Annotated in this window: 91 protein-coding genes and 1 pseudogene (1 of these 92 running past the window's edge); 30 read left to right on the plus strand and 62 right to left on the minus strand. The window is 58.1% G+C overall.

From position 1 onward, the window contains the following. Positions 1 to 629 precede the first annotated feature (629 nt). From L6R21_03360 to mdh, 4 genes are all read left to right on the plus strand, one after another. The gene (locus L6R21_03360) at positions 630 to 2,153 is read left to right on the plus strand and encodes an Rne/Rng family ribonuclease (protein MCK6558213.1); all 1,524 of its coding nucleotides are present in this window, start codon (positions 630 to 632) and stop codon (positions 2,151 to 2,153) included. A gap of 230 nt (positions 2,154 to 2,383) precedes the next feature. Continuing rightward, entirely contained in the window at positions 2,384 to 2,695 is a 312-nt protein-coding gene (gene rplU / locus L6R21_03365; GenBank protein MCK6558214.1) for a 50S ribosomal protein L21, read from the plus strand. 21 nt (positions 2,696 to 2,716) lie between these two features. Beyond that, a complete protein-coding gene (gene rpmA / locus L6R21_03370) occupies positions 2,717 to 2,971 on the plus strand; it encodes a 50S ribosomal protein L27 (GenBank protein ID MCK6558215.1) in 255 nt (84 codons plus the stop codon). 82 nt (positions 2,972 to 3,053) lie between these two features. After that, entirely contained in the window at positions 3,054 to 3,980 is a 927-nt protein-coding gene (mdh, locus tag L6R21_03375; GenBank protein ID MCK6558216.1) for a malate dehydrogenase, read from the plus strand. A gap of 77 nt (positions 3,981 to 4,057) precedes the next feature. Here the strand turns inward: mdh and L6R21_03380 are convergent, their stop codons facing one another. From L6R21_03380 to L6R21_03395, 4 genes are all read right to left on the minus strand, one after another. Then, positions 4,058 to 5,452: an MATE family efflux transporter gene (locus L6R21_03380; GenBank protein MCK6558217.1), complete on the minus strand. Its 1,395-nt coding sequence runs from the start codon at positions 5,450 to 5,452 to the stop codon at positions 4,058 to 4,060. A gap of 52 nt (positions 5,453 to 5,504) precedes the next feature. Beyond that, positions 5,505 to 6,746, minus strand: a complete 1,242-nt coding sequence (locus tag L6R21_03385; GenBank protein MCK6558218.1) for a metallophosphoesterase — start codon at positions 6,744 to 6,746, stop codon at positions 5,505 to 5,507. 330 nt (positions 6,747 to 7,076) lie between these two features. Next, the gene (locus tag L6R21_03390; GenBank protein ID MCK6558219.1) at positions 7,077 to 9,617 is read right to left on the minus strand and encodes an FtsX-like permease family protein; all 2,541 of its coding nucleotides are present in this window, start codon (positions 9,615 to 9,617) and stop codon (positions 7,077 to 7,079) included. A 285-nt stretch (positions 9,618 to 9,902) separates the two neighbouring features. Then, positions 9,903 to 10,595 carry an ABC transporter ATP-binding protein gene (locus L6R21_03395; GenBank protein ID MCK6558220.1) on the minus strand — a complete coding sequence of 231 codons (693 nt, stop codon included), beginning with the start codon at positions 10,593 to 10,595 and terminating at the stop codon, positions 9,903 to 9,905. A 742-nt stretch (positions 10,596 to 11,337) separates the two neighbouring features. Between L6R21_03395 and L6R21_03400 the strand changes: the two genes are divergently transcribed. Together L6R21_03400 and L6R21_03405 are read left to right on the plus strand one after the other, a co-directional pair. Further along, on the plus strand, positions 11,338 to 12,021 hold the full coding sequence (locus tag L6R21_03400) for a response regulator transcription factor (protein MCK6558221.1): 684 nt from the start codon (positions 11,338 to 11,340) through the stop codon (positions 12,019 to 12,021). A 251-nt stretch (positions 12,022 to 12,272) separates the two neighbouring features. Next, entirely contained in the window at positions 12,273 to 13,091 is an 819-nt protein-coding gene (locus L6R21_03405; protein ID MCK6558222.1) for a sterol desaturase family protein, read from the plus strand. A gap of 47 nt (positions 13,092 to 13,138) precedes the next feature. Here L6R21_03405 and L6R21_03410 read toward each other — a convergent pair whose 3' ends face one another. Next, positions 13,139 to 13,945: a ceramidase domain-containing protein gene (locus L6R21_03410; protein MCK6558223.1), complete on the minus strand. Its 807-nt coding sequence runs from the start codon at positions 13,943 to 13,945 to the stop codon at positions 13,139 to 13,141. 261 nt (positions 13,946 to 14,206) lie between these two features. Between L6R21_03410 and L6R21_03415 the strand changes: the two genes are divergently transcribed. The 5 genes from L6R21_03415 (at position 14,207) to L6R21_03435 (ending at position 19,119) form a co-directional block, all read left to right on the plus strand. After that, positions 14,207 to 14,959, plus strand: a complete 753-nt coding sequence (locus L6R21_03415; GenBank protein MCK6558224.1) for a sigma-70 family RNA polymerase sigma factor — start codon at positions 14,207 to 14,209, stop codon at positions 14,957 to 14,959. Between the two features lie 384 nt (positions 14,960 to 15,343). Then, positions 15,344 to 16,960, plus strand: a complete 1,617-nt coding sequence (locus tag L6R21_03420) for a radical SAM protein (protein ID MCK6558225.1) — start codon at positions 15,344 to 15,346, stop codon at positions 16,958 to 16,960. A 7-nt stretch (positions 16,961 to 16,967) separates the two neighbouring features. Then, positions 16,968 to 18,020, plus strand: coding sequence for a serine/threonine protein kinase (locus L6R21_03425; GenBank protein ID MCK6558226.1), 1,053 nt, complete (start codon positions 16,968 to 16,970; stop codon positions 18,018 to 18,020). Positions 18,021 to 18,109: 89 nt separating this feature from the next. After that, positions 18,110 to 18,484, plus strand: coding sequence for a hypothetical protein (locus L6R21_03430; protein MCK6558227.1), 375 nt, complete (start codon positions 18,110 to 18,112; stop codon positions 18,482 to 18,484). Positions 18,485 to 18,582: 98 nt separating this feature from the next. Further along, positions 18,583 to 19,119 (plus strand): hypothetical protein, encoded by a 537-nt coding sequence (locus L6R21_03435; GenBank protein MCK6558228.1) that lies wholly within the window; start codon positions 18,583 to 18,585, stop codon positions 19,117 to 19,119. A 280-nt stretch (positions 19,120 to 19,399) separates the two neighbouring features. Here L6R21_03435 and L6R21_03440 read toward each other — a convergent pair whose 3' ends face one another. Further along, on the minus strand, positions 19,400 to 19,600 hold the full coding sequence (locus tag L6R21_03440; GenBank protein ID MCK6558229.1) for a hypothetical protein: 201 nt from the start codon (positions 19,598 to 19,600) through the stop codon (positions 19,400 to 19,402). Between L6R21_03440 and L6R21_03445 the strand changes: the two genes are divergently transcribed. The 12 genes and pseudogenes from L6R21_03445 to speA all read left to right on the plus strand — a co-directional run bounded on the left by L6R21_03445 (position 19,599) and on the right by speA (position 34,687). Next, positions 19,599 to 19,829, plus strand: coding sequence for a hypothetical protein (locus tag L6R21_03445; protein MCK6558230.1), 231 nt, complete (start codon positions 19,599 to 19,601; stop codon positions 19,827 to 19,829). The two genes, L6R21_03440 and L6R21_03445, sit on opposite strands and share 2 nt — an antisense overlap. Positions 19,830 to 19,993: 164 nt before the next feature. Further along, positions 19,994 to 20,665, plus strand: a pseudogene (locus tag L6R21_03450) (glycosyltransferase family 2 protein). Between the two features lie 103 nt (positions 20,666 to 20,768). Beyond that, on the plus strand, positions 20,769 to 22,034 hold the full coding sequence (locus L6R21_03455) for a TolC family protein (GenBank protein ID MCK6558231.1): 1,266 nt from the start codon (positions 20,769 to 20,771) through the stop codon (positions 22,032 to 22,034). 120 nt (positions 22,035 to 22,154) lie between these two features. Continuing rightward, complete coding sequence (locus tag L6R21_03460; protein ID MCK6558232.1) at positions 22,155 to 23,657, plus strand: efflux RND transporter periplasmic adaptor subunit; 1,503 nt, start codon at positions 22,155 to 22,157, stop codon at positions 23,655 to 23,657. 169 nt (positions 23,658 to 23,826) lie between these two features. Then, on the plus strand, positions 23,827 to 26,952 hold the full coding sequence (locus tag L6R21_03465; GenBank protein ID MCK6558233.1) for an efflux RND transporter permease subunit: 3,126 nt from the start codon (positions 23,827 to 23,829) through the stop codon (positions 26,950 to 26,952). A 58-nt stretch (positions 26,953 to 27,010) separates the two neighbouring features. After that, the gene (locus L6R21_03470) at positions 27,011 to 27,364 is read left to right on the plus strand and encodes a heavy-metal-associated domain-containing protein (GenBank protein ID MCK6558234.1); all 354 of its coding nucleotides are present in this window, start codon (positions 27,011 to 27,013) and stop codon (positions 27,362 to 27,364) included. A gap of 28 nt (positions 27,365 to 27,392) precedes the next feature. Continuing rightward, positions 27,393 to 27,779, plus strand: coding sequence for a hypothetical protein (locus L6R21_03475; protein ID MCK6558235.1), 387 nt, complete (start codon positions 27,393 to 27,395; stop codon positions 27,777 to 27,779). Next, complete coding sequence (locus tag L6R21_03480; protein MCK6558236.1) at positions 27,776 to 29,014, plus strand: glycoside hydrolase; 1,239 nt, start codon at positions 27,776 to 27,778, stop codon at positions 29,012 to 29,014. Before L6R21_03475 ends, L6R21_03480 begins: the two co-directional genes overlap by 4 nt. A 119-nt stretch (positions 29,015 to 29,133) precedes the next feature. Then, positions 29,134 to 31,635 carry a heavy metal translocating P-type ATPase gene (locus tag L6R21_03485; protein ID MCK6558237.1) on the plus strand — a complete coding sequence of 834 codons (2,502 nt, stop codon included), beginning with the start codon at positions 29,134 to 29,136 and terminating at the stop codon, positions 31,633 to 31,635. A gap of 70 nt (positions 31,636 to 31,705) precedes the next feature. Continuing rightward, positions 31,706 to 32,089 (plus strand): heavy-metal-associated domain-containing protein, encoded by a 384-nt coding sequence (locus tag L6R21_03490; protein MCK6558238.1) that lies wholly within the window; start codon positions 31,706 to 31,708, stop codon positions 32,087 to 32,089. A 283-nt stretch (positions 32,090 to 32,372) separates the two neighbouring features. Continuing rightward, positions 32,373 to 32,768 (plus strand): hypothetical protein, encoded by a 396-nt coding sequence (locus tag L6R21_03495; GenBank protein MCK6558239.1) that lies wholly within the window; start codon positions 32,373 to 32,375, stop codon positions 32,766 to 32,768. A 23-nt stretch (positions 32,769 to 32,791) separates the two neighbouring features. Then, a complete protein-coding gene (speA, locus tag L6R21_03500; protein ID MCK6558240.1) occupies positions 32,792 to 34,687 on the plus strand; it encodes a biosynthetic arginine decarboxylase in 1,896 nt (631 codons plus the stop codon). Between the two features lie 161 nt (positions 34,688 to 34,848). Here speA and murJ read toward each other — a convergent pair whose 3' ends face one another. The 5 genes from murJ to L6R21_03525 all read right to left on the minus strand — a co-directional run bounded on the left by murJ (position 34,849) and on the right by L6R21_03525 (position 40,543). After that, positions 34,849 to 36,435, minus strand: coding sequence for a murein biosynthesis integral membrane protein MurJ (murJ, locus tag L6R21_03505; GenBank protein ID MCK6558241.1), 1,587 nt, complete (start codon positions 36,433 to 36,435; stop codon positions 34,849 to 34,851). Positions 36,436 to 36,686: 251 nt separating this feature from the next. Then, positions 36,687 to 36,932 carry a hypothetical protein gene (locus L6R21_03510; GenBank protein MCK6558242.1) on the minus strand — a complete coding sequence of 82 codons (246 nt, stop codon included), beginning with the start codon at positions 36,930 to 36,932 and terminating at the stop codon, positions 36,687 to 36,689. 131 nt (positions 36,933 to 37,063) lie between these two features. Further along, the gene (gene wecB, locus L6R21_03515; GenBank protein MCK6558243.1) at positions 37,064 to 38,203 is read right to left on the minus strand and encodes a UDP-N-acetylglucosamine 2-epimerase (non-hydrolyzing); all 1,140 of its coding nucleotides are present in this window, start codon (positions 38,201 to 38,203) and stop codon (positions 37,064 to 37,066) included. Positions 38,204 to 38,214: 11 nt separating this feature from the next. Next, positions 38,215 to 38,883, minus strand: a complete 669-nt coding sequence (locus L6R21_03520; protein MCK6558244.1) for a hypothetical protein — start codon at positions 38,881 to 38,883, stop codon at positions 38,215 to 38,217. Positions 38,884 to 38,989: 106 nt separating this feature from the next. Beyond that, positions 38,990 to 40,543, minus strand: a complete 1,554-nt coding sequence (locus tag L6R21_03525; protein ID MCK6558245.1) for an acyl--CoA ligase — start codon at positions 40,541 to 40,543, stop codon at positions 38,990 to 38,992. Positions 40,544 to 40,684: 141 nt separating this feature from the next. Between L6R21_03525 and L6R21_03530 the strand changes: the two genes are divergently transcribed. Continuing rightward, entirely contained in the window at positions 40,685 to 41,251 is a 567-nt protein-coding gene (locus tag L6R21_03530; protein ID MCK6558246.1) for a hypothetical protein, read from the plus strand. A 36-nt stretch (positions 41,252 to 41,287) separates the two neighbouring features. Here L6R21_03530 and L6R21_03535 read toward each other — a convergent pair whose 3' ends face one another. Next, positions 41,288 to 44,395 carry an SBBP repeat-containing protein gene (locus tag L6R21_03535; protein MCK6558247.1) on the minus strand — a complete coding sequence of 1,036 codons (3,108 nt, stop codon included), beginning with the start codon at positions 44,393 to 44,395 and terminating at the stop codon, positions 41,288 to 41,290. A 49-nt stretch (positions 44,396 to 44,444) separates the two neighbouring features. After that, positions 44,445 to 47,465, minus strand: coding sequence for an SBBP repeat-containing protein (locus L6R21_03540; GenBank protein ID MCK6558248.1), 3,021 nt, complete (start codon positions 47,463 to 47,465; stop codon positions 44,445 to 44,447). A gap of 336 nt (positions 47,466 to 47,801) precedes the next feature. On the opposite strand from L6R21_03540, the gene L6R21_03545 reads away from it, so the two are divergent. Beyond that, positions 47,802 to 48,119, plus strand: coding sequence for a nucleotidyltransferase domain-containing protein (locus tag L6R21_03545; GenBank protein MCK6558249.1), 318 nt, complete (start codon positions 47,802 to 47,804; stop codon positions 48,117 to 48,119). A gap of 31 nt (positions 48,120 to 48,150) precedes the next feature. Here L6R21_03545 and larA read toward each other — a convergent pair whose 3' ends face one another. The 34 genes from larA to L6R21_03715 form a co-directional block, all read right to left on the minus strand. Next, positions 48,151 to 49,380, minus strand: a complete 1,230-nt coding sequence (gene larA, locus L6R21_03550) for a nickel-dependent lactate racemase (GenBank protein MCK6558250.1) — start codon at positions 49,378 to 49,380, stop codon at positions 48,151 to 48,153. Continuing rightward, a complete protein-coding gene (locus tag L6R21_03555; GenBank protein ID MCK6558251.1) occupies positions 49,373 to 49,621 on the minus strand; it encodes an acyl carrier protein in 249 nt (82 codons plus the stop codon). Before L6R21_03555 ends, larA begins: the two co-directional genes overlap by 8 nt. A 142-nt stretch (positions 49,622 to 49,763) precedes the next feature. Continuing rightward, on the minus strand, positions 49,764 to 50,825 hold the full coding sequence (locus L6R21_03560; GenBank protein ID MCK6558252.1) for a hypothetical protein: 1,062 nt from the start codon (positions 50,823 to 50,825) through the stop codon (positions 49,764 to 49,766). A gap of 66 nt (positions 50,826 to 50,891) precedes the next feature. Beyond that, positions 50,892 to 51,980: a sulfotransferase gene (locus tag L6R21_03565; protein ID MCK6558253.1), complete on the minus strand. Its 1,089-nt coding sequence runs from the start codon at positions 51,978 to 51,980 to the stop codon at positions 50,892 to 50,894. After that, the gene (gene pelF, locus L6R21_03570) at positions 51,970 to 53,184 is read right to left on the minus strand and encodes a GT4 family glycosyltransferase PelF (GenBank protein ID MCK6558254.1); all 1,215 of its coding nucleotides are present in this window, start codon (positions 53,182 to 53,184) and stop codon (positions 51,970 to 51,972) included. The genes L6R21_03565 and pelF overlap by 11 nt, the downstream gene beginning before the upstream one ends. Then, positions 53,162 to 53,836 (minus strand): hypothetical protein, encoded by a 675-nt coding sequence (locus L6R21_03575; protein ID MCK6558255.1) that lies wholly within the window; start codon positions 53,834 to 53,836, stop codon positions 53,162 to 53,164. Before L6R21_03575 ends, pelF begins: the two co-directional genes overlap by 23 nt. 69 nt (positions 53,837 to 53,905) lie before the next feature. Further along, a complete protein-coding gene (locus L6R21_03580) occupies positions 53,906 to 54,931 on the minus strand; it encodes a polysaccharide deacetylase family protein (GenBank protein ID MCK6558256.1) in 1,026 nt (341 codons plus the stop codon). Positions 54,932 to 54,933: 2 nt separating this feature from the next. Next, entirely contained in the window at positions 54,934 to 56,304 is a 1,371-nt protein-coding gene (locus L6R21_03585) for an O-antigen ligase family protein (protein MCK6558257.1), read from the minus strand. A 230-nt stretch (positions 56,305 to 56,534) separates the two neighbouring features. Beyond that, positions 56,535 to 58,076 carry a lipopolysaccharide biosynthesis protein gene (locus L6R21_03590; GenBank protein ID MCK6558258.1) on the minus strand — a complete coding sequence of 514 codons (1,542 nt, stop codon included), beginning with the start codon at positions 58,074 to 58,076 and terminating at the stop codon, positions 56,535 to 56,537. A gap of 48 nt (positions 58,077 to 58,124) precedes the next feature. Further along, positions 58,125 to 59,591 (minus strand): hypothetical protein, encoded by a 1,467-nt coding sequence (locus tag L6R21_03595; GenBank protein MCK6558259.1) that lies wholly within the window; start codon positions 59,589 to 59,591, stop codon positions 58,125 to 58,127. Between the two features lie 32 nt (positions 59,592 to 59,623). Beyond that, on the minus strand, positions 59,624 to 61,366 hold the full coding sequence (locus L6R21_03600) for an aminoglycoside phosphotransferase family protein (GenBank protein MCK6558260.1): 1,743 nt from the start codon (positions 61,364 to 61,366) through the stop codon (positions 59,624 to 59,626). A gap of 17 nt (positions 61,367 to 61,383) precedes the next feature. After that, complete coding sequence (locus L6R21_03605) at positions 61,384 to 62,382, minus strand: glycosyltransferase (protein ID MCK6558261.1); 999 nt, start codon at positions 62,380 to 62,382, stop codon at positions 61,384 to 61,386. After that, on the minus strand, positions 62,366 to 65,221 hold the full coding sequence (locus L6R21_03610) for a tetratricopeptide repeat protein (GenBank protein ID MCK6558262.1): 2,856 nt from the start codon (positions 65,219 to 65,221) through the stop codon (positions 62,366 to 62,368). The genes L6R21_03605 and L6R21_03610 overlap by 17 nt, the downstream gene beginning before the upstream one ends. A 347-nt stretch (positions 65,222 to 65,568) precedes the next feature. Next, complete coding sequence (locus L6R21_03615) at positions 65,569 to 66,435, minus strand: sulfotransferase (GenBank protein MCK6558263.1); 867 nt, start codon at positions 66,433 to 66,435, stop codon at positions 65,569 to 65,571. A 104-nt stretch (positions 66,436 to 66,539) separates the two neighbouring features. After that, a complete protein-coding gene (locus L6R21_03620) occupies positions 66,540 to 67,634 on the minus strand; it encodes a glycosyltransferase family 4 protein (GenBank protein ID MCK6558264.1) in 1,095 nt (364 codons plus the stop codon). 8 nt (positions 67,635 to 67,642) lie between these two features. Beyond that, positions 67,643 to 70,171, minus strand: coding sequence for a heparinase II/III family protein (locus tag L6R21_03625; GenBank protein ID MCK6558265.1), 2,529 nt, complete (start codon positions 70,169 to 70,171; stop codon positions 67,643 to 67,645). Positions 70,172 to 70,190: 19 nt separating this feature from the next. Then, on the minus strand, positions 70,191 to 71,258 hold the full coding sequence (locus L6R21_03630; protein MCK6558266.1) for an aminoglycoside phosphotransferase family protein: 1,068 nt from the start codon (positions 71,256 to 71,258) through the stop codon (positions 70,191 to 70,193). Further along, the gene (locus L6R21_03635; protein MCK6558267.1) at positions 71,251 to 72,666 is read right to left on the minus strand and encodes a glycosyltransferase family 4 protein; all 1,416 of its coding nucleotides are present in this window, start codon (positions 72,664 to 72,666) and stop codon (positions 71,251 to 71,253) included. The genes L6R21_03630 and L6R21_03635 overlap by 8 nt, the downstream gene beginning before the upstream one ends. Positions 72,667 to 72,748: 82 nt before the next feature. Beyond that, positions 72,749 to 74,065: a UDP-glucose/GDP-mannose dehydrogenase family protein gene (locus L6R21_03640; GenBank protein ID MCK6558268.1), complete on the minus strand. Its 1,317-nt coding sequence runs from the start codon at positions 74,063 to 74,065 to the stop codon at positions 72,749 to 72,751. Positions 74,066 to 74,270: 205 nt separating this feature from the next. Continuing rightward, positions 74,271 to 75,320 carry a polysaccharide deacetylase family protein gene (locus L6R21_03645; protein MCK6558269.1) on the minus strand — a complete coding sequence of 350 codons (1,050 nt, stop codon included), beginning with the start codon at positions 75,318 to 75,320 and terminating at the stop codon, positions 74,271 to 74,273. 10 nt (positions 75,321 to 75,330) lie between these two features. Continuing rightward, on the minus strand, positions 75,331 to 76,482 hold the full coding sequence (locus tag L6R21_03650; GenBank protein MCK6558270.1) for a glycosyltransferase family 2 protein: 1,152 nt from the start codon (positions 76,480 to 76,482) through the stop codon (positions 75,331 to 75,333). 54 nt (positions 76,483 to 76,536) lie between these two features. Next, on the minus strand, positions 76,537 to 77,565 hold the full coding sequence (locus L6R21_03655; protein MCK6558271.1) for a FemAB family PEP-CTERM system-associated protein: 1,029 nt from the start codon (positions 77,563 to 77,565) through the stop codon (positions 76,537 to 76,539). Further along, positions 77,562 to 78,479, minus strand: coding sequence for a DUF3473 domain-containing protein (locus L6R21_03660; GenBank protein MCK6558272.1), 918 nt, complete (start codon positions 78,477 to 78,479; stop codon positions 77,562 to 77,564). Before L6R21_03660 ends, L6R21_03655 begins: the two co-directional genes overlap by 4 nt. A gap of 237 nt (positions 78,480 to 78,716) precedes the next feature. Next, entirely contained in the window at positions 78,717 to 79,655 is a 939-nt protein-coding gene (locus tag L6R21_03665) for an SDR family oxidoreductase (GenBank protein MCK6558273.1), read from the minus strand. Positions 79,656 to 79,672: 17 nt separating this feature from the next. Continuing rightward, positions 79,673 to 80,386 (minus strand): CpsD/CapB family tyrosine-protein kinase, encoded by a 714-nt coding sequence (locus L6R21_03670; protein ID MCK6558274.1) that lies wholly within the window; start codon positions 80,384 to 80,386, stop codon positions 79,673 to 79,675. A 9-nt stretch (positions 80,387 to 80,395) separates the two neighbouring features. Beyond that, on the minus strand, positions 80,396 to 81,514 hold the full coding sequence (locus L6R21_03675) for a tetratricopeptide repeat protein (protein ID MCK6558275.1): 1,119 nt from the start codon (positions 81,512 to 81,514) through the stop codon (positions 80,396 to 80,398). A gap of 75 nt (positions 81,515 to 81,589) precedes the next feature. Then, entirely contained in the window at positions 81,590 to 83,191 is a 1,602-nt protein-coding gene (locus tag L6R21_03680) for an anti-sigma factor antagonist (GenBank protein MCK6558276.1), read from the minus strand. A 138-nt stretch (positions 83,192 to 83,329) separates the two neighbouring features. After that, entirely contained in the window at positions 83,330 to 84,838 is a 1,509-nt protein-coding gene (locus L6R21_03685; protein ID MCK6558277.1) for a hypothetical protein, read from the minus strand. A 13-nt stretch (positions 84,839 to 84,851) separates the two neighbouring features. Continuing rightward, entirely contained in the window at positions 84,852 to 85,880 is a 1,029-nt protein-coding gene (locus L6R21_03690) for a polysaccharide biosynthesis/export family protein (GenBank protein ID MCK6558278.1), read from the minus strand. Positions 85,881 to 85,954: 74 nt separating this feature from the next. Next, a complete protein-coding gene (locus tag L6R21_03695; protein MCK6558279.1) occupies positions 85,955 to 87,916 on the minus strand; it encodes a hypothetical protein in 1,962 nt (653 codons plus the stop codon). 40 nt (positions 87,917 to 87,956) lie between these two features. Then, complete coding sequence (locus tag L6R21_03700) at positions 87,957 to 88,688, minus strand: DUF5683 domain-containing protein (protein ID MCK6558280.1); 732 nt, start codon at positions 88,686 to 88,688, stop codon at positions 87,957 to 87,959. A 79-nt stretch (positions 88,689 to 88,767) separates the two neighbouring features. Continuing rightward, positions 88,768 to 89,769, minus strand: a complete 1,002-nt coding sequence (locus L6R21_03705; protein MCK6558281.1) for a sugar transferase — start codon at positions 89,767 to 89,769, stop codon at positions 88,768 to 88,770. 333 nt (positions 89,770 to 90,102) lie between these two features. Continuing rightward, the gene (locus tag L6R21_03710; GenBank protein MCK6558282.1) at positions 90,103 to 90,954 is read right to left on the minus strand and encodes a hypothetical protein; all 852 of its coding nucleotides are present in this window, start codon (positions 90,952 to 90,954) and stop codon (positions 90,103 to 90,105) included. Positions 90,955 to 91,585: 631 nt separating this feature from the next. Then, positions 91,586 to 92,347: a CoA-transferase subunit beta gene (locus tag L6R21_03715; protein ID MCK6558283.1), complete on the minus strand. Its 762-nt coding sequence runs from the start codon at positions 92,345 to 92,347 to the stop codon at positions 91,586 to 91,588. 312 nt (positions 92,348 to 92,659) lie between these two features. Between L6R21_03715 and L6R21_03720 the strand changes: the two genes are divergently transcribed. Next, positions 92,660 to 93,973, plus strand: a complete 1,314-nt coding sequence (locus L6R21_03720) for an APC family permease (protein ID MCK6558284.1) — start codon at positions 92,660 to 92,662, stop codon at positions 93,971 to 93,973. Here the strand turns inward: L6R21_03720 and L6R21_03725 are convergent. From L6R21_03725 to moaC, 8 genes are all read right to left on the minus strand, one after another. Then, on the minus strand, positions 93,943 to 94,398 hold the full coding sequence (locus L6R21_03725) for a hypothetical protein (protein MCK6558285.1): 456 nt from the start codon (positions 94,396 to 94,398) through the stop codon (positions 93,943 to 93,945). The two genes, L6R21_03720 and L6R21_03725, sit on opposite strands and share 31 nt — an antisense overlap. After that, on the minus strand, positions 94,395 to 98,123 hold the full coding sequence (locus L6R21_03730) for a S8 family serine peptidase (GenBank protein ID MCK6558286.1): 3,729 nt from the start codon (positions 98,121 to 98,123) through the stop codon (positions 94,395 to 94,397). The genes L6R21_03725 and L6R21_03730 overlap by 4 nt, the downstream gene beginning before the upstream one ends. Before the next feature lie 125 nt (positions 98,124 to 98,248). Then, entirely contained in the window at positions 98,249 to 98,947 is a 699-nt protein-coding gene (locus L6R21_03735; protein MCK6558287.1) for a hypothetical protein, read from the minus strand. Positions 98,948 to 99,614: 667 nt separating this feature from the next. Then, on the minus strand, positions 99,615 to 100,784 hold the full coding sequence (locus L6R21_03740) for an ABC transporter permease (GenBank protein ID MCK6558288.1): 1,170 nt from the start codon (positions 100,782 to 100,784) through the stop codon (positions 99,615 to 99,617). 40 nt (positions 100,785 to 100,824) lie between these two features. Next, a complete protein-coding gene (locus L6R21_03745) occupies positions 100,825 to 101,991 on the minus strand; it encodes an ABC transporter permease (protein MCK6558289.1) in 1,167 nt (388 codons plus the stop codon). Then, complete coding sequence (locus L6R21_03750) at positions 101,988 to 102,662, minus strand: ABC transporter ATP-binding protein (protein MCK6558290.1); 675 nt, start codon at positions 102,660 to 102,662, stop codon at positions 101,988 to 101,990. Before L6R21_03750 ends, L6R21_03745 begins: the two co-directional genes overlap by 4 nt. Positions 102,663 to 102,947: 285 nt before the next feature. Continuing rightward, entirely contained in the window at positions 102,948 to 104,189 is a 1,242-nt protein-coding gene (locus L6R21_03755) for an efflux RND transporter periplasmic adaptor subunit (GenBank protein ID MCK6558291.1), read from the minus strand. 151 nt (positions 104,190 to 104,340) lie between these two features. Then, positions 104,341 to 104,859, minus strand: coding sequence for a cyclic pyranopterin monophosphate synthase MoaC (gene moaC / locus L6R21_03760; GenBank protein MCK6558292.1), 519 nt, complete (start codon positions 104,857 to 104,859; stop codon positions 104,341 to 104,343). Between the two features lie 287 nt (positions 104,860 to 105,146). Here moaC and L6R21_03765 point away from each other — a divergent pair, with 287 nt between their 5' ends. Together L6R21_03765 and L6R21_03770 are read left to right on the plus strand one after the other, a co-directional pair. Further along, on the plus strand, positions 105,147 to 105,593 hold the full coding sequence (locus L6R21_03765) for an Hsp20/alpha crystallin family protein (protein MCK6558293.1): 447 nt from the start codon (positions 105,147 to 105,149) through the stop codon (positions 105,591 to 105,593). 76 nt (positions 105,594 to 105,669) lie between these two features. After that, entirely contained in the window at positions 105,670 to 105,936 is a 267-nt protein-coding gene (locus L6R21_03770) for a hypothetical protein (GenBank protein MCK6558294.1), read from the plus strand. 169 nt (positions 105,937 to 106,105) lie between these two features. Here L6R21_03770 and L6R21_03775 read toward each other — a convergent pair whose 3' ends face one another. The 5 genes from L6R21_03775 to L6R21_03795 all read right to left on the minus strand — a co-directional run bounded on the left by L6R21_03775 (position 106,106) and on the right by L6R21_03795 (position 111,603). Beyond that, the gene (locus tag L6R21_03775) at positions 106,106 to 106,396 is read right to left on the minus strand and encodes a hypothetical protein (GenBank protein ID MCK6558295.1); all 291 of its coding nucleotides are present in this window, start codon (positions 106,394 to 106,396) and stop codon (positions 106,106 to 106,108) included. 476 nt (positions 106,397 to 106,872) lie between these two features. Continuing rightward, positions 106,873 to 108,330, minus strand: coding sequence for an MATE family efflux transporter (locus L6R21_03780; protein MCK6558296.1), 1,458 nt, complete (start codon positions 108,328 to 108,330; stop codon positions 106,873 to 106,875). A 128-nt stretch (positions 108,331 to 108,458) separates the two neighbouring features. After that, a complete protein-coding gene (gene ftcD, locus L6R21_03785; GenBank protein ID MCK6558297.1) occupies positions 108,459 to 110,282 on the minus strand; it encodes a glutamate formimidoyltransferase in 1,824 nt (607 codons plus the stop codon). Positions 110,283 to 110,640: 358 nt separating this feature from the next. Continuing rightward, positions 110,641 to 111,123 (minus strand): Lrp/AsnC family transcriptional regulator, encoded by a 483-nt coding sequence (locus L6R21_03790; GenBank protein ID MCK6558298.1) that lies wholly within the window; start codon positions 111,121 to 111,123, stop codon positions 110,641 to 110,643. An 87-nt stretch (positions 111,124 to 111,210) separates the two neighbouring features. After that, positions 111,211 to 111,603, minus strand: coding sequence for a response regulator (locus tag L6R21_03795; GenBank protein MCK6558299.1), 393 nt, complete (start codon positions 111,601 to 111,603; stop codon positions 111,211 to 111,213). Positions 111,604 to 111,932: 329 nt separating this feature from the next. Between L6R21_03795 and L6R21_03800 the strand changes: the two genes are divergently transcribed. Together L6R21_03800 and L6R21_03805 are read left to right on the plus strand one after the other, a co-directional pair. Further along, complete coding sequence (locus L6R21_03800; protein MCK6558300.1) at positions 111,933 to 112,802, plus strand: cell wall-active antibiotics response protein; 870 nt, start codon at positions 111,933 to 111,935, stop codon at positions 112,800 to 112,802. Between the two features lie 33 nt (positions 112,803 to 112,835). Then, positions 112,836 to 113,639 (plus strand): DUF4097 domain-containing protein, encoded by an 804-nt coding sequence (locus L6R21_03805; protein ID MCK6558301.1) that lies wholly within the window; start codon positions 112,836 to 112,838, stop codon positions 113,637 to 113,639. 1,057 nt (positions 113,640 to 114,696) lie between these two features. Here the strand turns inward: L6R21_03805 and L6R21_03810 are convergent. Beyond that, the gene (locus L6R21_03810; GenBank protein MCK6558302.1) at positions 114,697 to 114,924 is read right to left on the minus strand and encodes a DUF433 domain-containing protein; all 228 of its coding nucleotides are present in this window, start codon (positions 114,922 to 114,924) and stop codon (positions 114,697 to 114,699) included. Positions 114,925 to 115,059: 135 nt separating this feature from the next. Then, on the minus strand, positions 115,060 to 115,343 hold the 3' end of the coding sequence (locus tag L6R21_03815) for an HD domain-containing protein (protein ID MCK6558303.1). It continues 667 nt past the right edge of the window; 284 of the gene's 951 nt are visible here — the last part of the coding sequence; its start codon lies off the right edge, out of view — the gene reads right to left on this strand; the stop codon is at positions 115,060 to 115,062.

The following is a 115,343-nucleotide window of genomic DNA, read 5'->3' on the forward strand; positions in this document are numbered from 1 at the left end:
GAATTGACTTCTTGCTCATAGTATGGCTCCACGATTGGGTAACACATATTATGAGGCAACGACGCCATTTCAAAAAACCTTCGGTAACAATATTTATGAGCCAATGCGGGTAAAGTCATGGTCAGAAAAAGACCTTGCATTCTCTCATTAATTTCTGTATTATTCGCCCGCCTAACGATTTGATTCTATGAAGATAGAAGCCAGCGGAACCGGGAATGCCGGCAGCCCGGCTGCCATGACGAAGCCGGCCAAGTTCAGTTGGCGATGTGGTTTGCGTGCCTTTGCAAGAATGGTACATCGGTTTCGATAGATCCAAGTTGTGAAAGGGATAGGCGACTATCCCTTCTTTTTAACTGTTCTTTGACAATCGGTAGAAGCCAACACGGCCAACCCTGCATCAGCTCGATCCCTGCGCCGCCCCGGAGGAGACCTTCCATGCGGAAGTGTGCAGGCGAGATTGAGCTGTCTGCAGTCTTTACCTGGCGCAACCTTCTTCACTCTGCCAGGTAACGATCCGTCAAAGATGAACCTCTTACTATCAATGGGAGAATATGAGTTCAGCTCCAAGCAACACGCTCGTGCGGACGAGCCGCCGCGGGCAAAACTCCCACCAAACTTCAAGGAGTGATATGAGAAAAGAGATTTTCATCAACTCCTCGGTTGGCGAAACAAGGATCGCAATCCTTGAAGACGGAAAATTGGTGGAGCTACTGACCGAACGGCCGGAAAATGAGCGCATGGTGGGCGACATCTATCTGGGCAGGGTGGTCAATGTCGTCAAGGGGATGAGAGCCGCGTTTGTAGACATCGGCCTCGAGCAAGACGCCTTCCTGCATTTCAGCGACATCGGAGAAACGCTGAGCGATTATCATGCTTTTCTCGATCTGGAGGAATCGCAGGACGAGGTTCACCCGCCCGAACGCGCGAACCAGAATTACCGGCCCATCCCGAAAGAGGGGCAGGAAATCCTGGTGCAGATCATCAAAGAGCCGATCAGCACGAAGGGCTGCCGCATCACCACCGAGTTGTCCATCGCGGGGCGGTACATGGTCATCGTACCGAACAGCGACATGGTGGGCGTCTCCAAGAAGGTGATGAACCTGAAGGAAAAACGGCGGCTGAAAAAAATCGCCCAGGCGATCAAGCCCAATGGCTTTGGCCTGATCATTCGCACGGTGGCGGAAGAGAAAGACGAGGAAAGCCTGCGCGCCGACCTCGACAATCTTCTGCGGACGTGGCGCAAGACCGAAGCCCGCCTGAAGAAAGAGAAGCCCCCCTGCCTGGTCTACAAAGACCTCGCCATGGCCTCGAGCGTGATTCGTGATCTGTTCACGCCCGACATCAATCGCGTCGTGGTCGATTCCCGCCGGCTGCACCAACAAACGGTCAGTTATCTGCAAGAAGTGGCCCTCCAATTCGTGGAAAAGGTCGAGCTGTACCGCGGCAAAAAACCGCTGTTCGACACGTACGGCATCGAGCAGGAAATCGAAAAGAGCCTGTCGCGCAAAATCTGGACGCGCAGCGGCGGGTACATCCTGTTCGACCACGCCGAAGCGCTCACCGCGATCGACGTCAACAGCGGCAAGTTCATGGGGCGGGCCGGGCACGATGAAAACGCGCTCAAGATCAATCTTGAAGCCGCGCGTGAAATTGCCCGGCAGCTTCGCCTGCGGGACATCGGCGGGATCATCGTCATCGACTTCATTGACATGATCGACCCCCGCCTCAAACGCCGCTTGCACGACGAATTCCGCCGCGAGCTCCGCAAAGACCGCGCCCAGTCAAACATCAGCCAGATCAGCGAATTCGGCATGATCGAGATGACGCGCGAAAGGGTGCGACCCGCCTTGCTCTTCTCCTACTCGGACTCCTGCCCGACCTGCGAGGGCACGGGACGCGTGATTTCCAAAGCCACGGTGCTGACCCGCATCGAGCGCTGGCTGATGCGCTACAAATTCATCGGCAGCGAGCGCAGCCTCGTGCTGGTCGTCCATTCGGAAATGCAGCGCTTCCTGACCTCCGGCTTTCGCAGCCGGATCCGCCGGCTGATGTGGAAGTATTGGATGAAAATCCAAGTGATGCCGGATGATACCCTGCGGCTCGAGGAGTTCAAGTTTCTCTCCAAACGAGACGGACGGGAAATCATGATCTAGTCCGGCCACAACGTGCGCCAGCCCGGGCAGGAAACCACCACGCCGCGGACCGGCAACGGGGTTCCACTCCCGCCGTCCGCCGGCACGGAAAAGCAATCGGGCAATTCCGGACCAATCGAGGGAAATTAGAGCTTGACAAAAAGCGGTGCGTTCGTTACATTGCGCACCGCTTTTTTATTTCCTGCGGAACTGAAAAAAAATCAACATAAAACAACCTGTGGAGTCACGGCATGTATGCCCTGGTGGAAATTGCAGGCGAGCAATTCCGAGTAGAAAAAGACGCCAAAATTCGCACGCAGAAGCTGGCCGGCGAATATGGCACCAGCGTCTCCTTTGACCGCGTTCTGCTGGTGAACAACGGCAGCCAGGTGGTCGTGGGCCAGCCGCTGGTCGCGGGCGCCAAAGTGGAAGGCACCATCGTCGACCAAGATCGCGACGCCAAGGTGCTGGTCTTCAAGAAGAAAAGACGCAAAGGCTATCGCAAGTTCAACGGTCATCGCCAGCACAAGACCGTGGTTCGGATTGACAATATCGTCGGATAACATGGCAAGGAGTAAATTGATATGGCTCATAAAAAGGGCGTGGGCAGCTCGCGCAACGGCCGCGACAGCAACCCGCAATATCTGGGCGTGAAACGCTATGACGGCGAGAAAGTTCTGGCCGGCAACATTCTGGTGCGCCAGCGCGGCACGCGCATCCATCCCGGCGACAATGTCGGCCTCGGCAGCGATGACACCCTCTTCGCGCTGGTGAATGGCAAGGTCAAATTCAGCCGGCTCGGCAAAACCCGAAAAAAAGTCAGCGTGATCGCTGAATAAATCAAACAGGCCAACGAGGCAACCTTCGATTGGCCTTTTTCATTTTTTTTGCGTGCTGCGATTCCAAGTGAGAGGAGGACGTATGAAGATTACCGTTGTGGGAGCAGGACATGTGGGCGCGACGACCGCCCTGCGGCTGGCGGAAAAGCGTCTGGCCAATGAAGTCGTGTTGATCGACATTCTCGAAGGCATTCCGGCAGGCAAGGGTCTGGATTTGTGGGAATCGGCGCCGGTCGAGGGATTCGATTGCAAAGTCATCGGTTCGACGAACGACTATTCGCTCACTCAGAACTCCGACCTGGTCGTCATCACCGCCGGCCTGGCGCGCAAGCCCGGCATGAGCCGCGATGACCTGCAGGAGAAGAACGCCGGCATCGTGAAAACCGTGACCGAGAGCATCGCCAATCAGTCGCCGCAATGCAAGATCATCATGGTCACCAATCCCCTCGACGTCATGACTTACGTCGCGATGAAAGTGAGTGGCTTCGAGCCCAACCGCGTGTTCGGCATGGCGGGCGTGCTCGATACCGCGCGCTATCGCACCTTTGTTGCGATGGAGCTGGGCGTGTCCGTGCGCGACATCAGCGCGCTCGTGCTCGGCGGCCACGGCGATGACATGGTGCCCCTGCCGCGGCTGACCACCGTCGGCGGCATTCCGCTCACCGAGCTGTTGAGCCCGGAGCGCATCACCGCGATCGTCGATCGCACGCGCAACGGCGGCGCCGAGATCGTGAAGCTCCTGAAAGAAGGCAGCGCCTACTACGCGCCCTCGGCGGCGGTCGCCGAAATGGCGGAATCGGTGCTGCGCGATTCCAAGCGCGTGCTGCCCTGCGCCGCCTGGTTGGGCGGAGAATATGGTCTGAGCAACGTGTATTGCGGCGTGCCGGTCAAGCTCGGCAAGGACGGCGTGGAGAAGATCTTCGAGCTCAAGCTCAATGAAGCGGAGCGCAAGATGCTGCACGAATCAGCCAGTCACGTGAAAGAAAGCATCGCGAAACTCAAGCTGTAATTCCCACCAGCTTCAACACAAAGGGCGACTCTCGGGTCGCCCTTTGCATTGTAGACCTGCCGCCGTCTTCTCCCCTCTCATGCTTCCGCCGGTTCAATGTCGACTTTGATTGCCACCCATTTTCCCTGTTGAAAGCGCAAAAACGTCAGCGCTGCCCGCGTGAGGTGGCCCAGAACAATTGCGAGCCACACGTCGCTTGCCTGCAAGCCGCGCGTCATTTGAAAGTAGCCGCAAAATCCGAGCGGCACCATGATTTGCGAGATTAATGTGATGTAAAGCGGGCTGCGCGTGTCGCCCGTGCCCTGCAATCCGCCGGTATAAGCCAGCGCCACCGTGATGAACAATCCGGAGATGCTCAGATAGTGCAGCAACTGCACGCCGATCTGCACCACGGCCACCTCCCGCATGCCGAACAGGGCCAGCAACTGGCTGGGAACAAAGACGAATAATGCGCCTACGGTTGCCGCCAGCGCCAGCCCGAGACGCGCGGCGGTGTGCGCCGCCAGCCGAGCGCGTTCGACCTTGCCGGCGCCGAGATTCTGGCCGGTGAGGGCCGCGGTCGCGCCCATCAAACCCACCGAGGTCCAGGTGATCAATGAGAACAGCTCGGTGTAGCCGATGGCGTAGGCCGCGTGCGCGGCGGCACTCTCCGGCAGCGAGCCGATGAAGCGCAGCATCATCACGCCAGCGAGGTTCATGGCCACGCCCTGAAAGCCGGTGGGCAGCCCGAACCGAAACAGCGAAGCAATGATGCTCCAATCGGGCCGCCAATTCATGCCGCGGGAAAACTTCACCACCAGCCGTTTCGAGAAAAGCAGATAGACACCCGCGGCGGAGGCAATGCCCGCGGCCAGCACCGTGCCCAAAGCCGCGCCGGCGGTGCCGAGAATGGGAATGAACGTGAAGTTGAAAATCAAATTGAGCACGGTCATCAGCACGCCCAGACGCATCGGGGTTTTGGCGTCACCGGCGGAACGCAAAGCGCCGCCGAGCATGAAGAAGGTGAGCATGCCAATGCTGCACACGAACATCAGGCGCAGGTAGGGCAGCGCCTCCGCCTTGACGCCGGGCTGGGCATGAACGATCTCCAGCAAATGCGGCGTGAAAAAATAGCCGAGCGGTGCCAGCACCAGACACGACAGCGCGAACGCCGTCAGAAAGGCCTGATAGACCACCCGGTTGACTTTGGCGGCGTCGCCGGCGCCGGCAAAACGCGCCACCAACACACCCATGCCGCTGAAGACGGAGCTGATGAATACCACCACCACCAGGAAGATCTGCCAGCTCACGCCAATAGCGGCATTGCCGTTGTAGCCCACCAGCCTGCCCACCATCACGTGATCGATGATGCCTTGCAGGCCGCCGATGAAATTCTGCAGCACGGTCGGCCACGCCAATCTCCAAAACGCGCGCAGAATCGGACCGTCGATCAGCTCGCGATCAAAATTTCCTTGCGACGACTTTCCTGGCATGTTTATCCTTGTTTATGCACCGGCTTCTGAGCCGGAAGGTGAAAGTGCAATATCACTTTGTCATCACTTCTGCAGTTGCCGGCCCCGGCGTTTCTTCGTTTTCCGGCAACAGCACAATCAGCGGCGCTTCCGGCGGGCATCCCAACCGCACCGGGAACCAGTGGCCGGCGCCGCTCGAGGTATAAAGCTGCGACTCGCCGCGGCGATAATGCCCCCACAAAAAACTCTCCGGCGCCCAGCCCTCGAACAAGCTGCGGCCATTCATGCCGATTTGCGCGCCATGCGTGTGCCCCGCCAGCGTCAACTCAACACCGAGCTCCGCGGCTGGCAGGAAACCCGAGGGCCGGTGGCTCATCAAGATTTTGAAGGCAGAAGCCGGTGCTTCTGCCATGGCGGCGGCAGCCGTGGTCTTGAGAAAATGCGTCAGGTCCCGCCGCAGCAATCGTTGCGGATCATCGGCGCCGCCGAGATACAACTCCGCGCCGTTGTGTTGCAAGCGAACGCCTTCATTGCAGAGCAGCGGCACCGGGCCGGCGCCAAAGCTCTGCCGCACGGTCTTGATGCCGCGATAGTATTCATGATTGCCCAGCGAAGCCCAAACGCCGAGGCCGGGCTTGAGCGCAGCGAGCATGCGCAACAAATCCGGCAGCAGCCGCAAGCGATCGGCGAGATCGCCCGTCACCAGAATCAAATCGGGCGAGAGGCCGGCAACGCGCGTGAGCAGGCGCTCGACTTCATCGAGCTGCAAATAGTAGCCGAGATGGAAATCGGAGAAATGCATGATCTTCAAACCGTGCAAGCCAGCAGGCAGCCGCTTGAATTTGAGCGCAAGCGTGGGCAGGCGAATTTCTGCGAAGGCCTGCGCCACCCCGCCCGCACTGGCGGCCATCAGCAGCGCCGGAAAGGCCGTCGCGGTCGAAAGCAGAAAGCGCCGGCGGCTGGCATCGACCGGCGCCCCGGCTGCCTGCGCGCGTTGCTGCCGGTGTTGCCACCAGCGCTCCAATCGGTCGCACGCAATAATGAGCGGCCAAGCCAGCAAAATCGCCAGCGAGAAAAGCCATGCCAACACGGCGCCGACCGCGGCCGGCTCCAGCACAGTCGCTTGGTTGGTGGCAGTGCCCACGGCCCACAGGAGGGTGCACAGCAAACCGCCGATCGGGAGAATTTTGAGGAAGACTCGGACACCGCGATGTTGCCGCCAAGCCGGCGGCCCGAGGCGTGCGCCCCAGTAATTGCCCAGCGAAACCAATATCAAAAAGACGGCGCTAACGATCATTGGGAAAAAGTCGCGCATGCTCTCCTTTTTTTGCAATCGAACTGTCCGGAGCGAACCAGAATCGGCAACAGGGTTCGTCCGAAAGGGCTTCAACCTCGGTTGCGCCGAGGTTTCCAGAACTTCGTACACCGTGGAAACTCTGAGATTTCTGCTGCAACGGCCAGGCCGATGCAGGAGCCACTCATCACAAGACCGCAGTTTCCGGCGGACGGGCAATATACACACAAAATCGCAAAACTGAAATCCCGCGGTTCTTTGTTTACCGCAGGCAGGCCGGTGTGTGTCAGGCAGCGAGAGGCGGGTGAAACGCTCGGGCTTGCGCCCTGCTCTGCGGAGAAACCGCCGGCTTCATTCCTCCCGAATCGCGCTGGCGATGGGAATCCGCTTCAGCCGTTGCATAGGATAGATTGCGGCCAGCAACGCCGCGCCCAACGCGATCAAGAAGGTTTGCAGATAAGCCACGGCTTCGATCCGGAAGGGAATGGCCCAGCCGAATGTCCGCAGATTGATGACATAGATCAGCACCAACGCCAGGGCGGTGCCGGCGGGCAGAGCAATCAAACCCGCGAACACGCCCATCAATCCCGATTCCAAAAACACCATGCGCCGCATTTGCGCGAGGGTCATGCCCACCGCGCGCAAAATGCCCAGCTCGCGCGTGCGCTCAACCAGCAGCGACATTACCGCGCTGATGATGCCAATCACCGCGACCAGACCCGCCAGCAACTGCATCACCTGCGTGATGGCAAAACTCTGATCAAAAATGCGCAGCACTTCCGCGCGCAGCTCGCGGTGGGAATTGACCTCGACTTCAAATCTGCCCGCGACCGCGCGCCGCAGCGCCCTCACATAGCCGCCGATCTCCACCCCCGTCTCCAAATACAGCGCGGCGTTGGTGATGCGCGGCGGCCCGAAATGGCGGGCATAGGTGTCATGCGACATCATCACCTGGCCCTGATCCAACGAGTAGTCGATTATGACGGCTGCGATGGTGAAAGGTTGCGGCCCGGCCGGCGACGGCAAGAGCAGAGTGTCGCTCGCGGCCTTGCCGAAGCGCCGGCTGAAGATCTCAGAGATGATGATTTCGCCGGCAAGCAGCTTGGGCCAGTGTTGTGCACCCGTGCCAGAAGTGAAAGTGAAATTGCTGCGCGTTTGCAAAACTTCCGGGCTGACTTCCACGAGGTAGATCGGCTCGCCGCGATAACGGAACTCGGTGGCGCCGTAACGGCTGATCGCCGCAACGTCGGGCTGCTCGGCCAGAAACGCCAGAAAGTCCGGCGACAGCGTGGCGCTCCATTTCGCCGTACCGAAGCCCAGCGGCCGCAGGTAGACATCTCCTTGCAAGGCGCCGCTCACCCAATCATTGATGGTGGCGCGAAAGCTGGTGATCATCAGGCGCATGCCCAGCACCATTGCAAGCGCGAGCATCAACGCGGCAATCGCGACCGCGGTGCGGCTCAGCGCCGCGCGAATGCTGCGCGTGGCGAGCAAGCCCGGCTGGCCTGCATGCCGCTGCGCCAAGGGTGCACTGGCCGCGGTGAGCCACAGCGTGAGCACGGGCGTGAAGCCGATGGCGGCGAGTCCCACAAAAAGAGCCACCACCAGGCCACCGAGAAAACTGGTAGAGTTGAAATAGACCGCCAAGCCCAATCCGAGCGCGGCCACACCGGCAGCAGCGAACCAGGGCGCAAAAGTGCGGGCGCGGCGCTCGAGCGAAGAGCGGCGCACCGCCACTGCCGCCGAAATGCCGGCCGCCTCCAACGCGGGAACAACGCTGGCGAACAGCGTTGCCAGCAGCCCGAGACCGGCAGCCTTGAGCAGCACCGCCGGCCGCACCGCCACCCCTTCGACTTTGAGAAAAACGTAAAGCTCCGAAATCGTCGCACTCACGGCTTGCGTGGCGTAGTGTGCCAGGATGACGCCGAGCGCCAAGCCGAGCGCGGCGCCGATCAGGCCGAGCACCAACGCTTCCACTAGAGAGTTGATAATCACCTGGCGCGGCGTGACGCCCAAACAACGCAGGATGCCAATTTGCTTGCGACGATGCAGCACCGCGAATTCCATGGTGTTGTAGATGAGAAACATGCCGACGAACACGGCGAGAAAGGAGAGCGCGGTGAGATTCAGACGATAGGCGCGGATCATCTCCTCGACGCGGCGGCTGCGGCCGGCCGGCGGCTCGAGGCGCAGGTATTCCGGTAAGCCGGCCCGTAGGCCGGCAATGCGCGCCGCGCTGGCGATCAAATCGATGCGGTCAATGTAACCGAGGCGGCCGAGCACTTCCTGTGCGCTGCTGAGATCCAGCAAGAGCAGATTGTCGAATCCCAAGCGCGTCAGAATCTCTTTTGCAATAGTGCCGATGACAAAGACGGCGCGCCATTCACTGCCGATCAGCAAGTGCAGCGTGTCCGGCAGCACCAGGCCATGCGTGGCCGCAAAGGTTTCGCTGATCAGAGCAGCGCCGGGCTGCGTCAGGAGTTGCAAATTGGCGGCGGTGAGCAGCGTGGCGCTGGCATCAGAGAGGTTGGAATAGTCGCGGAATGCCGCGTCGGTGAAAGGATCGATGCCGAGCACATGCAGGGCATCGTTTCCGGCCTCCCGGCAGGCAGCCACGTATTCGATCACTGGCGTCGCAGTCAGCAACGGCTGGCGCAAGATCTCGGCTGCCATGCTGTCCGGGATGCCGGCCGCGCTGCCCAGGATCTGATGCGTGGCCCGGCCCGAAATCGCATCGACTGACTTGCGAAAGCTCAGCAGCGCGCTGTCATTGGCCAGATCAATGCCGGCCATCGCCGCCACGCCGATCGCAATGCCCAGCAACGACAGAAAGGCTTCCAACGGGCGGCGCCGCAAATGGCGAAAATTGAAAAGTCGAAATAGCTTGAACAAGCAGGCCTGCCTCGAATTGGATTGAAAACCGGAGCACGGTGAGTACCGCCCGGGCGCTTGACGCGAAACAAGCATACGTCGATCAGCACTCACTCTTGTTCATGACGAAGCGCCCGGGCGGTGGCTTCTGGGGACGGGCGCTTCACAAAAGAGATCCTGCAACGGCTTGGCCGATGCGCACAAGCAACCACAGAGTTTCCACGGGGCTCGAGGTTCTGGAAACCCCGGGGCAGCCGAGGTTGAAACCTGTTCCGCGGGACACTCTATTTGACCAGCACAATCGGCTTAGAATGGCGCCTCGCCGGCGATTGAAAATGGAAAAATTCGGCCATCGCGCACCTGCAGCGCGGAATCAGCAAAGCGCGCTGCCGCCAGGCTGTGGGTGACCAGCAGCACGGTTTTGCCGCGGGCAACAGCCAGTTGCTGCAACAACAAAAGAATCTTGCCGCCGGTTTCGGAATCAAGATTGCCGGTGGGTTCATCTGCGAGTATGAGAGCGGGGTCATTGATCAGCGCACGCGCAATCGCCACGCGTTGCTGCTGGCCGCCGGAGAGTTGATCCGGCAGTGCGTCGCAGCGATCACCCAAACCAAGGGCTTGCAGCAATGCCAGACCGCGCGCACGCAGATCTTTCGGCGGTTGGTCACGGAGCTGCGCCGGCAGCAGCACATTTTCAATCACCGTGAGCGTTGGCAGCAGATTGAAGAATTGAAAAACGAATCCGATCTTTTCGCGCCGCAGCAACGTCAGCGCAGTTTCACTCATGGTGGTTAGATCAACACCATCAAAAAGAATGCGGCCGCGCGTCGGCCGGTCGATTCCGGCGATTAGATTCAACAGGGTGCTCTTGCCGGAGCCGCTGGCGCCGTAGAGCGCAAGGAACTGCCCCGCGGCAATCATTAGATTGACCTCGTGTAGCGCGACGATTTCACGGCCTTGCTCACCATAAGTTTTGGAAACACCCTCCAGCCGAATCAAGCAACACCTCTTGAGTTGGAATACGGTTCAACCTTGTGCCTCTCGCGCCAGCCAGGCTGCATGAGCGGCCAATGTACACTCCAAACCAGTTCGGCGCAAGCCTTTCGCGGGCGGCCGCCGCGTGCCCGAGAGTTCGGAAAGCCTAGCACGAAATTGAATTCCAAATGTTTAACTGTGAGACAAGACTGTAACCTTGCTAAGTTTTCTGAAACATAATTCGGTCAATTTCCGCCACCTGGCTGATTATTGTACGCCAGGAACTGCTTATCCTGAAGAATCAGCAGCTTCAGGCCGGCAGTTTTGAGATCAATGCTGATTCCATCAGCGGTGGTGATTCTGATTTAAGTAATTCAAAATAAATGCCTGCGCTGCAAATGTTTGTTTGTGGGTTGTTTTTTCCTCTGCCACTATTAGTTGTGGCACTCATATTGCTAATGAATAAAATGTCTTGATTGAAGGGATCAAGGTTGTACAAGTAGGCGGCTTTTGTGCCTCACATCGGGATGATCTGAGTGTCTATCAAATCCTTTTTTGATGTAGGTTGTATCAGCCTAGGCAGGGTTTAAGGAAATTACAGGATTGGTAGACGAATGCAACCTGCACGACACCCTCTCGGTGTGAGGCCAATTCTTTTCGGTTTTACTCCAACCCGCAGAAATAGCCGGTTGCAGCTATTTCTCGACAACGAGCACTCACGGCAAATCCACCCATGTACAGGATGTCGAACCTCCCGGAGGAGTCGATGGATAAGGGTATTGTGCAACTCTACGGCAACGGTGACAGTGCATCACTTCAACTTGAACACCTTCTGGAGAGCGAAGGATACTCGCTGCAAAGCAGTACGAATCTGGACAATCTGGCGGAAATCGTCGCCAACCACAAACCGGCGGTCTTGATCATTGACTTGGATGAGTTCGGCGACCGCGTCTGGTCGGCGTGCATGGAGTTGCGAGACGAAATCGCCGCCCGCAAGACCGCGCTGATCCTGATGACCTCGAGTGAGGATGAAAATCTCCGCGTCAAGGCCCTGGAAAGCGGCGCCGATGACATCATCGCCAAGCCCTTTGGCCCGCGCGAGCTGTCGGCGCGCATCAAAGCGATTGCCCGGCGCCTGGCGAGCGCAGACGCCAAGAAGATTCGCGTCAAGGACATTGAAATCGATCTCGATGAGCATCGCGTGCGCAAGGCCGGCAAGCCCATCGATTTGACCTATATCCAATTCAAGCTGCTTTACCTGCTGGCCTCGCGGCGCAACAACGTGTTCAGCCGCAAGGAAATTCTCGAACGGGTTTGGGGCAAGAAAGTTTACGTTACCAACCGCACCGTCGATGTGCACATCAAGCGGTTGCGGGAAAAGCTCGGTGAATACAAATATCCGTCTCAATACATCGAAACGATCCACGGCACAGGGTATCGTTTCCTCTAATACCTCATTTTTCCTCCCTCCGGGCCCCTGGCGCAAGCTGGGGGCTTTTTATTTTCAGCCTGCCCTTTCCGCTGCCTTTTGCCTCTCCCGCCAAAAGCGATCACTGCCGGAGGATATTCGCTGCCGACAAGGCCCAGCGGCCGGCCAGGGTTCCGAGAATTCCCGGCCCGGCGGGCTTGACATTCTGAAGGCATTGCCCTAAATTGCCGCAATTTTCTTCAGCCAATTCCTCATATCAAGAAAGCGAATTCATGCTGCAGATCATCTGGGATACCCGCGGCTATTTCTTCTGGTTGCTGGTGGTTTCCCTGTTCTGCTGGGTGCTGGAGCGCATCGCGCCCTGGCGGCGGCAGCAAAAGGCCTGGCGCAAGCAAATCGGCCAGGATTTTTTCTGGCTCGTCTTCAACGGCCACTATGCCGGCCTGCTGCTGGCGCACGTAGGCAGTTGGTTCCTGCAGCAGGTGAATCAGTTGCTCGGTGCCTGGCACGTGCCGCCACCCGACACCATCAAACTCATGGCCGGCTATCCGCTTTGGCTGCAGTTTTTCACTCTTCTCATCCTCAAAGACTTTCTGGAGTGGTGCATTCACAATCTGCTGCACCGCGTGCCCTGGCTGTGGGAGTTTCACAAACTGCATCACAGCATCGAGGAGCTCGATTGGATCGGCAACTTCCGCTTTCATTGGATGGAAACCGTGGTGTATCAAAGCCTGACCTACTTGCCGCTGGTCATGCTCGGCGTCGAGGGCAATGTCTTGCTCGCGCTCGCCGTGTTCGGCACGCTGATCGGGCACCTCAATCATTCCAATTTGAAGATAAGCTGGGGGCCTTTGCGCTACCTCATCAATTCTCCCCGCATGCATGTTTGGCATCATGATATCATTCTGCGCGGCGGGCACGGCAAGAATTTCGCCGTGATTTTCAGCTTGTGGGATTGGCTGTTCGGCACTGCCTACTGGCCGGCAGACCGGGAACAACCCGAACGGCTGGGGTTCGAGGGCATGGAGCGTTTTCCCAATGGATTGCTGGCGCGCCTGGTCTATCCTCTGCGTTGGGGCAAAAGTACGTGAGGCGGTGGCCCGTCAACGCAGGCAGGCCGCAAGCACGGGCGGTAGGCTCAAAGCAGCGGCATGTCGGCTCTCTCCTCCGACCGATAGTAGAAAAACAGCCAGACGCCAGACGCCGCGCCCAGCACATGCCAAAGCGCGTGGCCCTGCAGCCAGCTTGTCGGCGCACACAGGATTTTGGTGTAATCAACCAGCCAAGCCGCGAAGCCCGCGAGCAGTGAGAGCAGCGCGGCATACAGCAGGCGCGCATCAGCGTGAACCGGAGTGGACCGGCGCCATTCCAGCCACAACGCCGCGAGAATGAGACCGCCGAAAATCCACCGCCGCAGAAACGGTGCTTCGAGCAGCAGACCGGCCAGCACGAGGTTCGAAATAACGTAGGCCGCCACGAACACGCGTTTGCGTATCGGCCGGGCACGCGCGAGATTGTAAAGCAGGATGAAAGTCGCGAACAAATACATTCCCATGAGATCGGCGAATTGGCCGGCCAACGTCAGTGAGGCATGATAAAACGCGGTGCCAAGCCCGATCAGAATCAGCGTGAGGCCGTAGATCACCGCATAGCTGCACTGCCGCGTCATCAGGTTCGGGCATCGGCGCTTGGTGTCTGCTACCTGATCCTGCCGGCACAGCCCAAGCACGAACAGTCCGACCAGTGTGAAACTCAAGCCGGACCAGGTGTTGGCGGGTTGGGCGATCGCGCCGGGCTGGATGGCTTCACAGAAACACGAGGCCGGCATGCAACTCGCCGGCCGCCATCCGGTCCAGGCATAGTCTTGTTGGCTCCAATAAATCGCAAGGCAGATGACAATCAGCAGCCCTGCTGCCGGCGCCAGATAGTGTTTGAGAAGAGACATCGCATCAAGTCCCTAGGAGGTTGTGGCCTTTGGAGGGCAGGCGCTTTTGCCAGTCGGGTTGTTTCCATTCGCTGGGAAAGTGTTTTGCTTCTGAAGCAATGAATCTACTGCGAAAATACTAATCAACCATAGCCAAAGCTGCAAGCGGGATTTGCCTGTGCTGCCAGCCGCAGCCCGGCTTCCGCCTTGACTGTGAGAATCTTCTGTGAGGGCATTCACAAGCAAAAGCAGAACAAATTTCATCTGATCTGGATTTTCCACATGCCGGACGACACTCTCCTCGGCGGCGCGCAGGAGCAATTCCCGCGCACGCGCTGGTCGGCGATCGTTGCGTTGCGCAGCCCGGACGCCAATGAACGCCAGCGTTCCTTTGGCGCGATCGTCTCCGCCTACTGGAAGCCGGTGTACAAATACCTGCGTCTGCAATGGCGCAAATCGAACGAGGATGCCAAAGACCTCACGCAGGGCTTCTTCACGCTGGCGCTGGAGAAGGGCTATTTCCAAAACTACGACCCCGCTCAGGCGCGCTTTCGCACGTTTCTCCGCACCTGCCTGGACGGTCATGCCGCCAATGAAGCCAAGGCCGCGCGCCGCCTCAAGCGCGGCGGCGGCGCCGAATTGCTCTCGCTGGATTTCGAAAGCGCGGAGGGCGAACTCCAACAACTCGAGATTCCCGACCCGGCGGCGGTGGATACTTTCTTTGACCAGGAATGGTTGCGCAGCCTGTTTGCCCTGGCACTCGCAGCGCTGCGCGCCGAATGCCGGCGCCGCAACAAACAGGTGGCGCTGCAATTGTTCGAACGCTATGATCTGGAAGAAAACCCCGCTGCGAAGGTCACCTACGAACAACTGGCGCAGGAATTCAACCTGCCGGTCACTCAGGTCAACAATCATCTCGCCTTTGTGCGCCGCGAGTTTCGCCGCATGCTGCTGGAAAAGCTGCGCGAGCTTACCGCTTCCGATCAGGAATTTACCGAAGAGGCCCGCCTCGTGCTGGGCTTGAAATTGCGCTGACTGGTTTTGTCCTCGCGCAGCAGATTCCCGCCATCAAGAATGCGCGCTCATGCCAAGCGTGGCGATCATCTCGGCAGGGAAGCTCCAGCGTGGAACAAGATACTGTGTGCCTGCCTTCCGCGAGACTGAAATGGCGCGGCAGGCAATCGCTTCTTTGATGCCATGAAAGCTCAACCTTTGCGGCGCTGACTGCCGCCTTGCGCGAAAAGCCTCAGCTTTCAGCCAGTTGAAAAACCGGCGCAGCTTACGATTCTTTGTTCCCAATTCAATTCTCCGCAGGATCCGGCAGCCGGGGTGCAGGCCGGCGGTTTCGCCGCGCTTGAGCCTCCGCGCAGCCGTATTCGCGTGAGCAACGTGATTCTCAAATCCTTTTCTGGAGCAACCATGCGCAAACTGCGCATCGGCGTCATCGATCTCGTGACCAAAGCGCCCACCCGCGCCCTGTTCGCCCGCGTCATGAACGCCAATTTCGCCAGCATCATGCCGCAAGTGCTTTCCCTCTGGTGTGAAGAGGAGGGGCATGAGGTCACACTCGTCTGTTACACCGGTTTCGAGGATCTGCAGGCCGAACTGCCGGATCAGGTGGATCTGGTGTTCATTGGCGCCTTCACCCAGGCGGCGCAACTCGCCTATGCCCTGAGCAACCGATTCCGCCAAAACGGCGCGGTCACCGTGCTGGGCGGGCCGCACGCGCGCTGTTACCCGCAGGATGCGCAGCAGTATTTCGATTACGTGCTCGGGTTCACCGACAAAGCAGTGATTCGCGAGGTGCTGCAGGATTGCTCGCAACACCGGCCGCTCGGCATTCATTTGCAGGCGGCGCAGCAGCCCACTGCGCTCCCGGGCGTAGCCGAGCGGTGGAAGTTCATCGCGCCGACACTGCAAAAAGCGCCGCTCATCAAGATCGTGCCCATGCTCGGCAGCTTGGGTTGCCCCTACACCTGCAGCTTCTGCATTGACGCCGCCGTGCCCTATCAGCCGCTCGACTTCAACCTGCTAAAAGAGGATCTGCGCTTCCTGCTGAAAACGGTCAAACGGCCCCGCGTCGCCTGGCATGACCCCAACTTTGGCGTGCGCTTCAGCGATTTCATGGATGCCATTGAAGAGGCGGTGCCGCCGGGCCGCATCGATTTCATTGCAGAGAGCAGCCTGTCGCTGCTGGCGGAACCCAACCTGAAACGGCTACAGCGCAACGGCTTCAAAGCGCTGCTGCCGGGAATCGAATCGTGGTTTGAGCTCGGCAACAAATCCAAAACCGGCGCGGCGCAAGGCATGGAAAAAGTGCGTCAGGTATCCGACCATCTCAATTTGATCATGCGCTACATTCCCTATGTGCAGGCCAATTTCGTGCTCGGCCTCGACGGCGACGAAGGACCGGAACCCTTCGAGCTAACCAAACGCTTCGTGGATCTCTCGCCCGGCGTGTTTCCCGGCTTCTCCCTGCTCTCCGCCTTCGGCCAGGCGGCCCAACTCAATCTCGAGTATCAACGCCACAATCGCGTCATTCCCTTTCCGTTTCACTTTCTGAACAACAATCAGGCGATGAATGTGAAACCGAAAAACTACTCCTGGCCGGAGTTTTATGATCGTGTGGCGGATTTGACCCGCTACACCTTTTCCTGGCGCGCCATCGGCCGGCGCTGGCAGGCGATCGAGGCCGCCATTCCCCGCTGGATGAATGTCGTGCGCGCCGTGTCCACCGAGGGCTTCGGCCGGATCAAACACTACACCGAGTTGCGGCAGCGGCTCGAGAGTGACCGGCCGCTGCGGCAGTTTTTCGAGCAGGAGACCCTCGAAGTTCCGGCATTCTACCAGCAGCGCGTTCGCCAGGATTTGGGGCCGCTGTGGGAATGGTTGCCGCCGGGTGCGCTGCAGCACGATCCCAACGCCTACCTCAAAGCGGAGTTGGCGCAGGTGATATTGCCACGCAACGGCAAGCCCACCAACGGCTTCCACCAGATCGCAAGTAAGGAAGTGCTGCACCAGCCGCTCGGCAAATGAGAAACATATGGCCTGGCTTTCGGACAACCTGTTGCAACACCTGCAGGAGCTGGTGCAATTGCCCGATCTCAGCGCCACCCGCTACCGGCTGCTCGAAAAGCACGCCCAAGGCGGCATGGGAACGATCTATCTCGCCGAAGACACGCAGCTTCAGCGCACGGTCGCGCTGAAAGTGCTGCATGTGCCCGATGCCTCGGGAGAATGGTCGGCGCGCCTGTTGCGCGAAGCGCGGGTGATCGCCCAACTCGAACACCCCTCCATCGTGCCGGTTCACGATGTCGGCACTCTGCCCGATGGCCGCGTGTTTTATGTGATGAAATTCGTACAGGGCCAGCGCCTCGATCAATTCGCCCGCAGCGCAAGCACGCTGCCGAATCGTCTACGCATTTTCCAGAAAGTCTGCGAAGCGGTTGCCTTCGCGCATGCCGGCGGCGTGATTCATCGCGATCTCAAGCCGGAAAACATCATGGTGGGCGCGTTCGGCGAAGTGCAGGTGATGGATTGGGGCCTGGCGAAAATCGTGACGGCCGGCGAGAGCGGGAAGATGCCGGTTGGCTCCGAGCATCAATTCGGCGATGCCGGCCGGCCGGTTGCGCCCGAGGGCGCGCATCCAACCCAACACGGAACAGTGCTGGGCACGCCGGCCTACATGGCGCCGGAGCAGCAGCGTGGCGAGGTTGATGATATTGATCAACGCACCGATGTATACGCGCTGGGCGCCATCCTGCGGTTCTTGCTGTACGGGCCTGTGCCCGAGGCGGGCAACGCGCACAAGCCCGGTGCGCGTTTGTTCCAATCCGCCGGTGGCGGCAGGATTCCCAAGTCACTCGCGGCCATCGTTGCCACCGCCATGGCTGCGAGCAAAGAACAACGATATGCCACTGCCCTCGCGCTCGCGCAGGATATTGAACGCTTTCTCAACGGCCTTTCGGTCTCGTCCTACAAGGAAAGTCTGTTCGAAATCGTGTGGCGCTGGCTGCGGCGCTATCAATTCATGGTATTGCTGGTGCTGGTCTATCTGCTGGTGAGAATTCTGCTGTTTTTTTGGCTGCGGCCTTAAAGGATCAATCCGCAGGGTTTAATGGAACCGTAGCACAACTGCCACAGACAGGTTGCGCCATTCACCTTTCACTCAGTAAGGAGAAAATCATGTCAAAGCCGGTGTTGGGTTTGATCCTGGGAACCGTGCTCGGCATCTTCGACGGCCTGACGGCCTTGCTGGAACCGGATATTGCCACCAGTCCCGAGGTGGGATCCGCCATGACGGGCATTCTGCTGGGCTCATCAGTCAAGGGCTTGCTCGCCGGGCTGATTATCGGTTTCTTCGCACGCAAAGTCACCTCGCTCAAAAGCGGCTTGATCTTCGGTGCTCTCGTCGGGCTGGCGTTGGCCACGTTGGTCGCGGCCATGCCTGATCCTTCCGGCAAGCATTACTGGCTGCAAATCATGATTCCGGGAACGATCGTGGGCTTGATTCTGGGCTATGCCACGCAAAAATACGGCAGACCAGCCGCGGCGCATTGAAGGTCATCGCTCACTTTTTTGGACCAACAAGAAGTGGCGGCGGGCAGGCGGCCCGTTTGATTGCCCGCCGATCGTAATTCTCATCAAGGAGATTCGATATGATCAAGCAGTTTCTTTTGCTGAGCCTGGCGATCTTGTTGTTGGCAGTCCAGGCGCCGGCCACAGCGCAGGAAGAGCTTATCGAGCAACTCGGCCCGTTCAAGCCGTTTCTCGGCAAAACCTGGAAAGGTGAATTCAAGCATTCGACCAAAGAAAAGCCCATGTTCGATGTGTCGCGCTGGGAACGCGCACTGAACGGCAACGCCGTTCGCATCCTCCATTCCGTTAATGACGGCGAGTATGGCGGCGAGACCATCATGTTTTGGGACAAAGCCAAACAAAGCCTGGTCTTCTATTACTTCACCACCGCGGGATTCTACACTACCGGCACGCTGACCATCGAGGGCAGCAAGTTCACCAGCCACGAATATGTGACCGGCGATTCCAACGGCATCACCGAAGTCAAAGGCACCGGTGAAGTGACGCCGGAGGGCAAGATGGTAAGCAAGTCACAATACCTGCAGAATGGAAAGTGGGTCGAGGGCCATGAAATAATCTACGTGGAAGATGCCACCGCGCAGGTGGTGTTCAAGTAGCCTCGGCAGAGTGCGCAGAGCTGACCCCTCCGCTGCCGCATCAGCGGAGACTGCCGCCATGAGGTTCTTCCCGGCCGTCTTGCCTGCCGCGCCTTGCCGAAATGATCTCATGTTGCTGTTGCGAACCGCGCGACCGGCGCTCTGCTGACGGTAAACATGTCTGCACCGCTTTCCTCGCTGCACTGAAAAATGTTCCTTGCGAATTTCCACAAAATCGATAGATTTCGCTGTGTCATTCAACAGATCCGAGAGCTGCAAAATTAATCTTGCTTGAACCTTGTTATCCACTGCGCATGCTCGACAGTAGAAGAAAAGAATCTGCCGTACCGCTCCGGCGAGCAATCGCTCTGCTGCTCGCCGTCGCTTTGTTGTTTTCCTGCATGCCGTTGTCGCGAATAGAGGGTGCGGCCTCCTGCTGTCCAATGCCTTCCGCGAGTTCCCCCAAATCACCCTGTTGCGAAAGCAAGCCCTTGGCGACCATGATGTGCTGCACCAACGAGTCCGGACCGGCCGCTGACGAAGCAACGCTTGTTCCGGTCACTGCCGGACAAGCGCTGCGCACGCTTCTCGCGCTGGCGGTCGGTCTGCCCATCAGCGCCCCTGCGCAACAGCAGCAACATGAGGTGAATGCCGCGCCGGACTATCTTGCCTCGCATACCCTCCTTGCCTCCAATCAACGCTACCGGCTGCTCGCCGTTTTCCTCATTTAGAACCGATTGCGAGGGAGTCGTACGCCCTCTTCGTTTTTTTCACACATCTTTAACGGCAATTTTGTCATTACCTCGCGCCGCTGGCGTGCGAGGGCTTCGGCACTTGCTTGAAGTTTGCCGGCGCCTCGTGCCAATTCTGCGGCGACAGGCATGGAAAGGTCCGCATGAAAGTGGCCGTCGTGATTCCAGCTTGCAATGAAGAACGCGCCATCGGCAAAGTGGTCGCGGCGATTCCGCAACCGCCGGTGAGTGCGATCATCGTTGCCAACAACAATTCCAGCGATCACACCGCCGCGGTGGCGCGGGCCGCAGGAGCGCAGGTGGTGGAGGAGCCACAGGCCGGCTATGGCGCCGCCTGTCTCACCGGCGTGAACGCGGCCGCACAGCTCGGCGCAGACCTGATCGTCTTTCTCGATGGCGATTACAGCGATTACCCCGAGGAAATTCCGGCACTGATTGCACCGATCGTGGCGGGAGAAGCCGACATGATTGTCGGCTCGCGCGTGCTCGGCCAACGCGAGCGGGGTTCCTTGACGCCACAGCAACGCTTCGGCGGCTGGCTGGCGTGCCAGCTCATGAAGCTGTTTTGGGGCGCGCGCTACACCGACCTCGGCCCCTTCCGCGCCATCGCCATGCCCGCACTGAAACGGCTCAACATGCAGGATCGCGACTACGGCTGGACCGTGGAAATGCAGATCAAAGCAGCCCGCGCCGGCTTGCGCGTGCAGGAAATGCCGGTGCGCTATCGCAAGCGCATCGGCGTCTCGAAAGTCTCGGGTACGGTGAAAGGCGTGGTCTTGGCAAGTTACAAGATTCTCTGGACGATTTTCAAATACGCTCTGCAACCTGCGCCGGTGGCTGGCAAAACCGGGCAACGGCTTTACGTTACCGGGCAAAACCATGCGGCCGCGAAACAGAATCTCTCATCCAAATTGAACCATGAAAACTGAAGTCTCTCTCAAATTCACGTTCTGCCTGCTGCTTGGTCTCGGAATGAGCGGGGCAGCGTTGGCGCAAGGCGATCATGGCGGAACCCTCAGCCTTGCCGCCCTTCTCCGTGAGGCGCGCGCCCGCAATCCCGAGATTCGGGCCGCGGAGAAAAAATGGCAGGCCATGCAAGCGCGCATCAAGCCGGCCGGCACGCTCGCTGATCCGCAAATCAGCTTGCAGGTGATGGACGTGCCCTATCCCTTGCGCAATGCCTTGCAGTACGAGCGCGCGATCACCATCAGCCAGATGTTCGATTTCCCGGGCAAGCTCGGGCTGATGTCCGGCATGGCAAAGCGCGAGGCCGAGGCCAGCAGCGCGGAGTATGCACGCGTCACGCTGCAAGTGCTGACCGAGGTGAAAAGAACGTACTTCATGCTCTTTCACCTCGACTACGATCTCGAAATCAACCGCGAAAACCGCGAGCTGATGAAACAATTCATCGCGATCGCCAATGTCAAATACGCCACCGGCATGGGATCACAGCCGGACCTCATCAAGGCGCAGACCGAATATTCAATGATGTTCAACGACAGCCTGATGCTGGCGCAGGAACGCGGCTCGATGGCGGCCATGCTCAACGCGCTGCGGGATCGTCCGGCCGGCAGCCACGTGCCGGTGATTCACGAACATTTCGATCCGCGCCACTATTCCTTCAATCTGGATTCGTTGGTGCAAACGGCGTATGCTCATCGTCCGGAATTGCAGAATATGCTGGCGATGGCGGAAATGTACCGGCTCTCCGGACGCCTGGCCCGTCGCGATTATTTTCCTGATTTCATGTTGAGTTTCACGCATCGCAAGATGCCGGCGATGAAGATGTGGGATGCCATGGTCTCATTCAACCTGCCACTCTATTTTTGGCGTAAGGAGAATTTGCGTGTGCAGGAGGCCGAGGCCAACTTTCAAATGGCGGACGCCGGTCTGCAATCCATGCGCAACATGGTGCGCGCCGAAGTTGAAAGCGCCTTTTACAAAGTCGAGCAAGCGGGCCGCAGCGTGCGGATTTTTCAAAACACCGTCATCCCGCAAGCCGAGCAGTCGCTGCTGGCCAGCCGCGCCGCTTACGAGAACAACAAGGTGGATTTTCTCATGCTGCTGGACAGCCAGCGCACGCTGCGCGATCTCAAACTCGCAGCGCATCAGGCCCTGGCCGATTTCGGCACGCGGCTGGCGGAGTTGGAGTTTGCCGTTGGCGTCGAGTTTATCAATAAATAAGTAGTCCCGCCCCCTTGTGGAGCACTGTCGATAATCCGGTTCTTTCCTTCTCGACAGCCGCCCACAAGGGGCGGGGACTATCTCACTAAAAGGATTTATGTTTTTGTGAAGAGGTAGATTATGCAATCTCGAATGCTCTCATTTGGCTCTTGTCTTTTGTTGCTCGCCATCTTTCTGATGGCTTGCGAAAAGAAGGCCGGGCAAATTGCAACCACCGACGTACCCTCGTCGGTGGATAAAAAAGACCGCAAGATTCTCTACTACAAAGACCCGATGCACCCCTGGCTCACTTCGCCAAAGCCGGCGAAAGCGCCGGATTGCGGCATGGACATGGTGCCGGTTTATGAAGGTGAAGAGGAAGAGCAGCCCGGCAGCGCGATCAAAATCGATCCGACCGTCGTGCAAAACATCGGCGTCAAAACCGAAGCGGTGCAAAAACGCAAGCTCGCAAAAGCGATTCGCACCGTCGGCAAAGTCGAAGTGGACGAATCCAAGCTCTACGCGGTGAACACCAAGATCATGGGCTGGGTGGAGAAGCTTTATGTGAATGTCACCGGCCAGCCCGTGAAAAAGGGCCAGCCACTGCTGGAGATTTATTCGCCAGACTTGGTTTCAACGCAGGAAGAATACCTTCTCGCCTTACGCTATCAAAATGCCGTGAGCGGCAGCGAATTGAAAGAGACGCTGGCCGGCTCGTCGAGCCTGGTCGAGAGCGCACGCCGGCGGTTGGAGTTTTGGGATGTCACAGATGCTCAAATCGCCGAGCTGGAAAAGACTGGCAAACCGCGGCGCACACTGACTTTCTACTCTCCCGCTGACGGCATCGTGATGGAAAAAATGGTTGTGCAAGGCGCCGCGGTCATGCCCGGCATGGACATGTTCAAAATCGTCGACCTCTCGAAAGTGTGGGTAATGGCGGATGTTTATGAATACGAGCTGCCGTGGATCAAAGCCGGCGAACCTGCGGAAATGGAGCTTTCTTTTATTCCTGGCAGAACCTTTACCGGCAAAGTCACCTACATCTATCCCATGCTGGCGATGGAAAGCCGCACCGCCAAAGTCCGCCTGGAATTCGCCAACCCGGCCGGCGAGATTCAACTGCGGCCGGAGATGTTTGCAACCGTGCGTTTGAAATCTGAAATGGGTGAAGAAACCATTGCCGTGCCCGAGCAAGCCATCATCCGCAGCGGCGAACGGCTTGTCGCCATCGTGGCGCGCGACGGCGGCTATTTCGACGTGCGCGAAGTGAGAGCCGGTCTGGTTGCTGAAGGCCAAATGCAAATTCTCGAAGGCTTGCACGAAGGCGAGCAGCTCGTCGTTTCTTCACAATTCTTGATCGACTCTGAAAGCAATTTGCGCGCGGCCATTGCACAGTTCACCAGCACTCATGCCGGACACGGTGAGGCAAGGAGCCAAGGAGCCTTGCAAGACAAGGAGCCAACTGTGGGTGGGGAATACGAGGGACACCAGATGCGGGAAGAAAGCAAGTCGACTGAGCATTCGGCGCGCAAGGCAAAGCAGACTGGCGGGAAAAAGTATACCTGCGAAATGCATCCTGAAGTGATCATGGACGCGCCCGGCGATTGCCCGAAGTGCGGGATGAGACTCGTAGAGGTGAAGTAAACTCCTTATCGAACTCCTACTCCTACTCCTACTCCTACTCTTACTCCTACTCTTACTCGCTTTTGATTATGAGCATCGAGTAAGAGTAAGAGTAAGAGTAAGAGTAAGAGTAGGAGTACGAGTACGAGTACGAGTACAAGTACGAGTAGAAGGGTAAACCGGAGAAACCATGCTACCCAAAATCATAGACTGGTCTATTCGCAACAAATTTCTCGTCGTCCTGCTCACCGTCTTTGCCATCATCGGCGGCATTTATGCGATGCTCAACACGCCGGTGGATGCGATTCCGGATTTGAGCGACGTGCAAGTGATCATTTACACCAAGTTCGACGGCCAATCGCCGCGCATCGTTGAAGATCAGGTGACGTATCCCTTGACGACTGCAATGGTCTCGGTGCCGCGCTCGACGGTGGTGCGCGGCTACTCGTTTTTCGGCTACTCGCTGGTTTATGTGATATTCGAAGATGGCACGGACATTTACTGGGCGCGCTCGCGCGTGCTCGAGTATCTCAACTACGCGGCGAATCGTTTGCCCAAAGGCGTCGTGCCCGCGCTCGGTCCGGATGCCACCGGCGTCGGCTGGGTGTTTCAATATGCCCTCACCTCCGAAAAGCGCGATCTCGCCGAGCTGCGCTCGATTCAAGATTGGTATTTGAAATATGAACTCAGCGCCGTTGAAGGCGTTTCCGAAGTTGCCAGCATCGGCGGCTTCGTCAAGCAGTATCAAGTCACCGTCGATCCCAATCGCCTGCTCGCCTACAACATTCCGCTCGACATGGTGATGATGGCCATCCGCAAGAGCAACCACGACGTGGGCGGCGAGAGTATCGAAATGAGCGAGACGGAATTCATGATCCGCGGCCTCGGTTATCTCAAATCCGTGGACGACATCAAAAAGATTCCGTTGATGGTGGATAAGATGAGCGGCACGCCGGTGTATCTGCGCGACGTGGCGGACGTGCAAATCGGACCGGAAATGCGCCGCGGCATTGGCGAGCTGAACGGCGAGGGTGAGGCGGTGAGCGGCATCATCGTCATGCGCTATGGCGAGAACGCGCTGAAAGTGATCGACGCGGTGAAGAAGAAACTGGAAGTGTTGAAGGCCGGTTTGCCGGAAGATGTGAAGATCGTCACCGTTTACGACCGTTCGGCGTTGATCAATCGCGCCATCGCCAACTTGCGCGAAAGCTTGATTGAAGAAATTGCGGTCGTCGGCATCGTGTGTTTGATCTTTCTGCTGCACCTGCGCAGCGGCTTCGTCGCGATTTTCACTTTGCCCACCGCGGTGTTGATCTCGTTTTTGATCATGTACTACCAAGGCATCAACGCCAACATTATGTCGCTCGGCGGCATTGCCATTGCCATCGGCGCGATGGTGGACGCGGCGATCATCATGATCGAAAACGCGCACAAGCATCTCGAACAAGATGCCGGCAAAAAAGAGCATTGGGCGATCATTGCCGATGCCTCAAAAGAGGTCGGCCCCTCGCTGTTTTATTCTTTGATGGTGATGACGGTTTCGTTTTTGCCTGTCTTTGCTCTGCAACAGCAAGAGGGCCGGCTCTTCAAACCGCTGGCTTTCACCAAAACCTACGCGATGGCGGCCTCGGCGTTTCTCGCGATTACCATCGTGCCGATTTTGATGGGATTCTTCATTCGCGGCCGCATCCGCCCGGAAGAAAAAAATCCCATCAACCGTTTTTTGATCAAGCTGTATGATCCGGTGCTGCACTTCGTGCTGCGCTGGAAAAAATCCGTGCTCGTTGCGGCTTTGATCATCCTCATCGCCACGATTTTTCCCTTCACGAAAATCGGCGACGAGTTTATGCCGCCGCTTTATGAAGGAGACTTGCTCTACATGCCGACCACTTTGCCCGGCATCAGCGTCACCAAAGCGCGTGAGCTTTTGCAGCAGACTGACAAGATCATTCGCCAATTTCCGGAAGTGCATCACGTGTACGGCAAAATCGGCCGCGCCGAAACCGCCACTGACCCGGCGGGGCTTGACATGCTCGAAACCACAATCATGCTCAAACCGGAAAACGAGTGGCGACCCGGCATGACCGTGGACAAGCTCATCAACGAAATGGATGCGGCGCTGAAAATTCCCGGCTTGTCGAACGTGTGGACCATGCCGATCAAAAATCGTATTGACATGCTTTCGACCGGCATCAAAACCCCGGTCGGCGTAAAAATCTCCGGCCCGAGTTTGCAGACACTCGAAGCCATCGGCAAAGAGGTTGAAGCCGTCGTCAAGCAAGTGCCCAACACGCTTTCTGCTTTTGCCGAGCGCGCGGTCGGCGGCAATTACGTTGATTTCCATACTAATCGCGATGAAGCCGCGCGTTACGGCTTGACGGTTGAAGACATTCACAACACCATTCAATCCGCCATGGGCGGCATGGCGGTGACAACGACGGTCGAAGGGCTTGAGCGCTATCCGGTGAATTTGCGTTACAGCCGCGAGCTGCGCGACAATATTGAGGCGCTCAAGCGTGTGCTGGTGGCGACTCCAACCGGACAACAAATTCCGCTCGGCCAGCTCACCACCATCAGCGTCAACAAAGGCCCGATGGTGATTCGCACGGAAGACACGCGGCCGAATGTTTGGGTCTACGTGGATATCAAAGACATCGACATTGGCACGTATGTGAAGATGGCGAAGCATGCCGTGGCGGAAAACATCAATCTGCCGCCAGGATATAACATCGTGTGGAGCGGGCAATACGAATACATGCAACGCGCCGAACAAAGGTTGATGTTCGTCATTCCGCTGACGATTCTTATCATCTTTGTGATCATTTATCTCAGCACGCGCTCGGTGACAAAAACGCTTATTGTGTTTCTGGCGGTGCCGTTCTCGCTGGTTGGCGCCATCTGGCTGCTCTATCTGCTCGACTACAATTTCAGCATCGCGGTGTGGGTTGGCATGATCGCCCTTGCGGGCCTCGATGCCGAGACCGGGGTGGTGATGTTGTTGTATCTCGACGTCGCTTTTGACAATGCCAAAAAGAAAGGCCTCATGCGAACATTGGGCCATCTGCGCGAGGCGATTTACGAAGGCGCCGTGCGCCGCATTCGTCCGAAAGTGATGACGGTCGGCACCACGTTCGCCGGCCTGCTGCCGATCATGTGGAGCGCCGGCACCGGCGCCGACGTGATGAAGCGCATCGCCGCGCCCATGGTCGGTGGCTTGTTTACTTCATTATTGTTGGAGTTGACAGTTTATCCAGTGATTTATTATCTTTGGAAGGGGAAGGAAATAAGAGCGAAGAAAGAGTCTCAGTCTTTTTGAGATAGGTTTTGCCGTTTATTGAAACAAATATCATTCACCAAAAACAAGGAGAGACATTATGTTCAAGCAAACATCTTTGGCAATGGTTTTGAGCTTGGTGCTCATGGCTTGTGGTAAAAGTGAAAAGACCGCCAGTCAAGTGGAAATCAAAGTTCCGACCATTCAATGCGGCAGTTGCCAGGCCAATGTCGAAGAAGCATTGAAGGCCTTGGATGGCGTCAAATCAGCGGCAGTTGATTTGAAAACAAAAATCGCGCAAGTCAGCTTCGATGATGTCAAGACGAGTCTTGCGGCGCTGGAAAAAGCCATCGCCATGGCCGGCTACGACGCCAACGACACCAAACGCGATTCAGTGGGTTATGCCAATCTCGATGCGTGCTGCAAGCTGCCGGAAGATCGCGCCGGCAAATGATTGCATGCGCATACTGAAAGGAGTTCGCATGAAACGTTTAACTATTGTCAATTGGCTGCTCGCTTTGATGTTTCTCGCGGCCTGCACGAAAGAAACTGAAACGCCGCCAGGCAGCACTTCACAGCCGCCAGCCGTTGCAAAAACGCCCGAACAGAAATTGGAAGACGTTCGCGCCGATATCAAAGCGCTGAAAACCGAATTAGCGCAGGCGGGAAAATATTTTTGCTGCATTCAGGAGCCTTGCAACTTTTGTCTCTTACATGAAGGAAGCTGCCCGTGTTTGCATGAATTGGAGAGCGGCGAGCATGTTTGCGTCGAATGCTATACCGGATGGCAGCAGGACAAAGGCATCGTCAAAGGAATCAAAAAGGAGCAGGTGACCACGAGTTTTGTGAAGCACGAGCATAAACATTGACAGAAATGGGAAATTGTAAAACGATGAAAGCAAAATTGGCCTTTCTGGGCGTATTCGCAATGAGTCTGGGTTGCCGCAGTTCTGAAAGCAGTAGAGATTTTCAAACGGTTATTCAGCCGCTTTCCTCTCCGGCGCAAAACCGAAGCAGCGTGCCAAATCTCTTTTCGGCGCCGGACGGCAAGATTTATTTGTCGTGGATTGAATCGTTAACCGAAGAGCGATACGTTTTAAAGTTCAGCGTGCTGGAAAAAAACGGCTGGTCGAGCGCCAGGACGATTGCACAAGGCGAGAAGTGGTTCGTGAACTGGGCAGATTTTCCTTCCATTTGTGTTTTAAATAATGGCGCGCTGGCGGCGCATTGGCTCGCCAAAGTTGGAAATGAAAAGTATGCCTATGCGGTGAAGATTTCTTTGTCACCGGATGGCGGAAATTCTTGGACGGAGCCCATTACGCCGCACACCGATGGCACGCCGACCGAGCACGGCTTCGTTTCGCTGTTGCCGTGGGAAAACGGCGGCGTGCTCGCCGTCTGGCTGGATGGCCGCAACATGTGGCGCAATGATAACGGTGTCATGAGCATACGCTCAGCCAATATCGCCATGAATAAAAATTTTTGCAATGAGGCGGTGTTGGATGATCGTGTGTGCGACTGCTGCCAAACCGGCGCGGGACTTACGCCGAATGGCGCCATCGTCGCTTATCGCGATCGTTCGGAAAATGAAATTCGCGATATCGCCGTCGCGCGCTTTGAAAACGGCGCGTGGTTGCAACCTGAAACTTTATTCAACGACGGCTGGGAAATCAACGGGTGCCCGGTGAATGGCCCGGCCGTCGCAACGGCCGGCAATAACGCCGCCATCGCCTGGTACACCGAGGCGAAAGATACGGCAAAAGTGAAAATCATTTTCTCGCGCGACGGCGGAAAAACTTTTGGCCGGCCCATTCGCGTCGATGACGGCGATCCGATGGGCCGAGTCTCCGTGAGCCTGCTTTCCAATAAGGACGCCGTTGTTTGTTGGATGGAAATGATCGAGTCGAATGCGGAAGTGCGAATTCGGCGGATTCGATTTGACGGCGGCATTGGCAAATCCATTGCCGTCACGCCGACCAGCGCCACGCGCGCCAGCGGCTTTCCGCGGATGGCGAGCGACGGCGATGAGCTTATTTTCGCCTGGACGAAGTTGGCAGATGAACGCAGTGTGCTCACGGCGAAAATGAAATTGAGCGAGCTATGAAATTGTAAAGAAATTGCTTGAACCTGATTATGTCATTCTTGAAGAATCCTTTTTCAACTCAAGTACAATGCCGGATTGTAAGAGGCCTTTCAGAATAGCATCGTTAGAAAGAATACCTTATGGCAATAGATCCCATTTGCGGCATGACCGTGGACGAAACAACGAACCTGCGCGCCGAGCGCGACGGGCAGACCTACTATTTCTGCTGCGAGCATTGCCGGCAGAAATTTCTGGCGCCGCCTGCGCCACAAGTCATCACCCTGCAACGGCCCCTTGCGGTCGCAAAACAGCCTGTGACGCTCACGCCTTCGCACCACGAGAAGCACGGCCAGCACCCGCCGGCGCCGGTCGCGCCCGCGTGCTGCGCGGAGGTCGGTGCTTCACCAACAACGCCCACTTCCGCTGCGAAATACTTCTGCCCAATGTGTGAGGGCATCACAAGCGACCAACCCGGCGATTGCCCGAAGTGCGGCATGGCATTGGAAAAGAATCTGGCCTGGCAGCCAGCAGGCAAAACCATTTACACTTGTCCCATGCACCCGGAAATCGAGCGGGATGAGCCTGGCGATTGCCCGATCTGCGGCATGGCGCTGGAGCCGAAAACAGTGTCACGCGACACCGATGAAGAAAACGCCGAGCTGCGCGACATGACGCGCCGTTTCTGGATTGGCGCAGCGCTCACGTTGCCGGTTTTTCTGCTGGCGATGGCGCATATGATTTCAGCGCTGAACGTGGTACCCGGAAGTATTTCACGTTGGGCACAATTCATACTCAGCACACCGGTGGTGTTGTGGGCGGGCTGGCCGTTCTTCAAACGCGGCTGGCGTTCGATCAAAACGCGGCACCTCAACATGTTCACGCTGATCGCGATCGGCGTCGGCGCGGCTTATTTCTTCAGCGTCGCGGCAATGCTGTTGCCCAATCTGTTTCCCCATTCCATGCGGCACAATGGCGGTGTGGACATTTATTTCGAAGCCGCGGCAGTGATTGTCGTGCTGGTGTTACTCGGACAAGTGCTCGAATTGCGTGCGCGCAACCGTACCGGCAACGCCATTCGCAGCCTGCTCAATTTGACGCCACCGACCGCGCATCTCATCCAGGACGGCGATGAACGCGAAGTGCCGCTGGCAACAGTGCAGGTAGGCGATCGCTTGCGCGTGCGGCCGGGCGAAAAGATTCCGGTTGATGGTGTCGTGCTCGAAGGCCGCAGCAGCGTGGACGAATCAATGATCACTGGCGAGCCGATTCCCGTGGCAAAGAATGCCGGCGACAAAGTCACCGGTGGCACGGTCAATGGCACCGGCAGCTTTGTGATGCAGGCGCAGCGCGTGGGCAGTGACACTTTGCTGGCGCAAATCGTCGCTATGGTCGCGCAAGCGCAACGCAGCCGCGCGCCGATTCAAGGGCTGGCCGACAAAGTTTCCGGCTATTTTGTTCCCGCCGTCGTCGCCATTGCCGTAATCACTTCATTACTTTGGTATTTCTTCGGGCCGGAGCCGCGTCTGGCTTATGCCATTGTCAACGCCGTTGCGGTGTTGATTATTGCCTGTCCCTGTGCTTTGGGTTTGGCGACGCCGATGTCGGTGATGGTGGGCGTGGGCCGCGGCGCGCAATCCGGCGTGCTCATTCGCAACGCCGAAGCCATCGAAATCATGGAGAAAGTCAATACGCTGGTTGTTGACAAAACCGGCACGCTCACCGAAGGCAGGCCGCGTCTCGTTGCCGTATCTGTCGCAGAGGGATTTGATGAGCGTGAATTACTTTCCGCGGCCGCATCCATCGAACAGAACAGCGAGCATCCGCTGGCGGCCGCAATTGTGCAAGCCGCAAAAGAACGGGGCGTGAAGCCACAGGCAATAACAGATTTCGCCTCGGCCACCGGCGGCGGCGTGATGGGCAAATTCAACGGCAGCGAAATCACGCTTGGCAAGCTTGCTTTTTTGCAGCAGCGCGGCCTGAGCGGACTCGCGGCACTCGAAGCACGCGCAGCGCAACTGCAATCCGAGGGCAACACGGTGGTGTTCGCCGCAATCAACGGCAAAGCCGCGGGCGTGCTGGCGATTGCCGATCCGATCAAAGCTTCAACGCCCGAGGCCATCAAAGAATTGCACCGGCTCGGTTTGAAAATCATCATGCTCACCGGCGACAATCAACGCACGGCTGAGGCCGTGGCGAAGAATCTCGGCATCGATGCAGTCGAGGCGGGTGTGGAACCACAGCACAAACACGAGCGCGTCAAACAACTACGGCAACAGGGCTGTATCGTGGCGATGGCGGGCGACGGCATCAACGATGCGCCGGCATTGGCCGCGGCGCATGTCGGCATTGCCATGGGTACGGGCACGGATGTCGCAATGGAAAGCGCGGGCATCACGCTGGTCAAAGGCGATTTGCGCGGCCTCGCCAGCGCCGTGCATCTCAGCCGCGCGATGATGCGCAACATCCGCCAAAACCTTTTCTTCGCATTTGTATACAATTCCCTCGGCATTCCGGTGGCTGCGGGCGTGCTCTACCCATTTTTCGGCGTGCTGCTCAGTCCCATTCTCGCCGGCGCAGCCATGAGCTTCAGCTCGGTTTCGGTGATTGTCAATGCTCTGCGCTTGCGCAAGCAAAAGCTGTAACCGCGATGCCAAATCGAAAATCGCCGGAGGGCAACCACCGTCGTTCATTCAATTCGCAAAGGATACTCTCATGGCAAGAAACTCGCTTCTCGCTCTGACCCTCGGTTTGGTGTTGGCAGCATGCAGCAATTCCGAGCGCGGCCACACCGACGCCAATGGCTCCGCCGTTGCGCCGGCCGGCGTTTCGGAAGCGAAGATCAGTGTTCCCACCGTGCAATGCGGCAGTTGCCAAAACAAGGTTGAAAAGGCGTTGCAAGCTGTGGCGGGCGTGAAATCCGCGCAGGTCGACTTGGGTGCGAAGGTCGCGCGGGTGAGCTTCGACCCGCAGCAGGCCGGCGTGGCGGCGCTGGAAAACGCCATTGCCCTGACGGGCTATGACGCGAACAGAGTGAAGCGCGATTCCACGGCATATGCCAGCCTCGCTGCCTGCTGCAAGCTGCCGGAAGACCGCTGAACTCAAAGCTGCAAGTCCAAAAGAGAAGAGCGCAGAAATCCGGCGCATCTTGCGGTTCGAGCCTCTCGCCTCCTGCTGCCTCCTCCCGGCCCAACTGCCCGGCGCGGTCGTGCAACCTGAGCGCCGGCGGTTGACCGGTCGATTCCCGCCGTGACTTTTTTCCCCAAGCCACATTGTGTGCTTGATAATGAAGAATAACTTTTGTAGTATCGGCGCCGGCTGTGAAATTCGTGCCGCCAGCAGCCGGTGGTTGCGAACAACGACGCTGCTGAGGAGCCTGTGCATGCGATTCGAAGAAGAGTATCAAGATATTCTGCAAAACATCGAGGCCACGACCATCGAGGTGTATCGTGAGCTGCCGGAATTGATGGACTACGATGTTGCTGACGCCGTGCAGTTGCTGGCGGGCCAGTACGTGGCGGAGGAGACAAAACGCTTTCCGCCCTATGCGAATATCTCCGAGCGCGCCAACCGCGTTTTACAGGCCGCCAAAGCGGTATGTGAATGGCGCCTGGGCCGTAACCCCCTCGTATCCCCCGAGGGCGAAGAAGTGCCCGCGCCGCAAAACTCTCTGAGCGAGATCATTGCCTGCCTGAAGCGCATTCACAAATCCGTGCAGTATTGGACGAAACAAGGTGGGCGGCAGGGCTACCTGAAATTCGTCAGCCAATTCCTTTAAACCGTAAAGGGCGTGAGGACAAAGTGTCTGTCTGGAAAATCCAAGATTCTCTCGAAACCTACAACATTGCGCAGTGGGGCGCGAATTTCTATTCGGTGAACGAGCTGGGCAATGTGGTGGTGCATCCCAACGGCGAACCCGGCCGCGCCATCGACCTCAAGGTCCTGGTCGATGAAATTCAGCAGCGCGGCATTCAACTGCCGCTGCTGGTGCGCTTCTCCGACATTCTGCGCACGCGGGTGCGCGAGCTGTGCATGAGCTTCCAGCGGGCGATCGAAGAATACAAGTACCAGTCGGTTTACCGCGGCGTCTATCCCATCAAAGTCAATCAGCAAAAGCACGTGGTCTCGACGATCGTCGATGCCGGCCGGCCTTTTCACTACGGGCTGGAGGCCGGATCGAAACCCGAGTTGCTGACCACCATGGCTCTGCTCGACGATCCCGAAGCCTTGATCGTGTGCAATGGCTACAAGGACGAGGAGTTCATCGAGCTGGCGCTGCTGGCGCGCAAAGTCGGCAAGAACGTCATCCTGGTGGTGGAGAAACTTAACGAGGTGGACTTGATCACCAAGCTGGCGGAGCGCTTGAACGTGAGGCCGGCCATGGGATTGCGCGTGCGCTTGGCGACCAAGGGCGCGGGCCGCTGGGAAGCCTCGGGCGGTGACCGTTCGAAATTCGGACTCGGCCCGGTCGAGATTCTGCAAACCATCGAGAAGCTGCGCGCCCAAAACATGCTGGACTGCCTGCAGTTGCTCCACTATCATCTTGGCAGCCAGATCACCGCCATTCGCAACATCAAAGAGGCGCTGCGCGAGGCCGGCCGCTACTATGTCGAAATCAAACGGCTGGGCGCCGCGCTCGATTACTTCGACGTGGGCGGCGGCCTGGCGGTGGATTACGACGGCTCGCGCACCAACTTCTCCGCCTCTGCCAACTACTCGCTGCAAGAATACGCCAACGACGTGGTCTATCAAATCATGACCACCTGCGACGAGGCGAGCGTCCCGCATCCCATCATCGTCAGCGAGTCGGGGCGGGCGATTACGGCGCATCATTCCGTGCTGGTGTTCAACGTGCTCGGCGCCATTGTCTCGCAACCGGTGGAGCCGCAAAAGCCGGTCGACGCGCCGCCGCTGGTGGTCGATCTGTGGGAGTCGTATCAGAGCCTCAGCCGCAAGAACTATCAGGAAGCCTATCACGACATTCAGCATGCGCGCGAGCAAGTGTTGAACATGTTCAATCTCGGCTACATCAACCTGCACTGGCGCGCCTATGCCGAGGCGATCTATCGCGCCGCCAATCACAAGATCCAGCGCCTCGCCAAAGATTGGGACTATGTTCCCGACGAGTTGGAGGGCCTGGACCGCGCGCTGGCCGACATCTACTTCTGCAATTTCTCGCTGTTCCAATCGCTGCCCGACGCGTGGGCCATCGACCAGGTCTTCCCCATCATTCCGATTCACCGTTTGCATGAAAGCCCGACACAAGCCGCGGTGCTCGCCGACATCACCTGTGATTCCGACGGCTGCATCGATCGCTTCATCGATCTGCGCGACGTGAAAGACGTGCTGCCGCTGCACCCGCTGCGCGAAAACGAAGAATACCTCATCGGCATCTTCCTGGTCGGCGCTTATCAGGAGATTTTGGGCGACCTCCACAATCTCTTCGGCGACAACAACGCCGTGCACGTCTCGCTGGACGGCGAGGAACATGCCTACAAAATCGAACATGTCGAATATGGCGACACGGTCGCGGAAGTGCTGGGCTACGTCCAGCAGAAGAAGGATGATCTGGTCAACCGATTTCGTCAGAGCGTCGAGCGCGCGGTGCGCGAAGGCACGTGCACGATTCAGGAGTCACGTCACATTCTGGAGATGTATCGCAGCGGGTTCGAAGGCTACACCTACATGGAAGGCTGAGCCGGCGGGGGAAAGAGCGCCGCAAGGCCGGCTGCGGTGGGAAAGCGCCGGCATGCAAACTTGAACAACAAGTCAATCTACTTGCGCAAACTTGGTTTGATTTCGTCCGCAGGCTCGAACCCGCCGGCGGCGCGCTCCGTGTGCAGCCTCGTCTTTCATACTCAGCCCTCGCGGCGGGAAACGAGTTTGAGCTTGCGGCCAATCTGCTTCGATGCGCTGATCACTTCCTGAACGCGCAAAGCAAGGCCAGCGGCGACAAAAAGGCCGGTGAAGATCGATCCAATGATCAAACACATGAGCAGGCTGTCGAACAAGCTCGCGGGATCGAGAAAACGCAGCACCACGGTCCTCATGCCCCAGCTCATCGCCCCCACCACCGCACTCAACAGCAGAAGCTTGCCGAAAAGCAAATACACAAACCGGCTTTCGATATTTCCGCTTCTGCGATTCCACAACAGGTAAAGCAGGCCACTCTGCAAAACGGCGGAGACGGAAACCGCCAGCGCCAGGCCGTGAATGCCCATTTGCGTCGTGCCGAGCCAGTAGAGTGGAACGCTCGCCAGCACTGCCAGCGTGCCGACGATCGTGGGAAACAGCGTGTTCTGCGTGGCATAGTACCCGCGCACCACCACGGTTTGCGCGGCAAAAGCAAACGCGCCGATCAACAGAAACACCAGAACCTCGGCAGTCAGCGCGGTGGCCTGCTGGTCGAAGCGGCCGCGCTGAAACAGCAGGCGAATGACTTCGCGGCTCAACACCATCATCAGCGTTGCCACCGGAATGACCAAAGCGATGTAACGGCGCAGGGTATCGTTGAGCAGGCGATTCATCTCGGCCAAACGGCCTTCTGCGATCAACCGCGCCAGATAGGGATAAGAGGCCACGCCCGCGGCCTGGCCGAAGAAGCCCACCAGGATCAGCATGACGCGCAGGCCGTAATTGAGCGAGGCGATGCTGCCCTCCGGCAAAAACGAGCCGAAGAAGCGGGTGAAGAATTCCGTGGAAAACGTCATGGTCAAGCCCACCATCAACGGCAGAGTGAGCAGCACGTAGCGCTTCAAATCGGGATGGGTGAGCGTGAAGCGCCAGCGCAAGCGCATGCCCACTCTCCGCGCGCCGGCATATTGCACCAGCAAATTGCCGGCGAGTGCGCCCGCCAACACGCCCCAGGCAAAACCCTCCATGCCCAGCCAGCGATACAACAGCACGCCGCCGAGAATGATGCCAAGATTGTAGAGCAGCGGCGCCAGCGCCGGCAGGGTGAACCGTTCTTTGGCGAACTGCACCGCCATCAACAAACCGCCGAAGAAGAAGCACAACTGCGCCGGCATGATGATGCGCGTCATGCGAATCGCCGCGGCACGATGGCCGGGATCGGTCAAACCCGGCGCAACCAGCGCCACCAACTCCGGCGCCCACCACCAGGCGGCAGCCACCAGCAGCGCCAGCAGCACGCCAAAGACGGAAAAGATGATCGAGAAGACTTTCCAGCCTTCGTCCTCGTGGTTGGCCGCGAGATATTGGGAGAAGATCGGAATGAACGTGATCGAGAGAAAGCCGCTCGCCACCACGTGGTTGAGGATTTCAGGAATGACGAAGGCAACGTTGTAGGCATCGACCTCGCCGGCGGCACCGCCGAGGTGGGCGATCACCATTTCGCGCAGCAGACCGATCACGCGGCTGGCCAGCACCGAGGCCATCATGATCAGCGCGGCGAAGGTGACCTTCTTGGAGAGGGAGGTTGTCATCTGTGGGCGCAATCAGCAGCGTCGTTCAGCGAGCGGGAATGCGAAGGCTGTCGTCAGGTGAGCGTCGCGAGGTAGCCATTCAGGCTCGACCTGAACTGCGTAAACACGTCTTCGATCCTTCCTGCATGCGGTCCCAGTCAAGATGAAAGCCATAACCGCGAAAGAAGACGTGACGGAATCCTCGGAAAGGCGCTGGGGCCGACTCCAATTCCTCATCGCGATGGTGATTTGGTCTTGAAGCTCCTGGGATTTCATAGAATGACTTTGCCTCGAGCTTCAATCAGCTTGGCATGGCGATTCCGGGGGGGGAAGGGGATCAAATCGAGCGGCATGCGCAAAACGTCTTCGGGCCTCGCACCCAATTCATGCAGTTTCCAGCCCGATACCCCGTCACAAGCCAGATCGATAATCCGGTTGAAGTCGGTTTGGCTGAGTCTCATGAGCAAGCTGATTCGAACCTTTTGAGTCGAACTCTTTTCCGCCTTTTTGCGCAGCAAGATAGCAAAGTCGCCTTCATGAAGCAATCGCTTTGTTGCAGAGCTGGACTCAGTCGAAAGTGCTCAATTCGTGATATGATGAAGACGATGCGCCATCTTTGCATGTGGCCACACAGAAACTTCGCTCTCTCTCAGCCTGCAAGGGCGGTGGCTGTACTTTTCCAGGCAACTGCCCACTCGGACTTGCGCAACACCTGCACGATCCTCTCCGCGGCGCGGCCGTCCCACAATTCCGGCCGGCGGCCGGCCTTTCCGCGGCCGGCCAGAATTTCGTAGCTCTCCTCCAAAATGCGCTCGCGCGACATGCCGATGACAATATTGGTGCCTTCACTCACGGTCACCGGCCGTTCGGTGTTCTCGCGCACGGTCAGGCAGGGCACGCCCAGCACCGTGGTTTCCTCTTGAATGCCGCCGCTGTCGGTCACCACCAGCCGCGCATGCGCCATCAGCTTCAGGAAATCGAGATAGCCGAGCGGATCGGTCAGGATCAAGTTGGCCGCGGCCGCCACGCGCTCTTCCAGGCCGAACAGCTTCATCTGCTTGCGCGTGCGCGGATGCACCGGGAAAACCAGCGGCAAATCGCGCTGCAAATCGAACAACGCCTGCAGGATGTTTTCGAGATTCTCCCGGACGTCGACGTTGCTGGGGCGATGCAACGTGATCAGGCCGTAGCGTCCGGCTTCCAGCTTGAGGTCGTTGAGAATCGCGGAGCGTTCGGCGTGCTCGCGCTGCTTCAGCAGCGAATCGATCATGACGTTGCCGACGAAATGAATCTTGTCCGCGCTGATGCCCTCACGCAACAAGTTCTCTTTGGCCGCGCGCTCAGTGAGAAACAGATAGTCGGAAATTTGATCGGTAAGAATGCGGTTGATTTCTTCGGGCATGGTGCGATCGAACGAACGCAAACCGGCCTCGACGTGGGCGAGCTGCACGCCCATCTTCACCGCCACCAGGCCGCAGGCAATCGTCGAGTTGACGTCACCGACGACGAGCACGATGTCCGGCTTGTTCGCGTTGAGGATCTTTTCGAATTCGATCATCACTTTGCCGGTTTGTTCGCCGTGGCCGCCGGAGCCCACGCCGAGATAGACGTCGGGCTTGGGCAAACCGAGATCCTGAAAGAACAGCTTCGACATTTTCTCGTCGTAATGCTGGCCGGTGTGCACCAGGGTGGCTGCGAGATCAGGGTGTCTGCGCATCTCATCAATGAGAGGCGCGATTTTCATGAAATTCGGCCGTGCGCCGACGACGTTGCAAATCTTCAACGGCATTTGGGCTCCTGCTAGTTCAAGATCTTTCCCACGCCGATCCGAACGGCGATTCGCGAGTCCTTAATGGCAAAGGTGTGCGATTCGAAAAAACGAAAATCCAAGCCCAGCGTGAACGCCAGGGCTATTGCCCGGGCTTGCACATGTAAATCACCACCTGCCAAAAGCACGTGATAGTTGGGGAAATTTAGATTTGGCCGCCAGGGCCGGCGATGATCGAATACGTAGGCATAGTTCAAACTCGTGGCCAGACGCACCGCACCATGGGATTTGTCAACGCCGATTCCGTAGCCGACCTGGCTGCTCAGAATATCGGGTCCGGAAAACGGTAAGCCGACACCGACGGCCAGACGATGGAAAGTTCGAGGCCATCTTGTCCAGGCATAATCCAGTTGGAAACCATATCGCGGAACTTCTGCCGAGCTAATGTGCAAACCGAGCGATTTGTAAACAACCACTGGCGTTGATTCAGCCTTCAACCGGGAAAATCTTGCCTGCGACAAATCCACGAGGAAGAAGTTGCCGCGTTTGCGCAAGGCGGCGTTATCCAGGTGTTGGGCAATGATGGCAGAGGCCAGATCGGCGTCTGAGGTCAGAACGGAGTCTACCACTTTTAAGGGAACAACCTCTCCCCGGGAGGCAAACAAACAGCGATATTGCACACGGTGCACCGTGAGCATCATGCTATCCCCCCGTTTCAAGAAAACTTCGCCCGTTTGTGTTTGCGCCCAAGCGGCCGTGACGTTCAGGAGACAACAGATCAACCAAATTCTTTCTGTATGACGACCATTAGTCATTGCGTTGCCGCAATGCCTCCTTCATAATCTTCCCCGACTCATTCTTCGGAAGTTTGTCCTCGATGATGACCTGCCGCGGCACTTTGAATTCCGGCAGGCGTTCGCGGCAAAACGTGATGATCTCCTGCTGCAATTCCTCGTCCCTGCCGTTCACCACCTCGGGTTTGAGCGAAACGTAGGCGCAAATGGCCTCGCCGAGATATTGATCCGGCACGCCGATCACCGCGGTTTCGAGAATCTTCGCGTGTTCGAGAATGACTTCTTCGATCTCCTTTGCGCTCACGCGATTAGCGCCGGACTTGATCATGTCGCGCTTGCGGCCGACGACATAGAAAAACCCTTCTTCATCCATGCGGCCAAGATCACCGGTGTGAAAGCCGTGCGAGGTGAGCGCGGCGCGGGTTTCCTCGGGTTGATTCCAGTAGCCTTGCATGAGATTCGCTCCGCGCGCCACGATTTCGCCGGTCTCCCCCGGCACTGCTTCCGCGCCGTCGTCTTTGATCAGGCGTAATTCCACGTTGGGGATGGCCTTGCCGATGCTGCCCACCTTGCGCGGCAACTCTTCCGGGGAGAGATAGCTGAGCCGTGCCGAAGCTTCGGTGGCGCCATACATGATGAAGATCTTCTTTCCCGCAAAAACTTCCATGACTTCCCGAATCAGGCTCGGCGCCATGGCTCCGCCAGCCTGCGTGAGGTAGCGCAACGCCGGGAATTCCATTTTGCGCACCGCTGATTTGCCGAGCAGGATGGCGTACGTGGAAGGCACACCGGAAAAGCCGGTGGCGTGCTGTTCCTGCATGGTCTTGAGCACGAGATTCGGAAACACGAAGCGATTGTCGATCAACACCGAACCGCCGGCTGCCACGTGCGTGTTGAGCAGCGACTTGCCGTAGACATAGGGAAACGGCAGCACCACCATGATGCGGTCTTTCGCGGTCAGGCCCAAATAGCTCACGATGCTGCGTGTGTTGCTGACGATGTTCAAATGGCTGAGCATTGCGCCGCGCGGGTTGCCGGTGCTGCCCGAGGTGTAGATGATCGAGGCGAGATCGAGATCGATCATGGTGAGGTCGAGCCGGTGCTCGGAAAACTCCGCCACGTCGCGCTTGTGCAGCACGGTCGCAGGCCAGCCGAGTTGCGGCGTAAAATTGTCGGTAAGGATGAGGCTCTGCAGCTCCGGCAGTTGCTCCTGCAAGCCCTCCAGCAAAGGCACGAACTTGCTTTGCGTGATCAGAACCTTCACGCCGCAATCGTGCAGCACGAACGCCAGGGTCTTGGCGGTGGTGGTGGTGAAAACCGCCACCGCGGCCGCGCCGGCTTTGAGAATGCCATAGTAGGCGCCGATGTAAGCGCTGGAGTTTTCCACCAGCAAGCCCACGCGGTCACCCCGCTTCACGCCCAGGGAGCGCAACGCGCGGCTGTATTGATTGGCAAGCTTGTCGGCCTTGCCATAGCTCATGGTTTTGCCGTCATGCAGGCACAGAATTGCTTCCGGCGCCCGGTCCGCCTGAGCTTCGAGAAAATGATGCAGGAGATAAGCTTTCATGTCCGCCAGACCATTCTTGAGTTTTGCTGCAATGATTGTCGGGAGCTGCCAACGCTCTCTGGCGATAAACATAGATGCCAGTGGGGGAATCTGCGGAAGGTTGTGGCCAGCGTTCGCTATACAGCTACCGGCGGGAGGGCGGTGAGAGCGGCGCGTCCGGCTTCCCACCTCTGCGTCAGGCCGCACGTCAGAGGAGACCCGCTGTTTCATTACACCGAAAAAGTCGTGCGGCGCTTTCCCAAGAACAACGGCCAGGGCACGTATCACATCACGGCGTGGGATCCCGAGATCGCGGAGCTGGGCTTGAAATTTTTCCGCGGCATCAATTTTCGCGGTTTGGGGAATGTCGAATTCAAGCGCGATTTGCGCGACAACAAACTAAAGATCATCGAATGCAATCCCCGTTTTACCGCGGCGCACGAGTTGTTGGTCAGATGCGGCATGGATATTTCCCTGGCGATTTACAACCATCTCACCGGCTTGCCGGTGCCGCATCTCAATTCCTACAAGCAGGGCATGACGTTGTGGTTTCCCTATCGCGATTTCATGGCTTACAAAGAACTAAAGCCTTTGAATGAAATCACTCTGGGGCAATGGCTGAAGAGTCTGATTCACACGCAACAAGTGGTTCCCCATTTTCGCTGGCTGGACCCCATGCCCACGCTCGCGCCGTTTTTGCTTTCGGTGAAGGGAAGAATTCTAAAATGAGAATGCGGGTTCGGCGAATTACTTTGCTTCATCATCTCATTTCATCAAAATGAGTTTTCGGGTTTGGATAAATACCGGCTTGGAATTCGCAGCGGAATTGCTGACTTGCAGGCGATACAAATAAATGCCGCTGGGCAAACTTGTTGCATTCCAGTGCGCGTCATGCGCTCCGCCGGATTTGATTTCATTCACCAGCGTGGCCACTTCTCGGCCAACGAGATCGAAGATTTGAAGCGTGACATGGCTTTCTTTTGCGAGACTGTACCGAATTGTGGTAGAAGGATTGAAAGGGTTGGGGAAGTTTTGTGAGAGAGCGTAAGTCACCGGAGAAGCCGGTTTTGACTCTTGAATTATCACGGGGGCTGATTGGCTGTACTTGATTGTTGTGTAAACGCTCGCGCCATACGGATTAGCCGAGTAATTTCCGCTTTGGCTCCTGCCCAAAACAAAAATATTGTTCGCTGCATCCAACGCAATGTATTTGGCATAATCTCTTGAGTCTGCCTGGCCGTGATACCGCGCAAGCCACTCCTCTTGACCTTCGGTGTTGTATTTGATTGTGGCAAAATCTGCATCCCGCTCCGAATAGTAACTATACCCCGTTACATAGACATTGTTGTCATCATCGAGCGCCAATGCGGTGGCCTTATCATAAGAATGTTGCGGGCCGTTATAGCGCGCCGTCCAAAGCACAGCGCCATCTTTATCATATTTAATGGTGAGATAGTCTTGCTTGCTTTCGCTGGCTGTGCTAGTCCCGGTCACGTAAACATTGCCGGCGGAATCCACCGCCAAAGCCGCCACTTCATCGCGCGAGGCGCCATATTCATCGCCCGGGCCATCAAAGGTTGCCGCCCACTGTTGTTTACCGTTTGCCTCATACTTAATTGTTAAGTAATCCGGCCTACTCCCTCCTTGATTGCCAGTCACGTAGACATAACCTCTACTGTCGACGGCCAGGCCAATCGCTTCTTCATAGGTATTGGCTGGCGACGCATCGTAGCGCGTCAACCATTTTTGCGTGCCGGCAGAATCGAATTTAAACGTGACAATATCCGAATAAGAGTTGAAGCCTGAGCAAGTTCGTGCAAGATAGGCGTTGCCGCTATCGTCCACTGCTAAAGCGAGATTGTGATAAATCTCATTGTTGGGACAATCCTTTTGTGTCAGCCATTGTTGCCGGCCACTGGCATCATATTTCAAAAGAGTAAGTTGGCGAGGCGTGCTGGCAGCAGTGTAGATATATCCGGAACGATCAACAGCGAGAGCATAAGCATCATAGTCGCGTTGCTCCGTATTGGCATGACGCACCTCCCATTGCCGCTTACCTGTTGCATGGTATTTTATGGTGATCAAATCGGGCGGTGAAGAAATGGCCGAGCTGCGGCCAACGACATAAACGTTGCCAGAGTCATCGGTGGCGATGGCCTGTGCGGCATCCAAGGTTCTATTGCCGCTATCGTAACTCTCGCGCCAAACCTCATCGCCCGCCTTGTTGTACTTCACGGTGGCAATATCACTGTATGATGCGGCCTCGGTAAAAGTTGTGCCGGTGACGTGAACATCTCCTTGTTCATCCATAGCAAGCGCAACGGGTGTATCCGAAGAATTCCCCGGGCCTTGAAAGCCCTCTGCCCACTGCAGGACGCCAAACGGGTTGTATTTCACCGTGAAATAATCATAACTGCTGCTCTGGCTGCGAGGAGAAACCGCCATAAATATGTTGCCGGAACGATCCTGCGTCATCGCCGGCGCTAAAGACGAATTCGTAGCATCGTCGTAAGACGCATTCCATTGCAAGTCTCCAAAACTATCATACGAGAAAATTATGTAGTCAAGATCATAGTAGTAGGTATCGCGCCACTCTCGGCTTTCTTCCCAAAACCCGGCAATATAAGCGTTCCCTTTGGGGTCCACTCTGAAATCCTTAAACATGATACTGGAAGAATATCCACTACCGCCATAACCAGCATAATAACTGCTGCTCCACAATTGCTCACCCTCGCTATCATATTTGACCGTAATCGATTCCTCTAGATTTCCGCCGGTTACGTATATGTTCGTGTTGGCATCCAGTCCAAGTGCGAAAGCGCCGCCGCGAGGGTAACCCTCAGCAGGATGACGCGTTTTCCAGACCATGTTGCCGGTAGAATCGTACTTGATGGTCATAAAATAGTCTGCACTCCGTCCTGTAACATAAACATCGCCGAGAGCGGAGACTGCCAAATCGCGTGCGACATCATCGCCGTTGGCTGAATCGTAGCGAGTACTCCAAAGCATCTGACCAGAGAGATCATATTTCACCATGAAAAAGTCGGAATAATCGTAATAACGACTCAAATCATCGATTGTGCTGCCTCCCGTAATATAGAGGAACTGGCCTTCGTCACGTGAATCAAGAGCCAAACCATAGGGTTTGTTATAAGAATTTTCAGCGCCACGGTAATGCACAACCCATTGCTCGGCGCCGAGACTATCATATTTCACCGTTGTACAGTCGTAATACTTTTCAGAAAAATAGCTATAACCTGAGACGTAAATGTTGCCGGCGGCATCGACAGCCATAAGTGTCGCGTAGTCATCGGCATGCAGGATTCCGTCGTAATATGCTGCCCAGCGTTGCACACCATTGCGATCGTAATTGACTGTTGCAAAATCAACCCCGGTAACCGCTGAACGTTTTTGCCCCGTGACAGAGACATTGCCGTGGCCATCCACAACAATTGCAACGGGAATATCATTGTCATATCCTTCACCGCTAAAGCGCGCCGACCAAAGCAAGTTGCCCGAGGGGCTGTGATACTTCAGCGTTAAATAATCCAAGCCAAATGGAGGGCTCGAACTATAACCAGTGACATAAACATAGCCGTTGTTATCAGCGGCAATGGCAGTTGCAACGTCAACGCCGTAAGCCTGGCCCGAGCCGAAATATCTCACCCATTCTTGTTGAACATTGCCGGAAAAAGAAGCTGTAGCACCCCCACCCGAATTCTTTCTGGACAGGCCGAAGTGTGCTCGATTCTCGCTCGCATCGTCTTTTATTTTTACCGATGTTGGCGAATGGGAAGGCGTCAAAAATTTTTGCGCTTGCGGAGCGATGAACGCAGCGAGTAGCGCCAAACTGCCAAGTACCGGGAATTTCATAACCGCTCCATTCAAAAAAGAATGTACATTTCACGAAGCAAAGTTGTCATCATTTTAAAAGAATCAGCTTTTTCATGGCAACCATTTTCGTGCCAGATAAAGATTTGCTTTCCAAACGATAAAAATAGACGCCACTCGGCACATTACCGGCCTGCCATTGCGCACTGTGCCCGCCGGCCGGTTGCAATGCTTTCACCAAGACAGTGACTTCCCGGCCCGTCAAATCAAAGATCCTCAGGGTTACATGAGCGGCGAAAGGTAAATGGTATTTGATGTTGGTGGTGGGATTGAACGGGTTCGGATAGTTTTGCGACAGGGAAAAACCCGGATTTTCGGAGGCAGGACTTTTCACCGATACGCTTGATTTCTGCACATATTTTATCGTCGTGTAGATGCTTGACTGCTCGCGGCTGCTCGATCCTGCGACGAAAACATTGCCGCCGGCGTCGACCGCTATTGCGCTTGGCGTGTTATTGACACCGGAAATACTATAGCGTGCCAGCCATTGCTGCTCGCCTCCGTCGCCATACTTGAGCGTCACAATGTCCATATTGCCTTCTTCATTCAAACTCCAACCTGTGACATAAAAGTTCATGCCCAAAGCTGTGCGATCATAGGCCAGCGCCACAGCCTTATCGTCGTGGCCGGCGCCATCGAAGCGACTGAGCCAGACGGCTTTGCCGGCGGCGTCATACTTTATCGTGACATAATCCGTTCCCTTATCATTGCTCGTACTCCAACCCGTGACATAAACTCCGCCGCCTTGCGAGGCCGGTACTGTGGCCAAGGCAACCGGCTGGTCTTCTTTGCCGGCAGGATTTTCATAGCGCGCCGCCCAAAGCTGCTTGCCCGCGCTGTTGTATTTGATGGTCGCATAATCGTGCTGATCCGGCTTGCCTTTGCCGACGCTATAGCCGGTTACGTAGACGTTGCCGGAATCATCAAGCGCCATCGCGGTAACAATATCATCGCCGTTTTTAAGGCCGCTGTAACGAGCAAGCCAAAGCCGTGCACCGCCGGCGTTGTATTTAATCGTTGCAAAATCGCGGCGGCTGGTAGAAGCGTAACTCCAACCGGATACGTAAACATTGCCGGAATCATCGGCGACAATGGCCTCGGCAGCATCATAGCCGCTGCCGGGGCCGTTGTAAAGCGCGCGCCATTGCTCGATACCGGCGGCGTCATATTTGACGGTCATGAAATTATCCCTTGATCCAATGCCGCCATAAGCGCTTCCCGTCACATAAATAGAACCGAAGCGGTCAACCGCAAAGGCTTTTGCGAAATCAAAATTGCCAACCGAACTTGTATCACGAATGAGCCATTGTTGCTCACCGAAAATGCTGAGTTTGACAGTAAAAAAATTGACAAATGAATTCGTGCTAGTACTTAATCCACTTCCAACAAGATAGAGATTGGCGTCAACGAGTAGAGACATTATTTTGTCCTGCTGGCGCGACACTCCAGGCACACGATGTATCCATGCTGATTCGCCTTGAGCGTTATACTTAATCGTGGCAAAATCCGGTATTATGCCGTTTCCTTTTCCAACAATACCGCTAACATAGACCTCGCTGTCGTGACTTGCAGCATCGATTGCCACTGAAGTGATGACATCCGACGAAACTCCTGCAACGTCATAATTCTTTGCCCATTTCTGTTCGCCGATGGCATCGTATTTGACAGCAACGACTTCCTTATCGCTTTGTCCGACAACATAAGCGTTCCGGAGCTTGTCAACGGCCAAAGCCCTTGCTTCTTCTTCGGAAAACATGTTGCTGCTATAACGCGCGATCCATTGGCGCGCGCCCTGGTGATCATATTTTATGGTAGCAAAATCCAAGCGCGTGTTGAGCCGGCTGTTGCCGGTGACATAAATGCCGCCGGCATCATCCAATGCCAGCACCGTGGCAATATCTTCGCCGGCGGCAAAGCCATCATACAACCTTACCCAGCGTTGCTCGCCTTCCAAGGTGTATTGAATGGTCGCATAGTTGTGTCTTCCATCCAGGCCTGCCGCCTTCCCCGTCACATAGACAAAACCTCTTCCTACATCGACAGCGACGGCAGTTGCTTGATCGTATTCATTATTAGGCCCATTGTAATAAGCCACCCATTGCCGCACACCGTTGCGATTGTATTTTATCGTAGCGAAGTCGAGAAAACTGACATCATTTACCATGGCGCCGGCGACGTACACATTGCCGGAATCATCGAGAGCCAATGCGTTTACAAAACAGTTTCGTCTGGCGGGATCAAGATCACGCGCGACCCACTGGCGAATTCCGGAGCGATCGTATTTGAGTGTGGTAAAGGCCATTGTTGCGTTGAATTCCGCCGTTGCTCCGGCAACGTAGACGCCGCCATTGCGGTCAACGGCAATGCCGGCAACGCGAGCCTCGCCATTACCCGGGCCATTATAACGCGCAACCCATCGCTCAACGCCTTCTGAGCTATAGCTGATCGTCAAAAAATCATTCCAGGTTCCCACGCCCATACTGATGCCGGCGGCATAGATGTTGCCTTCATGATCGAGCGTCAAACCGCTCGGTTCATCGTCAGCATTTGCAGGGGCGTTATAACGAGAGGTCCACAACCTCTCGCCATTGGGGCTGTATTTGACCGTCACAAAATCATAGCCTGAACCGTTCCCTTTGGATTTGCCCGTCACATAAATATTTCCGAGCGAGTCATTCGCAATCGCCGCAGCATAATCATCGGCGTTGGCCTCGCCATTGTAAGCAATGGCCCAAATCTTCACGCCGGAGGTATCATATTTAATTGTTAAAAAGTCCATTCCACTGAGCGTGTTTCTCCGGCTGCCGGCAACGTAAAAATGCTCGCCGCTGGCATCCAAGACGATTCCAGCGGCATCTTCATTCCTGATTGCGCCGGAAGCATAATGGCGCACCCACGCCGTGTCAACGCCGCCTTCAAAGGTATGCGTCGCCAGGGAAGATAAATGCCGAATGTCTTTCGGGATTGTTTCGGGCGTTTGCGCTTCTTGCGCGAGGATGCGCACGGGCAAAAGTAAAAGCAGCAGCAGAGGAAAATGGGCTGGATGTTTCATGGGATTCCCCAGTTCATTCGTACATCGTCAAGAACTCCGCTTTGCGCTATTTCAAATCAACGCCGTTCCCACACCGCCCATGACGTTGGAGGCCGCCGAGGGTTGTAACAACAAGAAACGTGCAGTGGTTTGTTGAGCTTCAACGATGGATGCCAGGCTCACCAACAAACAAACATGGATTCTCAAATCTCTGAATTTGCGATGGCGCATTTGAAACACCCCCTTTTCAGGTTTCTGAAGACGTTTTGAGGTTTGGGCCGCAGTGTTGACTTTATCGAAAAAAAATCTTAAAAGCGTTTTGCGTACGCGATTCGAGAAAACAAAAGGGCTTTACCTATGGTTACTCTCCCAAATGACGTCCGGGAAAATGTCGCCAAATTCATCCGCCAATTAGACGCCAACAATATTCCCATTCTGCAAGCCTATGTTTTTGGCTCTTACGCACAAGGGCGGCAAACGGAGTGGAGTGACATTGATCTTGCTCTTGTTTCCGATGAGTTTGAAGGTGATTTTTTTAACGATCGCAGCAAGATCATTCCTTTTGTCATAAAAATGAACAAGTACATCGAGGCGCATCCGTTTGCACCGACGGATTTTACCGCGGACGACCCTTTCGTCGAAGAGATCATCGAAACCGGCATCAAAATCACCTAACTCGCGCAGAAGCGATATTGAGGTCAGGGTATTAACGGCTTTGCTCACAAATCTGAATACTCCCGCACGGCAACACCGCCACCTTCCCGCCGTTTGGATAACGCTGCTGCAAATACTCGCGCGCTGCCTGCCACGTGCTGAAATGCGGATAGCCTTCCCAATAAACTTGATGAAATTGCTCACTGGTCACGCCCGGCATGAATGCGGCAAGCTGGCGCTGCTTGAGAAAGCCTTTGGCCATGGGCTTGCGGTACAAACGTTGATGCGGACCAAACAAACCATGATGTCCCATGCCCAATGAACATGCGCTGGTGATGAGCAGCACGCCGTCTTCTTTGAGGTACTCTTCGGGCGCGGTGTGATGATACATCAACGCGTTCTCAGCCTGCAGCAGCTCGTCGTCTTTGGGATAGGCATTGAGAATCGCGACGTCGGCTTGCTGCGGAGCAGGCGTGGCGTAAATCTCGCCGGCGAACTTGGCTGCCTCGCGATGCGCGAGTTCGATATCGCCCGCAAAAATACCGGCAATTTCCCGGCGGCTGTTGACCACGACTTGAATCGCGAAGTTGACGCCGGCATGGCGCGCGACGCGCTCGAACTCCGCACGAAAGCGATTGCCCTCCAGCGTGCCGGCTTTGCCGCGCAATCCCATCATCACCGCCTTGTGCGTCCATTCGATGCTTTCGATGTTCGACAAGCCGGGCAGCACCATCTTCGCGCCGCCGCTGTAGCCCGCGAACGCATGCGGCACGACACTGCCGAGCAGGATTTTCAAATCCGCAGCCATGAATGCCGCATTGATCTTCACCGGCACTTTGCCGACGGACACGCCAATATCAACCAACTCACCGTGACAATCGTGATTCACGACGCGATGGCGCGCGACAATTTCTTTGCCGAGCTTTTTGATCAAATCGTCTTCGGTTAATGCGGTGTGCGAGCCGAGACTGATGACGAATGAAATATTCTCCGGCTGAATACCGGCTTCGATCAGTTCGGCAATGAGGGCGGGCAGAATGAGATGCGCGGGCGTGGGCCGGCTGAGATCATCCACGGCAATGGCGACGGTGCGGCAGGAAAAAGCAAGCTCGCGCAGGGGCGGGCTGGAGATGGTGCGGCGGCAGGCGGCCGGCAGCTCTTGCGACCGCAATGCCGGTGCATCCTGCATCGCACAAATCTGCACCTCCCAGCCCGCGGGCAGGTCGAGGCGCTGCACGCCGTCGCCGAACCACGCGGCCCAGGGCAACTGAATGCTAGGCATGCAGGCTCTGGCGTTTTTGGTGAATGAAACGCGTGATGGCGTCCACCGACTCGAAATTGTCCGGCATCATCTCGTCTTCATCGACGGCAAGGTTGAATTGATTTTCGATGAAGCTGATGAGATCGAGCATCTTGAGCGAGTCAATGACGCCGGTTGCGAGCAGGCTGTCGCTGTCTTTGAACGTGACGCCCTTGGGCGCCTGCTTCTTCAAAAAATTGACGATTTCAGTGCGGATGTCCATGTGAAAACTCCGAGGTTAACTGATCAATCATGCAGACAAATCAACTGAAGCATTATTGATTTGGGCCGTTTTCATAATGCTTCACAGGATTCCTTCTGAATGACAAATGATGGGGGTTTGCCTCTTGCGATCTCGCCCCTTGCTAAATATCGCGATCCCCCACCGTCATAAACCAATTCTTGCCCTCCAGCAGCACGCCGGCATGCGGCGAGGCCGGCGGCGCATACGCGATGACGGTGGAGGTGGCGTCGTTGCGGTAACGAAACCCGAGTTGTTGCGCCTGCGCCAGCACCGGATTCATGTTGTGCAGCCGCAAGGAAATCGTGCTGAAGCCGGTTTTGCGCAGATGGTAGATCAGGCCGGCCATCAAGGCGCGCATTTCTTCACTCTTGCCGTCCACCAGCAAGTCGGCGACATGGGCCACGCCCCGGCCTTCGAAGTAAAGCACGTAGCCTTTCAATTCCCCCTCGACTTCCATGCGGAAGCTGCGGGCACGATGCAGCGGATTGCCGAGAAAGCGCCAATTCAGATACGCCGTATCCCGGCTGCCGATGACGCTGTGCTGCAGCCTGACCTTCTCGAACAAGCGATCGTATTCCGGACCGAAGCGCTCTTCCTGCACCAGGCGGAAGCGATACGTGCCGTCGCCGCTGCCGCCGGAGGTCAGCAGCCGCAGGAAGGGATTGGCCACGCCGGCCAGCGCTTTGGACAGAAAATGGCTGCCGAGCAAAAAGCCGGTGATGCGATCCAGGCGCAGCAGCGCAGCATAGCGCACCATCTTGCCGATGGCGTGATGGCCGACTTTTTCGTGCACCACGCGCATGCGATCGTTGGGATGCGCGTAGAGAAAGGCAAACTCACCGCGGTCGACGCAGTCTTTGGCGGCGCGCCGCAGCTTGATCGCCACGCCCAGCGTGCGGTATTCCTTGTCGATCGAGAAATCCGCGCAGTTCCAGCCGACCAGGGTTTCGCCGTTGACGATGACTTTGCGGGGAAAGGCGGAGGTGAAGCCAATCACGCGATCGCCGGCGGTTTCGACCGCCAGCCAGATCTTGCCCAAACCGTGTGGGTTTTCGCAATAGGCCCAATCAAACCGCCGAACGAAGTTCGCGTTGGGTTCATAGCGTTCGCGATTGCGCAGCAGGCAATCCATCATCGCCTGCCGGTCGCGCTGCAAGTCTGCTGCACGAATGATGATCGACATATGCTCCAGGAGGTGAGGCGGAAACCTCGCAAGAATTGCACGTGAGGAAAGGCGCGGGCACAGCCCTCAGTGCCGCAGCCGGCGCCGCACCGCCGCCCACGCGCGACTGCCTTTCTCGCAGGCGCGCTGAAAGCCGCGCCGCACGAGAAGGGCAATCAGTACTTTGATCAAAATATTGCTGGTGTGATGCCAGAGGCGTTGCCAGGGCTGGAACGGCCGGCCGACCACCTCGGGAAAGACGACTGGATAACCCAGCGTCTGCAGCGTGCCGCCGGCGAGCTGTTCGAAAACACGAATCTGGCGCCGCGGCATTTGTTTCTTCCACTTGTCGAAATTGTCGCGCTTGACCGTGTCACCGATCTCGCGGCGAAAACGGCTGACGACTTCTTCGAGGTTGCCCTCGTGGGCAATGAACCGAATCAGGCGCTCGAACTCCTGCTCGGGATACTGCACGAGATTCTCATAGCGCAACTCAAAATAGGAGGCCGGCCCCACGCTGCGGCCAAACGCCAGCGCGGCTTGCACACGTTCCTGCCAGTGCCGCGCCGCGAGCATCGCGTCCTTTGGTCCCCAGGCAAGATGAAACAGGGAAAGCGCCACATCGCGGCCGTCACGGATGATGTGAATGAATTTGGCATCCGGCAGAAGCTGATGCAGCGCGGCCGCGTGAATGGAATAATCCGGCGTTTTGCCGCCCCAGCGCATGGCGTCCGGGTCTTTGAAATAGGCCCACTCGGCATAGAAGCGGCGCACGATTTCGGCGTAAGTCCGCGCTTCAAGATTTTCAATGAAAGCGCCGGTCTCCAGCGCGAGTCCGCGAAATCGTTTTTTGAACTCGGGCAGGCGGAACAGGTCGCACAGCAGCCGCTCGAGATTGCGGGTCTGTTCGAGATCGCCGTAATGCGGCAGGTTTTTCATGAAGCGGATGAAGTTGCCGTTATCCCGCCCAAAACCGATGCGCAAATAGTTCCTGATCAGGCGATAGAGGAAGGAAGTGCCCGAGCGCTGTGAGCCGATCACGAAAATCGGCGGCGCATTCTTGAGCGCGCGGATGCGCCTTTCCCTTTCCGGCAGCGCTGCTGGCGAGGAGCGCGGCGCGCGGCCTTCACCCGTGGCAGGGTTCTCCAGCCGGGGCTGTGCGGGACTAGTCAACATAGCTGGGCGAGGCGAGGGCTGGTTGCGCGGAGAAGCGGCGGTCGATCTTGTCCTGCAATTCGCGATGAAAATCGTAATGGCGGGAGGCAATTTCGAGGTACATTTTTTCGTAGTTGCGCACCATGACTTGCAGGGAGAACTGTTCTTCGATGCGGCGGCGGCCGGCTGCGCCCATGGCGCGGCGGCGTTTGGCATCCAGCAGCAGCGCAAGAATCGCCTTGCCCATTTGCTGGGCCTCCTGCGAGGGCACGAGCAGACCCGTCTCCTTGTTGACCACCAGTTCCGGATTGCCGCCGACGTTGGTGGCGACCACCGCCGTGCCCGAACACATGGCCTCCAAAATCGAGTTGGACATGCCTTCGCTAATGGAGGACAGCACGAACACGTCCAGAATCTGCATGAGCGCAGGCACATCTTTGCGCCAGTTGAGAAAATGGACCTGCGCGGCAATCTCCAGCCGCTGCGCCAGCGCGCGCAACTCTTCACGCAGCGGGCCGTCGCCGACAAAGATCAAATGCGCCGTGGGCAATTCGGCGAGCACGACCTTGGCCGCTTTGATCAAAGTGGCGTAATCCTTGACCGGCACGAGACGGCCGATGCTGCCGAACACGGGCGCTTCGGGCGGAATGCCGAGCGAGGCTTTCAGCTCATGGCGGTCGACCTTCAAGTCGAAGCGCTCGAGTTCCACGCCGTTCTTGATGACGCGGATGCGCTCCCGCGGGAAGCCGATGCGCGCCACCAGGCTTTCGCGCAGCGCTTCGGAGACGCACATGACTTGATCGGCCAGGCTCCAGAAGCGGCGCTGCACCCACACGTGAACCTTGGTGTCGTCTTTGATGAGGCCATGCTCACCGTGCACCAGCAACGGCACACCCGTGATTTTGGCGGCGATCATTCCCTCCAGCAGCGAGCTCCAGGAGCGGGTGTGCACGAGGTGGAATTGGTGACGGCGGAAATGCCGAACCAGCTTCACGTAGATGCGCAAGTCCCCACCCAGCCGGTTGCCCAACTCGACCACGTGGCACTGCTTGGGGTCGATGCGATGGCGCAGCACGCCGCCCCGCTTGAAGGCGAAGATGTAGTTTTCGAAGATGTCGGCGGACATGGCATTCACCAGGTTGACCATGCCATTTTCCTTGCCGCCGACGTGCAGCGCGGCGGTGGGATGCGCGATCTTGATCTTACGAAGCAATTCTCTCTTCATGCGGGCGCATCTGCTGTTGGTGAAAGACGGCGCGAATACTTCTTTCGACCTGGCTGTCCACCGTACTCACGTTGTCTGTGGCAATCACGGTGAGCCGGGAGGCGAGTTTTCGCATAGCGGCGTAGTTTTCGGAAATTTTCTGCAACTCTTCCCGGTGATAATCCGGCCGGCGGTAGAAGGCCGTGTCCGGCCGCGAAACCATGAGGAAGGCGAGATCGGGCTGCGGCATGGCAGCGAGCAGCAGCCGTACATAGCGGCGTTCGGCCGGCGTGGTCACGCGGAAGTGCGCAAAGTTGTCATAGAAATAGCGATTCAGGACCACCAGGTGATGACGATGATACAAATGCAGAAACAGGCGCAGCCGAAAGATGCGCAGCAAGTAACCCAAAAAAACCGCCAGCGTCAGACGCTTGTCCACCTCCAGCCGGCGTTTCACCTGGCCGTTCATGTCGGGCGCGCTGGAAGTGGAGGCGCTAATCTCCTCGCGCAGCTCCCAGGGCTTTTGCGCCGGCGGGCGAAAAAGCTCGCGCCAGCCGATGAACCGGAAGCGCAAGTAGTAGGGCGTATATCCCAATTCCTGCATCAAGCGCATGGCGCGTTTGGCGTTCGTTGATTTGCCGCTGCCAACCATTCCGGAAAACGTAACCAACATCTCCATCCTCGTGGTGCAAACTCCTCGTGCCGTCTGCTCGCGCGCGGCGCCCGGAAACGCCGTCATGTTTCAATGCCGGCCCAGAGAGGTGAGACCGGAAATCTTGGCCAAAAAATAGTTGAAATCACTGCTGCGCGAGATGTTGATGCGGCGCAGCGCAAACCGATCGGTGCGATGATCGTTGAAGCCTGGCAACTGGCTGACTGCCGCGGCGTAGCCGAGTTTCTGCAGCAGCTCGCGGTCGCGCCGGCCGAAATCGCGTGCCGAGCCGTTGGGATAGCTGAACAGCGTGCAGGCGGTTCCCAGCTCGGCTTCGATCAGGCTGCGCGATTCGGTCAACTCGAAATGTGCCTCCGCCGTGCTCAAGCCCGACATGATCGCATGGGAATGGGTGTGCGAGCCGAAGGTGATTTGCGCCGATTGCAGCTCGCGTGCCTGTTCCCAGGAGAGAAAGGCGTAGCGCTCTTCCAGGCTGTGATCGATCTCACGCACCCGGCCGATGCGCGATTGCAGCGCCACAATCGCCTGCTCGCGCTCAGCCGGCGGCAGGCGCTTGAGATAGTCGCGCACCTGATCAGAAGCGATGATGCGATCGCGGGTGGTCTGCAAGGCCAATTGCCGCACTTCGCCGTCGATGGCAAATTCCAGCACCGGCAGCGTGGCAGATTGCAGCAGCCAGTCCACCCGCTCGGTCCACAAGCCCAGCTTGGGGCTGTTGACGTAAGCGGTGGCCAAGAAAATGGTCGCCGGCAAACCATATCTCTTCAGAATCGGCGCGGCCACCGAGTAGTTGTTGCGAAATCCGTCATCGAAGGTGATCACCACCGTAGAGCGCGGCAGTGGCTCGCCTGCTTTCAAACGCCGCACCAGCTCCGGCAGGGCCATGGCCCGGTAGTTCCGGGAAATGTAGGCCATCTGTTGTTCGAATTCCTGCGCGGAAATGGCGTTGCGGTTGTTGTAGCTGTTATCGCTGCTGTGAATGACGCCGTGATAGGTCAAAATCAAGGCCTGCCGGCGATGTTGCCACTGCAGCAGCCGGCAGGTGCCGGTGCGGCGCAGCCACGCGTACGCGAGTTGCTTGAGAGCAGCGTTCATGATCAGGATGCCTTCGGGCTCAACTTGGGTGGAGGTTGCAAGCGCGGCGGCGCGGCCGGAATCTGCTTGCCCGCGCCCGCCTTTGCCCGCAGCGGTTGCGGCGCCGGAGCCGGCACGGCGGCGGCGGTGGACTGCAGGTGCAGGTTGTACATGATGCCGCTGAGCGCAACCAGCCAGTACAGCGAATCCAATTGATTGTAGTTGTGTGTCCACATGCCGGGCGCAACGCCGATCAAGGCGATTTCAAAAGACAGCGCATAGAGTTGCAAGGCGGTCGGCGGGACACCGTTCTGCAACGTCTTTCTGATCTTGCGAAAATGAATCCACGTCACCAGCGCCGCGGTAATCCAAATCAGGAATCCGACCACGCCAAATTCCGTCGCCACTTTAAGGAAGCTGTTGTGGGCATCGCGCACACCCACGTTTGACAGCACTTCTTCCGGCAGATACTTCAGCGAGACGTCGGGATAGTTGTCATAGCCGATGCCCATCGGGTAGTCCTTGATAATCTCAAAACTGGCGCGATTGATGATGTCGCGCGAGGCCGCGGAGCTTTCCGTACTGGGATCGAGAATGGTGGTCATGTACTCAAAATAGCCCGGCGGCGTCAGCACGAAGATGAACAACAGGCCGCCGACAGTCATCGGCAGCAGCGCCTTGAAGCGCATGCTGCCCGGGGCCAGCAGAAACAGCAGCACCACCGTCACCACCAGCGTCAGAAAGGTCGAGCGCATGCCCTCTTCGGTGTTGGGCAGAAAGTTGAGCACAAAGGGGATGACAAGAATGACAAAGAGCCGTTCCTTCCATTCGCCGTAGATGGCCAGCAAGATCATCAACGGCAGGAACATCATCAGGTGGGTGCCGGTGCCGCCGGTGGCGACGCCCACTTCGACGTCGTCGATCAGATCCCACTCGACGCCCCATTGCGCCATGAAGGAGGTATACCAGCAGCCCACGATGATGACATAGATCAAAATGCGCAGCTCACGCTCGGTCTTGATGATCTGCGTCATGAGCCACACGAACATGACGATCTTGGAGAATTCGAAGGCGCTGTCGAAGGCATGCGCAGGCGAGGCCACCGCCCACATGCTGGTGATGAAGGTCATGGCCGTGAACGCATAGAGCCACCGCATCGGCGGCCGCGTTGCCGTGGGCTGGGCGTGCAACTGCTCATAGTTGATGAAATAGGAAATGAGCAGCACGATGGTGGCGTAGAACTGGAAGCGAATGTTTTCCAGGCCCGCACCCAGGGCGCGCAGATTGAGATGAAACAGCATGACGTTCACGCACACGCCCACAAACGGCCGCCGCAGCGTCCAGGCGAGCGAGAACAGCAGCAAGACAATGGCTATCAGCGCACGGGTCGACACAATCGCGTTCCTTGAACTTGAGGCGCAGCCCGAAAACCCAATGCCACGGAACAGGCAAACGCGGGGAGCCACGCGGGCGAGGCAGCGCTCCCGGCAAATCGGGACTTACGGCACCACCGGGCGCGCCCGGCCGCACCAGCCATGGCGGCAGGCCTCCGCCCTCCCTGGTCATGTTTAGCTATACCCTCACTCCCGCCTTCAAGCGTAAAGCGTTAAGCCAGTGTGAAGCACTACTTCACGGCGGAGGACGACAGGCCCAGCCGGCCGGCAAGTGCCGTGAGCTTTTGCCGGTATTTCTTGGTGAATTTGGCCAGATCGCCTGACAATTCCTCCTGCAAACGCACCAGCCGCGGCGGCCGCCACAGCCAGAGCACGCCAATGTAAGTGACTGCGCCAGTGAGCACCATGCCGAGCAGCAGCCAAACGCTGTTGGGCCCGGAGATCTCGCTCACCAGGAAGCGAACGCCCAGAATAGCCGCGGCCATCGCCAGACTCGCACCACACGCCGGCATCTGCGGCGCCAAATACTCGCGCCAGCCGGTCGCGCTCACGCGCTTGAGCAGGCTCACCATTAGAAGCATCACCAGGAACGCCACCACCACCACCGCGATCGATACGCCGACGATGCCGTATTGCACGCCGATATATACTGCCGCCGTCAACAGGCCCAGCTCGATGAAACGCCGGTAGGCGGTGTGCTTCACGTAGCCGGTGGCGCTGATGACGGAATTCAGGAAGGGATCGATGGAACGCAGAATGCCGGCGAAACACATGATCTGCAACGGCAACACCATCGGCATCCATTTCTCGCCATAGACCAGAAAAACGAATTCCGGCGCGACCATCATCATGCCGATGAGCAGCGGATAGCTCGCCAGCGAAACCGTCAACAGTACTTTCTCCAGCCCGGCTTTGACCTTCTCCGGCTGATCCTGCACGCGCGAGAAAGTGGAAAACAGCACCGAGTTGAAGGCCTGACTGATGCGTTTCTGCGGCAGGCGCATGAGGTCAAAGGCTTTGGCGTAATAGCCGAGCTGTTGCGCGTTGAGATAACGGCCGATGAAGAAATAATCCACGTTGTCCGCCATCTCGCGGCAGAGATTCCGCACGAACACCCACCCGCCGAAGTGGAACAACTCCTTGCTGGCCTGGAAATCGAACTTGAGGCTGGGGCGCCAGCGGGCGGCGCGCGCCGACAGCACCGCGGTGGTGGTCGTGGCGATCCATTTGCTCAGGATCAGGCTCCACACGCCCAGGCCGAGCACGGCAAACGCAACCGAAGTGAAAATCTCCAGGAAGCGGTCGATCATGTCGATCTGCGCGTCGCGCTTGAAATTGAGATTGCGCTTCAGCAGCGTGGTGCCGGGATTGGAAAACGTGTCGAGCACCATGTAAACCGCCACCGCCGGCATCACCGTCCACAAGCGCGGCTCATGGAAATAATCCACCAGCAGCGGCAGGCCGAGCATGAGAATCACAAAGAGCGTGAGCTTGAAGCCCAGATCCATCACGAACAGGGTGCTGACGTGCTCCGGCCGGACTTCCTCACGGCGCTGGATCAGTCCCATGTTGAAACCGAACTCACCGAACTTGGTGGTGAAGCCGATGATGGTCGTGGCGATTTGCACGACGCCGAAGTCTTCGACGGCGAGCATCCGCGCCAGGGCTACGCTCGCGAAGAACTGAAAGAACGTGCCACTGAAGCGGGAAAGCGCGTTGTAGAGAATGCCTTCTTTGGCGTGATCACCGATGCTTTTGGATTTGGCAGACATGATTGGCAGTCACGCAGCTCCGGGTGCGGCGCCGCGCAGGGTGCGAGTTCAGGGTTTAAGCACGCGCAGCACCGCCGGCAGCAGGTTCTGCCGGAAGGCCTGCAACGTGGTCTCGAGGCTGACGCTGGTATCCAGCGGTTGAAAATCATAGCGCGCGCCGACCGCGGCATAGCGCTGGCGAATGTCATGCAATTGCGCGACTTCGAATTGCGGTTTACGGGCGTGAATCACTTCCGGAGGCGCATCCAGCAGGATGACGAGATCGGCGCGCGGATACGTCCGGCACATCCACTCGCGAATGCCGTGGAAATAGTCCATCGGGCGGTTTTTGTAACCGATCAACACGTCGTAGATGTAGCGATCGGCCAGCACGATGCGGCCGCGGCGCAGCTTGGGCAGCACCTCGGCGTAATAGCGATACCACAACTCGAGCGCGAGCGCCAGATAGAAAATCCCGCCTTTGAAGTGGCGCCAGGCCCGCGTGATTGGCCCGGGCGTGGCGGGTTCGACCTCGCGGTTCTGATATCTGGCCTTGTCTTCCGGGCGATAGGGTTTGAAGTTGAGCAGGCTGAGAATCTTGTGCAGCGGCAGCCGGCTCTGGCCCCAGGGCCCGAGATAGACGATATCCGTCGTGAGCGTGGCGCTGCGGAATTCCGCGCGCAGCGCTTTGGTGATCGAGCTTTTGCCGCAGCCATCCGGACCGAGAAAAACGATGAGCGCGCCGCGGCGCGGGCCGAACCATTTCTCCCGGACGCCGGCGAGCGCCAGGCGCAGCCGGCGCACGGCATTTTGCCGGGGATGAAACCACAGCATGCGCAACATGCGGCGCCGCAAATGCTGCACGGCTTTGGGATGGTCTGCCAGCTTCGCAAAGTTCCGCCGCGCTTCGTGGCTGGCCGCGCGCAAGCCGAACGCCTGCAAATGGCCGTCAAGGTAGGCCTCATCCAGACGCAGCAGCAACAGCTCTTCGAGCCGGCGGCGGTGTTTCGGTTGAATCTGTCCCTTGCCGAGAATGTTGTGCAGCAGCAGCGTCAGAAATTCATCTTCGAAGCTGGGAAACCAGTAGCGGCCCTCGCGCCGGCGGCGGTTGAGCACGGTGGCGGCATGCAAATACTCATAGCCCTGGTAAATCAGGCGCTCATGCACGTCGAGAATCTGCGGGCCGCTTTCTTCCCAGCGCAACAACACCAGTTTGCCGGGATTGCCGCGGCCGTCCTTGATCAACTGAAAACCGTGACGGCCGCAACAGCGGAGAAATTCCTGGCGCTGTGCGGCAGCCGTCAGCAGATCGAGATCACGCATGCCCAGCTTGTCGGGATGATCGCGCAACAAGACATACTCCACGCCGGCCGCTTCCAAGTCGCGCAACAGCGCCGCATAGGCGTTCTGGCCTGGCGGCGGCGCGGGGTTGGCGCCATGTTCGCTGCCGGTTTGGCGGGCAGAGGAGCGTGCGTTGGTTTCAATCATATTTGCGTCGGCATTGGCCTGCTGTCCGGTGAGGACGGCTTTCTTCATTCTGCGCGACGACGCGTTTTTCAACCGCGGCCTCATGGCAGAATCTCGCGTTCAAACAGCTCCAACACTTGGTGGAATTGGCGGCGGACGAAGCGGGCATTGAGGTTCTTCGGCGAGCCGAGATAGCCGCGCTGCCGGTGCAGCCAGTAGAGCATCACCACGCCGGGCCAGTCCGCCGGCTGGTAGCCGTAGCGTTCCGCCACTTCGTTGAAATGGCGCGGCGGCAAACCGGCGCTGCTCTTGATCAAGCGCAGGGCAATCACCGGCGGCACCTCGCGAAAGGAACGGCTGTCCAGGCGGATGAAAAAATGCAGCACGTCCATCGTGGGCAGCGAGAAAAAATCGGCCAGATCCCAATCGATCAAACCGGTGATTTCCCTGCTCTCCGGCGCGATCATGACATTCTTGATCGAAAAATCGCCGTGCACCAGCCCGCAAGCGAGGGTGCGGCCGCCGAATTGCCGGCGCCAATAGTCAGCCAGGCGCTGCAGGCGCCGGCGCACCTCCGGTGCCAGTGCGAGCCACTCCTGCACGGCTTCCAGCACTTCCAGGAAAAGACGGCGGAAGATCTCGTCATCCACACGCACCGGCCGGAGAAACTTTTCCTGAATGCCGAGCCAGCATTGCAGGATCTGGTGAATTAACTCCGGATCCTGCACCACGGCGGCGGGCAGGCGATCGAGTGACCGGCCGGGCAGAAAGCTCTCGAGCTGAAACCTCTGCTGTTCGAATTTGCCCGCAGCCAGCGTCACTGGAAAAAGCCGGCGTTGTTCCGGCGCCAGCCCTTCCGCCTGATGCAGCCGCGCGAGCGTGGTCGCGTTTTCCTGCAAGCGTTTTTCCGCCGAAGCAATGAGCGGGAGTTTCAGCAAAGCCTGCTGCGGCGCAGCCTGCGCCTGCCGCCACAATTCCACCTGCACCTTGCCGCCGCTGAGCACCCGGCCGGGCCCGCGCGCTTGCCAGCCGCTTTCTTCCGCCGGCGAGAGGTGCTGCAACAAGCGGCTGAGAAATGACGAAGCCGCAGCCGCGGATTTGCCTGCAATCAACAACCGTCCAGCGCCAGACTCGGCGGCGGCTCGCGCCGGGCGCACCGCCCTGCCGCCAGTATCACAGGAGATCCATTTCGGCCGCATGAAATCCGGCGACACGCGCAGCTCGGCGCGTACGAGCTGCAGCAGTGCGGGAAATATCGCAACCACTTGCTCGCGCGAAAGCGCCGGCGAATTCCGCAAACACAGCCGCACGGCGCCGGCCGGCAGGGCCGGAGCCCCGCGACCGAGCAGGCGGCGCAGCATGCGCTTGCTCCAATCTGCCAGCGCGGGCGCACCCGCCCCGCGCACGAACAGCAACCATTCTTCCTCGCCGGTGGCAGCGGTTTGAACGCGCTCCGCAAAGGCGGCGAGTTGGCCGCTGAAAAATTCCCGGGCGCCGGCCAGGACGATGATTTGATCATAGGGCCCGGTGATGGCCGCCAGCGCCGGCAGAACCTCGAGATTATCGAGCTGCTTGAGGCGGGCCAGTTCGGAGAGAATTTCCGCCTCCTCGGTATTCAATCCGGCAATTTCCACGCGGCGTAAATGGCGCGCGAAAGCCAGCGGCACCGCGGTCAATCCGGAGCAATAAACCAGCGCGGATTTGCCGGCCGGCAGGCGCGTGAAAAATTTCCAAGCCCCGGGCAATTCATAGATGCCGTCGTTGATAAAATCAGCGCCCAGATTGTCCGGCAAGGTCAAGTAGAATTGCGTGAAACGGGGCAGGATCGGAGTGCGGTGGCCCATGGAAGAGAGGCGAGGGTTTACGTTGCCAGCTTGGAGTTGATCGCGGTCCGCAGCCGGGCTTCGCGCGCGCGCCAAATCTGCAGGCGCTCCTCCCGCTGTTGTTGCACCGCCGCCTGATATTCCGGCCAGTCCGCCTGCAGGCTTCTAACGCTCGCAACGATGCCGGCCGGAGAATTGTCAACGAACAGCGCCGCCTTGCCGAACGTCTGCCGCAGCAGTGGCCAATCGGACGTGATGATGGGTGTGCCGAGCGCGAGCGCCTCGTAGGCGCCGCGCTGCATGGTGTGATCGCGCGTGGTCAAGACCATCACGGCGTGGCACCCTTTGATCAAGCCGGCATATTGGTCGAGCGGCAGAAAGTCGGTGAAACGCATGTTGTCCGGCTTGCCGTTGAGCAAACGCGCGGGCGCGTCTTTGAGCTTGCCGGTCACGTAGAAATCCACCTCGGGCAACTGCCGCGCCGCCTCCCAGATGTTGTCCAGCGGCTCGTCGGGATTGTAGCTGCACACCACCGTCACCGTGAAACGGCCGTTGAACGGAAACTCGCCGACGCGCTTGAATTGCACCGGCAAATCGCCGATCACCACGAACGGCGCGCGCCATTTTTCCACCCGGCCGGCGAGATGCTCGTTGGTCACGATATTGGTCAAGGCGCGGCGGTAAAACCAGGCATTCAGAAACAGCAGCGGTCGCCAGCGTGCCATGGTGAATGCGGCGGTGTGCGTGTCGGTGAGATAGCCCGCGCCCGACAGCCGGCAATAAAGATAGGCTGGCACGCAAATGAAAATCGGCGGTACCATCACCAGCACCACCCGCGGCCGCTCGCGCCAGAGCAGCTTCCAGGTCATCCACATCTGCACCAGATATTTCAGCGCCACGGTGAAGTAGTTGCTGCCCAAGCTTCCGGCATAGACCATCCTGGAGCTGCCGCCCAGCAGCCGCGCAAGGTTGTCGCTGCGGCTGCAATTCTCCGCCCAGGAGATGAAAAGAATTTTGTGACTATTCGTCGTGGCCATTGGTCGCACTCGCCGCGCTGCTGTTCCAAAACTTGAATTCCGCCGACCGATGCTCGTGGTAAGCCTGCGGCTCGGCCTCCAGCCAGGATGCGGTGAGGCGCGCCGCCTGCTGGAGTTGCTCCATGCTTTCGTCTTTGCGGAAGCGCAGATAGAGCCGGTTCATCTGCTCTGCCTCCTCCGGCTCACCCTGGGCGGTGTAACACTCTTTGAGATAGAAATAGGCGGTGGCATTTTCCGGGTCGATGCGCAGGGCACGTCGCAAGGAACGGATCGCGCGCGAGTAATCCTGGCGGAGATAGTGCAGCCGCCCCATCTCCAGGTGCATGCCCCGGTCGTCGTCGTGATTGTCGATCGCTTCTTTGAGCTCATCGAGCGCCGCCTCGTAGTCGCCCTCCGCCTTGTAGGCAAGACTGAGAAAATAGCGGCCGCGCGAGGAACTGGGCGCAATCGACAAGGCGTGCCGCAGCGCGGTCTTGGCTTGTGCCACCTTGCCGCTTTTCATCCAAACGATGCCGAGATTGATCCAGGGATTGTGTTCCAGCGGCGCGCGCACGCTGCCGCTCAGAAACGCCCGCTCGGCGCCGGCCAGATCATTCTGGCGCAAGAGGCCAATGCCGTAGTCATTCCAGCGCTCCTTGTCCGCCGGCACGTAGCTTTCCATGTAGCTCTGATGCCGCATGAGATTGTAATCGACACGCAGTGTGGCTTCGGCGCGTGCCATTTGAATCACAGGCAGTGGCCGGCCGGTCGGGAGTGAAGTGGGCGGATCATTCTCCGTACCCGCCAACGGCAGGCTGGCGGTTTGAATCTTGCGATAATTGACTTTGGCAATCAGGCGAATCTGCTCGCCGCTGCTCGGTGGAATGGTGAAACGGTAGCGGATCACCTCGGCGCTGTTGGGCGGCAGCAGGTTGACAAAGGAGGCGCCTGCCGCCTTCCAGCTCTCAAAATGATAAATGCGGCGGCCGAGACTGTCCACCATGGCGGCGCCGAATAGATGTGCCGTGGGATCGATACGGCCATTGACATGCCCGTCCGTGCCGCCGCTCCAACAAATCACCTGGCCGTGGTTGTCGACGGCGAGAAACTCCACCCAGGCTTCGGCCATGTCCGAGGCGCCGGCGGGAAAATTGTGGCCGAGGTTACGCGAGCGCACCACGACGTCAATGCGCACCGACTCGCCGGGATGCACCGCAACGTCCTGCCGGTTGATCGGCGCGATGACAGCAGATTGCGGGGCCGGCGATTGCATGCCGGGTGCCATGTGCCAAAAAGCCTCTTGATCGCTGCACAGTGTGGCGGGCGCTATCCGCGTTTCGATAGGCGCGGGCGGAGCGGCGCTGCTGGAATCCGGCTCTGGTCGCTTGGCAGCGGGCGTGGGCGTCAGGCTGGCCGCGAAGATGTCCACCGTGATCTTGTTGTCTTGCAGAAAGGCCTCGGTGGCGGCGAGCTGTGCGGCGTCGCCGCGCCAAACCGGCAGGGCGGTATTGGCGCCGAGAAAACGATGATCAGGAGCTTTTCCGTCGGTCGCGCCGGCATCCTGCGAGGGCACACGCGCCATGTGGCAATCGGTGCAGGTTTGTTTCACTGCCGGCCGGTAAAAATCGCGCACCGCCTGCCGCGAATAGCCGCTGTTCTGCCAACTGTCATAGTCGTTCATGACCTGCAACCAGCGGCCCTGATTGAGGGGATAATCAACGGCCGATTTGTGGCAGGTCGAGCAGAATTCGCTGGCGCCGTTGGTGAGCACCGGCTTCATATAGGTTTCGCGATGCGGCGCAGGATCAAGATGAACAAACCAGGCATAGATACGGCGCAGCAGCGCGTTCTCACTGCTCGCCAGAGAAAACAAGCCGGGCAAGCCCATGACGTAGTTGCCCTGGCCGAGCGTGGAATTCACCTGCCTCACGCCGTGACAGGCGGTGCATCCGATGGCCGCGTGTGCCTGGGCGTGTTGCTCCTGCTGCTCCGGCGGTTTGCCGGCGGCGCCGGCCAGCAAGAGAGCCGGCGTGTGGCAGCCGGCACACCACTGCGCCGCGGCTTTGCCGGCCTGCTGCTGCACGGCCGCATAAGCGGGTTTGTACCACAGGCTTTGAAAAGCGGAGAAACTGTGGGCTGAGCTGCGCCATTGCTCATAGATCTCCGTGTGACAGCCGGACTCGCCGCACGTTTTGGAGTCATTCAGGAAGTCGGTGATCATGGTGTCCTTGGCGGCGGTTGCGGCGGCCGAGGCGAAAAAGGGGCCGGACTCGCCGTCCATCGCCAGATCGGCGAGCGTGAACGGCGCGATTTCCGGGTTTTCCGGAATGCCGTCATCATCAGGGAACACAAAATCGGCAACCTGCGCCAGCATGGGCAGGCAAAGGGAAATCACCGCGAACACCATCAACAGACGGCCGGCGGTGTTGATGGGGTTGGAGATGCTGATTTGATGGCCGATGTTGCGAATTGCTTTGATCAGCAACACGATCGCCAGCAAACAACCGATGACGTGCACCGCGAGCAGCCATTCGTTCCAACTGTGCACGCCCGCCACCGTCAGATAAACGCCGATGCCCATGCCGGCAAGCAGCAGCCAGTAGCCGAGGTAGCCGAAATAGCGGGCGATGTCGTTGCCCTTGGGCGTCTCTTCCCGCAAGAAGGTGAGGCCATGCCACAGCACCAGCACCAATACGAATATCCCCAGCCCGACATGCAGAAAGACGTTGAGCAAGTAGAAAAGCGAAGCATGGGCAAAAGCAGCGAGGTAGCCACTGTTCATGAAGAGAAGAATGAGACTGCCAAAGAGCAATTTTTCGAGCAGAGGGCGCTGCGAAGCTTTGGTGTCCGTGCTGTTCATGCGCGCTGAAAACTCATGAGAAGCCCGGGCGCGGTCGCGGGAACGAGCATTCCCGCTGCGAGATCAGGCTTGGGTGACGTGCTATTAAGAATTGGTAATGCAGTTTTAATCTTGAGTTTACCGCAATCGAAGTCAAAGCCATAAGTACCGGCCTTCCAGGCCTGTGCGGAAGACCCCGGCGCGATTTCAAAAACGCAACCGGGCCGCGGTCGAGCCGGCAAAAGCCGTCCTGCCAGGCGCGCCCTGCGTTGGCCGCCTGCGTCGAGTCACAGCCGCGCGCAACGGTGCGGCTGCCGGCCGCCTTATCTACCACAGCCGCAGAATCAAATCGGAATGCCGGCTGGTGCTCAGAGCGCCACCGCACGCGGCCGCGGCGGCGTGGTGGTTGCCGTGCGATTGTAATGCGCCACCAGCCGCTGGTAGAGATCCTCACAAAGCGCTTCAATCTCAGGTGGGATCGGCGGGAATGATTCCTTGCGGATGGAAGAATCATAGACTTCATCGACATACTTGTCTTGGAAGGGAATGCCGATGAAATCAAAGACGCGGCGGAATTGCTCCTGCGGGCGGCTGACCAAGTCTTCGTATTTGACCTGCAACACCGCGCTGCGCTGGAAAAGTTTCTGATCCAAAAACAAATGATTCTGCAAATACCACATCAAAGCGTGCGCGGCGTGAGAAGACATTTCTTCATCATAAAGCCGCTGCACCAGCGCGATCTTGTCTGGGGTCAAGCCGCCGGCGCGCCAGCCCGCAGCCGCCAGGTTGCCGGCGGCAATCTGACGCAAATTCTTGCGGCCGTGGCCCCATTTGCGCGCCGCCGAGTTGACCGCATCCTTGAAATAGCGGAAAATCCACACCGCCTTGCCGTCGGGGAAATAGTCGAGCAGCTCGGCGGCGCGGTAGGATTCACAACTCGGCTTGAAGGCCACCACCGGAAAGGAGCTGCGGCGAAGCAACTCGGCAATATCCGCCTTGTCCTTGAGCAGGTTGCGGTTGAAGGCGCGCGAATTGCCTTCCTTGTAGGTCATCACGTCCAGCGAGCGGCTGAACACATCCATCGGCAGGCGGGTGCCGGAGCGGTGTGAGCCGAAAACAAAAACTGCTCGCGTGGGAGCTGCGGGCCGGTGGCCAAGATTGTAGAACGCGCGGCAAGTGATCTTGTAAATGCGCTGACTCTTTTGCTTGATCCGGACGCTGAGGGGTTTGGGCATCGTTCGACCTTTTCATATGAATCTGTGCAAATGTCTTGGCTTCATCCGGGCAGGCGTTTTCCCGGAAGGCCGCGCGGTTCACTTCGCCATCACCGGCGTGGTCATTACGCGGCTGCCTCAAACAGGAGAGAGAGTTCTTCGCCCAGCGTGTCCCGCACGCCGAGCTGCTGCGCCCGCTGTCGCCACGATTTGGCGTCACCGGCGCAGTGGGCTGCGGCTGCCGGCTGCGCCAGGGCCGCAAGCACGGCTTGCACAAACGACTCGACTTCGCCGTCGTGATACGTCAACACGCCCGGCGGCCGCGCGCCATTCTCACTGGCCACGACGCGAGTGCCCAGCATCAACGCCTCCAGCACGCTCGAGGACACACCATCGCCCACGGGCGTGCGGATGTAGACCCGGCACGCTTCCAACACCGCCAGAAAGTCACCGTGATCGAGATCGCCGGCGCTGCAGGTATTTGCGCTGAGTTGGTACCGGCGCAGCTTTTCCTGCAGTGCCTCCTGCTCGCGATCGGCGCCCATCAGAATGAGGCCCAAACGCGGCACCGCCGCCACGACTTGCGCCATGGCCTGCAGGAAGAAATCGATGTTGAAATCCGACCGCAGATAGATGTAACTGCACACGAGGGGATCATGCCTCTGCACGAACGCGGCCAGACTTGCCGGCAAAGCGGTCTTGTCTTCGATATACTCCAGGCAAAACGCCGGAATCGGAATGATCTTCTCCGGCCGGATGCCATACTCGACGATGCGCGCCTTGACCTCGTCATTGTTGCAGATGATCCGGCCGGCCAGCAGGAAGATCAGGCGAAAGACGTTGTCGAGCCAAAACTTGTTTTGCCGGGGGAAATAATCCTGCGCCACGCCGGCATGAAACGTGAGCACCGCCCGCCGGCCGCAGAGCAGGCTGAGGCATTCCGCCACCAGCGCCAGCAGCGGGCTTTTGGTGGATTTGCCGTTGAGGTGCATGTGCACGAGATAGCCGCGTGCACAGAAGCGCAAAACCTTGACGGCATAGTCCCAGCCGCTGAGCACGGGGACGAATTCGCCGTTTGCCACCTTGCGATTCTTGTTGGTGTTCATCACCACGCAGGTGTGGCCGGCGGCCTCGATGTACCGTTTCAGCATTTTGATGCGGACAGACCATCCCGTGCCGGGCGGCGGATACGGCCCGATTTGCAGAATCCGATACGGCATCGCTCCCCTCAACTCCCCGCATCCGCGCCGGCAGTCTGCCGCAGCGCCAGCCGTGCGGCGGCTGCCCCCGTCAATTCCTCCGGATCGACCGCCGCGCTGCGATCGGCCGGCACCGTCAAGGCACATTTCATATCAGCGGCTTTTTCCAATGCAAAAATCTCGTTGCTGGCGATTTTCAAGTTTCGTCCGCGCACCATGGTCACCTCATGCCGGGCCGGCATTCGCAGGCGGTGCTCGAAAATGATTTCCGCGTCAGTGCTCACCTCTGCCACACGCTGCCTGCTGCCGGTGAAGTTGAAGATGATGCGATCCTCCCAGTCGGCCGTGCTCAATTCCAGCACGAACGGTTCTGAACTCGCAGTGCCGTGCCGGCCTGCCGCGGCAACCCGCAGACGCGGCAGCTCCGCGGCCACCGGCATCAGCAAAGTGGCGAATTGTACCGGCATGGCAGCGGAGGAGCGGAAACGCAACACCGGCGCTGCCTGTTGACGGCCATAGCCGGGCGCCAGCCATCCCGCCTCGGGATTTTCTCCGCCGCAGAAGAAGTCCGCTGTCTGAGCCGGCGCGCTGATTTCAGCGAGCAGCAGGTTTTTGTGATCCGGCCGGCGCGCCACGAGCCACTCGCCGGCCGGCTCGAGTTGGCTGTGCGGATCAAAGTGAAACCACCGGTCGACGACGTGTTCCCCTTCACCTTCGAGACTGTCAAGAATGAGCCAATATGCCTGCGGCCGGTAGAAAATGCCGCGGCGGTGGCGCAGATTGAAACCGAAACCCACGTAGGCGGCTTCCACAAAAGTGAAATCTTCCCGGCTGGTGAAATAGGTTTGCGTAACCGGCGGCACGTGGGAATATCCCAGCCGGCCCACGATTTTGCAGGCGCTGCGGCCGTCGATGGTAATGGTATTGTGCGCGCAGCCGCTACGAAAGTGATTCTGCCGGCTCAACTCGCCGTTGTAGCACCACATGCCCGAATCGCGCAGTATCGCCTCGCCGTGCGCGCACAGGGTGAATGCCAAAGCATCGGCGTGGCCGTGCGCGGTGGAGACGGTTTCATCGGCATGCAGGCCGTGGCTTTGCGGTCCGCAATCAAAAATCATGTGCTGATCATCGGGTTCCCAGCCGCTGCGCAGAATCGCATAGCCGCTCTCGGCAAACAGGCGCGTGGTTGCGGCCGGCGTAAAGCTTGCGAGACTCGCGAAGCGGGCCGGGCTTTCCGGGCCGAGCAGCCACAAGCAGCATTCATCGCAAGCGCCTGCCTGCTGCTTGAAATCGCCGCGCTGAAACACCAGCGCGCCAAGCGCCAGCACGTGACGAAAATCCCATGCCGGCCGCTCGGCAAACAGAAACGCGGTGGCATCATCATTGTCACCGAGCATGGGATGACGGCCGTCGGGCTGCTGGCTCCACATGCCAAACTCGAGCGCCCTCTCCAAACGCGTGCGCATTTCCGGCGGCACACTCACGCCGTTGCGCTCCGCCAGCAGCAGGGCGAGCAGATACAAGCTCAGCGTGAAATGATGGTAGGAAATGGCCTGCTCCACACACATGCCGTCCGCGTGAAATTGTTTGGTTACTTCCTCGCAGAGAATTCTCCAGCCCGTGGCGCGCCACTGCCGGCTCTGCGGAAATTCCGGGAACAGCATTCCCAGATGGAACAGCGCCGTGGCTTCGCCAATGAGGTGATTGTAGGGACTGGTAAAAAAGGAAAGATGCCGGTGCAGGTAATGTCCGTGCAGTTGCAGCGTGCGCAACAGGAGGGCATGCGTGCGCGTCTCCAGCACCTCCGCTTCCAGGCAGAAGAAGTACCCGCTGATCCATGCCAGGGCGCGCAGCCCCACTTCCAGCGCGCTGGTCCAATTCACGCCGTGCAAATAGGGATTCTGGCGCATCCAGCTCACCGCCTGGGTGAAGAATTCCAGGGCGTATTTCGTTTCGCCGGTAAGCCAAAAAGCCTTGCCCAGAATGGTGAAATGTTGATGGCGATTCAACTCCCACACGTGTTTCACATCCCCCGGCAGCCGCCGGCCGCCATCCGTTTGGCCGTAGTAGCGCAACTCGGTGTAGAAATCGCGGGGCCAGGACTGCAGCGAGAGCGGGTCGCGATGCCAGTCGATTTCGTCGGCGCAGGTGTGGTGGACGCCAAAGAAGGAAAACTCGTGTGCGAGGTATTTGCCGGCTGCGGCCAGCGTTTCGGCAGGCACATGCGGCAGGTGTTGCTGAAGGGCAGCGAGAACCTGCGGGCGATCCTGCGGCGCCAGAAAGTATTTCGGCTGCAGGCCGTGATAGCCCTCCCCGCGCGCGCGGGTGCGCATATGCTCGAGCAAATAGTCTTCGGCTGCGCGCCAGCGCCGGTTGGCAACCGCTTCCGCGTACGGCCCGCGATAGTCGGAGGGCAGCTCAAAAGCGGTGAGGAAACGCTCGGGGGCGAGAAAGTCGCGGCGGCGATGTGACAGCTTGCTGAGCTTCTTCGTGCCCGCTATTTTCAGACGATAGCCGACCTCGTCCAACGACATGCTTTTGATTCTTTTCAGATTCATCACGAATACTCGCAGCCCATCATTGCTGGCACATTTGCATCAACCATTGATTATAGCACCGAAAGACATGCCGGTTGAAAAGGTAGACAGCCGGAGAAAGGCGATCCCGCAGGGTCATCACTTTCTTGCGCATGATCGCGCTGTAGTTGTTGATGACGTGTTTGATCCAGAAGAGGCGGAACAGCACGTCCTGTTCGATCGGCTGCTGTTCGCGGCCGGCGCCGAGGTTGTAGCCCGCCAGAAAAGCCTGTTGCGCGGCTTGAATGGCCGGCGCGGCAAAAACGGGCTTGTGCAAATAGCCCTGCAGGCGGTGATGAAAGTAGGTGACGTCGTTGTAGAGCGAGCCGGGTTTGAACATGGCGAAATCCATCACCGTCACGCCGGCGGGGCCGGCGAGCACGTTGAAGGGCGCATAGTCACCGTGGCAGCCGCACTGGCCGAGTTGCGCCGCCGGCACCCTGGCGATCATTGTTTCCAGACAGCGGCGCACCAGTTGGCGGTGCGTTTCGTTGAAAGGCGCCTCGCCTGCCACCAATCGCTGCAACCGGATATCGACGTACTCCAACAGTTCCTCCGGTTGATAGGGTTGCGCCTCGCCCGTGGCGCGCTGAATGGCGGCGAGCGCTGCGCCGGCAAGGCGACAAGCCGTAAGCACGGCCGTGCGTTTGTCGCGCTTGTGCCAGCGCTTGCAGGCGGTTTCGATCAGATTGGCAATCGGCTCGCCTTGCGCCTCTTCCGTGACGATGGCGAGCAGATCGGGATAATAGGCCAACGGCCGCACGACGCTATAGCGGTGGCTGCCATTCAAGCTGGCATGCAACCTCTGCGCGGCTTCGAATTCGGTGCGCAGCTTGGCCTGAGGTTTGGCGGGATTGTCGCGGTGCTTGGGCGCGAGCTTGTAGACTTTGGCGTAGATGAAGCGGGTGGCCCGGCCGCCGGCCTCTTCAATGCGCAGGCGATAGACGGTGGAATACGCGCGCTTGATTTCACCGGCGCGTGCAATCCGGCCGGCTGGCGCCTCCTGCCACAACGCCGGGGAGGCCGTGGCCGTCAATCGCCGCACCACTTCCGCGATTGCTTCAGCCATTGGGCATACACTGGAGGAATTCTTGATGCAATTGCTTGGTCAGCTCGACGCCGTTGTAGGCCGTGAAGGCGCCGTTGACCGAGGGCGGCTGCAGCGCGCCGCTGCGGAAATCATGCACCAGGCGCAGCAGGCAATTCTCGATTTCGGCGAGATTGTCGGGATCGGCGATCAGGCCCAGGTTGTTGTTGCGCACCACGTCGGCGGTCGCGCCCTGCGGCGTAATCGCCAAGATCGTCTTGCGCATGCCGATGTATTCGTAAATCTTGCCGGGCACCGACATGCTGGTGCCGGGCTGCAGAATCAAAAGCACGTCGCTTTCGAGCTGATAGTGCAGCGCCTCCTGGTGCGACACCGGCGGCAGCACTTGAATCACCTGCCGCAACGCCTCGCCGCATTCGAAACTGCTGTACAGCTCGGGCGCCACCGTGCCGATGAAGCGTAGCTCCAGCTCCGCCGGGCTGACCCCGTGCCTGGAAATGAGATGCTCGCAGGCGGTGAAAAAATTCTGCGGATTGCGCTTGCGGTAGAGCGCACCGGTGTGCGTGATCACGAGTTTCCTGCTCGTGCGCGGCGCAGCAACGGCACCGAGTTGGACGAAATCCTGGGGATCGAAGCCGTTGGTGATGACGCTGAACTTGCGGCTGAGCTGCGCGCCATAGTATTCGGCAAAATCCTTGCGGATCCATTCGGTGTTCAGAATGACGCGATCAGCCGCGGTCACGAACCGGCGCTCCAAATAGGTTGCCGCCTTGCCGCGCACCGAGTCGCCGAGAATTTCAGCTTTCCAGGGCGCGCGCGCCCAGGGATCGCGAAAGTCCGCCACCCAGGGCAGGCCGGTCAACTTCTTCAGCCAGTGCGCAATGAGATGATCGGTAAATGGCGGCGCGGTGGAATAGATCAGGTCGAACTTCTCGCGGCGGTGCAGTCGCAAACCCTCCGCAACCGCATGGGGCAACCAGTTCACGTCCTTGTCGGGAATGGTGAGCAGGTCGTAGACCAGGTCCTTGCCTTTTTGCACCAAGCCCCGGCGTTTCTTGCCGGCGGCAGCCGTGGGATTCGCCGGCACAGCAGCGGGCCGGGCGGGAATCGGTTCCGTCTGCCCGCCCAACACGGCCGGCCGTGCCTGCCGCCGGCTGTCGCGCAAGAGGTTCTTCAAGCGAAAGACGCTGGTCGTGCCGTGGAAGACCGGCGTGGTGACGATCTTGATCGTCGCCGGAATTTTTTTGACGAGATCGCGATCAATGGGCGATTGCGCCGGATAATGGCGTTCCGCCGGCGTCAGGACGGTGAGGTCCCAGCCCAACTCGGGCAAGTAACGCGCAAACCGCACGCTGCGATGCACGCCCGCGCGCGCCAACGGAGGAAAGATGTAAGCGATGAAGAGAACTTTTTTTCGTGGTCGTGACAAGAGTCACCCCTCTGCTGTAAGTGCCGTGCGTCAAGATCGGGAGGTGAATCAAGTGTCGGCCGGGCCGCGGCGCCGGCGCGCGCTACCAGCAAACGCCGTGATAGTTCGGCTGCGAGCCGCCATTGTCCGGCAACAGGCGGACGAGATCGATGATGATCTGCTCCGGTTTGCGCTTCTCGAAAACCGCCGCATATTCGCGGTTGCCGTTGCCGATGATGATGACTTCCGCGAACTCGATGATTTCATCCAGCGAGCGGCAGAGCAGGGAAGATAGATGCGGAATCTCTTTCTCGATGTATTCCTTGTTGCCGCCCATCAGGCGCGCCATCGCCACGTCGCCGTCGAGGATGCGCAATTCATGGCCCTTACCCAGCAGCGTTTCCGTGAGCAGCACCAGCGGGCTTTCGCGCAAGTCATCGGTGCCGGCTTTGAAACTCAGACCGAGGATGCCGATTTTGCGCTTGCCCTGCGCCAGCACCATCTCGACCACGCGATGCAAATGGCGCTCATTGCTCGGCAGCACCGCTTCCAGCAGCGGCAGGCTGAGATCCTGCGATTTGGCATGATACAACAAGGCGCGCAGATCCTTGGGCAGGCAGGAACCGCCAAAGGCAAAACCCGGTCGCAAATAGGCTTTGGAGATGTTGAGCTTGGTGTCGAGGGTGAACAAGTCCATCACTTCGTGGCTGTCGATGCCCAGGCTTTTGCAGTATGCCCCCAGCTCGTTGGCAAAGGTGATCTTCAAGGCATGATAAATGTTGCTGGCATATTTGACCGTTTCCGCGACTTCCAGATTGGTGACGTAAAACGGCGCGGCCACGCCCGCATAGAGCTGGCGCACGTGTTCGGCGCTGGCCTGGTCGCGCGCGCCCACGATGGTGAAGGGCGGTGAGTCAAAATCCTTCACCGAGCTGCCTTCGCGCAGAAACTCGGGATTGAAGCACACGCTGAAGCCGCGGCCGTGGGCCTTGCCGGATTCGCGCTCCATCAACGGGATAATCTGGCGATTGACCGTGCCGGGCACGACCGTGCTGCGCACCACTACCAGGTGATCTTCCTTCTTCGCGCGCAGGGCCTGCGCAATGCTCTTGCACACACTGAATACGCTGCTGAGGCTGAGCGAGCCGTTGCCATTGCTGGGCGTGCCCACGCAAATCAAGCTCAACTCGGAGTTGGCGATCGCCGTGTCGATGTCGGTCGTCGCCCGCAGCCGGCCGGCCTGCACCTGCTCCATCACCAGGTCACCAATCTCCTCCTCGACAATCGGGCTTTTGCCGTCGTTGAGCAATCCCACTTTTTGCAGATTGACATCCACGCCCGTCACCTGATGGCCCAAGCGTGCAAAACAAGCGCTGGTCACCGTGCCGACGTAACCCAGTCCAAATATGCTGATTCTCATGACATCCTCTCAGACTTGACAGGCATCCTTACCTCGAACTTCCCGCGGCCACGCGCAGAAATGCTGGCAACCTGCGCTGGCGCCACGTGTGCCCGCGGAAGAATTTGGTTCAGTTAAACAAACATAGCTACTTGCAAAAACGTGATTTGCGGAAGAAATGCTGTCGCGCGCACGCACTTCCGGCGGTTTGACTCGCCGCAGCCGTCTACTCAGCGATCGGGCTTTTCCCGCCGTTCGCCGAAAACTTGCCCAGCTCGATCGTCGCCACGACTTCATGCAATGCCGGAATCGTGCGAATGCGCCGCAATTCGAGCAAATCGCTGTTGCCGTCCACGAAACCGTGCGCGGAAGTGACGGAAGAAACGAACCCGGATTCGCCCACCATGCGCTTGACGTTGTCGTTGTAGTAGCGATAGGGGCCGCTGTTGGGCACGGAAAAATGGCGAATCGGCAGGCCGAGCACGGATTCGAGCTTGTGCTTGCAGCCGGCAATCTCGCGGCGGGCATCTTCTGGTGCGGCATTGGGCAAATTGAGATGGGACACCGTGTGGCCGCCGACGCTCATGCCCTGGGCGAGCATTTCGCGCACTTGCTCCCAAGTCAACATGAGGCGCGCGGCCGTGGCTTGCCATTCGGCGGTGGCAAGCTGGGCACGAAGCTGCTGGCGCACGGTTTCGCGCACGCGGCGGTCGTTGCTCTTGATGATCTTGATCACCGTGCGCTTGGCCTGCTCGCGCTCCTGCGGCGTGCGCAAGTTCAAATCATGCGTGGTGCCGTTGAACTCCAACCGCAAGGCCGGCTGCGGGCTGCGTTCCAAAAGATAATTCACCTCCGCCAGCCAAAGCGTCTCTTTGCGATCGATGCAGTCCGTGGTCAAATAGAAAATGCCGGTGGCGCCATATTGCTTGAGAATGCGGGCCGCGATGAGATTGTCGGCATAACCGTCGTCAAAAGTGAACACCACCGCGTTCCTGGGCAGCGGCCGGCCGGCGAGCAGCGCATCGACGACTTGATCGAGCGAAACCACGCGGTATTTGCGGGCAAAGTAGCGCACATGGCGCTCGAACTCGCGGACGGAGACACTGATGCTGGGGCTGGTGTAGAGGTTGTCCGCGGGATCGGCCACGGCATGATAGCGCAGCAGCGCAGCCCGGCGATTGGGAAAAAACAGCCGCAGCAGCGCGAAGAAACCGCCATGGAACAGCATCGCCTTGATCAGGCCGGTCAACCGCATTTTAAGATGGCGTACTGGCATAAACTTCCTGTCACGTCCCGGGTTCCCGCACGGTCTGCCACATGGTGAATGATTGCCCGCGATAGTAGTTCAGAATACCCAGCAGCGAGGCATAGTTGACCAGGCAGAAGTAAAACGGCACGTAGATCGCGCGCGGCATCGCCGGCCGCTGCGATTGCAGCCAGCCGAGCAGCGCGAGCACGTAGAACAGCGCCTGGCCGGCGCCGGTCACCAAATAGAACGGCGCGACCGTAAGCAGAAACGCATTGCTGAGCAGTGCGCCGGCCATGAACACCGGGATCAACCAACGCAGCAGCTTGTGGGAAAACACCTGCACCGCAAAGAAACCGAAGCGCAGCGGATTCAACACCGCGGCCACCCGCCACAGGCCGCGCCAGGCGCGATTGACGATGCGCACCTTGCGTTGAAACTCCTTGGCAAACGTGTCGCCGGCGTCTTCATAAGAAATGGCCTCCGGCTCATAAACGTTGCGATAGCCCTGCGCCGTAATCTGCAGCGGGTTGACGAAGTCGCTGAGATCCGAAGGCTGCATCGGTTTGAACAAGCGCTTGCGGATGGCGTAAATGGCGCCGTCGCCGCCCACCAGCGAACCGACATTGCTTTCCATCTTCTTCAACGCCAGCTCATAGCGCCAGTACAAGTTCTCGCTGGCGCTCGACTGGCTGCCGTCCGTCACGTTGTAGCGCGATTCGCCGGTGACGCAGCCCACGCGCGCGTCCGCAAAATTGCGCACCATCCGCCGCACAGTGTCGCGATGATACATGGCGTTGGCATCGGAGAAGATGACGATTTCACCCCGCGCCAACGGCAGTGCGGCATTCAAACCCGCGGTTTTGCCGCTGCGCGTGGGCAGGCGCAGCAGCCGCACGCCACGCGCTTCATACCCGCGCACGAGAGCATCGGTGCCGTCGTCTGAGCAGTCGGAGATCACGATGATCTCCAGCTTGCCGGGCGGATAATCCAGGGCCAGGCTGTTGTCGAGCTTGCGCCGGACGACGCCGGCTTCGTTGTAGGCACTGATCAGCAGGGTGACCTCCGGCTCGGTCGCGCGGCGATCAACCGGCGCGGCCGGCGCCACCCGGTTCCTCACCCAAAGCAAAAGCGGGTAACCAGCATAGACCCAAATGATGAGACTGACACACAACCAAAAGACGAAGACCATGCTGCACGCTGCAAGAATGAATCGGGAGTGGAACGATGATCCCGCCCGAGATCATCAAGGAATGTTTTTGACGATGGCCGGCCCGACCAGGCGCGTGACGGCCAGCGGCAACCGCTGCCAAATTTGAATTGCCATCTGATACTTGGCGTTGTGGGGGCTGAGGTCGGGAAGGGTCGTGGCGCCGTTGGCGAGCCAGTATTGCCAATGCAGCGGCACCGGCCGGGCGCCCCATTGCTCTTTGAATTTGTAGGTGCCCTCATTGGGCGTGGACCGCCCGAAGTCGAAAAACTTGTAGCCCTGTTGAATGGCAAACTCCAGCACCGCCCAATACAACAACATGTTCGGCGCCAGCGCGTTGAACTCCCGCAAACTCGAGGCCCACGGAATCTCCAGCGTCTGGCGAAAGCCGAAAACGAAACCCGCGGCCAGCGGCTGCTCCCCACGATACACCGTGCAAATGTGCGCGCGCTCCGGAAACGCAGCCAAAATGTTCGCGAAGAATCTGCGCGAATACACCGGCGTGCCCAGGTCGCGCATGTTGGTGACAAAAACTTGGTAAAAACTGTCCAGTTCCTGCTCGCGGCCACAGCGATAGGTCAAGCCCTCCTTCTGCGGTTTGCGAATCTGGCTGCGCAGCTTGGCTTTGAAGCCCTGCAGCAGCAGCTCGGACGTGTCGGGCAGCTCGAGCAGCATCGCGACTTTGTGCTGCTTGGTCGGCAGATGCGGCAGCAGCGCCGTTTCATGCCGCAATTCCACGTGCGCCACGCGGAGCTGCCGCGCCAGCGCCACGGCGCGCTCGTAGAGCGCCTGCCGCGCCGCCTCGGAATCCGCGACAATCCCGCCATAATTCAGATAGGGCACGGAAACCAAAAACGACCCGAAGAGCTTGCTGCGCAGATGGGTCAAAGGCAGGAGACCGCGCCAGCGATCCCCCTCGCGCGCGGCGAGATAGTAGCAGTGATGCGAGAAGGTCTTCTCGATGACCTGCTTCCAGCCGCTCAGATGCGGCCCGCGGCTGTCCGCGTTTTCGTGCACGAAGCGGTCCCACGCTTCGCACTGATTCTCGACGGCTTCCACGATCATGAGACCGGCACGCTCCCCCGAAGCCTGCCATTCACGCCCGGCGCGGGCAGAGTCGTGCGTGGCCAATCTGTTTGAATCCTGGTTTCCGACAAGACTTCACTCACGGGGCCGAAGGAAAATTCCTCGAGCAGGCGCCGCAGGCGGTGCTCCATCAGCGCCAGGTTGCCATAGTGGCGCATGGTTTTGAACCAGCCCACTTTCAAACGCGGCAGCTCGGCGTCCACTTCCCAGGGATGCAGATAAATGATCGCGGGCCGGCCTTCGGCGTTGATCTGGCGCACGCTGTTCTGGATGAACCAATAAGGATAAAGCCGCAAATAGCCGCCGCCGGCCATCGGCACGTTCTTCTTCATCATCACCACGGTGGAAAGCGGAAATTCGATCAGGCGCGTTTGATTGAGGAAGCGAATCTCGAAGGGAAAGCGCGGCGCATCGGGAATGCCGTAAAGATCGTGCTTCACCGGAAAGATGCTGGAATCGTAGATCAGCCCGAGATCCGCCAGCGTTTGCCAAGCCCACATCGAAGAGCGTGTGATCGAGTAACTGGGCGCACGATAGCCCAGCACCCGCTCGCCGATGATGTTTTCCAGAATGAGCAGGGATTTCTCCACGTCCGCGGCGAATTCCTTGTGGGTTTGCTCATAGATGATCTGATGGCCGTAGCCGTGGCTGGCCACCTCATGGCCCTGTTCCTTGATCGCCACCACGATTTCCGGATAGCGCTCGGCGACCCAGCCGAGCACGAAGAACGTCGCTTTGACGTTTTTCTCGGCAAAGACATTGAGGACGCGGCAGGTGTTCTGCACCACGGTGCTTTTGAGCTGATCCCACTCCTCCCGCCGGATCTTGGTCCGAAACAGGGAGACATGAAACCAGTCTTCGACGTCGACGGTGAGTGCGTTCTTGATGCCCATAAATCCCATGCCGGCGCCGAGCCAGTCGCGGCGCCCGCATTCCTAAGATCAAAGCGATTCATCATCATCCGTCCTTGGCATCAAATCTTGCAATCAACCGTTCCCTAGTGCTGCAAGTCACGCCGGCCCGGCAGGCAGCCGCGGCCACTCTCGAAAAATGCCCACTGATTTACCGCCACTGCCGCGCAATTGCGTTTCCGCCGGCAGCGAAAATCGCCCGGCACGACTTCGCCAGCCTCAGCGGTGCTGGCTGAGGTACCACGCCACGGTGCGCTTGAGCCCTTCCTGAAATTTGATCTCAGGCGAGAAAGACAGCAGGCTCTGCGCGCGCGTGTTGGCGGCCATGGAATGTTTGACGTCGCCGGGCCGCGCGCTTTCATGGCGAGCTGCGATGTGGGTGCCCATGATGCTGTTCAGTTCCTGCAGCAGCGTGTTCAAGGTGTAGCGCTCGCCGCAGGCCACATTCATGAAATGGCCGGGTGCCTCGGGCGCGGTGCACGCCAGCAGATTGGCCTGCACGACGTTGTCGATGTAGGTGAAATCGCGCGATTGCTCGCCGTCGCCGTAGATGACCGGCGCCACGCCGTTCATCAGCGCGGTGATGAAGCGCGGAATCACGGCCGCGTATTGCGAGTCCGGGTCCTGCTTCGGGCCGAAGACATTGAAATAGCGCAGGGCCACGGTGGGCAGGCGGTAAACGTGCCAAAAGGAAAGGGCGTAACGCTCACCGGCGAGTTTGGAAGTGGCATAAGGTGAAATCGGATTGGGCGGCATGCTTTCCTCTTTGGGGAGGGTGGGCGTGTCGCCGTAAACCGAGGAGGAAGAAGCGAAAACGAAGCGTTTGACCCGCGCTTGCTTGGCGGCCCACAACAAATTGATGGTGCCGTTGACGTTGACATCGTTGGAGGTGAGCGGATCTTGAATGGAACGCGGCACCGAGCCGAGCGCGGCTTGATGCAGAACGTAATCGACGCCCGCCACCGCCTGCTCGACCAGCGCGCGATCGCGGATGTCACCTTCGAGCAACTCCAGTTGGCCGGCAAACTCGGCCAAGTTCGACCGCTTGCCGGTGGCGAAGTTGTCGAGCACGCGCACGCGCTCACCGCGTTCCACCAGCGCGCGCACGAGATTGGAACCGATGAAACCGCCACCTCCTGTCACCAGAAAAAACGCCATAGCAAACTCCTCAATCCTTATTTCGCCTTTTCCTCGAGGTTGTAGTAAGAATAGCCGTAGTACTTGTGGTCGTAGTAGTAGGGCAGCACGCCCTTTTCGTTGTTGATGATGACGCCCAGGATGTTCAACCCGGCGTTGCGCATCAAATCAACCGCGCGCCGCGCCACTTCCTTGTGGGTCTCGCCGGCTTTGATCACCACCAGCGCGCCGTCCATTTCCGGGCTGAGGATGAGGGCATCGGTGACCGGAATCACGGGCGGCGAATCGACAATCACGGTGTCGAAATAGAATTTGATTTCGGAAAACAAGTCGTGCATGCGCGGCGAGTTGATCAGCTCGGTCGGGCTGGTCACCACCCCGCCGGCAGTGAGCAGGCGCAGATTCTCGATCGGCGTCTGTTTGAAACAGGTGTCGAGCTTGCGCGCGCCGGTCAGCACGTCGGCCACGCCTTCTTCCTTGGGAATGCCGAAGAGTTGGTGCACCCGCGGCCGGCGCAGATCACAATCCACCAAAATCGTTTTGGTGTTGCGGTAGCGCGCGATGGTGCACGCCAGCAGCGCCGCGGTGGTGCTCTTGCCCTCGTTCATCTTGGCGCTGGTCACGAGGAAGTTCTTCATCTCCTCGTCGGCGTAGAGGTTTTTGAGCTTCGAGTACAAACGCCGGAACTCGTTGGCCTCCGGCGACTCGTCGTTGAAGAAGGAGATAATCGAGTGTGCAGAAGATCTGTGCATAGAGAGCATCTACTTCAAGATGGCATCGAACAGCAACTGCATGCCCTTGTGGTCATACTCGGCCAGGCGCTTGTTGCGCTTGGCGCGTTCATACCCCGGATTGAGGGCCATGGCTTTGTCGAATTGCTGTATGGCTTTGTGATTCACGTATTTGCTCATGATCACATAAGCGACGCCGAGGTGATTGTAGAGATCGGCGTAGTTGGGGTATTTCTCGATCAATTCCTGCAACTGGCGGATGTGCCGCCAGATCAGGCTGCTGCTCAATTTCTTGCTGCCGTAGATGACGCGCAAGTAAAAATCGAGAATGAAGGAAATGTCCGCGGGTTTGCTCACCAGACTGATCGCCCGCGTGAAGGCCTGATAGGCCTCTTCATACTTCTTCTCGCGCATCAGGCTTTGCCCCTGCGCAGTGTGCTCGTTGGAGTAGGAGGGATTGATCTTGGCCGCCTTCTCCAGATTGTCCGCCACTTTCTGGTGGCAGTTGACCGAGAGGGAAAAATCCTCCTTGGTGAAGGCGTTCAGCACATAGGCCAGCGCCAGATTGAAGTAGGCTTCGGCATAATAGGGGTTGCTGTCGAGCGCACGCAGGAACTGCTCCACCGCCTTCTTGCAGTACTCCTTTTTGAGGTAGGCCATGCCCAGGTTGTTGTGATAGTCGGCATAGCCGGCTGACATCGAAATGGCCTGCTCCAAGACCGTGATCGCGTCATCGTAGCGTTTCACCGCCATGTAGGCGCTGCCGAGATTGTTGTAGGTGCCGGAGAGGCGCGGGTTGAGCACGATCGTCTCCTCCAGCTCGATGATGGCCTCCTCATACATCCCCCGCCGGATAAAAGCCTGGCCCAGCAGATTCTTGGTCTCCGCCTGATTGGTCTCCTGCAGCTTCTCGGCAAGCTGGATGAGCATCAGGATTTCGTCTTTTTTCTCGTCGTGAAATTCCCGCGTCTTGGTGCGCAGCATTTCACGCGACCACTTCGGATCGAACTCGCGCGTGCGCATCTCCAGCAGGGTGCCGTTGCGAAAGAACGAAGAGGTGATCTGTTTCTGCGGATCATTGGTGGTCGTCTTCAGAAAGTACTCTCCCTGGGGAGAGCTGATCACGTCGTTGAAGAGAAAATCGGCCATACGTTTGCTCGTCGAGGTGGTATGAAGTTTCGGGATCGCCTCAAGCACGTGAATGGTGCCGGCGTTGTTGGTATCCTACGCCAGGTCGGCCCGGCCGGCGAATTGCAGGCGTTGCTCACGGGTGTTCAGGCCGGCCTGCCGCAGCCACCGGTAAACCGTCGACCGGCTGACCATGATCGCAGGCTCTGTTCGCACTTCCAAATACTTCTGTATCATCGTTGGGCCATAGTGCGGATGCTGGCTTACAATTTGGCGAACGATGGATTGCCGGTCACCCTCGAATCTCATCTTGGTCACGGCATGCGACTGGCGAATTGGCTGCGGGCCGTTGGCCGGGCTGCGTTTTTGCTCTGCCGGCGCCATCGCCGGCGGCATGCCTTCTCTGCCGACGCCGGTGCTCACCGCCGGCCGCGGTGCCGCATACGCCGGCCGCCACCCTTCGGTCGGTTTGGCCTCCACTGCCGCCTGAGCCGTGCGTGCCGGCGCCGGTCGCACTGCCGCGGAACGGTCGCTGGAATCAGCGCGGCGCTCACCGGGGGCGAGGGCTGCGGCCTTGTCTTCTACTGCTGCCCAGATGCGCGCCGGCGCTGCCGGCTGTTCCTCTGCGCGCCGCGGTGAGGCCGGCATCGAATCATCGGTGAAACCCGTGCCGCCCTCCCAACTCACCTCGTCCATTTCATATTCTTCCGGCAGCCGGTCGATTTCATCGAGAATCCAGGGATCGTTGATGTCCTGCAGAACATACTCTTCGAAAAACGATTCCGCCGGCGCAGGCTCCGGTGCCGTCATCCCGGCCGCCATGCCAGAGTCTTGGCTTTGCCGCCTTGACTCCGGCAGGCGGGGCGCCGCGGAGTCCATTGCAGCATCGTCGTCGGCAGCGGTGGGCGCGGGAACGAAATCCTGCGAAGGATGCTCATGCCGTGCCCCGGCCTGCAAGCCGGCCTCGCTGCCCTCGCCGGTTTCAGTTTCATGCGCGGCTGCGGTCGTCTCCTCCTGCTCTGCCGGCGGCAAATCCTCGGCGTAATCAGCAAACGCATTGGCATTGCCGCTGAGCATGTCCTGCAGGGAGGGCGCATAGGCAGCGCCGTAGCCGAGATCCACGTCCGCCTCAGCACCATGGCCGTCAGATTCCTCTGCCGGCACTGCCTCGTTGCCGTACAACGGAACCGGCGCCTCGGTTGCGTGCGCTTCCCAATCCGTGCGCGCGTCGGAACCCGGCACTTCAAATCCCTGGCCCGGCAGCCAGGCCGGTGAGGCTGCGCCGTCGGTGTTCTCCGGTTCCGGCAAACTGCTGAGATTCGCCGCGGGTTTTTGATGCTCAGCCGGGCCATGCGCGGGGAGTTCGAAGGACAGAATCGCATCCTCGATGGTATCGTAGGCATTGATGAAGCTGTCGAGTTCCAGCAGAAGAAAGACATCCAGCACGTCCGGATTCATGCCGGCCAAACGGATGTCGCCGCCGTTGTCGCGCACGCGACGCAGTTCGGCGGTAAACGCGCCCCAGCCTGCCGAGGAAATAAACTCGACATTGGCGAGATCGACAACGATGCGATAATTGTCGTGCGCCAACAAGTAGGCCAGAACTTTTTCAAACTCATCGAGGCTGGAAGCATCGAAGACCTTCATCAGGCGGACGATATGAATACCCTCGTCTGTCACTTCCACTGCTTCGATCAATCGCCGCTTTGCTGACAAGCCGCTACCCTTTCACAAATGAATTCCACAAATGCGCAAACCGCCGCCGGGCCCGCCCGGGACGGATTGCCGGGATCACCTTCCCACGCAGCAGCAGAAGCCGGTTGTTCCACCCTGCCGTTAGAACGGCCGCTTGGCCTTGGCCGGTTCCGCCATTTCAATTCGCGGGATTACGCCCAAAACCGCCACGCCCAACTGCGTTTCGACGTCATCCACCGACTTGAAGGAATGATCAAAAAACTCCAGGAGGTAAACCGCGCCAATGCCGAAACCCAGGCCGCCGAACAGCGCGATCAGCAGAATCTGCGCCTCATTCTGCGGCACCGGCATCAGCGGCCGGTTGGCGGGGTTGATGATGCGAAAGCGCTCATCGGCGCTGGTCTCCTGCAGATCCTGCCCCAGCTCGGAACGCTGCGCCTGGCTGCGAAACGCGTAGAGTGCAGTGCCCAGGTCGTTGACTTGCTTTTGCGCTTCGGCGAGCTGCATCTCCTGCACCGGCCGTTTGGCAATGCTGAAGCGATACGCCTCCAGCAAGTCTTCCAGTTTTGTCTTCTCGCGCTTCAACAGATCCAAATCCAGGCGGGCGATCTGCCGTTGCACCGCCAAGTCCAGCTCGCCGGAGGAGAGGCCGGGGCCGAGTTGCTGCGAAACTTCCTCGCGAAACTGTTCGCGCAGCGCCGCGATTTCCTGATTGACGTTGATGACGTTGGCATCACGCCAATCGAACTGAATCATCACCGTCACCAGCGCCTCCGCCTTCTGGAACAGGCGCTGGCGCAACTCCGTCATGCGGGGCGTCTCGCTGATTGTGAGGTTGCCGGTGGCGCCGCTGAGTCTGGCCTCCAGCCCGGCCAGCAAATCTTGCTGGCGGTTGAGATCGACCTGCAGCGAATTCAGGGTGGCATTGGCCTGCGCTTCGTTGTTCAGGTTGACCGCGAGCTTGCGCGTTTGCTCGAAGGTCGTCTGCTCCTTGAGGCGGCGCAAACGTTCCAGCGCCTCCTCGTATTGCTGGCGGTAACGCTCTTCCTGCTCTTTGCTGAAGCCGATGGCGATGGCCGCGCTCTTGGATTCGCGCGCGAGATTTTGCTCGATGAAAACTTCCGAGAGTGTCTTCACGATCGCATAGGCCTTGTCGGGATCGGTATGCTCGAAAGCAATGCGCATCGAGCTGCCGCGCTTGGCGAAGGTGACCCCGCCGTCGAAAAACCGCCGCGCCAGCCATTCGACCTGCATGCGGCGCACGATGGTATCGAGGCTCTCCTCGGGGTGTTCGAGTTGAACCTTTTTCGCCTCGTCCAGCATGCCCTGGCTCGGCTTCAAATCGATGCGGTCGATCACCTCCCCCAACACCTCCACGGACAACAGTTGCGCCAGCAGGTCTTCCGACAGGTTGCGCATTTGGATCGGTTTCTTCACGCCGCTGCCATCGACGAAATCATTCATGCGCGCCGAGAGCGAGGCCGCATTGCCGATCTGAATCACCGTCTCCGACCGGTAAAGGCTGGGCAAATTGGTGACGCGGTAGTACGCGCCCAGCAAGGCCACAAGAGGAGGAATGATGAGAAACCACTTGCGCCGCCGGGCAAGCTGCCAGAGGCTGCGAGGATCGATTTTTCCGCCGGTGGTCATGGGTCCAATCGCGTTAGTTTTGTCCGAGCAAGGTATTCAACACAAAGTAAGAAGTCAGAATCGAAACCGTGCCGGTGAGCACTTGCACCAGCGTATTGGCAAAGATGAAGCTGCCGTAGTTGGCGCGTCCGGGAATGTAGATGGTATCGCCCGGCCGCAAACGCAGCGGCAGCGGCGCCGCCTGTTTGGTGTATTCCTTGATGTTGATCACATAGACAACCGGCGCCTCGGCGCCCAGGCTGATCAGCCGCACCCGCCGCAAATCCGGCTCGATCGGCGCGCGGTTGTTGCTGCTGGTTTGCACCATCGCCGGCCCGCCGGCGCGCACAATCGCCTGCAAAACATCCAAATCCTTCTCGAAAGGATAGACGCCCGGCCGCGCCACCATTCCGAAAACATAAATGGCGTTGCGCGGATTGCCGGCAATGGCCGTGGGCGACATGCTGGCTTCCCCTCCGCCGGGGCCTGCCGCCGGCGTGATGCTGGGAACGTTGAGATAGTCGCCGGGATTCAGCCGCGGCAAGTCCTTCACATTGCCGGATTCAAAAGCCGAGGTGACATCGACGGTTTCGATCTTATTGGAAGTCTCGCCGCCACGGAAGATTTGCACCTGTGCCAATTGGGCGTTGGGTGCCGGACCGCCCGCTTCGAGAATGGCCTTCCAAACATTGGGCAGCTCTTGAAACGCATACTTGCCCGGCCGTGCCACCGCGCCGCTGAGGTAAATCGAGCGGCTGCCGTATTCCACCACCGTCACCGTGGCCTGCGTGATCTTCTTGTTGTAAACCGAGATCTTCTCGACGATGCTGCTGCTCAGTTGCTCGACCGTTTTGCCGCCGGCCACAAGACGGCCGACGAGCGGCAGATCGATCTTGCCCTCGGCGTCAATCCGGCCTTGCGTGTTGAGCGAAGGCTCCTGCCAGAAGGCAACATGAATGAGATCGCCTTTGTCCAGAACATAGTCCTGCGCCCGCAAGGCGCTGGCAAAGCCGGCCAGGCTCAGCAGCAAAAGCAGCCCGAATGGCTGCCGAATGAGGTTCATGCCTTTTTCGCTCCTTCGAAAAAAAGGTCGCTCCCGCCGTGTTGTGCGCAGAGCAGGCCTCCTGCGAGGTGTGTTCACGGACGGATCCTTGCCTTGACTTCGTTGCTGCCCGACGACAGATTGCCGCGATCGTACACGAAGACGCGATAGTAATAAGTCTTGGTCGGACGCAAGTTGGTATCGGTATAGGTGGTGTTGCCGGCATTGGAATTGAGAATGGTGATCAACACATCCACGTCATTGCCCTGGGCATCCTTGCCGCGGGTGCCGTTGGTGACGCCGGGCGTTTCCGAACGAAAAATGCGGTAGGAAGCGAAATCAGTATCCAGGCTCTGCGACCACGACAGCCGCAGCGAGGAAGTGTCCACCACCGCCGGTTGCGCCAGGGTCACCGGGAACGGCGGCGTGTTTTGCGCCGTGGTAACCGACTCGACGTTGCTGCCGGTGGCATTGCGTCCCTGATCCGCGACGAAAACGCGGTAGTAGTAGGTCGTGCCCGCGCTCAGGCCCTCGTCAACATGAACGTTGTCGCCGATGTCAACAATGGCGGTGACCAGCGTTGACAACGAATCGACCCGCGGCGTGAGCGAGCGATAGAGACGATAGCTGGCAAAGTCGCGATCGCCGCTTTGCGACCAGGAGAGCTGCACCTTGCTGGTGCCGTCGCCCACCAGCAGCGGAGTGTTCAGCGTCACCGCAGCCGGCGGTGCGTCCGGGCTGATTTTGCCCTCCACTTCATTGCTCGGCTTGCTGCTCAAACCGCCGATGTCATTCACCACGATTTGGTAATAATAAGTCACGCCCGCCTGCAGATTGGCATCGATATAGGAGGTCGTCTGCTGCACGGTCACCTGTTCGATGAGCAGATTGGCGGAGGGCGTGAAGTTCTTCGTGCGGCTGCGATAAATGGCATAGTTCGCGAAGTCCGCCTCGGCGGAGGTGCTCCAGGTCAGGCGCAGCGCATTGCTCGGGCTGCCGGTGGGCGTGGGCGTGAACAACTGCACGGCGTCGGGCACCTTGAGAATCGTCACCTGCGTGGTCGCGATGAACGGCGTGGCAACGTTGCCCACTTGATCGGTGAAGCGGCCTCTGATTTTCGCCTGTGCGATTTCAACGTCGCCGGGAATGCGGTAGTCGACTTCGTAGATGCCGTCATTCGCGATCTTGTCGTTGTTGGTGCCATCATCGAACAGCAGTATGTCACTCACCGCGTTGACGATGTCGATGAAGGCGCGGCCGCTGGCCTCGCCGGCGTTGAGGGTGAAGTGAATGATCTGGTTGCTCTGCTTGGGTGTGCCGCCGGTGTTCTCCGTCACGCTGGTGATGAGAGCCTTGGTATCGAGAATGATGGGATCGCTGGCGAGCAGACCACTTTCACTGCCGTCGCGATCGCGCAGCTTGAGGTAGACCAATTTCTGGCCGTCGCCGGAGGGCAGCGTCCAGTTGAGCGAGGCTTGGAAGGGCTGCCAGGAAATCCGCGCCAGTGCCGTATCGTTGCCGACCTTCATCAACACCGTGGTGGGCGGCGCGGTGACGGTGAGCAGAATCTTGGGATCTCTGGTGATGTTCACGCCATTGGCGATGCGGACGCCGTAAACATTCGGCTTGCCGGCGACCTCGGGGGAACGCGGGCCTTCATAGCCCTTGTTGGAAACTGCACTGATTTGATAGAAATAGGTGACGCCGTTGCGCACCGTGCGATCGAGGTAGTTGAGCGAGCGCGTCGAATCGATCAATTGAAACTTTCTTTCGACCTTGTACGGCGGCGTGATCACGATCTGCGAGCTGTCGAAGCGATAGATGCGAAAGTTTCTCACCCGGGCCGGGTCGGCAATGGTCCACGCCAGCGCGAGTTGCCGGTCGCCGAGCGTGAGGGCGAGGTTCGCGGGGGCAGCCGGAAAATCACTGGCGTTGTCCGGGCCGGTCGGTTTCTTCGCACAAGTCCACAATGCCAAACTCAGCGCCAGGAGGGCGGCGACGCGCCAACCAGCCCGCAAGTGCGGCGTCCGGCGCGGAAAGATTCCTTGCTTTCTCATGGTGTCATGCCTTGACGATTACGTCCTATCGAACTGCGAATCAAAACTGGGCGCGAACGCCCACCTGGGCGGTGTTGCCGGTGAAATCCGTCGGCGGGCTAGCGGTCATGCTGACTTCCAAACCATGGCGATGGTAGGAGGGAAAAAACGCGATGACGTCGATCAAGTTGTAGAGGTAGACGCTGGCGGTGATAATGGCCCAGCGTTGCCGCAACTCATAGCGCCGATCGAGGGTGGCCTGGGCCGCGTCCAGGCGGCTGCGCTGATTGGCATCGTTTTGAAAGGCCGCCAGCGCGGCATTGAAATCGTCGATGCTGTCGCGATACCGCAGCTCCTGCCGCACAAAGATGGCGAGCGAGCTGAACTGCAGGGCGCTGATGATCATGCCTTTCACACGCTGATCACTGTAAGCCTGCCCCATGCCGGGCACCAGGGCCGAGCGCGCCAAAGCCTTCACCCGGGTCTTGGGGGAAAGCTTGATGGAGATTTTGTCGTTGCCCTTGCCGTTGAAATAGTAATCGGTGGACCAGTCTTCGTAGCCGCGCAGCTTGGTCTTGATGCGATAATTGCCGCGCAGAAAATGGGTGACCGTGTAAGGCGCGCGGCCGGCCAGCCCATACTCGCCTTCCAGAAAAACGATGGCGCCCGTCGGCCGGGTCAAAATCTGCGATTTCGCCAGCATTTCGCCCGCCGGCGGCACTTCGCCTTCCGCCTGCGCCCAGCCTCGTTCCACCGCAATGCCGCTCCAGCACAGCAGCAGCAGAGCCGCCATGCTCCACCGCCGGGCAATGGCCCCGGGACGCTGCGGGACCGCGCTACCAAACATGTCTACGAACCTCCATGCTCATGTATCAATCTGCTTCTTCCTTGCCGCGAATGATCATCCACAGCGTCTTCCAAAGCAGCAGGATGTCCAGCTTGAGATTATGATCTTTGACATACATCAAATCATAGCGGACTTTTTCGCGCACGTCCTCGATGGTTTCATCATAGCCGCAATAGATTTGCGCATTGCCGGTCATGCCCGGCTTGACCTCCAGACGGCTGGCATAGTTTGGCACCTGGCTCACCAGCTTGGGAATGATCTGCGGGCGTTCCGGCCGCGGCCCCACCATGCTCATGTCGCCCAGCAGCACATTGAGAAATTGCGGAATCTCATCGACGTGAGTGAAGCGCAGGATGCGACCGACGCGGGTGATGCGGGGATCGTTTTTCTGTGCCCACACCGCGCCGCTGAATTTCTCGGCATCCTGCCGCATGGTGCGAAACTTGTAAACCGTGAAGGGCCGGCCAAAAACATCGCTGCGCCGGCGGTCACCGCGGCGCCGGTCATGCGCCACCGCAATCGCAACCTGGCGGCGTTCACGGCGGCGCAGGTTGATGCCCACGCGCTGCTGCCCGTAAAACACCGTGCCTCGGGAATCGAGACGGATGAGCAGCGGCACGATCAGAAAGAGAATCGACGACATGATAAACCCGAGCACGGCCGCGCAAAAATCGAAGCAGCGCTTGCCGAACTGCTCCCACCAGTTGATGCCGGAAAACGGCGCCGTGATTTTCTTGACCAGCTTCTCCGGCACCAGCAGGATGATGAGCAGCGACCCAAACAGAAAGAAGGGCGAAATGACGACGTTGCCGAAAAATCGCTGGATGACAGAGGGAGGGTTCGCCGGCACACCGGGACGGCTGTCCAAAGCCAGCGAGGTTTTGGGCGCAGCAACGCCCGGCCGCAAGGTCTCATCGTAGCGATGATAGGCTTGTTCACGCCGAGAAGAGGTGGGAATGCCGTTGGTCGGCACCGTTTTGGCTGGCGGTTCGCTTACCTGGTGGCCAACCAATGTCGCCTCTTGCATCGAAGCTGTCTCCCTTTGAATCTGTCCATGCAATGCAATAACGTTTTTTATCAAAGGAGGTTGGAATCGCAATCGTAACGCACACGCCGTGACGCTGGCGCCGGCAGCAGCCCTCGCCGGCGGCCGCGAGCAGCCGGCCACCCAGACTTGGGCAATCACGAAATCCTCCGGCAGCACCCGGCAAACGAATCGAGCGGGTGCGCGCGCCGGCGGCCGCCAAAGCAATTGTGCAGATGACGGAAGCGTTTGGCTTGGTCGCTGAAACGTGTGCAGGCGAATGGCGAAGGCAGATGAGAACAGTCCTCGAGCACAGAGCCTCTTCCCAACCGGCCTCTATTCCTGGTTGGGCTCGTCTCCCTCGCTCTTGAAAGCCGATTCGAGAATGGGTTGCGGCTTCTTCCCTTCCGGTAGTCCCCGCGGTGCCCCGTTCGATTTCTTTCTCTTGTAGGACTTAGCCGAAAGTTGAAACTTGTTGAGCAGGGCATAGACGGTATACCGGCTGATGCGGGCCGCGCGCGCCACCATCGAAATATTGCCGGCATGCTTCGCGAGCTGCTGGCCGAGATACTCGCGTTCGAAGGCTTTGATCCAGTGCTTCTTGGCTTCCAGGAACGGATAATCCAGCAGGCTGGCTGCCGGGCTGGCCTGGCCGAGCGTGGGCAGCAATCCTCCTGAAACCGCCTCCAGTGTTTTCGGCCGGGCGAAGGTCAGCACCGTCGCCATCATCTCGGCCATCGCCAGCAGGGCCGACACCTCGGCGGGTGTCAACGGCCGGGGTTGGGCAAAGGCGAGATATAAAGATCCCAGCGGCGCACTCTGTCCGTTTTCCGTGAAGGAGGGATGGAGATCGAAGCGCAGAATCGACTGTGCGCTCCGGCACGCGGCCGCAATCGCCTCTGCCAGTTCTGGCTCGGCGCGGCGTACCGGTTGATGATCTTCGTGATTCTCCGTTGCGGCAGGCAAGCCGTCATGCTCCGCGCGGCCGCCCAGCGGCGTGACGGTGATGCACAGCGCCGGCGTCGCGGCCAGAATCGTATCTGCTTCGGCCTGACTGCCGGGCGCGGCAAAGCTCACCGAGCCGTCGGCCGTCAGTGCGATGCCGCAATAGGAAGCGCCAAAGGTGTGCGTGAATCTCTGGCACAGCCCGTCGATCGTTTCTCGTAGGCGAATGTGAGTTTGAGACATTGGGTTCACGTAATTCGAGATGCAATATCCAGTTGTTACTCAACATCAGATATATACAGCCATGTAAGGTGAATGCGTATGAAACGCGGGTTGCGATTTTGCACGGAACGGCACAGGACAACGAAAAGGAAACATTCAGAGCCCTCTCACGGCCGCGCCCGTCTGGCAGCAAGAGGTTTCGCGCTTTCCGGCTCTCCGCGAGGCTGGCAGGCCAGCCGCGCGCACAAGCCTGGTCTTGTCAAGCCACCCGGGCAATCGCTTGCTCGTTGGCATCACCTACTCAATACCGGCACAGCTCCGCGCGGGCGTAAGCCGTACGGCAAAAAACCGCGCTTGGCAGTTACTCGAGAATTGTAAGCCCGCACCCACATGTCGTGTGCGCCTGGCAGTCCGCGCTGCGACCGGCGTTCTGCCGGTCTCTGTGCCGCAGGTTGAGGGTAAATTTCTGGAGCAGGGAAAATCAAAAGGAGGAATGAATGAAAGGTAGGGTCATTATGCATGCCCAGAGTGCACCGGAGGGCGAGTTGTTTTTCACGAAGGGAATGAATCACCCGCGCGTGTCGGCATGCGTCACGCGCGGGAAACAGGACACCGGCGCCTTGCCGCGTCTCAATTCGGCAAGCGCCGCCGGTCAAATATAGATGCGATTGGGATCCAGCTCTTCGCGGATCAGGCGCAACTCCTCCGGAGTGGGAGGGGCAGTGGTGTGGAGATCAGCAGCAATCTTGAGCGGCCAGCCGACATTCTCTTTGACCTGCGCGAGCGCCACGCCCGGATGCAGATCGGTGAGCATCATCTCATGCGTGTCCGCATCGAACCGGAAGACGCCCAAATCGGTGACCACGACCTTGGGCCCCTCGGTGGTGAGGCCGAGCGCGGCGCGTTCGCCGCCGCCGTTGAGAAAGCCCGGGCTGGTGAGAAAATCGACCCGGCTGGGGAAATTGCGTTTCTTTAGAGGGGTGATGATCAGAATCTTTTGCGCCAGCGTGGCAATCTCACTCGCGCCGCCGCTGCCGGGCAGCCGGACCTTGGGCACCGCGTATTCGCCAATCACGGTGGAATTGATGTTGCCGAAGCGGTCGATCTGCGCCCCCCCGAGAAAACCAACGGTGATACGGCCGCCCTGCAGATAGTACAAGAACACCTCCGGCAGAGAACACACCGACAAACATCCCGCCACCAACGCAGGATCGCCGATGGAAACCGGCAGGCGCTCCGGCACCGCGCCCACCGCGCCGGATTCATAAATCAAGGTAAGATGCGGAGCGTGAGTGAGGCGTGCGAGATTGCAGGCCATGTTGGGCAGCCCGATGCCGACGAACACCACGTCTTCATTTTGCAGCTCGCGACTGGCGCGCGCCACCATCATTTCACTGGCAGTGTATTCCGTCATAAATTGTGTCACCGGCTGGCAGGGAATCAACAAGAATTGGGTTCTGCGTGCCGCGCAACAAACGACAACCGAACTCGCGGCACGGCTGAAATCGGGCGAGATAGTGTCAATTTTCGCTTGAAAATGCAAGGAGAAATTCGTGGTGCACCATCGCCGGCCTGCGCGTGCGCCTGCCGATCGTCGCGCGCCGCCCCAGCTTGACAATGCCGGCGTTTTGCGATATATTCGCGCCGCCAGAGACAGACCCAAGGCACACGAAAAACTGCGGCAAGCTTCAACCTGCCGGAGAATCACTAAAGACTCGGAGCCGCGATGGCCGCCGCCGCCATCAAGAAAGCCACTTTTCTGCAACTCGCCTTCATGATCTATGGCGCGGTATGCGCCGGCGCCTTTGGCGTCGAAAACATGGTCTCGGCCGCGGGTCCGGGCATGGCGCTCATCACGCTCACGCTCATGCCTTTTCTGTTCAGCCTGCCGGTCTCATTTGCCGTGAGTGAATTGACCACCATGCTGCCGCTCGAAGGTGGGCAGTATCGCTGGTCGCGCCTGGCCTTCGGTGATTTCTGGGGATTTCAAGCCGGCTGGTGGGCGTGGATGACGGGCGTCGTCACCAACGGCCTCTTCGCCGTGCTCTTTGCGGACTATCTGCGGAATTGGTTTCCCGCGATGACCGGCCTGCAGCATTGGCTGGTTTGTCTGGCCCTGATTTGGTGCATGCACCTGCTCAATCTGCGCGGCATTCAAGTGGTGGGCAACACCGCGATTTTGCTGAGCGCGCTGCTGTTGGTACCGTTCGTCGTGTTGCTGGTGCAGGGACTGGCGCAGTGGCAGCACAATCCTTTTGCTCCACTGGTCGCGCCCGGCAAAAGTCTGGCTGGCGGATTCGGCAGCTCAGTCGTGCTGGCGATCTGGCTATACTCGGGCTATGACAAGCTCTCGGCCGCGGCCGAGGAAGTTGAACACCCGCAACGAACTTTTCCTCCGGCCCTGCTGCTCGCGGCAACCATGGCGATGTTGAGCTACGTGTTGCCGACCATGGCGGCGCTGGCAGCGCTGGGCAATTGGCAGGAATGGGCGGACGCCTATTTCTCCAAAGCAGCCGCCAGCATCGGCGGCAACTGGCTGGGCCACAGCATGACCGCCAGCGCGCTGTGCAGCAACGCGCTGTTGTTGAATGTGACCATGCTGGCGACCTCGCGCTATCCGCTGACGCTCGCGCAAGACGGCTTTCTCCCCGGCTTCTTGACCAAAGTGCATAGCCGTTTCGGCACGCCGACGCAGGCTTTGTTGTGGGGCAGCCTCACGTACAGCCTGCTCGCGCTGTTCGATTTCACGCAATTGCTCATCATCTATTCGTGGTTTCAAATGGCGAGCTACATTTTGCTGTATGCCAACGTTTGGAAGATGCGGCACACGCATGCCGGGGCGAAGCGGCCCTTCAAGATTCCATTTGGCAAACCGGGCCTGCTGCTGATGATGCTGCCGACCTGTGTGATGGCGCTGCTGGCGATCAACAGCACGGTTTACGAGGAAGGACTATTCCAGCCGCGCCAGTTGCTGATCGGCGCGCTGGCGTTGCTTTCGGGACCGGTGGTTTATGGTGTCGTGAAATGGTTGAGGAAATGAAAGATCAAATTGCCTGAGCCGGTGGTGAGAGAACTGGCGTCTGAATATCTCCCGAACAATATGTAGGCCCGAGAGTCAGCGTTTTGATCCTGTCGATTTGCGGCCGCCATGCGGCCGGCGGGAGGATGAGGGCGCATCGCGAACCGCGCTGACCGCCTCCGGAACGTTATAGATAAGCTGCCCGCCATCATCACCAGAACGATCATCATTTCCGTTACGATGATTACAGGCTGATTGACGAGTTGCTTTTCACCAAGGCCATGATGAGAAACAAGGGGGTTGAAAGGCGCCGCCGAACCAAGCGACGAATCTCGTTCACAGTTGCCCTCTCTCTCGTCGAAATTCTTCGGCGCCGAGAGGATTCCATCAGGGCGGCGATCCAACTGGAATTTGATAAGGATGGACTTTGCTTGCTGTCGGCTCATCTCAGCAGCAGCAGTTTTCTGGTTGCTGTATAATTTTCAGCTTCCATTCGGCAAATATAAACGCCGCTGGCCAAGAGCCTGTGATTTGGGCCGGCAGCATTCCACGTTATTTTGTGCCTTCCTGCCGGGACTAGCTCATCGAGCAACGTTTCCACTACGCGCCCCAGCACGTCATATATTTTAAGCATGACTCTCCCGGTGCGCGGTAAATCGAATGTAATCACCGTGCTCGGATTGAAGGGATTCGGATGACTCGGATAAAGCCGGTATGCGAGCGGCAAAGAATTTTCATCGCTCGGCTGTTCTTCAACACTGACGACTGTCCCGAATTTTCCCACTGCGAAGGCCGGTTCTAAAATTAATTCCGTGACGTTGCCGCTTTGATCTTGAATGCTGATTTTGAGGTCGAGGGCCGCTGAATCGAAATGCGTAAATGCTGACAGTTCCGCTGTGTAAAGCCAGCCAGTAGCACGGCGAATAAGCACGTAAGAAAGAGTCGTATCCTCCAAAACTGGTACGGATTCGATTTGTAGCCATGAGTCTGAGCCATGTTCTTTTAATAAAAGCCTGGTCGAGTCGACGATGATGGGCCGGTAAGAGGCATGAAAAGAATTACCAAGCTTTGTCACAAAAACATCCGCTGCGGAAAACACTAATTTTGCCGCATCACCGTTTTCAACTCTTCCAACGGCAAGATTTTGTGAATCAAGCAGCCTCAAAGAAGTAAAAAAAGCCGGATCCGGATCTTCTCTCCTGAGATCGAAATCCGTTTTGAATGTGGCCCTGCCGCGAACGCCTTCCACAAAATAATTCGTATGGGATATCTCCAAACGATAATGGCCCGGAGTGACATCAATGGGAGGCACTTTCAGCAGTGAACTATCATCCAACTCGCCCGAGGCAATCAAACGATGTTGATCATCATATATGTCATACCGTGAACGCGCGATGTCTGCCGGTCTCAACTCGTTCAGTGATCCGAAAGCCTCCACATCTGCTGTGATGTTTGCGTTTCCGATTTGGTTGTTGAAATGGTAGACCAGGCCAAAAACCGGCGCGCCGCCGAATGACATTTCACCGCCATCGGGAGAAAGATAGTCCGCCGGCCGCAAACGCGGGAAGAACCGCCCCATACTATCCGCCGCAACACCGTATGAGCCGGCAGCAATCCAATCTTCCCTTATCGTCTCGGGACTGAGAGGGAGGTCTCTGGCAATTCCCGAAGTGGTGAAACGAAAATTTTCGATGGCATCCGGTGTTTGGTAGAGCTTGCCGTTCCATTCCGGCGCCTGGAGGCGGGTTGGCTTGATCGCGCCGGCATCCTGATAATAAAACCAGGCATGGCCACGAATGTGCGCTGAGAAACCGCTGGGAAAACGAATGTCCCGATAGCTGCCATTGGGAGGATATTTCATTTTCAAATGCTGCATCACAAAGTCAACCGGCGAATTGGCCAGACTTCTATCCTGATACAGCCCGCGGATGGGTTGATGTTGAACGACCCGGATGCTTGGCTCATCTGCGATGCTTTCTTGATGTTGTGCCGAAACGATGACGTACCGCTCAGAGACATTTGAAACCAGTAATTGATCCGGATAACCAAGCAACCCCCAATAAAGATTGCGCGATGAATCCGGGAAAAGGAACAGATAGTTATTTGTGACATTCGACAATGATGACAGCCGGCGACCCTGCTCATCCTTTCCGTCCAGGCTAATACGGTGCGTGGCTTCCTCTGCCCGAATCGACAAATTCATAAACCCGTCGATAGCCAGTTTTTCTTTCATGACCATCTTTTCATCGGCGCCCGAAAACAAAGAGATCAAATCATAATCGCCTTTTGCGACAACCAGCTCATACGTGTAGAAATCGATCATATCTACGTTATCGAAGTTGGTGATGACATTTTTATTGCTCGTAAAGAAAAATCGCGGAAGCGGTTCATCAAACGACAAAATGACTTTGGCAGCTTTGACAAATGCCCAGGGCAGGGAAAGCCGGTCTCTTGTCCCATTGAGATGAGCATAACCGCTGTATGCCAATGAGCCTTCTTCAGGAGTGGCCACCAATTGATTCATGACTTTTAAGGTAATGACCAGGCTTTGACTGTCGCCGGGAGCAAGGGCAAAATCGGAGGGTATACTCTCCAGCGCGATGCCTGTTTCAATGCCCTCAAAAGTAATGTCAATGTTCTGCAATATGCCGGAATGGTTGATCACAATGAGAGTATCACTTTTCACCCATTCCTGCAAAGATGCATTATCGAGGCCAAAACTCAGATGCGCCGGAGTGGCGAAGACGCCGGTCTCTGCGGCTTTGAAAGCATCGAGGCGGCCAGCCCCTTGCACCATCACTTCCTCACCAAGATCGACCGCTGAAGTCATCAAAGCCGATTTGATTTGGGTTGGAGTCCACTCCGGGTGAATCGCCTTCAGCAAAGCAGCGACCCCAGCAACGTGAGGTGCGGCTGCGGAAGTCCCACTGGCCTCGACCAAACCGCCATTCAATGACAATGAATGGATGTTGACGCCAGGGGCGACGATTTCAGGCTTGATTGAGTGAGTTTTTGCATTAGGGCCTTTTGAGCTGAAACTGGCCATCCGATCACTCTTATCACAGGCACCGACGGTGATGGCAAGACGCGCTGTTCCTGGGCTCCTGATACTGCGGAAGCCGCCCTCATTACCGGCAGCAATGCAAACCGTGACCCCAAGTCGTACGGCGTTATCGACAGCCAAAGAAACGGCATCGTCCGGACTGGCAGGCTGGAAGGGGCCCGAACCTAGACTCATGTTGACGATACCGACTCTGTCACTGAAATCGTCGTCATCATTCGGGTCCAGCGCTCTTTCGATGCCGGCAATTACGTCGGACATCAAGCCGATTCCGTTTTGGTCGAGTACTTTAAAGGCCATGAGTCGAGCTTTGGGTGCGACACCTTTTATACTATCACCGTCAGCCGCAACAATGCCGGCGACATATGTGCCATGACCGTGATCATCCAGGGGATTTGCATCGCGGTTGATGACATCGTCGCCTCCAATGACTTTGAATTCCGGTCCCAAGCCTCCTCCCAAGGCCGGATGCCGATAATCGATGCCTGTATCGATAATACCGACGATCACAGCCTCGCCTTGCGTGCCGTATCGTGACCACACCGAATCGGCGCGGATGAGCGGCACACTTTCATCAAGAAAGGTTTCGACCTTTTTATCAGGATGAATCTGTTTGACATAATCCAGATTCTGGATTTGCTGCAGCATCATGCGGGGAACTTTCAAGCTGGCGCCAAAAAAAAGCTTGTAAAACTTGCGATCGATCTCCGGTTTAGCAAACCCGAGTTGATGCTGGGGCTGACTTGTTTTCTGAATGTCTGTTGAAAATTGCTCAAACCGCGCACGAAAAAACGAAACCGGGGTCACGGCGCTTGGAAGGCGTGAGTTTTTCTGCATGAAAAGCGGGCACTCTTTGAACTCCACAATGACGTTTAAGACTTCTGTCAAATCCACAGTACGGATTTGAGATTGGCCGTCGCGGGCGATGAAAAGATTAACGCGATGCCCCTGCGGTTGTTGAATAAATTGAATCTGTGGTTGCCGTTGGTCGGAAAGAGGAAAAGCAGTTTGTGGCAAACCTAACTGGTTTTGAACCTGTGCATGGAGAGTGGCAGTCCACAACAAACAACAGCAGCAAAAGCCTCTGATTATGGAAATTGGCATCATCATAAATCATGGCTCCATGATTGAAAGAATACAGTCCCATGCCACCACCCAATCGTTTTCCCGGCCGGACGGTGGCATGGACTGGGGCGTTGCAAGCAGACAATGTTTCGTGATCGCGACTGATAAGTTCATTCACAGGCGATATTTCGTGATCTCACTTGAGAGATAAGTGCAGAAAGAATGATCCGGCTTTGGTATAAAAACTGGTTGTTACTCACTCTCAGCCTTATTTCATTTATATCAGCATCGTCGTCAAAGGACACAGTGACTTCGTTACTAAACTGAGAGCATAGTGTGCCGGTTTGGCCGGGGCTTATGTTTCCACCGGTTCCCAATGCAGGAAATTCTCCCAATATAGGATCAAATGCGCTAGTCCCATATGAACCTCCATATTGTGTTACATCATTATAAGTCACTGTAACACAACATCTCATTGCCCAATTTGCCCTGCAAGAATGAACTGCAAGATCATTGCGGAAAAACATCACGCTGGAGCCTGCAAACAGCAATAACTCATAGCCATCTGGAAGGAACTGAATGTAGTAACTTCGCTCACCACCAGGACCCAGAGTCTGTATATCCTCACTCCAGGCACTGCCCCAGAGATGCTCGGGCAGCGCAATAGTCTTCTCATCCTTTGACTCAAAGACTGTACCATCGCTGTACTCGATTTTCCCTTTGAAAGTCAGATACCAGCCTACTGAAGCCGTTTTTTTCAGCGCGTCAGCTTGTTTCAGCGTGCCAACAACGGCTTCGTTCGGGTTCTTGCTGCAGCCAAAGGCCAGCAACAAAAACGCCGTGCTGAGTAGAGTGATAAAATTTTTCATACTGCCTCCTATGGGCTAAATGTTTGAGCATCATGCCGCCAATTGTGCAAGATGACGATGGCACATAAAGTGATGGGAGGCAGCCCCGAAGAAGTTCTTGCTTCTCAAAACTCCAATGGGTATCATTGGGTGCTGTTAGTCTTGAGAAGCTTTGGTGGTTCTCCCTGGAGGCTGCCAAAGCTTTTCTTATTTGGAATAGATTGAAATTCGGTGGGAATCCAGCCTCAGACGAAAGTACAGCGCCCTTTGAAATGATGCTTCATAGCTTTTCCCCGAAAGAGCATTCGTCTGAACAAACGTTCAGAATCGATCACACTTAGAGAAGGACGAGAGACGAGAGACGAGAGACGAGAGACGAGAGACGAGAGACGAGAGACGAGAGACGAGAGACGCCTTCCCGCTTTTCCACCTCAACCTTCCCATTTTTCAAAGGCGGCTTGAAATTTCACGCATAATATAACAGCGCAACAACAACTGTCAAGCTAATCTTACCGCAGAACAAGGCAACACCAAACAAGTATTCGCACCGCGGAATCCAGTGAAGCACCGCGTGTATGCTTTAAATAAGCCGCAAGCCAGTGCTTCACAAGATTTCAATTGAACGACAGGATACGGGCAGGAATAAACGATTGGTTTGGAACAGTGCATCACCTCGCCGTTAAAGATCTTACTCCGTCCGCAACGCCTCCACGATCTTCAAGCGCGAGGCGCGCACCGCCGGCAGGAAGCCGCCCACCAATCCCATAAGCAGCGAAAAGATCAACGCCTGCATCACGATGAAGGGTGAGAGCTTGAAGCTGAACGCCAGCTCGGAAAAGGTGTTCCAGTTGGTGGTGGAAATCGAGATGAACTGCAGCAGCGAAGAGAGCAGCAGTCCCACGATGCCGCCGAGCACGGCCAGCAACACCGACTCGATCAGAAACGCGGACAACACGCTGCGCCGCCGGAATCCCACCGCGCGCAGAGTTCCGATTTCCTGCGTGCGGTTCGAGACGGCCGCGTACATGGTGATCATGGCGCCGATCATGGCACCGAAGCTGAAAATGAAGGTCACCACCGTGCCGAGCACGTTGATGAAAATGGCCATGAACTTGGATTGTTCGTCGTAATACTGTTTTTCGCGTTTGACATCCACCACCATGCGCGGATCGCTTTCCAGGCGTTGCCGCAGTGCTTCGAATTGCTGCGGATCGCGCAACCGCACGGTGACCGAGGAAAACATCTGCCGCCGCCAAGCCGGCATGATCACTTCGGCATCGCCCCAGATTTCGGAATCAAAGCCGGTGCGGCCGCCGTCAAATACGCCGACCACCTGCCAATCCGTCCCGCCCATGCGCAACGTGCTGCCGATCTCACAATTCTGAAACCGCTGTTGCAGGGATTTGCCCACAATCAGCTCCTGCAGGCCGGGTGCGAACATGCGACCTTCCACCAGTTTCACTTGCTGAGCACGCAAGCTCAATCCTTCCGGCGAGGTGCCGCGCACCACGACGTTGGTCGGCTCGTTATTCGAACGCTTGGGCAGCGAGATCAACACCACCACGTCGCTGGTCGATTGCGGTTTGCCGTTGCTGTCGAGGGCGACCTCGGGCTGGGTCTTGATGATATTCGCCTGATCACGCGCAATGGCACTTTGCACCTCGGCCTGCGAGGCGCGGCGAATGACGATCGCGTTGTCATCCACGCCCGTGGCGACCAGCGTCTGCCGCAGGCCTTCGGACAACATCAAGGCGGCGACAAAGACGAATACGACCAGCGCCACGCCGGACAACGTCAGAATCGTGGTCAGGCGTCGCGTCCACAAACTGCGAAAGCTGTAACTGAGGGGAATTTTCATAGAGTTCTTGCGCCCAGAAATGACCAGTTCAAACGGCAGTTTAGGCCACGCGATGCAAGCCGTCGGCGATGCGCATGCGCACCGCGCGCCACGCCGGAAAAATTGCGGCAAACACGCCCACCAAAAGCGCAGAAACAAAGGCCAGCATGATGGTGATGTTCTTCAACTCGAACACCGGAAAGAAATTGCCGAGATTCGAAGTGAGAAAAGTGGCAAAGCCGTTACACACGTAAATCATGAGCACCAAGCCGAGGGCAAAGCCGCCCAGCGCGATGGCCAGCGATTCGCCGCCGATCAACCCAATCAAGTGAAAGGGGCGGAAGCCGAGTGTCTTGAGCACGGCGTATTCCGCCATGCGCTCGCGCGCGGTCATGGCCATGGTGTTGGCCAGCACCAGCAGCACGATGAACACCACCACCGCGGAAATCGCTTCCATCGCGGCGAGAATGGCGCCAGACATCGAAACGAAGCTTTGTTGAAAGGCGCGCTCGGTTTCGGTCTTGGTTTCAGCAAAGCTGTTCTGGAACATGGCATCGACGGCTTCGGACACCACCGCGGGATTCGCCTGATTGTCGATCAACAGCATATACCAGCCGACATTATCGGCCATGCCCGGGTTGGTTGCGCGCATGCGCTCGTTGAGATAGTCCCAATGAAACAGAAACGCGGTTTCATCGGTGCTCGGTTGCGCGCCGGAGTAAATGCCGCGAATCACGAAATCCCACTCGCCGAAGAAGATGGTGCCGGTGAGGGTGACGGTTTGATCGAGTTTCCAGCCAAAGCGCTCCGCCAGTTTGCGGCCGACGAGGCAGGCGTTGCGTTCGCGCAAATAGACCTCCTTCTGTTCCGGCGGCACAACGAATTCCGGATACATGTCGAGATAGGCCTCGTCCACCGCAAAGTTGGCGAAGAAGTTGTTGGGGTCGCCGTAATAGGCGCCGAACCAGTTGGCACAGCCAACGGATTGTACTCCGGGCACTTTCAGCAATTGCTCGCGATAGGCCAACGGCAGCGGCTGAATGAGTGAAACTGCGCTGCGCGTGACCAAACGGTTTTTGGCGGACGCTTCGACGCCGGCATACCAGGCGTTGATCACCGTGCGAATCAACCCAAACGCCAGCAGGGCCACGGCGATGCCGAGCATGGTCAGAATCGTGCGCAGCTTGTGGCGCAGGGCATTCTTGAAGATCAGTTTGAAGACTTTCATACCAGCTCACCCTTGTCGAGATGGCGCACGGTATGCGCTTTGTCGGCGGCGCGCTGGTCGTGCGTGACCATGATGATGGTTTTGTTGAATTCGCGATTGAGGCGCTCGAGCAGGGAAAGCACCTCGACGGCGGAATTCTTGTCGAGGTCGCCGGTCGGCTCGTCGGCGACGATGAGCGTGGGATCGGCCACGATGGCGCGCGCGATGGCCACGCGCTGCTGCTGGCCGCCGGAAAGCTGTTTAGGGGAATGGCGCATGCGGTCGCTCAAGCCCACCACATTGAGTGCGATTTGCACGCGCTCGCGGCGCTCATTCTTGGAGAGATGGGTCAACAACAGCGGCAGCTCGACGTTTTCGAACGCGGTCAGCACCGGCAGCAGGTTGTAGAATTGAAACACGAAGCCGATGTGGCGGGAGCGCCAGTTGGCGAGCTGGGATTCGCTCAGCTTGGTGACCTCGTCATTGGCGACCATGATGGTGCCGCTGTCCGGCCGGTCGATGCCGGCAATCAAATTCAGCAAAGTGGATTTGCCCGAGCCGGAAGGCCCCATCAGCGCGAGGAATTCGCCTTCCGGCACTGCCAGGTCGATGTTCTCGAGCACCGGAATCTTCAGGCTGTCGCGCTGATACGATTTGGAAACGTTTTTGACTTCGACGATGTTGTTTGGCATAGGCCCTTTCCTGTCATATTTCGGTCATTACACCAAGTTGTTCCTTGCCGCCTCCCGGCAGTGCACGTATGCTGCTTTCTTCTCCAATGAGAGATCGGCTCGAATTCCCAGCAGGCTCGGTGACGCTTGTTGGATCCGCGTGGCCAGGCTTCATCGCGTCACCCAGGGTCTCGCTGCCTGTCATTCTCGCTAGAATCATCCTCAGAAGTGTGAATCACCGTGAACTGGAATCAGGCAAACGCGATAATTTGAGCATGCAAAACGCGGGGCAGCAGGAGTGACAATCTACTTCACCACCACCTTCACCTTCATCCCATCCTGCAGATTCTCCGGCGGGTTGCGCACGATCTGCTGGCCTTCCGACAGGCCGCTGCGCACTTCGAGCTGGCTGCCGATTGTGCCGGCGATCTCCACGGGCGTCGCGACCGCGCTGCCTTCGCGGATGACAAAAACGACTTTCTGCCCCTCGCGGGTCACCAGCGCGGAGGCCGGAATGACGATCTTCCTGTCGTTGCTGATCACTGCCGCAGCCGCCGGTTGCGCGAGAAACGCGACCTTCGCGCTCATCTCGGGCAGCACGCGTTGATCACGCTCGACGAATTTGATCTTGGTCAACACCGTGGCTTTGGCGCGATCGGCGGTCGGCACAATTTTGCTGACAACGCCGGGATAGCGCGTATCCTGATAAGCATCGAGCACGATCTCGCACGCTTGTCCGGGTTGAATGCGCTGAATGTTGGATTCCGACACATCTGCTTCCACTTCGAGCGAGGACATGTCGGCAATCGAAACCACGGCGGCGCGGGCGGTGGTGGAGGCGCCGAACGGCGCAACGATTTCTCCGACATCGGCATTCTTGGTCAGTACCGTACCGTCAAAGGGCGCGCGAATGTTGGTATACTCCAGCGCGACTTCCGCGGCGCGCACGCGGGTGCGGGCGACCTGCACCGCTGCTTCGCTTGCCAGCACGGCGGCCTCCGCGCGCTTGAACCGTGCCTCAGCCGCATCGAACGCCGAACGCGCGATGAGTTGATCCGCCAGCAGCTTCTGGTGCCGGACAAAATTCGATTCGGCGTCGGCCCGTTCAGCCTTGGCCTGTTCCACAAGGGCCAGCGCTTGATTGAGACTGGCTTTCGCTTCAGCCAGTGCCGCATCCAAATCGCTGTGCTCGAGCTGCGCGATGATCTGTCCCTCTTTGACTTGATCCCCCTCTTCCACCCCGAGATAAACCAACCGGCCGGTGCCCTTCGAAGCCACCGCGGCTTGGCGCTGCGCCACCACGTAGCCGCTCGCCGTCAAGACCGCGTTTTGCTGCGCCGGCGAAACCGCAATGACGTTGTGGGTTTCCACCTCCACCGCAGAGCTGAATCCCGCGCGGAACAAAAGGAACAACACGGCCAGCACCGCCAGGCCCAATAGGCCAAACAGAATCACGCCGCCGCGCCGGGCGCTGGTGTTGTTCGAAGTTTCGGAACGGCTGCGATCGAGGCGCAGCCGGGATAGATCCGTGGATTTGGATTCTGACATGGATATTCTCTGCCTTGATTGAATGCGAAAGCGGATGAACCTCAGCAACCCAGCCCTCACCCGCCAAGCACGTTCGTGTGACAAAATTGACGCAAATATAATGCGCGCACTGCCCTTGAACAAGCACTTTGTCAGCCGCGCGCTCCGGCAGTCAAGACGTGCCGGCTTCGCCTTCCGGCGCAAACTCTTCTCCCGGACGGCGATACTCTCCTGTGCGGCCGCCGCTTTTTTTCACTAATCGGATTTGTCCAATCACCATCTCACGGTCCACCGCCTTGCACATATCGTACAGCGTCAGACCTGCAACGGCCACGGCGGTCAGCGCCTCCATCTCCACGCCGGTTCTGCCGGTGCAGCGGGCTGTCGCTTCGAGTGCAAGCCGGTCGGGCTGCACGTTGATCTGCACGTCCACATAATCGAGGCCAAGAGGGTGGCAGAGCGGAATCAATTCGCCGGTTTTCTTGGCAGCCAAAATGCCCGCCAGGCGCGCGGCTTCGAGGCCGTCACCTTTGGGCAGGGCTTTACGCGCCAGCAAAGCGATGGTTTCCGGCTGCATCAAGATCTCGCCGCGCGCAATGGCCTCGCGGCGGGTCACTTCTTTCTCACTGACATCCACCATCGTCGCTTGGCCGCTGGCGTTGAAGTGGCTCAGTTTTTTGGGATTTGACATTCTTGCTTCAACCCTCCTGATTCGTCTGAAAAAATTTCAGTCTTGCCGCCCTGCTGCTGTCATCATGACTGCCGGGAGAAAGCAAACTCGGCACGCGTTGGCCAAAAATTCAGAGCTTCCCGCCATGCTCGGTGTGAGCCGCAACGAGAAAACAATCGCTTATTTGGCAGTAGCCGCCTGGCATGCCGGTTGCTAGTTTCTCGGGTGAGACGCGCAAGCAGCGCTAAGAAATCAAAGTAAATCAGCGTTCACTTACAACTCAATTCTTTCCGAGGAGGTGTTCAACCATGTCAATCGTACGTTGGAGTCCCATTCGTGACATGCTGAACATGCAGGCGGATATGAACCGGATGTTCGGCACTCTGTTCGATCGCGATTCGTTCGAGACCTCATTGCGGAGCAGCGCCTGGGGTCCTGCGGTGGACATCAGTGAGACGGCGGACAGTTATGAGGTCTCCGCTGAGCTGCCCGGCCTCACCAAGGATGATGTCAAGATCAGTTATGAGGGCGGCGTGGTTTCGATCCGCGGTGAAAAGAAGCAGGAGAAAGAGGACAAGGGCAAGAACTATCACCGCCTCGAGCGAAGCTATGGTGCCTTCGAGCGCTCGTTTCGCCTGCCCACGCATATTGAGGTCAACAAGATCGAGGCCAAATTCAAGGATGGTGTGCTGACGCTGCACCTGCCCAAGGCGGAGGAGGCGCGGCCGAGAGAGATTCCGATCAAGATCAATTGAGTCCGTCTCACCGTTGCAAACTGATCAACCGCCCTCCGCTGTCCGGAGGGCGGTTGACTTGTTTGGGAGAGCTCCCATGCCCATTTATGTTTATCGCTGTCGCGATTGTGAACATACGCTTGAAGTGCTGCAAAAATTTTCCGATCCCGCGCTGACCGTTTGCCCGACGTGCGGCGGCGCGTTGCAGAAGCAATTCTCCCCGCAAGTCGGCTTGAGCTTCAAAGGCAGCGGGTTTTACATCACTGACTATGCGCGGAACAACAACGGCAGCAAGCCCGCAACCACCGAGGCGGCAAAGAAATCTGAAAGCGCGACGACAGAAGCGAAAAAAGCGGAGGCTTGAAGCGGAAGCTTGCCAGCCGTAACGCCGGGAATTCGCCCCCTGCGCTGAAATCATCTTTCTGCAGATCTGCCGCCGCAGGAGGGAGTCGTTGCAAGCCGCGTCTTGTAGAGTGCCGGCCGTGCGTGGCAAATCCCCTCGGCTGCCGTCACCTTCGTTGCCCGCCACGCGCTCAATCCGGCATCCAAATCTTCTTTGCCTGAATCAGCTCCGTATCACTCGGTAAATAGAGCGGCGTTGCCGATTTGGTATGGAAGGCCAACCCCTTGTAGCTCACCAGGTACAAATACTTCTTCGCAAAGACACCACCTTCGGCCATCACCACCAAGGGCGCCTTCATTTTGGCGAGAATGGTGTGGAAGGCCTCTGTCTCGACGTGCACCAGCGTGCCGGAGGCTTTGATGGCATTCGCAATCGCGGCCGCAGCGGCAAGGGCCGCATGCGTTGCTGCTGTACTGGTCATCTCATTCTCCACATTGGGTTGATTACAGCAGTTTTCAATTGAATGAACGTGTTTGCAGTTCCCGCCCCTGGTGGGCGGCTGGTGAAGCCAGTGGATTCGCGGTTGCAACAGTGCCCCACAAGGGAGCAGGACTACGAACCTGCGAACGCGATGGAAAAATGCTGCAGGATTGCGTGTATTGCATAAGCCGGACCAGCGAGAATCAGAATCTGACTGCAGAGTCGCCGAGTACGCTGAGAAGGGCCTTTTGATGCTGCACCTCTGCGCTCTCCGCGTTTCCGCGCGACAACTGCTTGCCATTTCTGAAAAAGCTCAACTCCCAATACGGCAAAGCTGCAACCAAGAAGGTTAGAAGGAGAAGACAGAGCAAACAGCGTGAGTCGTCTTTGGAAGATTCTCTTTGGCCTCATCAGCTCCGTCTTCTCTGTTTTCTCAATGTTGCAGGCACATCTTGTCACGACTGAACTTGCAATGGACTAGATTTGGCGCATTTTCCATGTGCCGCGGCGGAACACCAGCACCGCCACCACCGCCAGGGTGGACTCGGCAATGGCAATGGCGGCAAAAACACCCTGCGCGCCATAGCCGAGCGGTATCGCCAAACCATAGGCAAGCGGAATCTGAAACAGCCAGTAACAAGCGAGATTGATCACCGTGGGCGTGAACGTGTCGCCGGCGCCGTTGAAGGCCTGCACCATCACCATGCCGAACGCATAGAAAACGTAGCCATAGCTGACGTAGCGCAGACAATCGACGGCGAGCGGCACGACTTCCGGATCTCTGCTGAAAAGTTGCACCAGCGGCTCGGCAAAGAGCACAAATATCACAGTGACACCACCCAGGAAAATCACGTTGCACCAGGCGGTGAGCCACACCGACCGTTCGGCGCGCTCGGGCTGGTTGGCGCCCAGGTTTTGCCCGACCAGTGTCGCCGCGGCGTTGCTCATGCCCCACGAAGGCAGAATCGCAAACACGATGATACGCAGGGCAATGGTGTAGCCGGCCAAAGCGGCACTGCCGAAGATCGCCACAATGCGCACCAGCCCCAGCCAGCTTGCGGTGGCCACCAGAAACTGGAAGATGCCGCCGAGCGAAACCCGCACCAGCCGTGCCATGACTTCCCAATCAAGGCGGAGCTGCGCGCGCTGCAACCGGATGCGGCTGCCGCCGCGCAACAGCACGTAGAGCTGATAGAGCACGCCCGTGCCCCGGCCGATGTTCGTCGCCACCGCCGCACCCGTCACTCCCATCTCCGGAAACGGCCCCCAGCCGAAGATGAAACACGGATCGAGCACGATGTTGATCACATTGGCGATCCACAGGGCACGCATGGCAATGGCGGCATCGCCGGCACCGCGAAAGATGGCGTTGATCAGGAAGATCAACATGATCGTCACGTTGCCGCCGAGCATGACCGCCATGTAGCCCGCGCCGCTGGCCAGAATACCCGGCGAAGCGCCCATCAGGCGGAGCAAATCCGCGGCAAAGTAGACGCCTGCGAGCGCGGCCGGCACCGACACCATCACGCCGAGCGCCAGCGCCTGCACCGCCGCAACCGCTGCGCCCCGCGCATCTTTCTCGCCGATGCGGCGCGCTACCATGGCCGTGGTGGACATGCTCAGGCCAATGGCCACCGCAAACACCACGGTGATGACGGATTCGGTGAGGCCGACGGTGGCAACGGCTTCCGCTCCCAACCGTGCGACGAAGAAAACGTCGACGACGGCGAAGATGGATTCCATCACCATCTCCAGCACCATCGGCACGGAAAGCAGCAAAATAGCGCGGCCGAGATGGCCTGCGGTGAAATCCTGCTCCGAGCCTCGAATCGCTACGCGCAAATCGGCGAGCACGCGCGCCAACCGCTGGCGCGAATCTTGATGAACCGAGCGCGCGGCGCCTGAGGAAACTGGAGTTTGAAGTTCTGTAGACATGGCAACGGCTTGAGTGTTTTGCGCCCGTAACTTCCTGGAGAAGTTTTTTAGCCGTTGCCAGATCGTGCCTTGCTATTCTCCTTTCCCGGCCCGGCCTAGATTTCAATCATGCTTCCGCTGCGAAAGTCTCAACCCAGAATGCGTTCGACTTCGGCTTGCACTTGTTCGCACAGGGTCTTGCCTTCTTGCAGCAGGGAGTCGAGGGTTTTACTCATCGCGGTGATGAAGTCAGAAGTCTTGGTGTTCGGCAGATTGATGCGCACGTTATAGATTGCGCCCTGCAAGCCCGCGTACGCCATCAGCGCGCCCACCCCGGCGTCGCTCATCACCGCTTTGTTGCCCAGGCGCGCGGCGCGCAAACAAAGCTGCAAGGCCTCGCGGCACGACTCGGCGGTGCGTAACGGCACGCGCGCTGCAGATTTGTATCCCTCGCGCAGGGCGGTCGCGCGGGCTTCCTGCTGCGCCGGCGTATCTTTCGGCAGGCGCATGGCCTCGAGCACAACATTGAAGGCGGCGGTATCCTCGTCAACCGCGCGCAGCAAATCATCTTTCACGCGCTGCGCCTGCTCCGCAAGCTCACAAATCTCCTCGTACTTCGCATCAAACTCGCCCTTGCCGTTGGACACGTTGGCCACCATGGCAGCGAGCGCGGCGCCCAGGCTGCCGGCCAAGGCTGCAATCGAGCCGCCGCCCGGCGCCGGTGTGTCGCGCGAAACTTCGTCGGCGAAATCCGCGACCTTGCGCTGCACCAGCGGACCTTCGCGCGCTGGAATGCCGATGATCTTCTTATCAATGTCAAACTCCGCCACATCGCGCAAGCCCAGCGACTGCACCGCGGTTTCCAAGACATCGCGCACGGGAATGCCGGTGGATTTGTGCATGCGCCGCAAATAGAACCTGCCGGACTCAAACATGGCCGCAAAAGGCACCACGCCCACGATCTCCGAGCCGGTGATGACGATGCCGCGTTGCGCGGCGAGCGTGCGCGCCGCTTCCAACACCGCATGCGCCGGCGTCATCTTGAAATCGGTGAGATTGATGGAAATCTGCGCGCGCTGGTAGGCCTCCACCACCCAACCGACCGCCTTCACATGGGTAAACTTGCCGTCGGCGTAAACCGGCATGCCCGCGAGATTGGTGACGTCCATGCCAAGTGACTGGTAGCGCGCGGCGAGGTCGCCGCCGTAGTTTTGTTGGTAATGTTCGGCCAGTTCGGCAAACGACGTTGCCACGAAGTCACAATTGCCGCAGGGGAATCTGTCCGCCGCAAAATAAACCTGCTCGCCTTTGTAGTAGAACGGTGAGATGTTGCCGGTGCGTTTGTAGCGGCCGCGTTCCCGCAGCTCATAAGCAATGTCGGTGGCGTAGCGCCGGTCGCTGGTATTCAAGTTGAGATTGTAGGCGATCAAAAACTCACGCGCGCCAACGGCCGTGGCACCGCTCTTGCGGTTGAATTGCGCCGGCCCGAAATCCGGCTGCCAGTTGGGGTCAGCCAGCTTCTGCGGCAAACCCTCGTATTCCCCGGCGCGAACGCTGGCCAGGTTCTTTCGCTCCGGCCGGCTCGCGGCACCTTCATAGAGATAAACCGGAATGCCCAATTCCTCGCCGATGCGCCGGCCGACAGCCCGTGCCATCTCCACGCATTCTGCCATGGTGAGGTTGGCCACCGGCACGAAGGGCAGGACATCAGTCGCGCCCATGCGCGCGTGTTCGCCGTGATGCTGTGCCATGTCGATCAACTCGGCCGCGGTCTTCACGGCACGAAACGCGGCCTCTTGCACCGCCGCCAGATCGCCAACAAATGTGACCACTGTGCGATTCGTGCTCTCTCCCGGATCGACATCAAGCAGTTGCACACCGCGCACCGCCTCGATTTGATCGGTGATCTTCTTGATGAGACTGCGGTCGCGGCCTTCGGAAAAATTCGGCACGCACTCAACAATTTTCTGCATAAAAACCTCGCACAGGAATGATCTGTGCCGGCCGAAAAGCAGTGGAGCAGCCGGGCAACTCATCCCGGCAAACAGCGCCGATGATTTCTCCAGCCGGCGGGTTTATTCAAACAAAAAAACACCGCCAGCATAACACAAAACCGCAAGAAAGGCAATGCCAAAAAGCAGCGAGTTGCAAGGCGGGAACAACTCCGGAAGCAAAAGGCTACGCCAGACTTCAGAGAAGGTGAAATCCGGAGCCATGCGGGCAGCAAAAAACTCTGGCAGAATGATTCGACGGCAGAATTATTTCAGAATCATTCTGCCGAAAAATTATTGAACTTTCAGAATGCCATTCTGAGCTTGAAAAGCCGAACGCTTACCGGTGGGCGGATTCAAGGTGGGCAAGGGTGACGGCGGTTTCTTCCTTGGGGCTGGAGAGCACAACGCTGGTGCGGGTGTTTTTCACACCCGGCCAGGACTGAATGCGCGAAAGCAACCGCTCGAGGGTCACGGTTGATTGCGTCTTGATTTTCAGGACATGTGAACCCTCGCCGGTGATGGCGTGGCACTCGAGGATTTCCTCCTCCTGTTGCGCGTGCTTGATGATCTGGGGATAGTAGATGGAGGATTCCACCGTCAAAAAAATGAAGGCGGTGAGGCCCAGGCCCACTTTCGGGCCATCGACCACGGCGTGGTAGCTGCGAATGATGCGCTTCTCTTCCAGCTTGCGCAGCCGTTCACTCACGGCAGGAATCGAGAGCTTCACCTTCTCCGCGAGTTCGTTGCGCTTGGTGCGGCCGTGCGCCTGCAGAATCTTGAGAATGGTCAGGTCGATTTCGTCGAGTTTTTCGACTGACATGAGAAAGCCCTCTTGGTAGCGGACGGTAGCTTGCGCCCCACCGACCCTGCGCCAGCCCATTCCTTCTCTCACAACCGGCGCGCCGGTTCAACTCACGAAGCGTTGTGGCTGCAGCAATGCCTGGACTTGCCGAGCGAGCTCGTCACAGTCCACGGATTTCGGAATGATGGCATCGGCTGCCCATGAACGGAAACTGGAGCGGAACGCGGGATCCGCCGTATTCACAACAATGGGAACCCGCTGGCGTTGCGCTGCCAGCGAACCGATGAACTCGAAGCCGCCCATGTCGGACAGCCGCACGTCTGCGACCACCAAGTCAACGCGTTGATGCGAAAAAATCGCCAGCGCCTCTCTTCCCGAGCTGGTCCAGACCACGCGATATCCTTGCGACTCCAGCGTGGCCTTGCAGGCTTGGCAATGCTGCAGGTCACCGTCGACCAACAGAACCGTCACAGCTTCATTTGGCATCAAGACAGCCATGTTCGGTGCTCCGCACAGGTTTCCAAATCGTGAAAGCGATATCTATACAAATCTTGAATAGTTGAACTTGATCCGAAGGCATTCCTAAAAAATGTCGGTAGAAAACTAATCGCCGGCAAGCTCATTGTCAAGCCAAATCTTTGTCTCGGAAGGTCTTCAGCCGTTTTTTTGGGGGGCCAGTCCTGCAACCCATCAAGGCGACAAATGGCCACCATCATTTTTTGCAGGCTGTGCCTCACACAAGAATTAGTCGGGAACTTTGCCAAATTTTGTCCGTAATTTTGTGCGACTTACAAAGGCGCGTGGCTGCTTCAAACGTGGAGGTTGGAATGCAAAACCTGAAATTGATGATTCTGTTGCTCGCAATGTGCTGCGGCTTGGGGGCGGCGCAAGCGCAAGACAAGGACAGGCCAAGCCGTGGAATCGAGGATCTCGACAACAGCTTCCGCATCGACACCGGCTCGACCTTCCGCCTCCGTGTCGAAGTGGACGTCGGCCAGGTGCGGGTTTCCCGTGGCAAGAGCAAAGACAATCTGCGCGTGCGGCTGGTCTATGATCGCGAGGAGTATCAGCATACGCTGCGCTACAATGAAAAGCGCAACACGCTCGACATCATGTTGGACAAGGAACGCTGGATCGGCCAGCATGACAGCCACAATGCCGGCGAGCTCGAGGTGGAGCTGCCCACCGGCGGCGAGTTGGAGCTGGATTTCCGCATCAAAGCCGGTGAAATCGAAATGCAACTCGGCGGCTTGCGCATTCGCGATCTTTCCCTGGAAACCATCGCCGGCGAAGTCAATCTCGATTTCGACGAGCCGAATCAAATCACCATGACCAACCTCCTGCTCAACACCAAAATCGGTGAATCCAATTTCCGGCGGCTGGGCAACGCCCGCTTCCGCAATGCCGGCATCGATGGCGGCATCGGAGAACTGACGATCGATTTCAGCGGCGACGTGCTCAAAGATGCGGTGGCGGAGGTCGATCTCGACATCGGTGAAACCGCGATCATTTTGCCGCGCCAGTCCGGCACCCGGCTGGCGGTTTCCAAGTTCATGTTCCTGTCGCATTTCAACATGCCCGACTACTTGCGCAAGGAGGGCCGCTACTACTATTCCGAGAACTACGATGACGCCGAGCAGACTTTTCAATTGCGCATCAGCGCCGGCGTGGGAGAGTGCCGCATCGAACGAGAGTAAGCCATCGCGGTCATGCCTAACCGGGAGCGTAATATGAAAACCTACTTCTCCAAAATTCTTGTTGCCGCGCTTTGGCTGTTTGCCGCCACCAGCCAGGCGGGTGAAGTGCGCGAGCGCTTTGAAAAGACCTGCCCGCTCACGCCCGGCGGCAGCTTCACGTTGGAAAACACCAATGGTTCCATTCAGATTGTCGCGTGGGATCGCAATGAAGTGAAGATCGTGGCGCAGAAGGTGGCGCATGCCCGCCGGGAAGAAGACGCGCAAAAGCTGCTGGAAGCCACTGAAATCATCGTGCGCCAGGAGGGTAACGCCGTCGAAGTCAACACGCGTACCCCGCGTTCGAAAGACTCGGGCGACAGCTTTTGGAGCTGGATATTGGGCGGCGGTAACGGCGGCGTAACCGTGACCTACCAAGTCTCACTTCCGCGCCAAATCAGCATCCAAATTCAGTCGGTCAATGGCCAGATTGAAGCGCGTGAAATCTCCGGCCGGATCAAACTCGAAACCACCAATGGCGGCATCGAAGTCGACGACGCTCAGGGCAGCATCTCCGCCGAAACCACCAATGGCCGCATCCGCATCGCCTTGGCAAAAGTGGAGGGCGGCGCCACCATGGACTTCGAAACCACCAATGGCAGCATCACCGCTGAATTCCCAAGCGATTTCAACGCCAGCATTTCAGCCCGCACGACCAACGGCAAGGTCGATTGTGAGTTTCCGCTGACGACGCGCGGCGGCTTCCGACGCAATGAGCTGCAGGGACAAATCGGCGAAGAAGGCGGCCGCGTGAACTTTCGCACCACCAACGGCTCGATCGCGATCTTGAAGAGATCCTGAGCCTGGCACACTCAGCGGCCCGCAGGTTGGCATCAAATACAAACGGCGGAGACGATTACTCGCCTCCGCCGTTCCAGGAAAGGAGGGGTGGATGGAAACTTGAAGTTCTGTTCGAGAGTGCTTCGTACCAGACTCATCATCGCCTGGTGTTCCATCTTTTTACAAGATACATGCCACCCCGCCGTCTCTCCTCTGTGAACTTTCGCTAATGGGCTAAGCCATTAAATTGCGCATCATCTCATCCCCTCCCCACCGACTTTGACCAATTCTGTTGTCATCAAACTGCCGCAAGCCCCACAAAGACCCGCGCTCCTCTGTGCCAACCTGAAACACGCAATTACGAAATCGGTTTGCCCGGTTTGATTCGCCGAATCTGGGCAGGCCGGCAAGAGGGCAACGAGGCAACCATTCACGCCGCCTGCCGGAGAACGTGCAGTTCAGCGGCAGCGGGGTACAAGGCTCGTTGTCTGAAAGGTAGACGGTTTGAAATTACCACCTCAAGAAATTTGTGCCTCAGCTCCGCTGTGGGCTGAAACTGCGAGTCGGACGCTTATGGTTCATCTCGTCTTCCATTCCATGCTTTCCGCGAATTAGCACCATCTCTTATGCTGAATGAATAGAGTCTGTAACTTTTGTCTATTTTCACTGCACTAAAACGGCGCGCATGACACGGGCATCAATCCCACGTCATAGTTTCCTCAAGTCACTTTCATCCGCTACTTAGCGCTTCAATAAACTGCATTATTTCAAATTGAAATTTCTACGTAATCACCGAGACCTATAGCATCAACAGCAACTCGAACTTCGTCAACTCGTAGTCGAATACGTGGCCATGAAGTCGAAAGAAGCACAATAATTGCGATTTGCCTGTCAGCAAGATTCTGTTGATGTCGTATGTTCTGATCTGTTGTGATTAGAAGTTGATAGCCATCTCGCTCAGCCGCATCGAGCAAGGCTCCATTTGATGGGTTCGACCACCCTCGCTCATGGACATCAACCGTATGGCCAGCGAGATAGTGACGAAGAGGTACGGGCGTACCTTGATCAAATAGAATCATCATAAACGTGCCGAATCCGCCAGTATCATCATTTCGTAATCCAGAACGGATTCTACCTGTGATCTTTTGACGCCAGGAAACCATTCCAGAAACTGCTCAACCGATGCTCCATCTTTGAGATTCTCAAAGAGCGCGGACACGGGAACTCGAGTTCCACGAAAGACCCAAGCTCCACTAACCTTGTCCGGCTGGCGCTCAACTGCTTCACAGCTTTCCCAGTTTTTCACGGTAATCACCTTTTTGCTACAATATGGCAATCTCAGGTTACGTCTTACAAGAGTAGCAAACTATTTTGATAATGCAAACAGCATTTTCATGACTATGTCTCCAAATGTTTTGGCTACGAGCCTCAAGCGGCTAACTCACGGTTGCCGCTGCTCGCCGAGGTAGAGATAGCGGTCGAGCAGGTTCACGTACTCACTCCACTTGTTGCCGGCAGGCCGGTCCTTTTGCGCGATTCGCTCGAGAGCATTCAGTTTGGAATCGATCTCGTCGGCAAAATAAAGCAGAAACCCCTCGGGAATCATGGGCACCACGGGCGAGGCCTGCTCCAGCGTGCCTTGATGGCTGAGAATGAGATGCTGCAGTTTCATCGCCAACTCGCCGGGAAACTCGGGAAACTGCGCCAGCTTCTCCGCCACCAGTT

The organism is bacterium (genome assembly GCA_023150945.1).
Classification (GTDB): domain Bacteria; phylum Zhuqueibacterota; class Zhuqueibacteria; order Zhuqueibacterales; family Zhuqueibacteraceae; genus Coneutiohabitans.

Bases quoted from the DNA above. Each gene is read 5' to 3' on its own strand.
- L6R21_03360 (MCK6558213.1), top strand. From the start codon at position 630: ATGAGAAAAGAGATTTTCATCAACTCCTCGGTTGGCGAAACAAGGATC.
- rplU (MCK6558214.1), top strand. From the start codon at position 2,384: ATGTATGCCCTGGTGGAAATTGCAGGCGAGCAATTCCGAGTAGAAAAA.
- rpmA (MCK6558215.1), top strand. From the start codon at position 2,717: ATGGCTCATAAAAAGGGCGTGGGCAGCTCGCGCAACGGCCGCGACAGC.
- mdh (MCK6558216.1), top strand. From the start codon at position 3,054: ATGAAGATTACCGTTGTGGGAGCAGGACATGTGGGCGCGACGACCGCC.
- L6R21_03380 (MCK6558217.1), bottom strand. From the start codon at position 5,452: ATGCCAGGAAAGTCGTCGCAAGGAAATTTTGATCGCGAGCTGATCGAC.
- L6R21_03385 (MCK6558218.1), bottom strand. From the start codon at position 6,746: ATGCGCGACTTTTTCCCAATGATCGTTAGCGCCGTCTTTTTGATATTG.
- L6R21_03400 (MCK6558221.1), top strand. From the start codon at position 11,338: ATGGATAAGGGTATTGTGCAACTCTACGGCAACGGTGACAGTGCATCA.
- L6R21_03405 (MCK6558222.1), top strand. From the start codon at position 12,273: ATGCTGCAGATCATCTGGGATACCCGCGGCTATTTCTTCTGGTTGCTG.
- L6R21_03410 (MCK6558223.1), bottom strand. From the start codon at position 13,945: ATGTCTCTTCTCAAACACTATCTGGCGCCGGCAGCAGGGCTGCTGATT.
- L6R21_03415 (MCK6558224.1), top strand. From the start codon at position 14,207: ATGCCGGACGACACTCTCCTCGGCGGCGCGCAGGAGCAATTCCCGCGC.
- L6R21_03420 (MCK6558225.1), top strand. From the start codon at position 15,344: ATGCGCAAACTGCGCATCGGCGTCATCGATCTCGTGACCAAAGCGCCC.
- L6R21_03425 (MCK6558226.1), top strand. From the start codon at position 16,968: ATGGCCTGGCTTTCGGACAACCTGTTGCAACACCTGCAGGAGCTGGTG.
- L6R21_03430 (MCK6558227.1), top strand. From the start codon at position 18,110: ATGTCAAAGCCGGTGTTGGGTTTGATCCTGGGAACCGTGCTCGGCATC.
- L6R21_03435 (MCK6558228.1), top strand. From the start codon at position 18,583: ATGATCAAGCAGTTTCTTTTGCTGAGCCTGGCGATCTTGTTGTTGGCA.
- L6R21_03445 (MCK6558230.1), top strand. From the start codon at position 19,599: ATGATGTGCTGCACCAACGAGTCCGGACCGGCCGCTGACGAAGCAACG.
- L6R21_03440 (MCK6558229.1), bottom strand. From the start codon at position 19,600: ATGGTCGCCAAGGGCTTGCTTTCGCAACAGGGTGATTTGGGGGAACTC.
- L6R21_03455 (MCK6558231.1), top strand. From the start codon at position 20,769: ATGAAAACTGAAGTCTCTCTCAAATTCACGTTCTGCCTGCTGCTTGGT.
- L6R21_03460 (MCK6558232.1), top strand. From the start codon at position 22,155: ATGCAATCTCGAATGCTCTCATTTGGCTCTTGTCTTTTGTTGCTCGCC.
- L6R21_03465 (MCK6558233.1), top strand. From the start codon at position 23,827: ATGCTACCCAAAATCATAGACTGGTCTATTCGCAACAAATTTCTCGTC.
- L6R21_03470 (MCK6558234.1), top strand. From the start codon at position 27,011: ATGTTCAAGCAAACATCTTTGGCAATGGTTTTGAGCTTGGTGCTCATG.
- L6R21_03475 (MCK6558235.1), top strand. From the start codon at position 27,393: ATGAAACGTTTAACTATTGTCAATTGGCTGCTCGCTTTGATGTTTCTC.
- L6R21_03485 (MCK6558237.1), top strand. From the start codon at position 29,134: ATGGCAATAGATCCCATTTGCGGCATGACCGTGGACGAAACAACGAAC.
- L6R21_03490 (MCK6558238.1), top strand. From the start codon at position 31,706: ATGGCAAGAAACTCGCTTCTCGCTCTGACCCTCGGTTTGGTGTTGGCA.
- L6R21_03495 (MCK6558239.1), top strand. From the start codon at position 32,373: ATGCGATTCGAAGAAGAGTATCAAGATATTCTGCAAAACATCGAGGCC.
- murJ (MCK6558241.1), bottom strand. From the start codon at position 36,435: ATGACAACCTCCCTCTCCAAGAAGGTCACCTTCGCCGCGCTGATCATG.
- wecB (MCK6558243.1), bottom strand. From the start codon at position 38,203: ATGCCGTTGAAGATTTGCAACGTCGTCGGCGCACGGCCGAATTTCATG.
- L6R21_03520 (MCK6558244.1), bottom strand. From the start codon at position 38,883: ATGATGCTCACGGTGCACCGTGTGCAATATCGCTGTTTGTTTGCCTCC.
- L6R21_03525 (MCK6558245.1), bottom strand. From the start codon at position 40,543: ATGAAAGCTTATCTCCTGCATCATTTTCTCGAAGCTCAGGCGGACCGG.
- L6R21_03535 (MCK6558247.1), bottom strand. From the start codon at position 44,395: ATGAAATTCCCGGTACTTGGCAGTTTGGCGCTACTCGCTGCGTTCATC.
- L6R21_03540 (MCK6558248.1), bottom strand. From the start codon at position 47,465: ATGAAACATCCAGCCCATTTTCCTCTGCTGCTGCTTTTACTTTTGCCC.
- L6R21_03545 (MCK6558249.1), top strand. From the start codon at position 47,802: ATGGTTACTCTCCCAAATGACGTCCGGGAAAATGTCGCCAAATTCATC.
- larA (MCK6558250.1), bottom strand. From the start codon at position 49,380: ATGCCTAGCATTCAGTTGCCCTGGGCCGCGTGGTTCGGCGACGGCGTG.
- L6R21_03555 (MCK6558251.1), bottom strand. From the start codon at position 49,621: ATGGACATCCGCACTGAAATCGTCAATTTTTTGAAGAAGCAGGCGCCC.
- L6R21_03560 (MCK6558252.1), bottom strand. From the start codon at position 50,825: ATGTCGATCATCATTCGTGCAGCAGACTTGCAGCGCGACCGGCAGGCG.
- L6R21_03565 (MCK6558253.1), bottom strand. From the start codon at position 51,980: ATGTTGACTAGTCCCGCACAGCCCCGGCTGGAGAACCCTGCCACGGGT.
- pelF (MCK6558254.1), bottom strand. From the start codon at position 53,184: ATGAAGAGAGAATTGCTTCGTAAGATCAAGATCGCGCATCCCACCGCC.
- L6R21_03575 (MCK6558255.1), bottom strand. From the start codon at position 53,836: ATGTTGGTTACGTTTTCCGGAATGGTTGGCAGCGGCAAATCAACGAAC.
- L6R21_03580 (MCK6558256.1), bottom strand. From the start codon at position 54,931: ATGAACGCTGCTCTCAAGCAACTCGCGTACGCGTGGCTGCGCCGCACC.
- L6R21_03590 (MCK6558258.1), bottom strand. From the start codon at position 58,076: ATGTCTGCCAAATCCAAAAGCATCGGTGATCACGCCAAAGAAGGCATT.
- L6R21_03595 (MCK6558259.1), bottom strand. From the start codon at position 59,591: ATGAAGAAAGCCGTCCTCACCGGACAGCAGGCCAATGCCGACGCAAAT.
- L6R21_03600 (MCK6558260.1), bottom strand. From the start codon at position 61,366: ATGGGCCACCGCACTCCGATCCTGCCCCGTTTCACGCAATTCTACTTG.
- L6R21_03605 (MCK6558261.1), bottom strand. From the start codon at position 62,382: ATGGCCACGACGAATAGTCACAAAATTCTTTTCATCTCCTGGGCGGAG.
- L6R21_03610 (MCK6558262.1), bottom strand. From the start codon at position 65,221: ATGAACAGCACGGACACCAAAGCTTCGCAGCGCCCTCTGCTCGAAAAA.
- L6R21_03615 (MCK6558263.1), bottom strand. From the start codon at position 66,435: ATGCCCAAACCCCTCAGCGTCCGGATCAAGCAAAAGAGTCAGCGCATT.
- L6R21_03620 (MCK6558264.1), bottom strand. From the start codon at position 67,634: ATGCCGTATCGGATTCTGCAAATCGGGCCGTATCCGCCGCCCGGCACG.
- L6R21_03625 (MCK6558265.1), bottom strand. From the start codon at position 70,171: ATGAATCTGAAAAGAATCAAAAGCATGTCGTTGGACGAGGTCGGCTAT.
- L6R21_03630 (MCK6558266.1), bottom strand. From the start codon at position 71,258: ATGGCTGAAGCAATCGCGGAAGTGGTGCGGCGATTGACGGCCACGGCC.
- L6R21_03640 (MCK6558268.1), bottom strand. From the start codon at position 74,065: ATGAGAATCAGCATATTTGGACTGGGTTACGTCGGCACGGTGACCAGC.
- L6R21_03645 (MCK6558269.1), bottom strand. From the start codon at position 75,320: ATGCCAGTACGCCATCTTAAAATGCGGTTGACCGGCCTGATCAAGGCG.
- L6R21_03650 (MCK6558270.1), bottom strand. From the start codon at position 76,482: ATGGTCTTCGTCTTTTGGTTGTGTGTCAGTCTCATCATTTGGGTCTAT.
- L6R21_03655 (MCK6558271.1), bottom strand. From the start codon at position 77,565: ATGATCGTGGAAGCCGTCGAGAATCAGTGCGAAGCGTGGGACCGCTTC.
- L6R21_03660 (MCK6558272.1), bottom strand. From the start codon at position 78,479: ATGGGCATCAAGAACGCACTCACCGTCGACGTCGAAGACTGGTTTCAT.
- L6R21_03665 (MCK6558273.1), bottom strand. From the start codon at position 79,655: ATGGCGTTTTTTCTGGTGACAGGAGGTGGCGGTTTCATCGGTTCCAAT.
- L6R21_03670 (MCK6558274.1), bottom strand. From the start codon at position 80,386: ATGCACAGATCTTCTGCACACTCGATTATCTCCTTCTTCAACGACGAG.
- L6R21_03675 (MCK6558275.1), bottom strand. From the start codon at position 81,514: ATGGCCGATTTTCTCTTCAACGACGTGATCAGCTCTCCCCAGGGAGAG.
- L6R21_03685 (MCK6558277.1), bottom strand. From the start codon at position 84,838: ATGACCACCGGCGGAAAAATCGATCCTCGCAGCCTCTGGCAGCTTGCC.
- L6R21_03690 (MCK6558278.1), bottom strand. From the start codon at position 85,880: ATGAACCTCATTCGGCAGCCATTCGGGCTGCTTTTGCTGCTGAGCCTG.
- L6R21_03695 (MCK6558279.1), bottom strand. From the start codon at position 87,916: ATGAGAAAGCAAGGAATCTTTCCGCGCCGGACGCCGCACTTGCGGGCT.
- L6R21_03700 (MCK6558280.1), bottom strand. From the start codon at position 88,688: ATGGCGGCTCTGCTGCTGCTGTGCTGGAGCGGCATTGCGGTGGAACGA.
- L6R21_03705 (MCK6558281.1), bottom strand. From the start codon at position 89,769: ATGCAAGAGGCGACATTGGTTGGCCACCAGGTAAGCGAACCGCCAGCC.
- L6R21_03710 (MCK6558282.1), bottom strand. From the start codon at position 90,954: ATGTCTCAAACTCACATTCGCCTACGAGAAACGATCGACGGGCTGTGC.
- L6R21_03715 (MCK6558283.1), bottom strand. From the start codon at position 92,347: ATGACGGAATACACTGCCAGTGAAATGATGGTGGCGCGCGCCAGTCGC.
- L6R21_03720 (MCK6558284.1), top strand. From the start codon at position 92,660: ATGGCCGCCGCCGCCATCAAGAAAGCCACTTTTCTGCAACTCGCCTTC.
- L6R21_03725 (MCK6558285.1), bottom strand. From the start codon at position 94,398: ATGAGCCGACAGCAAGCAAAGTCCATCCTTATCAAATTCCAGTTGGAT.
- L6R21_03730 (MCK6558286.1), bottom strand. From the start codon at position 98,123: ATGATGATGCCAATTTCCATAATCAGAGGCTTTTGCTGCTGTTGTTTG.
- L6R21_03735 (MCK6558287.1), bottom strand. From the start codon at position 98,947: ATGAAAAATTTTATCACTCTACTCAGCACGGCGTTTTTGTTGCTGGCC.
- L6R21_03740 (MCK6558288.1), bottom strand. From the start codon at position 100,784: ATGAAAATTCCCCTCAGTTACAGCTTTCGCAGTTTGTGGACGCGACGC.
- L6R21_03745 (MCK6558289.1), bottom strand. From the start codon at position 101,991: ATGAAAGTCTTCAAACTGATCTTCAAGAATGCCCTGCGCCACAAGCTG.
- L6R21_03750 (MCK6558290.1), bottom strand. From the start codon at position 102,662: ATGCCAAACAACATCGTCGAAGTCAAAAACGTTTCCAAATCGTATCAG.
- L6R21_03755 (MCK6558291.1), bottom strand. From the start codon at position 104,189: ATGTCAGAATCCAAATCCACGGATCTATCCCGGCTGCGCCTCGATCGC.
- moaC (MCK6558292.1), bottom strand. From the start codon at position 104,859: ATGTCAAATCCCAAAAAACTGAGCCACTTCAACGCCAGCGGCCAAGCG.
- L6R21_03765 (MCK6558293.1), top strand. From the start codon at position 105,147: ATGTCAATCGTACGTTGGAGTCCCATTCGTGACATGCTGAACATGCAG.
- L6R21_03770 (MCK6558294.1), top strand. From the start codon at position 105,670: ATGCCCATTTATGTTTATCGCTGTCGCGATTGTGAACATACGCTTGAA.
- L6R21_03775 (MCK6558295.1), bottom strand. From the start codon at position 106,396: ATGACCAGTACAGCAGCAACGCATGCGGCCCTTGCCGCTGCGGCCGCG.
- L6R21_03780 (MCK6558296.1), bottom strand. From the start codon at position 108,330: ATGTCTACAGAACTTCAAACTCCAGTTTCCTCAGGCGCCGCGCGCTCG.
- ftcD (MCK6558297.1), bottom strand. From the start codon at position 110,282: ATGCAGAAAATTGTTGAGTGCGTGCCGAATTTTTCCGAAGGCCGCGAC.
- L6R21_03790 (MCK6558298.1), bottom strand. From the start codon at position 111,123: ATGTCAGTCGAAAAACTCGACGAAATCGACCTGACCATTCTCAAGATT.
- L6R21_03795 (MCK6558299.1), bottom strand. From the start codon at position 111,603: ATGGCTGTCTTGATGCCAAATGAAGCTGTGACGGTTCTGTTGGTCGAC.
- L6R21_03800 (MCK6558300.1), top strand. From the start codon at position 111,933: ATGCAAAACCTGAAATTGATGATTCTGTTGCTCGCAATGTGCTGCGGC.
- L6R21_03805 (MCK6558301.1), top strand. From the start codon at position 112,836: ATGAAAACCTACTTCTCCAAAATTCTTGTTGCCGCGCTTTGGCTGTTT.